At 45.0% G+C, this 115,343-nt stretch carries 77 protein-coding genes and 1 pseudogene (2 of these 78 cut by a window edge); 20 read left to right on the forward strand and 58 right to left on the reverse strand.

Translation table 11 applies throughout. The features are described 5' to 3' along the window. The 17 genes from H1A11_RS13090 to H1A11_RS13170 all read right to left on the reverse strand — a co-directional run. A protein-coding gene (locus tag H1A11_RS13090; RefSeq protein ID WP_181757311.1) for an alpha-N-acetylglucosaminidase crosses the window boundary here: on the reverse strand, nt 1-40 show its start. The gene continues 2,132 nt to the left of window position 1, outside the view; only the first 40 of its 2,172 coding nucleotides appear in the window; it begins with the start codon at nt 38-40; its stop codon lies beyond the left edge, outside the window. 34 nt (nt 41-74) lie between these two features. After that, nucleotides 75-2,237: an alpha-N-acetylglucosaminidase TIM-barrel domain-containing protein gene (locus H1A11_RS13095; RefSeq protein WP_370528671.1), complete on the reverse strand. Its 2,163-nt coding sequence runs from the start codon at nt 2,235-2,237 to the stop codon at nt 75-77. A gap of 8 nt (nt 2,238-2,245) precedes the next feature. After that, complete coding sequence (locus H1A11_RS13100; protein ID WP_181757312.1) at nt 2,246-4,561, reverse strand: GH92 family glycosyl hydrolase; 2,316 nt, start codon at nt 4,559-4,561, stop codon at nt 2,246-2,248. 38 nt (nt 4,562-4,599) lie between these two features. Then, on the reverse strand, nt 4,600-5,634 hold the full coding sequence (locus H1A11_RS13105) for an aldose epimerase family protein (protein ID WP_181757313.1): 1,035 nt from the start codon (nt 5,632-5,634) through the stop codon (nt 4,600-4,602). Nucleotides 5,635-5,647: 13 nt separating this feature from the next. Then, complete coding sequence (locus tag H1A11_RS13110) at nt 5,648-7,825, reverse strand: TIM-barrel domain-containing protein (protein ID WP_181757314.1); 2,178 nt, start codon at nt 7,823-7,825, stop codon at nt 5,648-5,650. A gap of 18 nt (nt 7,826-7,843) precedes the next feature. Then, nucleotides 7,844-9,643 (reverse strand): alginate lyase family protein, encoded by a 1,800-nt coding sequence (locus tag H1A11_RS13115; protein WP_255461444.1) that lies wholly within the window; start codon nt 9,641-9,643, stop codon nt 7,844-7,846. Between the two features lie 95 nt (nt 9,644-9,738). Beyond that, nucleotides 9,739-10,938, reverse strand: a complete 1,200-nt coding sequence (locus tag H1A11_RS13120) for a glycoside hydrolase family 88 protein (protein WP_181757316.1) — start codon at nt 10,936-10,938, stop codon at nt 9,739-9,741. A gap of 7 nt (nt 10,939-10,945) precedes the next feature. After that, nucleotides 10,946-12,820, reverse strand: coding sequence for a glycoside hydrolase family 97 protein (locus H1A11_RS13125; protein ID WP_181757317.1), 1,875 nt, complete (start codon nt 12,818-12,820; stop codon nt 10,946-10,948). An 81-nt stretch (nt 12,821-12,901) separates the two neighbouring features. Next, on the reverse strand, nt 12,902-13,678 hold the full coding sequence (locus H1A11_RS13130) for an endonuclease/exonuclease/phosphatase family protein (protein WP_181757318.1): 777 nt from the start codon (nt 13,676-13,678) through the stop codon (nt 12,902-12,904). A 207-nt stretch (nt 13,679-13,885) separates the two neighbouring features. Continuing rightward, complete coding sequence (locus tag H1A11_RS13135; RefSeq protein WP_181757319.1) at nt 13,886-14,872, reverse strand: DUF4466 family protein; 987 nt, start codon at nt 14,870-14,872, stop codon at nt 13,886-13,888. 8 nt (nt 14,873-14,880) lie between these two features. After that, nucleotides 14,881-15,282 (reverse strand): hypothetical protein, encoded by a 402-nt coding sequence (locus H1A11_RS13140; RefSeq protein WP_181757320.1) that lies wholly within the window; start codon nt 15,280-15,282, stop codon nt 14,881-14,883. A gap of 17 nt (nt 15,283-15,299) precedes the next feature. Further along, nucleotides 15,300-17,045: a RagB/SusD family nutrient uptake outer membrane protein gene (locus H1A11_RS13145; protein ID WP_181757321.1), complete on the reverse strand. Its 1,746-nt coding sequence runs from the start codon at nt 17,043-17,045 to the stop codon at nt 15,300-15,302. A 13-nt stretch (nt 17,046-17,058) separates the two neighbouring features. Further along, nucleotides 17,059-20,172 carry a TonB-dependent receptor gene (locus H1A11_RS13150; protein WP_181757322.1) on the reverse strand — a complete coding sequence of 1,038 codons (3,114 nt, stop codon included), beginning with the start codon at nt 20,170-20,172 and terminating at the stop codon, nt 17,059-17,061. Between the two features lie 745 nt (nt 20,173-20,917). Continuing rightward, entirely contained in the window at nt 20,918-23,212 is a 2,295-nt protein-coding gene (locus H1A11_RS13155; protein ID WP_181757323.1) for a GH92 family glycosyl hydrolase, read from the reverse strand. A gap of 75 nt (nt 23,213-23,287) precedes the next feature. Further along, the gene (locus H1A11_RS13160) at nt 23,288-25,243 is read right to left on the reverse strand and encodes a glycoside hydrolase family 97 protein (protein WP_181757324.1); all 1,956 of its coding nucleotides are present in this window, start codon (nt 25,241-25,243) and stop codon (nt 23,288-23,290) included. Nucleotides 25,244-25,266: 23 nt separating this feature from the next. Further along, nucleotides 25,267-28,560 (reverse strand): DUF5107 domain-containing protein, encoded by a 3,294-nt coding sequence (locus H1A11_RS13165; protein WP_181757325.1) that lies wholly within the window; start codon nt 28,558-28,560, stop codon nt 25,267-25,269. 11 nt (nt 28,561-28,571) lie between these two features. Next, nucleotides 28,572-29,945 carry a sugar porter family MFS transporter gene (locus H1A11_RS13170; protein ID WP_181757326.1) on the reverse strand — a complete coding sequence of 458 codons (1,374 nt, stop codon included), beginning with the start codon at nt 29,943-29,945 and terminating at the stop codon, nt 28,572-28,574. A gap of 282 nt (nt 29,946-30,227) precedes the next feature. Here H1A11_RS13170 and H1A11_RS13175 point away from each other — a divergent pair, with 282 nt between their 5' ends. The 5 genes from H1A11_RS13175 to H1A11_RS13195 all read left to right on the forward strand — a co-directional run bounded on the left by H1A11_RS13175 (nt 30,228) and on the right by H1A11_RS13195 (nt 36,529). After that, the gene (locus tag H1A11_RS13175) at nt 30,228-31,115 is read left to right on the forward strand and encodes an AraC family transcriptional regulator (RefSeq protein ID WP_141981242.1); all 888 of its coding nucleotides are present in this window, start codon (nt 30,228-30,230) and stop codon (nt 31,113-31,115) included. Between the two features lie 254 nt (nt 31,116-31,369). Further along, nucleotides 31,370-32,704: a TolC family protein gene (locus tag H1A11_RS13180; protein WP_181757327.1), complete on the forward strand. Its 1,335-nt coding sequence runs from the start codon at nt 31,370-31,372 to the stop codon at nt 32,702-32,704. A gap of 76 nt (nt 32,705-32,780) precedes the next feature. Then, a complete protein-coding gene (locus tag H1A11_RS13185; RefSeq protein ID WP_035449880.1) occupies nt 32,781-33,878 on the forward strand; it encodes an HlyD family secretion protein in 1,098 nt (365 codons plus the stop codon). Nucleotides 33,879-33,984: 106 nt separating this feature from the next. After that, nucleotides 33,985-35,625, forward strand: coding sequence for an MFS transporter (locus tag H1A11_RS13190; RefSeq protein ID WP_117601301.1), 1,641 nt, complete (start codon nt 33,985-33,987; stop codon nt 35,623-35,625). Between the two features lie 37 nt (nt 35,626-35,662). After that, a complete protein-coding gene (locus tag H1A11_RS13195; protein WP_008662940.1) occupies nt 35,663-36,529 on the forward strand; it encodes an AraC family transcriptional regulator in 867 nt (288 codons plus the stop codon). 6 nt (nt 36,530-36,535) lie between these two features. On the opposite strand, the gene H1A11_RS13200 is transcribed toward H1A11_RS13195, so the two are convergent. From H1A11_RS13200 to H1A11_RS13235, 8 genes are all read right to left on the reverse strand, one after another. Further along, on the reverse strand, nt 36,536-37,975 hold the full coding sequence (locus H1A11_RS13200; RefSeq protein WP_117601302.1) for a PAS domain-containing sensor histidine kinase: 1,440 nt from the start codon (nt 37,973-37,975) through the stop codon (nt 36,536-36,538). A 20-nt stretch (nt 37,976-37,995) separates the two neighbouring features. Further along, a complete protein-coding gene (locus H1A11_RS13205) occupies nt 37,996-39,117 on the reverse strand; it encodes a sensor protein KdpD (RefSeq protein ID WP_119961442.1) in 1,122 nt (373 codons plus the stop codon). Nucleotides 39,118-39,228: 111 nt separating this feature from the next. Beyond that, entirely contained in the window at nt 39,229-39,984 is a 756-nt protein-coding gene (locus tag H1A11_RS13210) for a hypothetical protein (RefSeq protein WP_119961441.1), read from the reverse strand. Nucleotides 39,985-40,130: 146 nt separating this feature from the next. Next, entirely contained in the window at nt 40,131-40,703 is a 573-nt protein-coding gene (locus H1A11_RS13215; RefSeq protein WP_181757328.1) for a K(+)-transporting ATPase subunit C, read from the reverse strand. A 12-nt stretch (nt 40,704-40,715) separates the two neighbouring features. Further along, nucleotides 40,716-42,764, reverse strand: a complete 2,049-nt coding sequence (gene kdpB / locus H1A11_RS13220) for a potassium-transporting ATPase subunit KdpB (protein WP_119961440.1) — start codon at nt 42,762-42,764, stop codon at nt 40,716-40,718. 30 nt (nt 42,765-42,794) lie between these two features. Continuing rightward, entirely contained in the window at nt 42,795-44,501 is a 1,707-nt protein-coding gene (kdpA, locus tag H1A11_RS13225; protein ID WP_119961456.1) for a potassium-transporting ATPase subunit KdpA, read from the reverse strand. A gap of 18 nt (nt 44,502-44,519) precedes the next feature. Next, nucleotides 44,520-44,600: a K(+)-transporting ATPase subunit F gene (gene kdpF, locus H1A11_RS19765; protein WP_055305132.1), complete on the reverse strand. Its 81-nt coding sequence runs from the start codon at nt 44,598-44,600 to the stop codon at nt 44,520-44,522. 385 nt (nt 44,601-44,985) lie between these two features. Continuing rightward, on the reverse strand, nt 44,986-46,344 hold the full coding sequence (locus tag H1A11_RS13235) for a sigma-54 dependent transcriptional regulator (protein ID WP_117966665.1): 1,359 nt from the start codon (nt 46,342-46,344) through the stop codon (nt 44,986-44,988). Between the two features lie 304 nt (nt 46,345-46,648). On the opposite strand from H1A11_RS13235, the gene H1A11_RS13240 reads away from it, so the two are divergent. Continuing rightward, nucleotides 46,649-47,983: an aspartate kinase gene (locus H1A11_RS13240; protein ID WP_119961455.1), complete on the forward strand. Its 1,335-nt coding sequence runs from the start codon at nt 46,649-46,651 to the stop codon at nt 47,981-47,983. On the opposite strand, the gene H1A11_RS13245 is transcribed toward H1A11_RS13240, so the two are convergent. From H1A11_RS13245 to H1A11_RS13295, 11 genes are all read right to left on the reverse strand, one after another. Beyond that, the gene (locus tag H1A11_RS13245) at nt 47,980-48,771 is read right to left on the reverse strand and encodes an SGNH/GDSL hydrolase family protein (protein ID WP_119961438.1); all 792 of its coding nucleotides are present in this window, start codon (nt 48,769-48,771) and stop codon (nt 47,980-47,982) included. The genes H1A11_RS13240 and H1A11_RS13245 overlap by 4 nt on opposite strands. Nucleotides 48,772-48,789: 18 nt before the next feature. Then, complete coding sequence (locus H1A11_RS13250) at nt 48,790-49,977, reverse strand: AGE family epimerase/isomerase (RefSeq protein ID WP_117601306.1); 1,188 nt, start codon at nt 49,975-49,977, stop codon at nt 48,790-48,792. A 17-nt stretch (nt 49,978-49,994) separates the two neighbouring features. Beyond that, entirely contained in the window at nt 49,995-51,389 is a 1,395-nt protein-coding gene (locus tag H1A11_RS13255) for an MFS transporter (protein ID WP_181757329.1), read from the reverse strand. Nucleotides 51,390-51,406: 17 nt separating this feature from the next. After that, nucleotides 51,407-52,579, reverse strand: coding sequence for a glycosidase (locus tag H1A11_RS13260; protein WP_117601308.1), 1,173 nt, complete (start codon nt 52,577-52,579; stop codon nt 51,407-51,409). Between the two features lie 22 nt (nt 52,580-52,601). Next, nucleotides 52,602-53,717, reverse strand: coding sequence for a glycoside hydrolase family 26 protein (locus H1A11_RS13265; RefSeq protein ID WP_117966701.1), 1,116 nt, complete (start codon nt 53,715-53,717; stop codon nt 52,602-52,604). A 132-nt stretch (nt 53,718-53,849) separates the two neighbouring features. Then, nucleotides 53,850-55,310 (reverse strand): hypothetical protein, encoded by a 1,461-nt coding sequence (locus H1A11_RS13270; RefSeq protein WP_370528743.1) that lies wholly within the window; start codon nt 55,308-55,310, stop codon nt 53,850-53,852. A 10-nt stretch (nt 55,311-55,320) separates the two neighbouring features. Continuing rightward, the gene (locus H1A11_RS13275) at nt 55,321-57,087 is read right to left on the reverse strand and encodes a DUF6057 family protein (protein ID WP_117601309.1); all 1,767 of its coding nucleotides are present in this window, start codon (nt 57,085-57,087) and stop codon (nt 55,321-55,323) included. Between the two features lie 50 nt (nt 57,088-57,137). Beyond that, nucleotides 57,138-58,598, reverse strand: coding sequence for a PD40 domain-containing protein (locus H1A11_RS13280; protein ID WP_165491359.1), 1,461 nt, complete (start codon nt 58,596-58,598; stop codon nt 57,138-57,140). 25 nt (nt 58,599-58,623) lie between these two features. Then, nucleotides 58,624-60,075: a DUF6057 family protein gene (locus tag H1A11_RS13285; RefSeq protein ID WP_117601311.1), complete on the reverse strand. Its 1,452-nt coding sequence runs from the start codon at nt 60,073-60,075 to the stop codon at nt 58,624-58,626. Then, a complete protein-coding gene (locus tag H1A11_RS13290) occupies nt 60,047-60,661 on the reverse strand; it encodes a DUF4369 domain-containing protein (protein ID WP_119961435.1) in 615 nt (204 codons plus the stop codon). Before H1A11_RS13290 ends, H1A11_RS13285 begins: the two co-directional genes overlap by 29 nt. 79 nt (nt 60,662-60,740) lie before the next feature. Then, nucleotides 60,741-61,868 (reverse strand): Rid family hydrolase, encoded by a 1,128-nt coding sequence (locus H1A11_RS13295; RefSeq protein ID WP_117601312.1) that lies wholly within the window; start codon nt 61,866-61,868, stop codon nt 60,741-60,743. A 133-nt stretch (nt 61,869-62,001) separates the two neighbouring features. Between H1A11_RS13295 and H1A11_RS13300 the strand changes: the two are divergent. Continuing rightward, a pseudogene (locus H1A11_RS13300) lies at nt 62,002-62,115 on the forward strand (AAA family ATPase); the annotation flags it as partial. A 49-nt stretch (nt 62,116-62,164) separates the two neighbouring features. Here the strand turns inward: H1A11_RS13300 and H1A11_RS13305 are convergent. After that, nucleotides 62,165-62,455, reverse strand: coding sequence for a DUF3874 domain-containing protein (locus H1A11_RS13305; protein ID WP_226791241.1), 291 nt, complete (start codon nt 62,453-62,455; stop codon nt 62,165-62,167). A 274-nt stretch (nt 62,456-62,729) separates the two neighbouring features. On the opposite strand from H1A11_RS13305, the gene H1A11_RS13310 reads away from it, so the two are divergent. After that, nucleotides 62,730-63,371, forward strand: a complete 642-nt coding sequence (locus H1A11_RS13310; protein WP_117601313.1) for an HU family DNA-binding protein — start codon at nt 62,730-62,732, stop codon at nt 63,369-63,371. A 775-nt stretch (nt 63,372-64,146) separates the two neighbouring features. Here H1A11_RS13310 and H1A11_RS13315 read toward each other — a convergent pair. The 13 genes from H1A11_RS13315 to galA form a co-directional block, all read right to left on the reverse strand. Further along, a complete protein-coding gene (locus H1A11_RS13315) occupies nt 64,147-64,983 on the reverse strand; it encodes a hypothetical protein (RefSeq protein ID WP_117601331.1) in 837 nt (278 codons plus the stop codon). 26 nt (nt 64,984-65,009) lie between these two features. Further along, nucleotides 65,010-66,779 carry a RagB/SusD family nutrient uptake outer membrane protein gene (locus tag H1A11_RS13320; protein ID WP_117966704.1) on the reverse strand — a complete coding sequence of 590 codons (1,770 nt, stop codon included), beginning with the start codon at nt 66,777-66,779 and terminating at the stop codon, nt 65,010-65,012. 12 nt (nt 66,780-66,791) lie between these two features. Further along, complete coding sequence (locus H1A11_RS13325) at nt 66,792-70,040, reverse strand: TonB-dependent receptor (RefSeq protein ID WP_117966679.1); 3,249 nt, start codon at nt 70,038-70,040, stop codon at nt 66,792-66,794. Nucleotides 70,041-70,443: 403 nt separating this feature from the next. Further along, nucleotides 70,444-72,141 carry a glycosyl hydrolase gene (locus tag H1A11_RS13330; RefSeq protein WP_138344608.1) on the reverse strand — a complete coding sequence of 566 codons (1,698 nt, stop codon included), beginning with the start codon at nt 72,139-72,141 and terminating at the stop codon, nt 70,444-70,446. Between the two features lie 22 nt (nt 72,142-72,163). Then, complete coding sequence (locus H1A11_RS13335; protein ID WP_117601316.1) at nt 72,164-74,146, reverse strand: IPT/TIG domain-containing protein; 1,983 nt, start codon at nt 74,144-74,146, stop codon at nt 72,164-72,166. Between the two features lie 21 nt (nt 74,147-74,167). Beyond that, nucleotides 74,168-75,469, reverse strand: a complete 1,302-nt coding sequence (locus H1A11_RS13340) for a glycan-binding surface protein (RefSeq protein ID WP_165491360.1) — start codon at nt 75,467-75,469, stop codon at nt 74,168-74,170. A 16-nt stretch (nt 75,470-75,485) separates the two neighbouring features. Beyond that, on the reverse strand, nt 75,486-77,207 hold the full coding sequence (locus tag H1A11_RS13345) for a RagB/SusD family nutrient uptake outer membrane protein (RefSeq protein ID WP_117601318.1): 1,722 nt from the start codon (nt 77,205-77,207) through the stop codon (nt 75,486-75,488). Nucleotides 77,208-77,227: 20 nt separating this feature from the next. Further along, entirely contained in the window at nt 77,228-80,494 is a 3,267-nt protein-coding gene (locus tag H1A11_RS13350; RefSeq protein WP_117601319.1) for a TonB-dependent receptor, read from the reverse strand. A gap of 225 nt (nt 80,495-80,719) precedes the next feature. Continuing rightward, complete coding sequence (locus H1A11_RS13355; RefSeq protein WP_131225529.1) at nt 80,720-81,700, reverse strand: glycoside hydrolase family 5 protein; 981 nt, start codon at nt 81,698-81,700, stop codon at nt 80,720-80,722. A 107-nt stretch (nt 81,701-81,807) separates the two neighbouring features. Continuing rightward, nucleotides 81,808-83,100, reverse strand: a complete 1,293-nt coding sequence (locus H1A11_RS13360; protein ID WP_117601321.1) for a beta-mannosidase — start codon at nt 83,098-83,100, stop codon at nt 81,808-81,810. A 91-nt stretch (nt 83,101-83,191) separates the two neighbouring features. Then, entirely contained in the window at nt 83,192-84,475 is a 1,284-nt protein-coding gene (locus H1A11_RS13365; RefSeq protein WP_061411757.1) for an acetylxylan esterase, read from the reverse strand. Nucleotides 84,476-84,547: 72 nt separating this feature from the next. Continuing rightward, nucleotides 84,548-85,435 carry an AraC family transcriptional regulator gene (locus H1A11_RS13370; protein WP_057256135.1) on the reverse strand — a complete coding sequence of 296 codons (888 nt, stop codon included), beginning with the start codon at nt 85,433-85,435 and terminating at the stop codon, nt 84,548-84,550. Between the two features lie 350 nt (nt 85,436-85,785). Then, nucleotides 85,786-88,230 (reverse strand): beta-galactosidase GalA, encoded by a 2,445-nt coding sequence (galA, locus tag H1A11_RS13375; protein WP_181757330.1) that lies wholly within the window; start codon nt 88,228-88,230, stop codon nt 85,786-85,788. Between the two features lie 222 nt (nt 88,231-88,452). Between galA and H1A11_RS13380 the strand changes: the two genes are divergently transcribed. The 5 genes from H1A11_RS13380 (at nt 88,453) to H1A11_RS13400 (ending at nt 95,566) form a co-directional block, all read left to right on the forward strand. Then, nucleotides 88,453-90,939 (forward strand): GH36-type glycosyl hydrolase domain-containing protein, encoded by a 2,487-nt coding sequence (locus H1A11_RS13380; protein ID WP_119961452.1) that lies wholly within the window; start codon nt 88,453-88,455, stop codon nt 90,937-90,939. Nucleotides 90,940-90,957: 18 nt separating this feature from the next. Then, nucleotides 90,958-91,962, forward strand: a complete 1,005-nt coding sequence (locus H1A11_RS13385; RefSeq protein ID WP_117966147.1) for an aldo/keto reductase — start codon at nt 90,958-90,960, stop codon at nt 91,960-91,962. 6 nt (nt 91,963-91,968) lie between these two features. Next, entirely contained in the window at nt 91,969-93,984 is a 2,016-nt protein-coding gene (locus H1A11_RS13390) for a glycoside hydrolase family 97 protein (RefSeq protein ID WP_181757331.1), read from the forward strand. Between the two features lie 190 nt (nt 93,985-94,174). Continuing rightward, nucleotides 94,175-94,813, forward strand: coding sequence for a DUF4136 domain-containing protein (locus tag H1A11_RS13395; protein WP_005834796.1), 639 nt, complete (start codon nt 94,175-94,177; stop codon nt 94,811-94,813). A gap of 123 nt (nt 94,814-94,936) precedes the next feature. Beyond that, a complete protein-coding gene (locus H1A11_RS13400; RefSeq protein ID WP_005834794.1) occupies nt 94,937-95,566 on the forward strand; it encodes an outer membrane beta-barrel protein in 630 nt (209 codons plus the stop codon). Between the two features lie 107 nt (nt 95,567-95,673). Here H1A11_RS13400 and H1A11_RS13405 read toward each other — a convergent pair whose 3' ends face one another. The 4 genes from H1A11_RS13405 to H1A11_RS13420 are packed head-to-tail and all read right to left on the reverse strand — an operon-like array spanning nt 95,674 to nt 103,465. Then, nucleotides 95,674-98,718 carry a glycoside hydrolase family 3 N-terminal domain-containing protein gene (locus tag H1A11_RS13405; protein WP_181757332.1) on the reverse strand — a complete coding sequence of 1,015 codons (3,045 nt, stop codon included), beginning with the start codon at nt 98,716-98,718 and terminating at the stop codon, nt 95,674-95,676. 20 nt (nt 98,719-98,738) lie between these two features. Continuing rightward, nucleotides 98,739-101,753 (reverse strand): glycoside hydrolase family 3 N-terminal domain-containing protein, encoded by a 3,015-nt coding sequence (locus H1A11_RS13410; RefSeq protein WP_181757333.1) that lies wholly within the window; start codon nt 101,751-101,753, stop codon nt 98,739-98,741. A gap of 1 nt (nt 101,754) precedes the next feature. Further along, nucleotides 101,755-102,672, reverse strand: a complete 918-nt coding sequence (locus tag H1A11_RS13415; protein WP_057281336.1) for a bifunctional UDP-sugar hydrolase/5'-nucleotidase — start codon at nt 102,670-102,672, stop codon at nt 101,755-101,757. A gap of 22 nt (nt 102,673-102,694) precedes the next feature. Next, nucleotides 102,695-103,465 carry a 5'-nucleotidase C-terminal domain-containing protein gene (locus H1A11_RS13420; RefSeq protein WP_181757334.1) on the reverse strand — a complete coding sequence of 257 codons (771 nt, stop codon included), beginning with the start codon at nt 103,463-103,465 and terminating at the stop codon, nt 102,695-102,697. A 259-nt stretch (nt 103,466-103,724) separates the two neighbouring features. On the opposite strand from H1A11_RS13420, the gene rplS reads away from it, so the two are divergent. Beyond that, on the forward strand, nt 103,725-104,078 hold the full coding sequence (rplS, locus tag H1A11_RS13425) for a 50S ribosomal protein L19 (protein WP_004292313.1): 354 nt from the start codon (nt 103,725-103,727) through the stop codon (nt 104,076-104,078). A gap of 755 nt (nt 104,079-104,833) precedes the next feature. Here rplS and H1A11_RS13430 read toward each other — a convergent pair. Continuing rightward, nucleotides 104,834-105,814 (reverse strand): ROK family protein, encoded by a 981-nt coding sequence (locus H1A11_RS13430; RefSeq protein WP_117601221.1) that lies wholly within the window; start codon nt 105,812-105,814, stop codon nt 104,834-104,836. A gap of 177 nt (nt 105,815-105,991) precedes the next feature. Between H1A11_RS13430 and H1A11_RS13435 the strand changes: the two genes are divergently transcribed. The 5 genes from H1A11_RS13435 to H1A11_RS13455 all read left to right on the forward strand — a co-directional run bounded on the left by H1A11_RS13435 (nt 105,992) and on the right by H1A11_RS13455 (nt 111,815). Beyond that, on the forward strand, nt 105,992-106,708 hold the full coding sequence (locus tag H1A11_RS13435) for an ABC transporter ATP-binding protein (protein WP_117601220.1): 717 nt from the start codon (nt 105,992-105,994) through the stop codon (nt 106,706-106,708). A 57-nt stretch (nt 106,709-106,765) separates the two neighbouring features. Next, nucleotides 106,766-108,025, forward strand: coding sequence for an ABC transporter permease (locus H1A11_RS13440; protein ID WP_117601219.1), 1,260 nt, complete (start codon nt 106,766-106,768; stop codon nt 108,023-108,025). Between the two features lie 5 nt (nt 108,026-108,030). Continuing rightward, nucleotides 108,031-109,272, forward strand: a complete 1,242-nt coding sequence (locus tag H1A11_RS13445) for an ABC transporter permease (protein ID WP_117601218.1) — start codon at nt 108,031-108,033, stop codon at nt 109,270-109,272. An 80-nt stretch (nt 109,273-109,352) separates the two neighbouring features. Continuing rightward, nucleotides 109,353-110,456 (forward strand): efflux RND transporter periplasmic adaptor subunit, encoded by a 1,104-nt coding sequence (locus H1A11_RS13450; protein WP_117601217.1) that lies wholly within the window; start codon nt 109,353-109,355, stop codon nt 110,454-110,456. A 30-nt stretch (nt 110,457-110,486) separates the two neighbouring features. Next, nucleotides 110,487-111,815, forward strand: a complete 1,329-nt coding sequence (locus H1A11_RS13455) for a TolC family protein (protein ID WP_181757335.1) — start codon at nt 110,487-110,489, stop codon at nt 111,813-111,815. Between the two features lie 83 nt (nt 111,816-111,898). Here the strand turns inward: H1A11_RS13455 and H1A11_RS13460 are convergent, their stop codons facing one another. The 3 genes from H1A11_RS13460 to H1A11_RS13470 all read right to left on the reverse strand — a co-directional run bounded on the left by H1A11_RS13460 (nt 111,899) and on the right by H1A11_RS13470 (nt 114,453). Continuing rightward, nucleotides 111,899-112,810: a hypothetical protein gene (locus tag H1A11_RS13460; RefSeq protein ID WP_119961426.1), complete on the reverse strand. Its 912-nt coding sequence runs from the start codon at nt 112,808-112,810 to the stop codon at nt 111,899-111,901. Nucleotides 112,811-112,823: 13 nt separating this feature from the next. Next, nucleotides 112,824-113,516 carry a DUF4476 domain-containing protein gene (locus tag H1A11_RS13465; protein WP_181757336.1) on the reverse strand — a complete coding sequence of 231 codons (693 nt, stop codon included), beginning with the start codon at nt 113,514-113,516 and terminating at the stop codon, nt 112,824-112,826. Nucleotides 113,517-113,616: 100 nt separating this feature from the next. Continuing rightward, on the reverse strand, nt 113,617-114,453 hold the full coding sequence (locus H1A11_RS13470) for a S1 RNA-binding domain-containing protein (RefSeq protein WP_117878924.1): 837 nt from the start codon (nt 114,451-114,453) through the stop codon (nt 113,617-113,619). Between the two features lie 193 nt (nt 114,454-114,646). On the opposite strand from H1A11_RS13470, the gene H1A11_RS13475 reads away from it, so the two are divergent. Further along, nucleotides 114,647-115,343: the 5' portion of a malate dehydrogenase gene (locus H1A11_RS13475; RefSeq protein WP_025833211.1), read on the forward strand. 305 nt of this gene lie beyond the right edge of the window; only the first 697 of its 1,002 coding nucleotides appear in the window; its start codon is at nt 114,647-114,649; its stop codon lies off the right edge, out of view.

Genomic DNA, 115,343 nt, shown 5'->3' on the forward strand with positions numbered 1-115,343 from the left:
CCCAAAGCAATATCCCAATTAAACAAATTCCTTTCTTCATCCTTACAAACAATTTAATCTGAAACAATACAAGATTATAAAGCAGAGGCCTCTTTTACCAACCGAACCGCCGCTTTCAACGGATTACGGAAAGTCTGAGTCGTATTACGCCAAGGAGTCACAATCCAGTTTTCTTCCCACTCCCCTAAGCTCTGATCCGAAAAATAAAGTTGCAAACGAGGTATATAATAGTCTTTTATCAAACCTGACCACACACGAGCAGCGTAGTCTTCCTGTCTTCCTCCCCACGTCGTAATCAAGCGCTTAGCATTCATCTCATAACGTTCACAGTCCATAGCAGACACACCACAATCCCTTGCCTGCTCAATCCATCGATCCAACCTATGTAGAGGATGAAACAAAAGCAAACGATCGGCATTCAGTAACAACGAAACAGTTTGCGCCAATTTTCTATCCGCCTCCGTTTTATTCCCCTTCTTTTTCATTTCAAGTGCCTTGACATATAGCAAATCAGCCTTAGCACCCAAATAGAACGCAGCAAATTCGATAGCATCGTTCCTATACAATTCTGATTGTCGCAAACTTTCCGAACAATTCAAAAAAAGTTCCACCGCTTGGAAAAAATCATCGTTCATAGCCACCTTCGTCTCTCTTATACTATCAGGAACAACTGTTTGCCACGTAAAGCGAGGATAGGCATAAAAAGAACCATATGTACTTTTTCTCAACAGATTCCAAGCTTCCGACATATTATCCGGATATCCACCGTAACGAGCCTTGCAATAACTCTCCAACCACATATCCAAATTTATTACAGTATCACTCCAACCTGCATCAGCAAGCAATTCATATACAACCTCATTACTTTCAAGCCCCTCTGGAGCAGATCCAAATCCTACCAAGTCTTTTCCGCACTCAACCTGCAAAGCCTCCACAGACGCAGATGCATACATATCCAATTCTCCAGTCAATATATTCTTACCACCGAAATTGGGCACATAACTAAAAATCCACTTTTTACCATAAAATCCTCCATGCCTTTTCCATGTCTGTTCCGTTTTCCATACCCATTTCGGGAAATCATTGCCTAAATCTATAATAATCATCTTATCATCAGGCACACAGCTCAACAATGCACTCAAAGCAGTCTGATCCCAGAAAGAACGTTGATAGCCGAAAGTCCATCCCTGAGTCACCCATACTGCATCCGGATTCCCTGCAACAATAGAGTTATATATCGTTTCACCATATTGGGCAAGCACTCTATTTTTTCCCTCTTTATCATTTTTGTCAACGGGAAGTTCCATTTCATTAAAGCTGTCTGACAAATAATATTTATTTTTTCCAAACTCCTTTTCCCACTCCTCAATGAACATTTTGCCTATCTCTACGAAAAAAGGAGAATCAGGAGGTAGCACGTATGCATTATAGTTTTCATTAAAGCCGCCCCACTTCAAATGATTAAACCTTATCTCTGGGTGTTTCTGGACAAAAGCCATTGGCACAAATCCAGCAAAAGCTGGAGCTATGGGATGCATATCCAACTCGCGCATCCTCTCCAATATCCGATGCTGCAACTCAATCTGCTCCTTTTGCCAATTATCGGTCAGTCCTCCATCCCAAGAATTCAGATTCCCCATACGATGCCAAGGCAGATGGGCCGGTGCTGTAAAGAAAGACTGCACATCCTCCTTTTTCAACCCCAAACGCAACCATACACGTTCTGCTATAGCCTCAGCAGCCACTGTTGCCAACGGGAAGTTCACTCCATGAAGTGCCATCCAATCAATTTCCTGTTCCCAACGTTTCCATCCCCAAAAAGGAGCTGTATATCCATAAGTACAAACATTCAAGAAATAACGCAGGTTATAGGGGGTAGTCTGATGTTGTAAGCTATAATCCGGCCATACTTTAGGCAGCACCACATGGCTTCCTCCCCAAGTAGTCATTGAGCCACAAGCTTCTTGCATATAACGTCGAAAAGCATAACATAAAGCAACCTGGCTACTACCTTCAATTGTCAACATTCCCTTTGACGCTTTCACAGAGAAATAGTCCTTTCCATCTTGGCAGTCCGTCAATTTTAAACGCACATTCTTGCCGCAACTACCGAACTTTCTATTTATCACTTGCCACGCAGGTTGTTCTATTCCATCAGCCATAACAGATAATGACACACAAAAAAAAACATAAAAAAACAGTAACGCTGAAATTTTCATTCTAAAAATATTCTTCATAGGTCCAATCACTGTACTTTAAAAAGTGAATTACTAATTTTAACCTTCCCTTTCTTCATTTTAAAAGACAAAACGCCTCCTTCCATCAATTCCGTATGAGTGACAAATATGCGTTTCAAGAATTTTCCATTCAAAAAAACTTTATCTACGACATAATTATCCTCTGAAAGGTTATCGGCTATAATCGTCAATTTTTTCCCACCGGGAAGATGCAATGTCGCGCGTTCCAGTTGAGGTGCCCCCAAGACATACTCACCACCGCAAGGATTAACCGGATAAAAACCAAGATTAGACAACATATACCAAGCAGACATTTGTCCACAATCATCACTGCCAGGAAGACCATTCTCTTGATTTTTATAAAAATTTGAAGCCAGATAGCGTATCAATAAATCAGTCTTATCCCCTTTATCAGTATATTTGTACAAGTATGGCAAATGGTGACAAGGTTCATTGCCATGCCAATATTGCCCTAAGCACCCTGTAATCTGCCAAGATTTACCTTTTACTATCGGATTTGTTTTCGCAAAAAACATCGAATCCAAACGATTTGCCACCTTTTCACTTCCTCCATTCAATTCCACAAGCCCTGGAATGTCATGTTGCACATGAAAACGATAATGATAGGCATTCGCTTCCGTAAAATCAGATTCCGGAATCCACTCTCCAACAATTTCATCCACATCGACATCCTTCTTGAATTCACCTTTTTTATTTTTACCACGCATAAAACCGGAACCAGCATCATATACATTACGGTAATATCCAGCCCTATTCATAAGAAAGGTATACTCTTTCCATTTATTCAAAGATTTGGCCATCTGTGCAACACAATAGTCATCGTAGATGCCTTCCAGAAGTTTAGACACAGTTTCGCGCCCATTGTCAACAGCCGTCATTTTATCATCATAAGGGATGTAACCATACCGATTTATCAAATCTATATGATTTCCATGATGCATCTTCGTTACCGTAGTCCATAAAGCATTGAATATTTCATTATCTGTAAAATATGGTGTCCGTATTCCTTTCAGCCAAGCATCTGCTACAACCGGAACTGCATGATTGGCAATCATAGTGTGTACCTCCCTGCCCCATAATCCCCAACGAGGCAAATAAGAATTTGCTTCTGACGGTCTATCAGTATAAGTTTCTTTTTTACTATAAGACAGCATCATTGAAGTCTGCAATTCCTCTGATAATGACGGGGTCAATATTGTATACAACGGATTTGCCGCCCTATATGTATCCCAAACCGAAAGAGTTGAATAATATTTTCCATCTGGTGAAACATAAACTGAATCATTCTCTGCACGATATTCTCCATTACAATCTGCAATATTATTAGGTTGAGTATAAAGGCGATAAAAAGCCGTATAGAAATTACACATTTGCTCATTAGTTCCCTCGATTTCGATAAGCCGGAACAAGTCATTCCATTCACCTCTTGCATTACTGCACTCTTGTTCAAAAGATCCCCACCCTCTGAATTCTCGATTCAAATTGTCTTGAGCATTTTCTACACTCACAGTAGATAAAGCTACACATACCTCCAACATATCATCTCCTTGCATATCAAAACACAGAACGTATCGTGGAGCTTTTTCATCCGCACCACCAGGACTTTTCATTTCAACAATACGTGAAATCGGTTTATTCCATGTTATCACATAGAACAATTTACGCTGAGTCCACTCACGCGCTTTTCGATAACCACACAATGTATAGTTATCAAGAAACTTTTGATTGGCTTCAAGTACATTATCTTTGATATTTCCCACATTCCAGCTTACTCCATACTGCAAATCAATCAGTAAATGAGCTTCTTCCCCTTGCCGATAAGTATAACGATGATAAGCAACATGCTTCAAAGCAGTCAATTCTATTTTTACTTTATGAGTAGTCAACTCAGCCGAATAATATCCAGGATAAGCTTGTTCCGTATCTTTTCTATATTCTGAACGAAAGTCTGAGCGTAACTCTTTATTCTTAAAATCACCACAAAAAGGCAAGAGCAAAATATCAGACAATGTAGGACATCCCACACCATTTAAATGTGTTTGTGTAATCCCCCAGATATATGGATCACTATATTGGTAACCGGAAATATGGTCTCCTTCATACCCCGGATAATGATCTGTGGTTGTCTCCGGGCTAGGCTGTACCATACCCAACGGTCTTACTGCTCCCGGGAAACAGTGACCGTCCCCTTGAGTACCAATCAATGGATTTACATATTGTACATAGTCTTTCTCTCCAGCCAAACCACATAAATAAGAAAAAAACAGCAAATAAGACAAAATAGACAAACGTAAATATTGCATATCTCAAGTATTAAAATAAACCCAGCCTCTATATAACTCTACTCCACTGTAAACTGATATACAGCCCTAAAAGTGTATTCTTCGCCCACATCCAAAAGTATAGATGGAAAATTTGCCCAATGTACAGCGTCAGGATACCCTTGAGGTTCCAAAGCAATTCCGGCACTACTGAAATAAGGTGTACCATCCTTCCCCACATCAGATCCATCCATCATATACCCCGTATATACTTGTAAAGAAGGCTGATTGGTATAAATAGACAATTTTCGCCCACTACTTTCTTCATATAATTCCACAGCTAATGGGCAGTCTCCTACATTATTTAATACGTAAGCCAGCGAAAAACCTTTCTGTTGTCTGATGCCCAGATAGTCTGTAGCCAAAGCATCTGAAATTATCCGTCCATTTCTAAAATCAAGTACAGTTCCTTCCAATGAAATAATTTTCCCGGTAGGAAGCAAACTGTCATCACAATCAATAAGCTGAGCAGAATATAACCGGAGTCTATGAGACAAAACATTCATAGATCTCCGTACGCTAGCTAAATTGAAAAAAGCATGATTTGTCAGATTTATGGGAGTTAGGCAATCTGTCACCGCTCTACACTTTATTTCCAACGAATCAATATCGGTCAATGTATAACGAACAGATACCTTCAAATTACCAGGATAACCCTCTTCACCATCAGGGGACAAACGAGTGAACAGAACTGTCTGTTCCCCTTTTTCATTTATGCCTACTGAAGTATCCCAACAGCAACAATGAAATCCTTCAAAACCACCATGCAGATGATTGGGTGTAGGCTTACCATAGACATCATTGGCAGCTAACTTATAATAATTATTCCCAAGATTGAAGCCTGCATGCCTTATGCGCCCACAGACACGTCCAACGGTAGCTCCATAATACTGTTCGCGAGCCTTTTTATAACTAACCAAATCATCGAATCCCAACAAGACATCTTCCAAATTCCCCTGCCTATCAGGAACAAGCATAGCCAACCAACGTGCTCCATAATTCGTAAAACGAGCCGTCAAACCATTGCGATTGTGAAGGGTAATTACACGCTCCATATCTTTTTATTTATTATTTTATAAACACCCATTCGGACACATTATACCGCTTGCCTTTGTAAGAACCTTTACGTTTATACTTGCCCTTTCCATTTTTCACATCCAAAAGCAACCAGTTATAACTGTTCTTACTCTCGAAATCATAACTCACACCATCATCCTCGAACAAAGTAGAAGTCGCTTCCGAAGCATCCCCATAAACATGGCATACAATATCAAAAACAGAATCGTCGGCTACATATTGCAAAGGTTTAGCCAATGGCAAAATTGTTCCTCCCTTTACAAACAATGGCATTTCATCCATTGCTATGGTCACTTCATGTTCACCGCCACCTTCATAGCGTTCGTTTGTGTTAAAGTTATACCAAGTCCCCTTAGGAAAATAAACAGTCCTTTTGCCGGTATCATCCAATAATGGAGCCACCATCAAGTTATCTCCCATCATATACTGATTCGTAATATTCTGTATTTTAACATCTCCAGAGAAATCCATTAACAAAGGACGAAAAGGAGGAATACCCTCCATACAATAATGTGCGAAGGCATTATACAAGTAAGGTAATAAACGCATACGTTGGTTCACCAATTTACGTGTAATATTCTCCATTTCAATACTGTCTGTCAAAAAGATACCGGCATTGTTTTTATCTTTATCATACTGTAGCCAAGGAGGATTTTGCAAAAACCAACTGTCAACGACTGCATGGGCAGACAAAAGTACAACTTGTAAACGACGGAAAAATTCAGCCTTTGACCCGGATTGCCTCACTTCGGGTGACCACAACAATCCTCCGAAAGCCGAATTACAGACCATCTCAATATAATCTTTATACCCATAAATATCACTATACAACGAAGCAGGAATGGAAGAAGCGAACAATCCCGAAGAGCGATAATCTTGAAAAGTCCGTTTATTTTCACTGACATACATCTCATTCAATGTCCGCAAATAAAGCATACCAAATGCTTGATGCACTTGTTCACCATCCATTCCGGAGGGGAAAGTACTCATTTCGGGAAATCCCCAAGTAGCATTCCCTACAGAAACATCCGAATTATCACATTCGTCAAGTTTGAAACCTGATATACCTTCACGCATTAACTGCTTATGATAATCAGCAAAGCGCGTTCTCGTCTCCGGCAAAGCAAAATCCGGTACCAGTCCACCCCATACCAGAAAATCACCAGAATAATCCTTCAGCGGTTTCCATAACGGTGAAGTAGGATGCACATAAGCATGTTCCCACAGATTCACTTTGTAATGATTCCCAATCAAGGTTTTCAACATTGAATGATGATCCGGATAACGTTCCTTATTCCATACATAAGAACAAGAATAGGCAGCCGTATGCCAACCGGGTTCCAACCCAATCACATCACAAGGAATCTTCTTATCCCTAAAATAGGACTGTACCCTCATAACTCCCTCTTGCGTAAAATCAGTCTTAGTACGGTATTTAAAACCAAGTCCCCACATAGGAGGCAAACATCCACCGCCGGAAAACAAATTATATTTCTGAACGGCTTCCTTCAAACCGGAAGCCTGAAAGATAAACACTTCCACCCCATCACAGTTCGGAATATCAACATATACATAGCTTCCGGATTTCTCATTAGCATATAATTCTTCGGTAGAGATCTTCACTTCTCCAGTAGGGGACGGAGATTTCTCTTGAATATTTTTTTCAGTATGAGTACCACAGTAAAAAGTCGTGTATCGTAAAGTATTAACCAGAATTCCATATCCTTTGCTTGACACATAGAACGGTTGCGGAGCATGTGTATAACCCAATGTGTTCAAAGGATGGTCATTCACGATGGGTCTCTTCTTTAATCCCCGTTGCTGAAACGAACCAATCTGAAGCCCAAAACCATAAAGCTGTTCTCCATCTTGCAAAGGTATAGACACACGACTTCCACGTGTAGTCACTCTCATATCAATATCCTTCAACGTAAAAGGAAGTTCCCTGGTGGCAAGCTTATCCAGTGCACTATACTTAGGTCCCTTCGGACAAAAATCATAAGGGGTGAATTTATCCGGTATTCCTATAGACAAACGATAAACCCCATTGGCCAACGTGTCAACAGTAACAGCATTCTGCCCTCTTACGCTCAATACACCTCCCCAAAAAAACAAAGCAAAAATATAAACCTTTAAAAACTTTAATTTCCCAATATATCCTTGTCGCATAAATCTACATCATTAAAATCATTCAACCAATTTCCAAATAACCTCAATATCCAACTTCTTTCCCTTAACCCGCACAATTAAAGGATATACATCCTCACCCGGTGTCAATCCCTTAGGAGGAATGCCCGGTGCTACCCCCGTATATAGTTCATAAGGCACAGAGAGATTCAAAATCAGCTTTGTTCCATCACGTAACTCAAAAAAACAGCTCCCATCTCCACAGCCTTTACTTACATTAGAAATACGCTCATATTCGGGTAGCGTATCACACCTTGCAGCAGGCAAAGCCACAGAATCACGCAATATCAAAGTATAGTCATACACATGTTCCTCCTCCGACTCACAAGTAAAACGGTCTGTCAAATTTAGTCCATCCAATGACAAGCTCCTGCACATTTTCACTCCCGGATAAGCATTCTCTGAGGAGGCTTCTATTTTTCCACCATTGAAAGTAGGTTCAAACAAGGAAATCTTTTCCCCAACAGCATTCTGATTCTTCCTATCAACTGTCACCGTATTATGTGAAATTGTCTTCTGATACCAAGCATAGCAATCGGGGACTCCGTATGCCGTAGTACCCAAATCTGGCAGAATCTCTTTACGACCGTCATGAATGCTTATTGACAGCTTGTCTGGATGCCCGTGCAATCCACCACTCGGTCCGTTTTTCAATACCACCGTTTTATCTTGGAAGCGCAATACGCCAACTCCCAAATCCGGAAACAGATGACTATCCAAGGAAACGCGCCCATCATGCGATTTCAAATCCATCCCGTTTATCAATGCCTCCGGCGATTTCCTTTCAATTTTCTTATAACATGCAGCCAGAATGTCCGTCATCTGTCGATTACCGGTGCGCAAAGCCACAATCTCGTATAGACCCGTTTGCTCAAACAAAGTAGTCCCATACCAACCGTCATTCTGCGAAGGAAACATCAAATCCGAATAAAGCAACTGCACGGGCGACAAGAACATATTAACAACCTTCGGGTCGTACAAATCAATATTGCGGCACCTTACCGCCTCGGCAGACAGCAGAATAGCCCGCAACGGATAAAAGTGATAAACCACGGAACCTTCATTCCACCAACCATCATCATATACATGATACTTCTGCATATCATAATACCCCAGCACCGGTTTCTTCAGAGCGACGTCAATTATGGAATCACTTTTTAAAGCAACTCCCAATGCCATGATTCCTCCGTTGTGCCATACCTGCCAATTGCCTTTATCACGACTTCCCATCAGTAACTCCGCACAAGGACGCAGAAAGCCATTCTTTATCTGCCGTTGTTCCTCCGAAGTCATTGCTTTAGAAGCCACCAGATAAGCACGAGCTGCATCTATGGCCCAAACAGCCTCGTCCAAGCTCTGAGAAAACAGCTTACCACTTGTGCCCGGATTATATTTCCTCTCCCTATCATGAATTTTATAAGCAGGATATTTCCGGGATAAGTCCAACAACATTGATGCTATATTACGGGCATATTGCTTTTTATCTGTTGCTAAATATAGATACATATTAGCCTTCAAGTAGTCCAAATTAGCAGCATGAACAAAATTTACCCAAGCCCAGTCATATTTATCCACTCCACTCCATTTCTTTTTACACACGGTACAATAGTGTTCTTTAGGGCTGTCCCAATCAAACACAAACTGAGTATTATGAATCGGGCAAAAATAGTGATGTCCATGTCCCCCCTCCAAAGTCGGTATTTCCAGAGAATGTTTTTCTCTTTCCGCAATCGTCTTATCAAGCCTTTTTAAGATTTTTCGTCCCCATTCTGTTTTCGAAGAAGACTTGATATTATTCATGTCCTCTTGAGAATAAAAATAAAAACCAGCATCTTGTTGGGCAAAAACCGACTGCACAAGAAACAAACTTATCAGTAAAAGAAATCTGTTCTTCATCATCCAACGACCTTGCAATTATTGTTAATCCTATTCAGTCTAATTAATGCCTCTATATAATAATAATCGGCATAGATTATCGAAGCATCTATCTCTGACCCATGAGGCTTATGCCCGGTGGAATGCAGCAAAAAAGCATTGTTTACCTCTCCACTCAAATAGGCTGGAGATGATAAAGCTTCCAGCATCTTTATGGCAGCATCAAAGTAGTGCTCAGCCTTCTTTTTATCCTTGATGTATAAGCTCAATTCAAGCAATCCCGAAGCCACCACTGCAGCAGCCGAAGCATCTCTCGGTTCTTCTGGAATACCGGGTGCATCAAAATCCCAATAAGGGATGTAATCCGCCGGGAGTCTTTGCAGGTAAGTATCCGTAGCCTTTTGAGCTACATCAAGAAAAACAACATTTCCCGTTTCCCTATAGCACATGGTAAAACCATAGATTGCCCATGCCTGCCCACGTGCCCATAAAGATTCATCCGCATATCCCTGATGAGTCAATTGGCTGATTCTTTTTCCGCTGAGCGTATCATATACCACCACGTGGCATGTACTGTAATCATCCCTGAACTGATTGTTAGCAGTCACCTCCGCATGGCTGAATGCAATATCATACAACCTTTTATTGCCTCCATTCTTAGCAGCCCAAAACAGCAGTTCCAGATTCAGCATATTATCAATGATTGTGTTGTGTGGCCATCCTTTTTGCTGTCTCATTCCCGGCCATGAATGAATCGTACCTACCCGTTCATCAAACAAAGTTGCCAACGAATCGGCTGCCCGTAGCAACATCTTCTTATATTTTTGTTCACCCGTCAATCTATAAGCATTGCCCAAACTGCAATACATCATAAATCCCAAATCATGGTTGCCCGGTTTGTGGTCAAGCACCGGATATAAAGCAGAAGAATAACGTTCTGCCTGCTTCTTAATCTCTGCATCATGCGAATACTCATATGCATACCAAAGTATTCCGGGCCAAAAGCCACTTGTCCAATCATAAATGGAGGTACAGTTCCATTTACGTTCATCCTTGTCAGACAATATATTACGTGGCATCTGGGTGGTATCATCCAAGCTATTCAGGCTTTTCTCTATCTGCCCTCCGCAATAGTCCAACAACGGTTCCACCTCAAACTTAGAATGAGAAGAACATGAACATAACAGAACGAACAGACTTCCTAAAACATATCTTTTCATAACGAAACTAATCTTTAAGTTCTTTGATAATCATGGCCACACCGCCACGAGACAAAAGAGACAACTTCAAGTTGGTTTTTGCCGTCACCTTTTTTGTGTCTATGGCTACATGCGTTCGTGTTTTCACTTTCTCTCCTCCATCAGTAAACATTGTCAATTCATATTTCTTGCCTTCTTCCAAAAAGTCAAGAGAAACATTCAGTTTTCTTGCGTCATTGTTAGTAAGACAACCTACATACCAAACATTGTCTTTTCTACGAGCCATCGTTATATACTCGCCAATAGCGCCATCAAGCGTTTTAGAGTCATCCCAAGTAGTAGGTAGATTATCAAAGAAGAACAACTCTGGTTCATCTTTCACATCTTCCGGAGTATCATACCAATATAAGAACTGCAAAGGACTATAGTTTATCACAGATAATGCCATTTGATGACAAGCCGTATTCAGCAATGAACGTGCATTCAAGCTCTTTTCCAAGCCCGGCTTCAACTCTTTACGGTGATAATAACAAACCGTAGCATCTGCTGCTCCACAAAGGAACCGGGTAAAGGGCAAAGTTGTATTGTTTACACCATCAGGGAACTCCTCATTACCTCTGACACCTTCCTGAGTCAGAAGATTAGGATAAGTACGGCTAAATCCTGTAGGTCTATATTCATCATGAATATCCACCATCAAATGATGTTTTGCACACTTCTTTACCGCATCATGTAACCATGTTGTCCATCTGAATGAACCGACATGCACGAATCCGAATTTGATACCTGCTATCCCCCAAGATTCATACAACGGTAATATTTCGTCCAAATAGGCAGACAAAGCACGCTGATTGACATATACCCAGACCCCTACACCTTTGCTCTTTGCATATCTCACCACTTCAGGCATATCCAAATCATTGACCGGACAACGCTGCGGATCAACATCCGATTTTCTAGGATCTGACTCTTTTGAGATTTCCGAACCATACCAACCCGAATCAAAATGAATATAGTTCAATCCTCTTTTAACAGCAAAATCCACAACTTTCTTAGCCCCATCCGTAGTAAGGGAAACGGTACGGATTATACGTCCCGGCTTAATCCAGCTTGTATCTTCTATTTGGCAAGGCTTATTCAAATTCAAAATCAAGTCATTGTTATTGATTAAGTCTTTGGGACTTTCAGCAATCATAACAACTCTCCAGGGGGTTTCAAATGGAGCTATATCTTCAACTGCGTCATACATCTTGCAACGAATCACGTTACTCTCCCCTTTACGTACTACAAATTTGGTTCTGCTATAATCGACCATTTCTGCCTCAGCCAAGCTTGCATAAAGCCCATTTTCTAATTGAAGAGTCAATGGTCGCTCAGCCTCACCCGGCCAGTCCTTAACCAACATACGTTTATGTTCTGCTTGAGCAAAAGGAGCAAACCAGCAGTAAGTATTTTCCGGCACGGTAAAAGTTGTAAATTCTTCCGTAATGCGTAAATAAGATCCGTGCAAATATTTGTATCTGAAACCGACACCCGAATTGTAAATTCTGACAATCAAAGCGAGTTTGTCACCACGTCCCTTTCCCTTCAATGTATATGTGTACCCCTTATAACAATCATTTACTACCGAACGTTCTCCATAAACCGGATACCAGTCTTGATTTACAGAAACAGAATCAATGCGCTCTATCTCCATATTATCCTTCCATCTATCTATACCAAGACACGATTCTAAAATAACCGGTTTCCCTTTATAGGAAACTTCGTACTTCAATTGTCCATTCACCTCATAAACCGAAAAGCCAACGGAGTTATCGGGAGAATGAAAAACTTGCTTAGTATTTCCAGCATGAGCCAATAATATACTTAAAATACAGAAAACAATACTACTCAATATTCTCATAGCAATATCATCAATTTAATAATTAATAAATTTAAAACAAATCACTAAAAAGGGAAGTATCCACAAAAAACATCTAACATATCAATGCATTAGTTCTACCTCTGAATAAATTGGCAGATGATCAGACAATGAAACACTATCCACTTTTGAAGACACCAATTTCCAACTTCTTTTGGGATATCCCCATAAATAGTCTATCTTATTTTTAGGTTTTTGAGTTGGAGAAGTCAACATTGCATCATCAGATAACGGTTCCCAGTCCTCAAAATAAGTTATTATCTCCTTCGAATTAGGAGTTGCATTAAAGTCTCCTCCCAATATGACCGGAAAGTTCTTTTCTTTCAGAATTTCTGTAATAACCTCTAGCTGTCTATCACGTGAAGCAGAAGAAGTATAATCCAAATGAGTAGAAGCAACAATAATCGTATCTCCACTGGATAATTCAACCTCAGCCATCAATAATGCACGAGCTTCATTTTGTACTTCTTGTTTGGGCAACATTACCTTTTGCACACTAATATAAGGAAATCTTGTCAGCAGACCAATACCATAAAACCCACCTGCATAAGATATAGTCTTTCCATACAAAGGAAACATCTTCGTATAATAGCCTAATTCCACTATAAAATTCTTATCATGTTGATGAGGTGCCTTTTCACGCTTAGTCATGCAATCCAACTCTTGTAAAGCCACAAAATCCGGTTCACAAATTGTAACAAAATCTGCAATTTTTTTCAAAGATGCTAATTCTCCAAAACGCAAATTATATGTCATAACTTTTAAACGTACTGATTCTTGAGCAAATGAAGAAGAAAGTAAAAAGAACAAAAAAAGAACAGAACTAATTATTAACTTCATAGCTTTATCTAAAATTCTAGTAACTATTATCTAATAGAATTCCTCCAAAGTCATGAGTTATCCAACAAATTTATGGTCCCAATTCAAATAATGCTAAGATAAATTCAAGTTCTTGATGTGAGGAAAAGACAATAATGCAATTAATATTCAAAAAACATAAAAGCTACACACTCTACTATATTAAATTTCAAGTGTGTAGCCATATTTTTACTCTAAACGCAATCTTTTGATACCAATAATAGCTTTCTTATTATTGGTATCCAAACTATTAATGTAAATATATGCTGCATATTTACCATCTGATGTTTTCATGAAAACACCACCTTCAGCACGAATATCCAAGACATAATCTACAGAATTTTCAAAAGTTTGTGATCTTAAATCCAAATCATCCACATAAATATCCGTATTAACATCATCTTTAAGCTGTCCATCCCATACATAAAGTTTCTTATCCATCAATGTTTTCTTTTTTTCTATTCCTGACGGCAAAACAAAATCATCCGGATAAAACCCTTCAGCAGCAGGAGCAAAAAATGCATGTTTATAGTCATAACTGTTTCCATTTACATTTTTCTTAGGAGCATACGCATAAATAAAATCGATTTTTGAAAACAAGTTTCCACTTATTACTTCATTTTTTGTATATGCCTTCATATCCTCAATAGAAAAATAACGACTGCCATCTTCTTCTCCAGACAAGGAAATAAGTTTTCTCATATCCATAGCAGATACATTATAAGAAGGTGTCCTATAAGAAACTTTCTCTCCATTTTCCGAAACTGTTGAAAAAACAAAAGAAACTTTTTTTCCCCGAACTTCTTCAGGAATAACATAATAATAACGCAAGGTCGTAGCTTGTGAATCTATGATTTTAGCACTTGAAGTACGCCCTTCCGTCCGACAATCCGAAGCCACAACTTCAGATTTATCGACACCATTTTCAGTATGCCATGCGTAAGGCTCAAAGTTAGTACCTTCACCACCTGGTACAGACGCTTCAACACACATCATAGACAATTTACTATCAGATGTACCAGCTGCATAGGCAAAATTTATTTTTTCTCCTACAATCAAAGGAGACATTGTTCTTTTTATCAAATCATTCTGCAATGCTCCATTATCTTCGTCTGAACAAGCAACTACAGATATCAATATAACTGCAAAAAAACTTAAAATAGATATTTTCTTCATAACATCACTCATTGTTGAACTGTAACAGTAATAGTATATTTTTTCTTAATTTGACGATTTCCTGAAACTAAAGTATATTCTTTAGGTTCTGTAAAATCAACCCACTTTCCCATACCGGGATGTACAGTTATATCATCCGTTACACCACAATAAGGTTTTACTTTTTGAAGATTCGTCCCGAATTTAGCCACTGCTGTTACTGTACAAGCCACAGTATCAATTAGTCCATTTGAAACAGTAGGAGTTTTAACTAGAACATTCTGATGGTCTGTACCAAGCAAGTTAAAACTACTCATATAGCATTTAGTTTTATCTGAAATCAACAAGCCATTATCATCAATCGGATAATCATTACAAGAGGCCATGAAACCAGCCAAAGCAAATATAAACAAAGTTATTTTAGTTTTCATTGTACTTCTATTTTTTGTTATAACCAACAATCATTTTGAGTCATATTAGGATTTTTATCAATCTCTAATTGAGGAATCTTAAAACGGTAAAATCGCTGAAAATCACGTTCTTGTGCATTTTTAAATTCATCACGGAAAAACTCTCCCCAAGTAGATTCCAAACGATATCCATTAGGCTGTGGCCAAAGTTTCTCAACCATATTCCATCTACGAATATCAAAAAATCTTTGTCCTTCTGCAACAAGTTCTACACAACGTTCTTGATCAATTGCATTAAAGAATGCCTCTTTCGATTCAAATTTACTCCTCTCAAGCGGGGGAAGTGCTGCTCTATGACGTATCTGATTAATCAAGTCAAAACACTCGTCTGTTGGCCCATTGTTAATTTCATTAATAGCTTCACAATACATCAACCAAACATCGGGCAAACGCATCAGATAAGTGTCTTGAGGCCCTTGGTCTCTTGATCCCCATGCATAAGTTCTTACAAATTTACGGAATATATATCCTGTACGTCTTCCTGAAGATATATAAGTAACATTATCATCAAATTTATATCTAAAAATCAAAGTGTCAGGACCTATAGTCATTCCGTCATTAGAAACACGTACCATTTTTTGTCCATCCCACATGACAGTTGCATATAAACGATAATCACGTCCCTCGTACGATTCTGGATTACAAGCACCATTTTCAACAGATTCTTTATCGGCTGCATCTGTTTTTACCATAGGAGGAGCATAATCTCCAGTTGAAAGCAATTGGTATTTATCAACCAAACGGATAGTAGGAGTAACATTGGTACCGCCAGCACCTGTACTACGAGTAGCAAAGTCGTAAGTATAATAGTCTCCCAGTCCCGGAGAATTCGGTCCCATATTGCTTGTAGCAAAAATTATCTCATTGCAGTACTCATTCTTTCCATTAAACAACTCTCCATAAGAAGGATTGTTGGGTTCTCCTGGATCACCATTTTTAAATAAAGCCCGACCATATTCAGGTTTCATAACCTCCTTGAAGTCTTCTGCAGCAGCCCTATAATAAGCCAATGCCTCATCCATTTTATTTTCATTTTTCATCCAAGAAGCCCAGAATAGTTTAATTTTTCCACTAAATGCATACACAGCTACACGTGTTGCCCTGCCACGTTCCGAATCTATAATTGTAATAGGAATATTCTCCTTCGCATAATCAAGATCTTTTAAGATATTATCCTTAATAGTCTCACGAGGGGTCCTACCCATAGAGAAAGCTTCATCATTGCCATTCAAAGTATGTGTATAATAAGGAACATCTCCCCAAAGATCTATCAAACGGAAATAAGCCAATGCCCTTAAAAAGTACAATTCCCCTTTAATACGCTTCAAACCAACCTGATCGGTTGCATTCATATAGGTTTCAAGCATTTTGTCCACATTTTCTAGCACATAATTAGCCCTATTTACCACTTGATAAGCATCTTTCCAACATTGATCGTTGTTAGAACCAACCATAGAAGCCGGTTGCCAAATGCCATTATAAGGATTACGAATATCCCCCCACATTATATCAGTGGCAGTATCCCATTTATACTCTTTATGGAAAAGAGTACGAGTAGCATTATAAACCCCATGTAATGCATAAGTAGCATCTTCTGTTGTTTTCCAAAACAAATCTGAAGATAAATCTGCTGTGGGAGGCTGATTCAATAAATCGCTTACACAAGATGAACCGACCATACCTATCAAACAAGACAATGTTATTTCTTTTATATACAGTTTCATAGTTCTTAGTTTATTAAAATCCAACATTAATACCGAACGAGATTGTTTTCATTATAGGGAAAGGATCCTCATTTATATTATTTCCTACTCTTGCTTTTTCAGGATCAACACCCTTCCATGCAGTCAATGTGAACAGATTCTCTGCCGACATATAGCATCGCACTTTATTAAGAGTTAATTTATCCAACCATTTTTTAGGAAAATTATAACCTATCTGCAAGTTTTTCATACGTAAATAGCTCAAATCTTGCAACCAAAAAGAGGATTCGGTCCCATTAGGTGCAGTATTAACAGAAGCCAATCTTGGTAATTCAGCACCTCTATTATCTATGCTCCACGTATCATCCCAATGGTATTCTTGGAATACATGGCGGTCTTCACCAACATTTACAGCATTCATATGTCCATACCAATAATCCTTACGCCCTGTAGAACCTTGGAACAACATGCTAATATCTATACCATTCCACTCAGCAAACAAATTCAAGCCATAATTTGCTGTGGGTCTTTGTTCGTTAATTTTCGGATTAGCCTTTTTATCCGCACCAGTTATTTGACCGTCACCATTTAGATCTTCATATAAAAGATCACCGGGAGCAATAGTAGTAGTACCCTGATAAGGTGCATTATAAATATCTTCCCAAGTTTGGGCAATACCAGATGATACCGTATAGTAATTAAAATAATAAGGCATATCTATAAATATTTTGCTCGGATTACGGTATTCATTCCATTTTTCCAACTTATCTCTATTATATGAAAAATTGAAAGCAGCACCATAATTAAACTTTTGAATGTTCGATTGCCATCTTAGATTCAGTTCAACACCCCGGTTTCTCAAGTCACCAATATTAACACGAGGAGCAGAATAGCCTGAGAGCAATGTAGATAATTGAGAAGGACGAATCATACCCGTTGTCAATCGATCGTACACATCAATCTCGGCAGTAAGTTGATTATTAAAGAATCCTAAATCCAAACCAATATTGGCCACAGTTGTCTTTTCCCATGTAAAATCCCGATTAATCATTTTGTTTGCACTAAATCCTTTTACTAAAGTATTGCCATTTAGCGCATAAGGTGTACTGCTGAAAGTTTCTTTCTGCTCATATTTTTTCACTCCAGAATTATTCCCCAAAGAACCGTATGAAACTCTCAACTTACCAGATGACAGCACTTTTTTTAATGGTTCAAAGAATTCTTCTTCCGAAAAACGCCAACCAAAAGAACCTGACGGAAAGTAACCATATTGATGACCTGGTAAAAATTTAGAAGAGCCGTCCGCACGGAAAGTAAACTCAAATAGATAGCGATCTAAAATAGAATAATTTAAACGTCCTAAGAAAGAGCGCAAACCTTCTTCATCCGAGGCTCCCCCCGTTCTTTGAGTAGTGTTTAATGCTGCGTCTATTTCATTAAGACTACCATGCAAACGGTCATTCCTTCCAGCAGAAAACCAACGGTTATACCAATACTCTTCATTCATTGCAACCATAGCTGAAAGATGATGTCCTTTTATGATTTCCTTTTCATAACGTAATTGGAATTGAAGCAGTGTCTTATAACCCTGATTCGTTGAATTCGATATACCTGCACTATTCTCGATAAAAACTTTAGTCGGCTTTCCCGTCTGAAAATCCCACAACTGTAATCCTGGATCCGATTGATAGGATTTCACAAACTGGTTATAATAATTCAAACCAAAATCAACCCGTGCCGTAAAACCATCAAAGACATTCCATTCGCCATAAATGTTTCCATTATATTCTTGTCTTTCTTTTATATTGTTTCGTGTATTAATGTCAGCATATAAATTCACAGCCATAGCAGACTCACCATACGCCATATGTCCACCATATTGTCGTGTTTCAGGATTATAAGGATAAATACCAGTAATAGCGACAGAAGTCGGCAGATTATCCACATTATAGTCCACAAAACCATTGTTGTAAGCATAGGTCATCTTAGTCCATTGCCCATCCATTCTTGCACCTACTTTTATATTCTTGCGAATATTATAATCCATATTAAAACGAAAATTGTAACGATTATTATCGTTTTTAATCATAAATCCCTCTTCATCCAAATAACCGATAGATAAATAGAAATTATGCTTCTCACCCGCTCCCTGAGCCGATATATTATGAGATTGCACCAATCCGGTTCTTGTTACCCAATCTAATTGGTTCTCATTGGGAAAACGTATAGGGTCTATCATTCCCATTGACAACCATTGTTCAATAGTACCATCATTAAATTTAGGAATTGAGCGTCCTGCCCTTGAAGCTCTTTGATGCAAAGTCAACGATTTTGGATAGCTTTCCAAAATATCATAAAACTTCGTAGGATCAGCCACTGCAAAATTACCCGTATAATTTATTTGGACTTTTTCAGCTCCCTTACCCGTTTTGGTGGTAACTAGAATCACACCATTGGCAGCACGAGAGCCATAAATTGCAGAAGAAGAGGCATCTTTCAAAACAGAAATACTTTCAATATCATTCATATCAATTCTATTGATATCAACATCGGGCATTCCATCAACTACAATAAGAGGATCAGCATCATTAACAGTACCCAAACCACGCACTAACAGTTTTGAATTGCTAGCTCCAGCCATACCTGTACTCTGCTGTACCGCCAAACCTGGAATCATACCAGACAAAGCAGAAGAAACATTTGTCACTGTCCTACTTGCAATAGTCTCATCAACTTTCATGGCCGCGACAGAACCTGTCAGGTTTACTTTCTTCTGTGAACCATAACCTACAACAACAACTTCATCCAATACATTATTATCCAACACCAATCCGACATTAAAAACCCCTTTTTCTTTCACCTTCAAAGTAGTAGTCAAATAACCTATGTATTTAAACTCCAACATAGTACCAATCGGAGCCTTTAACGCATAATTACCATCAAGGTCTGTCACAACACCATTACTTGTTCCTTTTTGCAAAATTGTGACACCAACCAAGGGCTCTCCCGTAATTTTATCAAAAACACGTCCTCTAACATCCGCGTTCTGGGCAAAAACAGAACACACAAAAAAAAGATTTAAAAAGACATAAAGAAAAGCATACCTATAAATGGGGTATGATTTCTCTTTTAAATAATCGTTCTTCATAAATTATGATTAACTTTAGATTAAACATTACTCTTTGACATGTTATTATATAATTCGTCCTATTTTAAAAACTTTATTCCACACCAAAATATCAACTGACATTTTTACATTAAAATAACGACTATAAAACGGGCAACAAATACAATTATAAAATATCAAAGAAAAAAATAAATTAAACAGCTACAGCCAAATATTTAGCAATATCCAACAGCTATCAGCTTTCCACAAATGGCCATTAAATACAGATGCAAAATAACAAAATACATAGCGCAATGTAAATAGATTATTCTTCTTAAAAGATGGATAATTTTATTATATAAATAAAGTAATACCACAGATGTAAAAATACTCTGTTATCATCTTATATTTCTTACCTAAAAGACAAGAGCTATATATTCCTTTGAATTTATAATATTACAAATTCAAAGTTACAAACAAATACACTGCAAGTAATTCATAAACGGTGATTATGAAATATTGCAAGAAATTATTGTTAACATTTAGTTCAATCCTTCCTACCCCAAATCAAAAAAGATTCTTTGATAAGTGTCTTCCACATCTCCAACAAAAGATTTGCCAGCATACCACTATGTGCACTTTCTTCTCCATATTAAATAAAACTAAAAATTACGTTCTTCATCAAAATGCAGATAAAAAGATTGGCTCTTTCCTTTCTTATACAGAAAAAGAAGAGCCAAATCATTTCAATACATGCAACTCTGAAAACAATATTATCCTTTAAACCTCATTCCTTTTCTAATGAGAATGAATAGGGAACATCCGAATCCATCGTACCTCTTTTCATATTGGGCTGAGCAGACATACGATAATCCATCCTCATACCTTGAACCATTTTGTCATGCTCCAAATAATTCTTCCCATATTTCTTTCCATCAATCTTCAATTCATCAATATAGCAATTAATTATACCAGTTTCCGGAGCATTGATCGTCACGTCGGCCCCATTCTCCAGATGAATCACAGCCTTACGGAAAAGCGGAGTTCCCAATACATATTGACCTGAGCCCGGACATACCGGATAAAATCCAAGAGCTGAAAAAACATACCAAGCAGAAGTCTGCCCGTTATCTTCATCTCCACAATAACCGTCAGGCGTAGGTACATAGAACTTGTCCATCACTCGACGGAGCCACATTTGCACTTTCCAGGGAGTACCGGCATAATTATACAAGTAAATCATATGCTGTACCGGCTGGTTGCCATGAGCATAGTTACCCATATTCATAACCTGCATCTCCCGTATCTCATGGATAACACTACCATAATAACTTTCATCAAACACCGGTGGAACCATGAATATAGAATCCAGCATGGCCACAAACCGATGTTTACCACCCATAAGGTCTATTAACCCCTGAGGGTCATGAAACACAGACCAAGTATAATGCCATGCATTCCCCTCCGTGAAAGCATCGCCCCATTTGAAAGGAGAAAATGGGGTTGTAAAACTACCGTCCTCATTACGCCCCCGCATCAAGGAGGTTTCCGCATCAAAAAGATTTTTGTAATTCATAGAACGCTTCGCGTATAAATCAATCTCGGATTGAGGCCGCCCTAAAGCTTTTGCCAAACGGTAAATACACCAGTCATCATAGGCATACTCAAGTGTACGAGCTGCATTTTCCCGGATACCGACGTCGTAGGGTACATACCCCAAACGGTTATAGTATCCGCACCCCCAACGTCCGGTAGATTTTACCGTCGGATGTTCTTTATTGGCAGTAGCTATCAAGCCTTCATAAAGAGTTTCCACATCATCAACTTTTACGCCTTTTAGATAAGCATCGGCAATCACCGAAGCTGAGTTATTACCCACCATGCAGTCCCTATGTCCGGGACTCGCCCACTCAGGATAGAAACCGCTCTCCTTATAAACATTGAGTAGCCCTTCCTGAATTTCCTTATTGACCGAAGGGTATATCAGATTCAACAATGGAAAAAGACAACGGAAAGTATCCCAGAAACCGGTATCCGTATACATATATCCAGGAAGTATCTTACCATTATAAGGGCTATAATGATAAGCTTCCCCCTGCTCATTTAATTCGTAGAATTTCCGTGGAAACAAAGTGGAACGATACAGACAAGTATAAAAGGTCTTTAACTCATCATCCGTACCACCGCTTACTTCAACACGTCCCAGCACATCATTCCATTTATCCTTCGCAGCCTTGCAAACTTGGTCGAAGGAACTTCCTTTTACCTCTTGCAAATTTAGCAACGCTTGTTCTAGACTGATGAATGAAGAGGCCACTTTTATCTGAATCTGCTCGCCTCTGAAAGTCCTGAATCCAACAATGGCACCTACATGATTACCGCTCTGCTCCAATACCTCGGAAACCATATCCTCGGCCACAGTGTTCACAAATTCAAAATCACATTCAAACTCTATAACAAACCAGTTACGGAAATTATCAGGCACACCACCACTATTACGGGTAGAATAACCTACAATTCTTCTTTTATCCGGCTCCACCTTGATATATGAGCCATTATCGTAGGCATCTATGACAACATACGAACAATCATTCTCCGGATAAGTAAAACGAAAAGCGGCGGCCCTATCTGAAGGAGCTATCTCGGCCATGATATCATGTTCAGCCAAATAAACACTATAATAATAGGGTTTTGCCGTCTCAGCTTTATGACCGAACCAACTGGCACGACGTTCCTCATCAAATTCCGGCCGTCCCACTATAGGCATCACCGCAAACTGACCGTAATCATTAATCCAGGGAGAAGGCTGATGAGTCTGTTTGAACCCGCGGATTTTGGTATCTGTATAAGTATAAGTCCATCCATCCCCCATCTTCCCGGTTTGTGGAGTCCAAAAATTCATCCCCCAAGGAGTAGCAATGGCTGGATAAGTATTACCGGTAGAAAAAGAATGCATAGATTGTGAACCCATCAATGGATTTACATATTCTACATAGTCACAATTTCTACTTGCTGCAATACAAAAATTGCAAGCCGAAACGACCATTAAAAGCAAAAACAAGATTCCGTTTATTTTTCGCATTTCCCAATTAATATATCTTTTTATCATAAGATTATAAAAGCCCCTATTCTTCAACAAAGGGGAATAGATAACTCATCAATAGCCTGATATTTTCGCAACCCAACCACCACCAGAAGCCAAAGAAACATTCAATATTTCTCCTCCTTCAACTTCCATGAATTCATGTTTGTAATCAACAGCACGAATATCCGCATTGACACCGTCTCTAAATACCTCCATCTTATACTTTTTACCTTTAGGCAGGAAACTTAAGTCGAGTTTCATGTCTCTTGACGTCCAGTCTGTAACGGCCGCCACATACCATGAATTCCCATTTCTACGAGCCATGGCCACATAATCACCTATTTTACTATCTAATGTCACTAGGTCATCCCACTCCACAGGAATATCAACCAGAAACTTAGTGCATTCCGCTTCCCGATAATAATCAGATTGGGGATCAGGCAGCATTTGCATAGGACTCTCTGCTATGACAGCCATTGCCATAAAATGAGCCCTAGTTCCTTGTCCCATCGGAGTGTCATGATTAAAACGGAATGACCTTTTCGTTGCATTATTCATCGTACCGGGAATATAATCCATCGGCCCAGCAACATTACGAATAAAAGGAAGCATAAGGCGATTATCGGGATTGTCTTTATAGGTTCCACCGTTTTGTTCAAACTCAACCAAAGCCTCTCTAGTCAAAACATTAGGATAAGCTCTTCGTAAGCCATCGGGACGATAGGCTCCATGAAAATCAAGTACCATTTTATACTCAGCAGCCTTTTGTGCAGCCTTCCAATAAAAGTTTGACACATTCTGATCTGAGCGGTTGATGAAATCAATCTTCAACCCTTTAATTCCCCACTCAGAGAATTGAGCCAACGCCGCATCCATCTGACTCTCAAACAAGTCATAGGTCACCCAAAGCATTACATCTACACCTTTCGAGGTTGCATAGTCTACTACTTCTTTCATGTCAAGGCCAGCAATGGTCTTTGTCAAATCTTCTTTATAAGTCCAACCGTCATCAAACAAAAAGTAACGAATCCCGAAATCTGCAGCAAAGTCAATCATATATTTTGCAGTTGCAGTATTAATTCCTGCTTTAAAATCCACATTGTACAAACCACGACGTGCCCACCAATCAAAAGTTACCCACCCAGGTTTAATCCACGAAGGATCCTCTATCTGGCATTCAGGTGCCAGCAGGTATACCAACTGATTGTCCATCAAATCCTTGTCTTCTTGGGCTACAGCAAACACACGCCAGGGGAAAGTTCTTTTTCCGCTTGTTTTAGCTATATAATCCTCACAAGCAACAATTTGCCTTCTATTTTTTGAGTTACCGTTGACATTATATGTCTTAGGATAATTCCAAAAGTGCGCATTCAGATTCTGGCTCCCTTTTTCAAGCCACAAACAAGGATAATCCTGCAAATCAGATTCCAGCAAAAGTATGTTTGTACCCGATGGAATCTTTACCAAAGCCGGATAATTTCCCGTAACGCCTTGTTTTATATCTTGAATCTTTTGTTCTACATATGGAGCCTCATAATCACTGTTCATATTGGAATCTTGCTGAAAGAATACCGTGGAAGAAGGGGCAAATACAAAATCTGCAGCTTCATCAAAAATGGTCAATTCTCCTTTACGATTAGTTAACATACGATAAGCCATTCCTTCGTCATATAGCCTAATTTCCAATTTTGTTTTATCAGCAAACAAGAAGGATAGCTCATTGTAACGTTCTGCAATAACTGAGCGCTTTTCCTTTATCTCGGGAACAACCATCCTATCAACAGCTTTCGTTTTAACAGAACGTACCTTCGATGACTTTTCAGGAATATATCCCTGATCCGTATTCAAATAAATGTTACGGACAGCAAACAGAACATCTTTATTTTGCAGAACACGTATAGAGACATGTTCATCTATGGAAACCTCGGCATGTAACACCTTATTGGGAGAAGCTAATTTAACCTCTTTGGCCACTACTAAAAAAGGACATAAAAACAATAATAGCAGACCTACTCTCAACCTATCCATCTTATTCGTATCTTAAAAAATTACTATTCATTTATCATTTCACTATGTATCTGTACACCTTGATGGTTATTATCTAATTCAGACGCAATTCCAAAATAAGTCTTCGCCTTCTCTACATGACCAAGGCCCAAATGACCAAGGCCCATCAAATAGTTACAATGAACACGATTTTTTCTATTCATATCGTCTTCCCAAATCTGCAAATCAGGGAGAGAAACTGCAAAATAATCCATCTTAAAGATATCAAACAGATGTTTTTCACCAAAATCAATCAAACGGTTAAAACAACTACATGCCTTTCCTTCATTACCTAACTTTAACAATGCCAACCCTTGATAGAATACTTTGTCAGGCTTTTGGTCATTGTAGTACATTGCTGCAACAGGTTGATTATTTCCTGAACAAGCCTTCTGAAAGAAAATTTGTGCTTCATTATTTTGCCCCATCGCTTGCAATATACATCCCTTATAATAATTAAAATCATTTTCTTGTGCTCCTTGCAATTTGCCTTCACCCAAATTATGAGGATAAATAAAACATTCATCTATCAACTGCAAAGCTTTTTTATATTCTTTAGATTTCAAATATTCTTTTACCAATTGTACACGACACAACTGATATTGAGCCGGAACCTTACCTTCACCTCCTTCCCAAGGATGAAATTGGCGAGTATCAATCAAGTGGAGAGCCTCTTCATAACGTCCCAACTGATTCAGTAAAGTCACATATTCCAAAGAAAGATCATCACGTGAAAATGTAAGTTCTTTATAAACATCCAATAAAGCCAGACGTTCTTTATGAGGACGGTTCAAGCGTTTATATAACTGATCCAGTTCCATCAATATACGAGCATCATTGGTATCCAAGTAGAAAGCCTTTTCCAGCAAAGCTACAGCTTCTTGTTTCCTATCCAATTTATTGAAATATGCTAATGATAGATTTCTGCAAACAGTAGGGAATTCCGAATCTTGTTCAATCGATTTTTCCCATGCAGCCACTGCCTCTGCATATTGGCGCTTATCATACCACAAATTACCTAGATAATATAATGCCTTAGGTGCTGTCTCGATAAGTCCAACGACAGCTTGGAGAGCCAATATAGCTTCCAATGTATTCGGGAAACAATAGTCGGGAGATTGCTGTTCAGCCATACTAGCTACCGCCACAGCTTCTTCTTTTCGGCCTAATTGGTGCAAGAACCAGCTTTTATAGTAATACAATAGAGTAGGTTGCAATACTGAAAAATCAATAGCGACATCCACCACCTTTATGGCTTCTTCCCAGCAACCGCATGAAGCATAATCCAAAGCCAACTCTTCATAATTATGCCCCTCACGACGCATCTGCAACAGCAATGAATGCAAATCTTTTTCATCTTCAGTCATTAGATATTTTTCAAAACAGCATCCAAAATTAAAATGGTCATAAGAGAGCGATTCTTCTATCAGTGCCAAAGCCTTCTCTCTCTCTCCTAAATGACGCAAAACAATCGTCTTCAAATGTCTCCCCCTCAGATTGCACCAATTTCTCATCAAGGATTTATCTATCTCGTATAGGGCATTCTCCCAATCCCTCCGTGCCACGGATATTTGAGCCAACGAATAATAGCCTACGTCTTGCCATGCCGCGTTCCAACAAGATTTATAAAAACAATCATAAGCCTCGGCAAACCTACCCTGATATTTCAGAGAAAGTCCCAAATTATACAAAGGCTCTCCATCATAAGGATTCGGAGATTTTGCAGTCAATGTCTTCACTGCCTCCCGCAAATAAGGTTCTGCTTTGGCAAACTGTCCCTTACGCAGTAACCATAGTCCTAAAGCATTATTATTACGTACATCGCTCGGATCTCTACGCAAAGCTTCTTGATAATAATCCGTAGCCAAATATGTAGCATGGCGATACTGCTCAAGGTGTAGCCCCGTCAGATACAATTCTTCTGTAGTTTGGATATCCTTAGGCTCCAAAACAGCTTTAGCAGCTTCCGGAAGTTCCTTTATTTCTTCAGATTCCGGTTTCCACTCTAGCAACATTTTTCCTTTCTGATCAAAGATTGTAACACATATATCTTTCAAACATACTATCTCAACCTTCTCTTTCAAATCCTTTTCAGGAGTAACATCCCTAACAATATCCAAAATATTTTTTTCTGCTTGGACTACAATTATATGAAGATTCGTTTGTGTTGACGTTGTAAAAACCTTTAAAAAAGCACAGTCATCCTCTATTTCGATATTCATCATTACCTCTTCAGAAGCATTCTTTACTACTCCCAGTTCCCTATATGGAATAAAATATTGGACGAACGTCTTTTCTTCGTAAGGCTGCAACCATGTGAAATCTGGTTGGTTGTCTGTATAAACTCCAGCCATTAATTCAATATACGGGCCATCCGCATCTGTCAAATTACGATCCCATGCTTGACCAAAATCACCATTACCCCATGTCCATTGTTTTTTCCCCGGTGACACATGATGATTAGCCACATGCAATACTCCTGCACGTGAATCATTCTCATACCCTCCTACAAAATTATATTTAGAATGTATAGCCATATAAGAAGTGGGTACAGGTATATTTTTGTATCGAGAAATATCTACTCCAGCAGAATAGTCCATCTTGTAATAAGTCCCTGTAGCAATGGGATAACGGGAGACGTCACGTTTACCATGGTCAAAAACTGCATTTACATCTCCCGGGAATACCGACTGATAGTATTCATTCACGGCAACTGCTGGATTAGCCCACCACAGAAAAGTCTGAGGAAATGGAGTTGGGTTATATACTTTCCCCTGAATTTCGAGTCTGGCATACCCCGGACGCAATGTAAAACCAGCCATGCCTTTTTGATGAAACATACGTTCCCTCTCACTAACCCACACTATAGCACTACCATCTTCCCGTTTCTCAATAGAATAGTCAACCGGCAAAAAAGTGCTGGGACGATGGTGCTGTGGCCAGTTGAATTCAATACCTCCAGAAATCCATGGCCCTGTCAGTCCTACCAAAGCCGGCTTAACTACGTGATTGTAATAAATAAAATGACGCTGTTTAATCTTATCGTACGCCATTTGGACACGTCCTCCCAATTCAGGCAGAATCATCACTTTGATATATTCATTCTCCAAATAAACAGCGTGATAACTTTGTTCCCTACAAACATCTTCTATCTTTTCAATAACCGGATACGGATAAACGACTCCACTACTTCCCTGATACACACGTTTTTCCAGAAACATAGGATTTTTTTCAGCTTTGCCAATAGCATAAGTGGGGAGAATCACATCTTCCTCCCAAACCTTTACATCTTCAGTCATATTTTTGTATTTTATTTTGTTAATTCTTTTTCCAGCGTTTCCAATGTTTTCCCCTTAGTTTCAGGCAAGTTCGACCGGATAAACAAGAAACCAGCCAAACAAATACCACCATACAACCAGAATATACCAGCCGCTCCTACCCAATCATTAAAAATAGGAAATGTATATGTAAGTAAAAAACACGCAACCCACAAGAAAAATGTTGAAAGAGCCATTGCCATTCCACGAATCTTTACCGGGAATATTTCAGAGAGTACCACCCAAACAACGGGCGCCAATGACATGGCATAGCACGCAATCGCCAATACAACAAGTAGTAACATAGGCCAACCACTTATCTCTAAATGGTAGCATATCCCTAAAATTACATAAATAAGCGCTAGCCCAATGGAACCTACAAACATAAGGCTCCTCCTTCCCCATCTGTCAACTGTATATATAGCAACAAATGTAAAAATAACATTAGTTACCCCCGTCACCACAATATTCATCAACACATCAGAAACCTCATAACCGGCTGCAGAAAATATTTCGTGCGCATAATTAAATATGACATTAATACCACACCATTGTTGAAAGACAGCTAACACTATACCAATAATCAAGACTTTCCTGACTGAAGGATGAAAAAGCTGCTTCCAGCTACTTTTTTCTTTTTGCTCCACACCCAATTGTGACATCTCCGATAAAGTCTGCATAGCATAATGATTTCCGCCAATACGCGACAATATTGTTTGAGCTTGAACCATTCTCTTATTCGCTGCCAGCCAACGTGGACTTTCAGGTATCATAAACGCAAGAATAAAAAACAATCCGGCAGGTATCAGTTCCCCCCAAAACATCCATCGCCAGGCCCATGCCACACTCTCAACGCTAAGAGTTTCCACCCCTGCTGTATAATATGCTCCGATTTGCCAATTAGCCAATTGGGCCATCAGTATACCCAATACAATTGTCAATTGATTCAACGAAACAAATTTTCCACGAACTGAAGCCGGTGCCACTTCCGCAATATATACAGGAGAAATATTAGACGCAATTCCAATACCCAATCCACCTATAATCCTATAAAGAATGAACCAACTGAAATTATCGACTGCACCTGTCCCATAAGCTGACAACACAAACAAGACTGATGCGATAATCAACATTGTTTTCCGGCCATAACGATCGCTCCAACTTCCAGAAAGCAACGCTCCAACCAAACACCCCACCAAAGCACTACTCATTGCCCAGCCTCGAAGTGCTGGTGACCCCTCCAAGTTAAAAAAAGGCTCATAAAAAATCTTAGCACCTCCAATTACCACCCAATCATAACCAAAAAGTAATCCCCCCATGGCCGAGACCATGCAAATCAACCAAAGATAAACATTATTCTTTTTCATATTATACCTTAAAAAGTTGCTGCAAAGAAAGCAAATAATCCCTATGCAAAAAATAGAGAAAAAAAGTATAAACCTGGACCATTTTATGACTTAAATAAAAATTCCATCAATCAACAAATATGAAAAAAGAAAAACATCACTCTTATAGTTAGTTAAAATATCGCAATAATCAAAAGGATGTATTTATATAATATATATATTTGTCATATATCATTAATCCATATACACTTCATTTATACAGAAGAATAATCAGACAACAATAAAATTCTCAATATTAATACTATGATTAAAAAAAAAGATGGATTCAGCGGTGAGAGGGCAATAGTCCTTCCACAATTTATTGTGCATGAAATGGAAGAAAATCCTATATCAGCTTGCTTGCATATTACAGATATAGGTTATTACCCTAAAGCCAAGTTTCATTTCATCGAACGGAAAGAATCCATTTCACAATATGTATTTATCTATTGTTATGAAGGAACCGGATGGTATCAGCTAAATGGCAAAAAGTACATCGTAAATGCCAATGAATATTTCATTCTACCTGCCGGAACACCCCACTCTTATGGGTCAGCAGATGATTCTCCATGGACCATCTATTGGATTCATTTCAAAGGAAAGCTTGCCCCTTATTTTTCCATACAAAGCTCATATCCAATGGAGATAAAACCAGGAATACATTCACGAATAAACAACCGGATAGATATGTTTGAAGAGATTCTGCATACTCTGGAAATGGGTTATAGTCATGAGAACCTATTGTACGCTTGCTCCATTTTTCACCACTATCTTGGCACATTAAGATATCTTCAACAATATAGGGAAGCGATTCAGCAAGATTCAAATACTACAGACATAATCACTGAAACGATACACTATATGAAAGAAAATATCGAAAGGAAACTCACTCTAAAAGAAATCGCCAAACATACAGGATATTCTATTTCCTATTTTTCTGCACTATTCAGCCAACGGACCGGATATGCCCCTTTAGTGTATTTCAACATGCTTAAGATACAACAAGCCTGCTCATTATTGGATTTTACTAATATAAAAATCAACCAGGTTTGTTACAAAATAGGTATTGAAGACCCCTATTATTTTTCACGGTTATTCAATAAGATAATGGGAATGCCTCCTAAAGAATATAAAAAACTAAAAAAAGGATAACACTATTGTACTGGCATAACCAGTATAATAGGTTATTGTCCATTATACTAGTTTGATATTTTCACTATTACCAAAAAAATCCTACAAATAATATAGGTTTCATTAAAAAGATTAATGCAATCCTTATTAGTTTATATCCATTCTTTGAATTCATGCTTACAAAAAAGGAAAATATGAATACAAACAGTTGATATATGGATAGTCCTCTTGCATTTTAAGCCACTAACTTTGTGTGCAAATATCAAGTGACTATTATGAAAAGACAACTGTTCACATTTTCCTTTCTGTGTCTGCTTGCACTAGGTACAAGAGCACAAAATACCCTAACCTTGGAGGACTGCCTCAAAATAGGTATCGAAAACAACTTGTCCTTGCAAAGCAAACGGGAGGAAATACAAAAAGGGAAATACGGCATCTCTGAGAATCGAGCCAAACTGCTGCCCCAAATCAATGGTTTTGCCAACTATAACGACAATATCGATCCACCCGTCTCCGTTACCGACGGTTCAGCGTATGGCAATCCCTACAATGTAACCCAAACCTTGCAATACAACGCCAACTTTGGATTACAGTTGCAGATACCACTTTATAACCAGACACTCTACACCACTCTATCCATAGCCAAAACCATGGATGAGATGAATCGCCTTTCTTATGGAAAGGCAAGAGAAGACCTCATCCTCCAAATTAGTCAAATGTACTATTTAGGACAGGTTACAGCTGAACAGATTATTTTGATAAAAGCCAACATCACTCGCCTGGAAGAGTTGAGAGATATCACTCAAGCCTTCTATGACAACGGCATGGCTATGGAAGTAGATGTGAAACGCGTCAACATCAACTTGGAGAACCTCAAGGTGCAGCACGACAACGCACAAGCCATGATGGAACAGCAACTGAATCTACTTAAATACATTATCGACTATCCGGCGGAAGAAAGAATAGCACTGGTACCAGTGAATACAGAAACGATTACGCCCGTAGCACTCACCGGGCTATCCGAAACACTATATGAACTCCAGCTGTTGCAATCACAAAAACAACTTGCTGAACAGCAGAAAACAATAATCAGCAACGGTTACATCCCCTCCTTGAACCTGACAGGAAGCTGGATGTTTTCCGCCTATACAGACAAAGCTTACCATTGGTTCCATTCCGGCCCTTCCAACCATTGGTATCGCTCCTATGGAGTGGGCCTCTCCTTACGCATTCCCATTTTCGACGGACTGGACAAACGCTACAAGATGCGTAAGGCAACCATCGACATAGAGAACATCAAACTCGCCCAAGAGAATACCAGAAAGAATCTTCAGACACAATATCTGAATGCTACCAATGACCTGATGAACAGTCAGCGTAACTTTAAGAAGCAGAAAGACAATTATCTACTTGCTGAAGATGTATATACCGTTACTATGGACCGTTATCGGGAAGGAATCGCCTCAATGACCGAAGTATTGCAGGACGAAATGCGGATGAGCGAAGCCCAAAACAACTATATCAGTGCCCACTACAATTACCGGATAACCAATCTGACTTTGCTGAAGCTGACGGGACAGCTGGAGACGTTGAGCCCCTCAATTCCTTAAAGAGGAAGATGAATAGAGTCCGTATTCAAGGACGGATATATATATAATAATGAGTAAACAATATAATATAGAAGATATGGAAACAAAAGAGAACAATAACACCGCAAGTACCCATCAAGAGAAAGCACGGAAATTGAAGAAGCTTCGCCGTTGGCAAATCGTTGTCAGCCTATTAGGAATAGCTATCCTTATCTGGGGAATAATTCAAGTGACCTGCCTCTTTTTGAACTACAAACGGACGGAAACCAGTAATGATGCACAGATTGAACAATACATATCTCCCGTCAATCTGCGCGCATCAGGATATATCAAGAAAATTTGTTTCACAGAACACCAAGAAGTACACAAAGGAGATACCTTACTTATATTGGACGACCGGGAATATAAAATCAGAGTCATGGAAGCTGAAGCTGCACTCAAGGATGCACAAGCCGGCGCCACAGTCATTGGTGCTACACTACAAACCACGCAAACTACAGCCTCTGTCTACGACGCCTCCATAGCAGAGATAGAAATCCGCCTTACCAAGCTGGAGAAAGACCGCCAGCGATACCAGAACTTGGTGAAGAGAAACGCTGCCACCCCCATTCAATTGGAACAGATAGAAACCGAATATGCAGCTACCCACAAGAAGTTGGAAGCTGTGAAACGGCAACAGAAAGCTGCCTTGTCGGGTGTGAACGAAGTGTCACATCGCCGTGAAAATACAGAAGCTGCCATACAACGGGCAACAGCCGCACTCGAAATGGCACGGCTGAACCTCTCCTACACCGTAGTAGTAGCTCCTTGTGATGGGAAATTGGGACGGCGTACTCTTGAAGAAGGACAATTCATTACTGCTGGACAAACCATCACCTACATTCTGCCTGACACACAAAAGTGGATTATAGCCAACTACAAGGAAACCCAAATTGAGAATCTGCACTTGGGACAAGAAGTAGCCATTACCGTTGATGCCATCAGCGGCAAAGAGTTCAAAGGGAAAATCACTGCCATCTCCGGAGCCACTGGTTCCAAGTATTCCCTAGTGCCCACGGATAATTCTGCCGGTAACTTCGTGAAGATACAACAACGCATCCCAGTCCGCATCGACTTTACCGATTTGTCTAAAGAAGACAACAGTAGCCTTGCCGCCGGTATGATGGTAATAGTCAAAGCGAAAACAAAAAAATAGGGATTAAGGATTAGAGGTTAGGGATTAAGGCAACCAACTCCTTAATCCTTACCCCCTAATCCTTAATCTTTAACCCTTAATCCCTAACCCCTTAACCCTTATCCCCATGCCCTCATACCCCAAGAACTATCCTTTCTACAACTGGGTACCCAAACCGGTAGGTATCATCATCCTATTCGTATTCTTTTTGCCGATACTGACTGTGGGCGGTACCTACTCGGTGGCAAGCACCGAAATGATGAGCGAACTCGGCATCATTTCCGAGCATATCCAGTTTGCCAACTTCGCCACTTCCATTGGCATGGCAGCATTCTGCCCTTTTCTGTATAGGCTGGTAGTCATACGCCGGCAGAAAATGATGTGCCTGGCAGGATTCTCCCTGATGTACATCTTCAGCTATATCTGTGCCAAGACAGACAGCGTTTTCCTGCTGGCACTATGCAGCATCTTTATGGGATTCCTACGAATGGTGCTGATGATGGTCAACCTCTTCACCCTCATAAAGTATGCAGGGCATATCGAGGCGTACGACAAAATTACACCCGGCAACGAGCCCACAACTGACGAAGGCTGGGACAAGCTGGACATCGAACGGAGTGCGGCACAACCCGCCATCTACCTATTCTTCATGGTACTGGGGCAATTGGGAACCTCGCTCACCGCCTGGCTCGCTTTTGAATATGAATGGCAGTACATACACTACTTTATGATGGGGCTACTATTACTTTGCATCCTCATCACCTTCATTACTATGCCTTATCATAAATATACCACCCGCCGTTTCCCCATCAACTTCAAGCAGTTCGGCAATGCCTCCATCTTCTGCATCACACTGACCTGCATTACCTACGTGCTTACTTATGGCAAAGTGCTCGACTGGTACGATGACCCAACCATACAATGGGCCACAGTCTGCGCCATCATTGCTGGCGGCATATTTCTCTATATCGAGTCTACCCAGCGCAATCCTTACTATCAGCTCGATGTATTCAAACTGCGTACCATCCGTATGGGTTTCCTATTCTATTTTCTGTTAATGGTACTGAATTCCAGCGCCATGTTTGTCAATGTATTCACGGGCATAGGCATGAAACTGGACAACTTCCAGAATGCCACCCTGGGCAACTGGTCCATGCTGGGCTACCTCATCGGCGGTATAGCCACTATCTGGCTCAGCGTAAAAGGCGTACACTTCAAATATCTCTTTGCCGCCGGTTTCCTTCTATTGGGGCTTTCCGCCATGTTCATGTATTTCGAGGTACAAGGTGCAGGACTGTACGAACGGATGAAGTATCCGGTCATCATCCGTTCTACCGGTATGATGTTCCTCTATTCGCTGATTCCAACCTACGCCACCCAACGCATGCCTTACAAATATCTTTCTTCTTGGATATGTACCATGCTTACCGTACGCATGGTATTGGCTCCCAGCATCGGAGCCGCACTCTATACGAATGTACTGCAAGAACGCCAACAGCACTACGTCACCCGCTATGCACAGAATGTAGACATGCTGCACCCCGAAGCATCCACCTCGTTTACCCAGACCGTACAAGGTATGCAATATCAGGGAAAGAGCAAACAAGAAGCAATCAGCATGGCTGCCATATCCACCAAAGGACGCATCCAAGTGCAGGCCACCCTCTCTGCTGTAAAGGAAATGGCAGGATGGACACTCTACGCCTGCTTGTTTTGCATGATATTTGTGCTTGTCGTGCGGTATCCTAAACGAAAATTACTAACTTAGCAGACAATTTTCAGTATAACCTGTAATTTTGTCTGTTATGGATACCCAACAAGAACGTTTATCCCACTTAGACCGCGCATTGTCAAACGGAGAAAACATTTGTAGTTCAGAAGGTATGCTCTGCTCCTTTCCTGCCTCCCTGAAAAAACCTTTTATGATTAATGGAGCAGGACTGATTGTCTGCCGCCAAGGCAACTTCACCTTTTCACTTAACATGAAAGCATTCTCGGCCCAAGCTGGCGAAACAGTTTTCATCCCGGAAGATTCTCTCTTCCAAGTGTTGAGCGAATCGGAAGACCTGCAACTATTCATATTCATTTACCAGATAGAACCGATACGGGACATCATAGGCAATTCAGTGGCAGCCATGTACCTATACATGCAGCTCCGGACTGAACCATGCTACGTATGGAACACCGGAGATGAAGAAGAAGTTTTGAAATACATGTCCCTATTGGACAATACCCTGCACTTAGACAACAACACCTTTAATGGTTACGAACAAAGACTGCTTCTACTGGGACTTACATACCGCATCTGTTCCATTTACAACCGTAAACTGATGAACCTAAAAACAACGGTTGGTCACAAACATGAAATCTTTATCCGGCTGATTCAGCTGATAGATGCACACTACACGGAAGAACGCGGCGTAGAGTTTTATGCAGACAAACTCTGCTTATCACCCAAATACCTCTCTGCACTATCCAAGTCCGTCTGCGGATTCACGGTGCAGGAACTGATATTTAAATCCATCATCCGCAAAAGCATCTCACTACTCAAGAACACCCAGAAAAACATCCAGGAAATCGCCGACTTCTTCAATTTTCCCAATGCTTCTTATTTTGGAACATTCTTCAAGAAACAAACCGGCATGTCTCCGCAACAGTACCGTAAAAAATAGAAAACGTTACGCTTTCAACCGGATAACGAAGCGACTCCCCTTACCCAGCTCACTCTGGACAGCCAATGTACCGCCATGAGCTTCCACAAAGTCTTTCGAAATGGAAAGACCTAAACCACTACCTTGCACTTTAGTGCCCGGCACTCGGAAATAACGGTCAAAAATGCTCTGATGATAACGCGGGTCGATACCTTTTCCAAAGTCCTGCACATACATTTCTACAAAGTCCCCGTCATGCCTAGCGCCGATAACCACCCTCCCGTTCTCTTTGGAATAGCGGATAGCATTGCTCAATAAATTGGTGAGCACCCAAGCAATCTTTTCGCTGTCGACAAACAATTTAGGCATTTTTTCTTCCGGATACTCCACTTCTATCTGAATGCCGAATTTATCAGCTTGTACCTGATTGGCCTTGATAGCATACTCTATCAGTTCAATGGGCTTCGTTATCTTAGGCATCATCTGCAATTTACCGGCTTCCACCTGCGTCATGTTCAATAATTCCCCGGTAATCCCAAGAAGGCGATCAGCATTTTCCTTGATGCTGTTCGACAATTGCTCCTGTTCGTCGTTCAACACCCCTACCCGTTTGTCCTCCAACAACTGCAGACTCATCAGAATAGCGGATATAGGCGTTTTCAGTTCATGAGAAATAGTCGAGATAAAAGTAGTCTTGGCACTGTCCAATTCTTTGAATTCTGTAATATTTTTCAGTAAAATCACATCGCCAAGATTATGAGGTTCGTCATCATCAGCCTCTGTATTTATAATGGTAATGTAAGAAGCTTTAAAATAACTCTCCTTATTGTCTGCATAAATTTTCAACGGTTCTTTCTTTTCACCCGGAGTTACCAATTCACGAACTAAACGGCGAAGCAAATCATTCTTCAAAGAAAGCTCCTCAGCCGAACGGCGAATTACTTCCTCCCGTTTCAAATTCAGCACAGTTAAAGCCTCATTATTGATAAAGAGAATTTCCCTATTACGGTTCAAGCCAATAATAGGTTCATCAATACTATTCACAATAGCTTCTAGAAATTTCTTAGCAGAAAGTATGTCGTTCAGCGTACTGGCGCGATACTCCGTCAGTCGTTCCGCCATCCGATTAAAACCATCAGCCACTTCACGAAACTCTTCGTGTCCACTCATATCCAGACGTTTCTCATAATTATGGTTCGCTATTTCAAGAATCCCACGTGTCAGTTCTTGAATAGGTTTGCTGATGGAACGGGGAAGCCATACCAATAATATGATACTGGCAAAAATACACACCCCACCTATCACAGAAATCCAGAGCAATGCACGTTGCAATCCCGGTACAGCAGCAGGACTATCCGGCTCCGTAGCCGTCAGTATCTGTAGATTCACCACAGAAAGAGCAACCAGCAAAATAATCATTCCAGCCAACACCCCTACGCTGAGTATCAATTTTGTACGAATATTCATAATGTTCCTAAGAATTAATATTATGCAAGTATAATCAAATCTATGTTTACTTGTGCCAAATCACGCACAAATTTTCGGTATTTCAATATCATAAACAATGATTTCGGAAAAGAAAGTGACGGACTTCCCATGCAGACAGTTGTTATCTGTTTCTCCCTACAAGTATCCACAATGCTTCCCAACACATCCGACGATTGTACCTGAACAACCTCCCCCCCCAGTTCAGTCACCAATTTGAAGTGGTTCAACAAATACCTTTGATTTGCCAGACCGATACGGTCAGTACTTTCTCTGGGAGTCTGTACATAAAGGGCGACAAACGAAGTATTGTAGCGGGTTGCCAGACGTGCAGCTTTACGAATGATGCGTCGTGGTGTTTTCTCGTTGCTGCTGATACATGCCAGAAACTTCTCATGACGGACTCCCACACTGGTAACCACCTCATTCTCCACTTTCTTTTCCACCCGCAAAGCCACCTCTTTCAAAGCCAGTTCACGTAATTGGAGAATATTTTCCGTTTTAAAGAAATTGTTCAAGGCAGTAGGGACCTTTTCCGGTTTGTAAATTTTTCCAGCTTTCAAACGGGCTATCAATTCTTCCGCAGTCAAGTCAATATTCACCACCTCATCTGCCTCTTGCAAAACGCTATCGGGAATACGTTCCTTCACCTCAATACCCGAAATGCCCTGCACTTCTTCATTGACACTCTCAATGTGCTGGATGTTAACGGCGGAAATCACATTGATACCCTCATCAAGCAAATCCATCACATCCTGCCAGCGTTTCTCATTCCGACTACCTTCCACATTGGTATGTGCCAGTTCATCCACCACTACTATCTCAGGGTGTATCTGGATAATGGCATCCAAATCCATTTCTTCCAGTTCTTTCCCTTTATAGAATATCTTACGACGAGGAACAACGGGCAATCCTTCCAACATGGCATCCGTACCGGCACGCCCATGTGTCTCTATATAGCCTATCTTCACATCTACTCCGTTGTCAAGTAACTCGTGTGCTTCCTGAAGCATACGATAAGATTTACCTACACCGGCAATCATGCCGATGTAGACCTTGAACTTGCCACGCCGCGACTTTTTAATCAAATCAAGAAAATGTTGTACGCTTTCTTCCCTACTCATTTCTTCTGTTTCTTGCTTGTTTTATATATACCATATAACCCGCAACGATCATCACGACCGCCACGGGCATCCAACGCTAATTCATGAGTTCTAAAGTTATATCTAAATAAATCATGGCCTTAAAGTAACGCCGAATACCAGATGTGCATCTTCCATACGAGGATTCCAAATGGCTTGTGCAAATACAGGTATTGAGAAACTGTCAGTAATCTTGACTTCCGTAATACCTTTCAGTGCCACATTGGTTACAGCAAATCCACTGTTAGGAACACCATATACTCCTACCCCAGCTTCATAAGGCAGAAATCCGCAAGTAAGGTTCAAATCTACAGACTTGACACTGAACGGATAGTTGAGTTCAACATACGAAGAATAATTCTGCCTGCCTTTGTCATCTTTGTCAGCTCCGGCAAACATAGTGTACCAAGCGATTGACAAAGGAAACTTTTCAACCGGCAATGTATAGGCTAATCCTGCTTCAAAGTGATGCGCCGTTTCGTGGCTCTTAAAATTGAAATACTTTCTTGCTCCTTGTCCGCCCCACCACAAGCTGGCAACAGAAAAAGTCAGACCTGATTCTCCAAAAACATAGGCAGCGGTCAAATCAATCTCCTTAGCCGCAGCCCCTTCTCCTGAAGAAGCTCCGTCAAAATCGGTAGAGCCCCATGCTGTCAAAGAAAAATCACCGACCCCAAAACCCAAAGTAGGCTGAAAACTTACTCCCGTCTGGTAAAAGCCGCGCCAAACATAAGAACTGACCAAATCACCTTGTATTGTAAATTCCTGAGCTTGCACTTTGCCGGTTCCCATAAAACAAGCAGCCACCATACTCGCAAAAACTAGAATTGATATTTTTAAACTTTTCATATCCAACTATTTATTTACCATTACTAATCAATCGTTGAAAGGCAGGAAGGAAGTTTCGGCTCCCCCTGTAAAATGACAGTCTTTCGCTGCCTGAACAGAAATACTTCCGCTCCTGCCCATAACACATGACAAACACAACTAAAAAATTATTTATTCTGATCGGCTTCTTCTAATGCAATGTTCAGTTCCAGCACATTGACAGTTTCCGTACCAAACACCCCCAAAAAGGGTTTGCTGATGTTCTTGTCTACAATGGCTTTCACTTCAGCCTCGTTCATGCCACGTGCCTGAGCCACACGCTTCACTTGTACATAAGCACAAGCAGGTGTGATATGTGGGTCTAGACCGGAACCACTGGCGGTTACCATTTCAGCAGGCACATCCTTGCGGCTCAGATAAGGATGATGTACCAGAAAAGTATCAATACGGGCTTCCACTTCTGCCAGGTATTCATCGTTCGTAGGACCTTTGTTACTACCACCTGAAGCATCGGCTGTATAATCACCCACAGATGGGCGTCCCCAGAAATAAATATCTTGCGTAAACATCTGGCCTACATTGGCAGCACCTACCACTTTACCATTGAGGGTTGCCACCTCTGCATTTCCCTTGTTGGGACCGGCGAACTGTGCAAATATCCACAAGACAAGGATATAGAACAGAGAGAAAAATATGCAAAATGCAATTGTTATCTTAAATGATTTCCAAAGAGTTTTCATTTTATCCAAGTTTTAAAAAAACAGACTAACTATCATATCTATCAGTTTGATGCCGACAAACGGAGCAATGACGCCACCCACACCATAAATCAACAGATTGCGACGAAGTAGCGCACTGGCACCGATCGGCTTATACTGAACACCTTTCAAAGCCAACGGAATCAAGATAGGAATGATGATAGCGTTGAATATGACAGCCGAGAGAATAGCCGTTTCAGGGCTATGCAGTCCCATAATGTTCAGAGGAGCCAACTGAGGGATGGCTACCATAAACAAAGCAGGGATAATGGCAAAGTACTTGGCAACGTCGTTCGCAATGGAGAAGGTAGTCAACGTACCGCGTGTCATCAACAACTGTTTGCCAATCTCCACAATTTCAATCAGCTTCGTCGGGTCGTTGTCAAGGTCCACCATATTACCGGCTTCTTTGGCTGCCTGCGTACCGCTGTTCATCGCCACCCCCACATTAGCTTGTGCAAGGGCGGGAGCATCGTTTGTACCGTCACCCATCATAGCCACCAGCTTACCGGCCTGCTGTTCTTTTTTAATATATTCCATCTTGTCTTCCGGCTTGGCTTCAGCAATGAAATCATCCACTCCAGCTTTCTCTGCGATGTATTTGGCTGTCAAAGGGTTGTCACCGGTCACCATCACAGTTTTCACACCCATCTTGCGAAGACGCTCAAAACGTTCCTGAATACCCGGTTTGATAATATCCTGCAACTCAATTACCCCGGTAACCTTCTGATTGACACATACCACCAGCGGAGTTCCACCGTTGCTGGTAATTACAGCAATCACCTCTTCAATCTCTTTCGGGAACTTGTTTCCGGCATTTTCCACAATCTTGCGAATAGCGTCGAATGCACCTTTACGTATCTGAGTACCATCCTGCAAATCCACACCCGAACATTTTGTTTCGGCTGTAAACTTAATCATATGAGCACCGGTAGTATTCAAATCACGCATACGATGACCGTTTTCACGTCCCAGTTCAATGATGGACTTACCCTCCGGAGTCTCGTCAGAAAGTGAGGACAACAAGCAAGCCTCTACGAACAAATTCTCGTCAACACCCGAAGCCGGATGAAACTTGGTGGCTTTACGGTTACCGATTGTAATGGTACCGGTCTTGTCAAGCAACAAGGTATCGATATCACCGGCTGTTTCTACTGCCTTACCGGATTTTGTGATTACATTAGCGCGCAAAGCACGGTCCATCCCCGCAATACCGATGGCAGAAAGCAGTCCGCCGATAGTAGTCGGTATCAAGCAGACAAACAAAGAAATGATGGCTGCAATGGAGATATAAGTTCCCGGATGGTCGATATTCGTATAGTCGGCCATAGGAATCAACGTCACACATACAATGACGAATACCAAGGTGAAACCGGCCAGAAGAATAGTCAATGCTATCTCGTTCGGAGTCTTCTGGCGAGTAGCGCCTTCTACCAAAGCAATCATCTTGTCAAGAAAGCTCTCACCCGGTTGCTGCGTCACCAGTACCTTGATTTTATCAGAAAGAACTTTTGTACCACCAGTTACGGAACTCTTGTCACCACCGGCCTCACGGATTACCGGAGCAGATTCACCGGTAATGGCACTTTCATCAATGGAAGCCAAACCTTCCACAATCTCACCGTCAGCAGGAATCGTATCTCCCGCTTCACAAATAAAATAGTCGCCTTTCTTCAAACGTGAACTGCTAACGGTATGGATCTTACCGTCAACCAGCACTTTAGCCGGAGTCTCTTCACGGGTTTTACGCAAGCTGTCAGCTTGGGCCTTACCACGCGCTTCAGCAATGGCTTCAGCAAAATTAGCAAACAGCAACGTCACAAACAAGATGATGAATACCAAGAAATTATATCCGAACGCTCCATATTCCGAAGTACCTAATGAAAGGAAACAGACAATCAGCATGACAACCGTTACGACTTCCACCGTAAACATAATCGGATTCTTTATCATCACCCGTGGATTCAGCTTCACGAATGATTGCTTCAAACTTTCCATTACTTGCTCCTTCTGAAACAGAGAAGCTGATTTATTATCTTTCATACCTATGAAATTACTTTTTACAAACTACTATTACAAACTGAAATGTTCAGCAATCGTACTCAATGCATGTGCCGGGAAGAATGACAAGGCAGCCACAATAAAGATAACGGCAAAAGTCATCACACCGAAAGTTACTGTATCCGTCTTCAGCGTACCGGCACTCTCCGGAACATATTTCTTTCCGGCCAACAGACCAGCAATGGCTACCTGACCTACGATAGGCAAGAAACGTCCTAAAATCAGCGTCCAGCCGGTAGTATAGTTCCAGAAGTAAGTATTGTCGCCCAATCCTTCGAAGCCAGAACCATTATTGGCCGCAGCCGAAGTATATTCATAAAGCTGCTCACTTAGTCCGTGGAAACTGGGATTATTCAACCAGCCGCCTTCACCTGCCACAAATTCAGGATAATGAGCGAACAAAAAGCAAGAAAGTGCCACACCGCCCAAGATGATAAGCGGATGAAGCAGTGCCACAATGGTAGCAATCTTCATTTCACGCGCCTCTACCTTCTTACCGAGGAATTCCGGAGTACGTCCCACCATCAGTCCACTGATGAATACGGCGATAATGATGAATGTATAATAGTTCATGAAACCTACACCCACACCTCCAAACCACGTATTAATCTGCATGTTCAGCATTTCCATCATACCGGAAAGAGGCATCGTTGAATCATGCATACCATTTACAGAGCCATTGGAAGTAACTGTAGTCACAATACTCCAAAGAGCAGTAGCAGCAGACCCTAAACGGACTTCCTTACCTTCCATTGCTCCATTGTCTTGGGCAATTCCCATCTCATCAATGCGCGGATTACCTCCCATCTCCTGCGAAACGTTGATGCAAACACCGACAAGAAAAGCAAAAAGCATTACGCCGTAGATAGAGTAGGCCATCTTTCTGCGTCTGGTGTAAAAACCAAGTGCAAGGACCATTGCCATAGGGATAATCAGGATAGACCAGCATTCTGCAATGTCCGTCAGGTAAGTAGGATTTTCCAACGGATGTGAAGAGTTACATCCAAAGTAACCGCCACCGTTCGTACCCAATTGCTTGATAGGAACAATCGCTGCCGTAGGACCTTGTGAAACCAACTGGGTTTGTCCTTCCATCGTCTGAACTTCCAGCTTACCATCAAATCCCATCGGAGTACCTTGTAGAATGAGGATGAAGCCCACAATCAACGAAAGCGGTAATAATACACGTGTACAGCTCAAAACCAAGAACTTCCAAAAGTTACCGATAGTCTTCGTCGATTTAGCAGCCATACCCTTCATGATACCTGCCATAGCTGCCATACCGGTAGCGGCGGTAATGAATTGGAACAACATAATAACGAACAACTGTGTAAAATATGTCAGTCCGCTTTCACCGGAATAATGCTGCAAATTACAGTTCACCATAAAACTGATACATGTATTGAATGCCAGATCCGGTGTCTGGTTAGCGTTTCCATCCGGATTTAACGGCAACCACTGCTGTGTACAGAGTAGCACCATGCCCCATACAAACCAAAAGGCATTCAGAATCAGCAGGGCTTTCAAGAACTGTTTCCAGTTCATCTCTTCCTCCGGATTGACTCCGGCCACTTTATAAATCAATCTCTCGACCGGCTTCATGAAATCCGACCATGTCTTTTCGCCTTTGTAAACCTTGGCAATATACTTTCCCAGAGGATAGGATATCACAATCAGCAGAACAATCTGCAAGGCTACACCTAAAATTTCAGTGTTCATTTCTCCACTCTCCATTCATTAAAACTTTTCGGGTCTTATCAGCACATAAGTCAGATACCCGAACATTACAATACCTAATACAAATAAAGCTGTGTACATAATTCTCTCTTTTAAATCTTCTCAAACCAATCTACACATTTCCAGAAAAGCCAAAAGGCGAACAAGCCGCTCAATAGGCAAAAAATAAATGATACTGTTATTCCCATGTTTTTACCTTTTAAAATGTTACTACATATTTTTGTCTGCCGGGAATATGCCAAATATGTGCCAAAAAGAGCGCGCATGACATACATCATTAATTATCAACAAAATACAAACTACATAAGTATAAAAAGAAACAGGTTGCACCTTTTCATTTTGAAAAGGTGCAACCTGTTTTGATATGTTTTAGTCCATAGGCACTTTCTGCTTCTAAGACTGTTTCAAAAATAATCTTGCCACAGTCCTATATCGAAGGTACCTCAGTCGTATACTGAGCCCCCTATTATAGAAGGCGTTCTGAGATCTTGTATTCCTCAATCTTCCGATACAACGTCGTCAAACCTATTTTCAATAACCGGGCTGCTTCTGTCTTATTCCCCTTTGTATACTCCAGTACACGGGCAATATGCCGGCGTTCCATAGCTGAAAGTTCAAAACTGCCGGGACTTGAATCATTGGAGTGTTCATAATGGGCATTCTGAATATCAAACGGCAAATCAGCAATGTCCAGATGTCCGCTCTCGCAAACAATCATACTACGTTCTATCACATTACGTAATTCACGGATATTTCCCTTCCACGGTTGGGAGTCCAATGCTTCAAGAAATGCGGGAGCTATTTCAACCACCGGACGCGCCAGCTGTTCTGCAAAACTCTTTATAAAGGCCTTCGCCAACAGCCGGATATCACCTGCACGTTCGCGCAATGGCGGCAGATGTATCTGAAATACGCTTAATCTATAAAACAAATCCTCACGGAAACGTCCGGCAACAATTTCCTGGGACAAGTTGCGGTTCGTAGCGGCAATGATGCGGACATTGACACGGGTAGGTTTCGTATCACCTATCTTAATATACTCACCGGTTTCAAGAATACGCAACAACTTGGCTTGCAGTTCAAACGCCATCTCACCGATTTCATCCAAAAAAATAGTCCCATTGTTCGCTTCCTCGAACAGTCCCTTCTTATCCTTCAATGCACCGGTAAACGAACCGGCTTTATGACCGAACATTTCACTTTCCAGCAACTCCTTGCTGAACGAAGAACAGTTAACCGCTACAAAATTCTGCCGTGCACGCTTACTACTGTAATGGATGGCTTGGGCAAATACCTCCTTACCCGTGCCCGTTTCCCCAGTCAATAGTACAGGAACATCAGTTCCCGACACCTTCTGAGCTAATGAAACGGCATCCTTCAGAACTTTGGATTCTCCCAGGATAGAATCAAAAGAGTACGTCTGCCCCACCTTCTTCTCCAGTTTTTCCAACCGTACATTCATACGCGCTTTCTCTACGGCACGGCTTATCAGAGGAATAATCTTGTTATTATCGTCTCCCTTGGTGATATAGTCGAAAGCACCGTTCTTGATGGCTTGTACTCCATCGGGGATATTGCCATGCGCTGTCAGCAGAATGACTTCCACATTGGGTGCCGCCTTCTTGATAGCCAACACCAAGTCCACCCCATTTCCATCGGGCAGAAATACATCGCACAAAGCAACATCAGGATTTTGGAGTTCCAGTTGTTTCAGGGCAGCCCTACAATCACCGGCCTGACAGACATCATACCCCTCCAACTCCATCATACGCGTCAGAAGAGTACGGATTTGTACTTCATCATCAATGATTAGAATCTTACTCATATCTATTCGATAAGTTTTTAAACTGATAACGGTAAAAACAGGGGTGTGCAAATATAAGGCTTTTCCCGAATATCGACGGCACATCTTTTGAACTTTTATAAATGAAAAGCCAAGAGCCTGCTACCAGCCAGAGCATGAATATCCCACCACGGCAATGCTACAACGGCATTATGCAGGCCAAGCTCAGGTGGCAAGCCCCGTCCTCCCCCCTTTCATTTTGGGAAGAGGCCACCTGAAATGAAAAGCCGGAAGGAAGAACCTCCGGATGAATGCAATTATGAAACTGTTAAAAAAGAAACAAGAAATGAAAGTTTGTAAATTCGGCGGAACTTCCGTCGGCACCGTAGAGAGAATGAAACATGTAGCAACACTCATTAAAGATGCAACACCCAAGATTGTGGTACTGTCTGCCACCGCAGGCACTACCAACCATCTGGAGGAGATTGCCGCCAACTTATTCAACCGTGAAATGGAACAAGCCCACGACCGCATCACCCGGCTGGAATTCCAGTTCATCGAATTTGCCAATGGGTTGCTGACCGACGAGAAACTGAAACGGGAAGCAATAGATTATATCCTCGACCGCTTCCAGCAACTATGGAAATTTACCAAGAACTCTTTCACCTCCGTCGAAGAGAAGGAGGTGCTGGCACAAGGCGAACTTATCAGTACCGCTCTGATGCATTTCTACCTGCGCGAGCTGAAAATTCCCAATGCACTGCTTTGTGCATTCGACTTCATGCGTACCGGCCCCGACAACGAACCCGACTTGGAATATATAGAACAAAAACTCCGAGAACAGCTTGCCTGCCATCCCGGCATCAATCTCTTCATCACTCAGGGTTTCATCTGCAAGAATGCCTATAACGAAACAGATAACCTGAAACGCGGCGGCAGTGATTACACTGCTTCCCTCATTGGCACCGCCCTCCAAGCAGACGAGATACAAATATGGACGGACATAGATGGCATGCACAACAATGATCCGCGCGAGGTGTCAGGTACCCGCCCCGTGAAACGCCTCAGCTTCAACGAAGCCGAACAACTGGCCTTCTATGGTGCCAAGATACTGCATCCTTTCTGTATCGCTCCGGCACGCCTAAGGAATATTCCCGTCCGGTTGCTTAACTCTATGGAACCATCGGCAGAAGGCACGCTGATTTCCAACCTGCAGGACGACAATATCATCAAGGCCATAGCCGCCAAGGACCACATCATATACATAAAGTTCGAATCGAACCATAATCTGTGTCCCTATCTGTTCATCAGCAAGATTTTCGACATTTTTGCCAAGTACCGTACCCCCCTCTGCCTGCTGGTATCTTCCAATCTGGACGTATCTGTGGCTATAGACGACTGCACTCGTTTATCGAACATCATCTCCGAACTACGCCAATATGCCCATGTATTGGTAGAAGACCGCATGACCATCGTCTCCGTGGTGGGCAACATGCAATGGGAATTTGCCGGGTTTGAGGCAAAGATTATGGAGGCGCTAAAGGACATCCCCCTACGGATGATTTCATATGGCAGCAGCAATAATGACGTGGCATTCGTCATTAAGAATACAGACAAAAAAAGGGCTTTACAAGCCCTAAATGATAAGTTATTCCAACCGGAATATGCAGAACGGAACTAAAAGAAATGGTTCCGTATCTCCTTCGCGATGTAACGGCCCATCAGCTCCTGCCCCGGTTTGTCGGGATGCAACCCGTCGCGCAGATAGCGCCCACTACCGGAAGGCTGCTCAAACTTTTCGGTGATACCACAGTTGGAGTAACAGTCTATCAGCTGCACGGAAAGCGCCCGGCACAACTCACGCAAGATGGCAATCTTCTGCAGATTCAGTGCATTGTGTTCGGGGTTGCCGGTCTGAATCGGCGTGCACACGAATACGCGGCATTGGGGATAATGCTCCAGAATGGTCTGAATGGACCAACGGACACCGCCCGCCATGGTGTTGACATCTACTTCATCGAGCGTCTTCCCTTTAAGGGCCTCTTCGGCACTACCCAAGTTACGGTCATTCGTTCCCATAGAGAACACAAAGACATCGGGCGCAGGGTAAGCGCCACTTTCCACTTCGGCTATGAACTTCTGGATATGCACCTTTGACACGTTGTTGTGCCGCATCTGCAACTCATGCTTATCCTCCGTAGCCTGCCAACCGCCGGAGATGCCGACAAAAGCTTCGCTGCCATAATCCTGAGTATCGGGATGGCATGCCCATGTGGCAGAACCGACCGCCACGTTGTGATGTGTAGCGAATCCGAGTTTATCCACTACAGTCTTAGACCATTGTTCGCCTGCGGTAATGCTGTTTCCGTCGCACCCGAAGTTCAGCTTGCTGAAGTCCGGATAAAGAGATTGCGCGTGCAGCGCAATCCCCATCCAGACAAGAATCCCCAAAACCATCAATCTATTCATCTCCTTATGATAGAAAACCTATGAAAAACGTTCAATAATTTCCATGCACATACGTCCGTTGTGATACGGACATTTCCAGAACCCCGCCTTGTCATCATCGGTGTTCACCGTGCCGTCGGCACGCACGCTCCAATGCCATTCTCCGTACTTGTAGTCTACCAGATGCTGCTTGATGAAACCCCAGCATCGGAGAGCCTTCTGCATGGCCACTTCGTCATCAAAGTGCTGGTAGAGGTTGGCATGTCCCACTACGTTCTCGGCCTGCACCCACCAGTGGCGGTCGGTATCGGTCTTTCCCTTATCCAGAAAAGTCTCGTATATCATGCTGCCGTCGGGCGTCAATCCTTCATCGGCAGCGGCAGCGATGTATTCTACAAGTGGTTCCACTTTCTCCAGGAGCTCCTTATCGCCCAGAACAAGGGCAGCCTCGTGTATCAACCAGGAAGCTTCGATATCGTGCCCGTAGGAGACAATTCGGTACTTGCTCACCCAATCATCATTGAAGAACAATTCCAGATGGCCGGTCTTGATATTCAGAATCCGTTCAGTAAAAAGACCTATCAAATTACGAAGCTGCTTCTCCAGACGAGCATCCTTCCATATCCGGAAAAGGTTGGTATAAGGTTCCAAAATATGCAGATGGGTATTCATCGTCTTGCGCTCGTTCTCATCCTTGGCGCTGAGGCGCATGTCGGCTATCTCTCCCCATTCGCGGGTCAAGGCTTCACAATAACCGTTCTTCACGGGGTCGAAACTATGCTCTTCAATCGTCTCAAACAAGCGGATGGCATATGCCAGTGCTTCATCATCGCCCGTGGCACGAGCATATTCACTCAGCCCGTAGATGGCGAAACCCAAAGCGTAAATCTGCTTCTTGGTATCGAGCGGATTGCCTTTATAGTCGAGAGACCAGTAAACTCCGCCAAATTCATTGTCGTAGAAACGGTCGATAAGAGTGCGTTTGGCACGCGTAGCCGTTTCCAAATACTCCGGCCTCCTCAGCAAGCGGTATGCAGCCGAAAAGGTCCACAAGATGCGGGCGTTCAGGATGGCCCCCTTTTCAGCTTCGGGCTTCACCTCCTCTCGACCCGTGATACGGCCGTAGAAGCCGCCGTTCACTTCATCCGTCATTCTGTTTATCCAGAAGGGGAGGATATTGGAGACCAACTCCTCCTCCATCTCCTGCTTCATCTTCTTGATATCCACTATTCTATGAGTTTAAGTTATAAGTTATTCTGCTGAAGGTTCTCACGACGCTTTTTCAAGTCTGCATTGATGGCTGCCATACGCGTCTTGTTCAACGGGTAGACGAATACGACAAGAATGGAAAGTGCAGCTATCGCAGCAGGAATAAAGCTCATCAGATACTTCAAGCCATCCAGCGCTTCGGGCGTCTGCACAGCATTCTCTGCAGTGTTGTAACCAAAGAATGCCAACAGCGCCATTACTGCCCAGCCAGCAAATGCACCGCCGAACTTCTGTGCCATAGAGCCAGAAGAGAATATCAGCCCTGTAGATGACGTACCGTCCTTCTGCTCGGCATAGTCGGCCACATCGGCATACATACTCCAAATAAGCGGGGATACGATACCGGTACAAATGGAGATAAGCACCTGGAAAACCATCATCAGCCACCATCCCAGCCCGTCATTCGGCACAAAGAAGAAGAGCACACTGAATACTACCAGGCACACGAGCGAAATGATATAGGTTGACTTCTTTCCAAACTTCACGGAAAGAGGCACAGCCAGCGCCACACCAATCATATTACACACTTCACCCACCATCAGGAACAGACCGGCATACAACACCAGATTGAATACCCCGAAATCGAGGAATGCATTGGCACTGATATAGTCCTTGAAGAAGTAGGCGGCAGTAGCTCCACGCACCGTATTGAAGAAATTCGACAGCAACGCCGCACCGTTCAATATCCACCAAGGCGAATTGCGCACCAGCGACTTCACATCCTTGCCGATAGATTCGGACGCCACACTCTTGACATGCTCGCGCGTCATGCTAAAGCAAAACAGAAAGCCTAAAAAGCAGAGCGTGGCAATACATACCATGGCATATTGCCAACTGGAAGCATTGCTATAGTCCATTGATTTAAACCAATTGCACAATGGCTCCCATGCTCCCAAAGCGATAAAACTACCTCCGTATGCAAAAAACATACGGTAAGAAGAGAAAACCGTTTTTGTATTCGAATCATCAGTCATTACTCCCAGCATAGCCCCGTATGGTACATTGATTGCCGTATATACCGTCATCATCAGGATGTAAGTGACATAAGCCCATACCAGCTTACCCGTTGTCCCCATGTCGGGCGTTGTAAAAAGTAAAATCCCAGCAATGGCAAAAGGAGCTGCAATCCATAATAAATAAGGACGGTATTTGCCCCAACGCGTATGAGTACGGTCTGCAATGACTCCCATCATCGGATCGGACACTGCATCCCAAATACGTGTCACCAGCATCAGCAATCCTGCATCAGCCAAGCTCAAGCCAAAAATATTCGAATAGAAGAACGGTAAGTAATAGGAGAATATTTTCCAGAACATAGAGGAAGACATATCCCCAAAACCATAACCGATTTTCTCTTTTAGTGTTGCCATAGTATGTTGTATTTTTATTATTTCATTATCTGCAGATTCTTGTCTATCAGTCTCTTCAACGTTTCTACCGAGGCTGATGAAGACAAGCCGTCAGCAGGCGTATTCATGCAATAGTCCACCAGCTTGTCAATGGTAGAAGTGGCTACATGCATCCGCGTGTCAGAAGAAGCGTAGTAAATAAATACAGTTCCGTCTTCATCGGCAATCCAGCCGTTGGTGAAAAGCACATTGCTTACGTCACCTATACGCTCCTCACCCTCGGGTACCATAAAGGCCCCACCGGGAGTGGCAATCAGTTTCGTCGGATCTTCCAAAGAAGTCATGTACATATAAAGCACATAACGCAATCCGGCGGCACAACCGCGGACACCATGAGCCAGATGCAACCAGCCTTTCGGAGTCTTGATGGGATGCGGACCTTCACCATTCTTCACCTCCTTGATGGTGTGATAGTAGCGCTGGTCGATAATCTTCTCTTCCTTCACCTCGGCATGGGTTATGTCATCCACCAGCGCCCAGCCGATACCACCACCGCTACCGGCATCAATAAAGCCATCCTGCGGACGGGTATAGAGGGCATACTTGCCATCTACAAACTCCGGGTGCAGCACCACGTTGCGCTGCTGACTCTTGGTCTTCAGGTCGGGCAGGCGTTCCCAATTCTTCAAATCCTTGGTGCGAGCAATGGCAGCTGTAGCCGTAGCCGAGGACAAGTCACCGGCGGGCGCATTGTCGTCGTGGCGTTCGGCGCAAAAGATACCGTAAATCCAGCCGTCCTCATGAGCCGTGAGACGCATGTCGTATACATTCGTTGCCGGAATCGTATCTTCAGGCATGGTGATAGGGTAATCCCAAAACCGGAAATTATCAATGCCGTTGGGACTCTCGGCTACGGCAAAGAACGACTTGCGGTCAGCGCCCTCTACACGTACCACCATCAGATACTTGCCATTCCACTTAATGGCCCCCGAATTCATGGCCGCATTCATACCGATGCGTTCCATCAGGTACGGGTTGGACTTCTCATCCAAATCATACCGCCAGAATACAGGTGTATGAGCAGCCGTCACTACCGGATATTTATAACGTGTGAATATGCCATTGCCGTCTTCCACGGCCACATTCTTTCTCGTAATCAGCTCTTCGTGTTTCTGAAAGAGCCTCTCTACCTTTTCTTTAAAAGCTTCCATGTCTGTTATATTGATTGTTTGTTTATTGATACAGATTTACATCGGCTGCAAACAGCGTCTTGGGATTGTTATAAAACTCCCCAAAATCCTCCGCAGATGTCTGTCCCGGATAGGGGGCATAGTAATGGGTCACCTTTTCACGGGCATTGCGCCACACCAGCACATAAGCAAGCGAATATTTCTTTAACGCAGGCAGCAGAGTACCTGTCCACCATTTGGCATCGGGGATTCCTTCGTAACCGGTTTCGGTCACAGCAATCACCTTATTGTGTGCTTTCCCTATACTGTCGATAATGGAAAGTGCCCTATCCATCCCGGCAAGATAGGTATCCCGGTCGAACTGATAGGTATCGAAGCCAATAACGTCTATCAACTCGTCGCCCGGATACTTCTTCAAATATTCCGTTGTGTCCTTGGGTTCCGTGCCCGGAGAGTAAGCATAGAGTGCATTATCCACTCCCCTGGCCTGCAGAGTGTCCACTGTCATGTGCCACAATGTCTTATACTCTTCAGGGGTACACAGTTTCTCGCCCCACCAGAACCAGCTGCCACTGTGTTCGTGCCAGGGACGGAAAAGTACGGGTATCTTCACGCCGTCCGCCGTCTTCAACGAATGAAGGAAATCGGCCACTCCTCCCAACCAGCCGGCAAACTTCTGATGATTCTCTCCACCGGGCAGGATGGACTTCACCACCGTCGTATCCGATACATCCCAGGCATCACCGCCCGTTTCAGGATTGCGCGCATGCCAACTGAGCGAAACCATGCCGCCCCGCTGATACTGATTGATTATCTCTTTCCTGATTTTATCGAAGGGCACCTTATCCAGATTGGCGGCATTCCCTAGTTCCAACTCTCCCAAATCAAAACTGATGACAGCCGGATAGTCGCCACACACGCTTTTCACATCCGAACGGCCTTCCTCACCTTCCCAGCCGATACCATATACCGTATCGTCATGATGGCCGAGCATGATACCTTTGGAAGGGATTTTCTTCAAGTTAGCCAGTAATCTCTCCGTTTCCTGCGTACGTGCAGCAGCCGTCTCTTCATTCACACTCTGTTCTTTCTTGGAAGAACCGCAGGCGGTCAACAGACTCACCGCCAGCATCATCGTAACAAATTTTACTTTTCTCATATCCATGTTTTTCAATTACGGTATTATTATTGGTACCACTAATTCCTAGTACAAAGATAGCGGATTGCACCAAGAGAAAATGATACAATTTTATCCCTTTACTATATTAAAAAACAGAATATAAAAAACGTATCATCTTACTTTCACCGGAACGCGCTTCCGCGAGACAATTCCCCGTTCCACCTTCCGGCGTTCCAGCTTCACCGATTCGCTTGTAAAATCGGGAACATTGTACGAGTAAACCAGACGGTCGTAATACTCCCACGGATTTTCCTGAGGAAGCAGAAAAGGCTTGCCCACCACCCCATTCTCATCCATACTTGCCAGATACAGACGGGTATAAAGCCCATCTCCCCTGCGGCTACTGAACACAAACCATCGAGAGTTGCTGCTCCAATTATGGAAACTTTCCGTATCATCGCTGTTCACCTCCTTTATGGGACGCATACCGCCATCCTTCAAATCCAACAACCATAAATCGGCTTCTTTATGCCAAATTGAGAAATTCCCGTAATCCGACAAAGTAAACATGATATATTCGCCGTCGTACGAAGGTCTCGGGAAGGAGATACTTTTCTTCATAGCTGCCGCATTGACCAGCGTATCTATCGTTTCGCCAAATGTCCCGTCTTCCGGGTTAAAATCTATACTGCACAAGCTATAACGTATTTCCTTATATTCCGCCGGTATCGGCTTGGCCTCCGCTGCACAGAAATACAATTTGCGTCCGTCCGGTGAAAACACGGGAAAAGTCTCGAAGACTTCCTTCTTCTGAAGCAAGGGGGAGAGCAGCAATTCATGTGTCTCGGGATGGTAGACCAGTACATCCGATTCCAAGTCGAGCACTTCCACACGTTCATCCTTCACAGCATGGAAAGACTGGCGCGTATTGTTGACAGAATAGGCAATATATTTGCCGCTTGGATGCCAATAAGGGTATACAGCCGCAGAGAGAGTGGAATCCGTTTTCGTATCCAGCATTTCGCGCTTCCCGTCTATCTGCATCAAGGTCCCTCCGTTCTTTCCACGGACATGCAGGCTCAGATGGTCCGGATTTGTTTTGTTGAAAGCATGACAATTCAGGCACATGCCCGGCACCATGGTATTCTCCAGCAAGGAACGCTCCTCGAACGAAGAAAGGTCGCGCTCATAAATGCCCATCTTGCTATAAACTTCATATCCGGGAGCCAGCTTGCGGTATACCACCCCATAATCTATAGGATACGGACTGACATACATGGGAAAAGAGCGGTACTGTTTCCACTCGCCATCTTTCCGGATACATACCGTAAACTGAAGGCTATCACCCTTGTTCTCCTCCAAAAGCTCTAGCCATGCCTCTTGCGGAAATGATACTATTTTATCATTAACATGCATCTCTCCGGACTTTCCTCCGATCACGGTCACATCCACACGTTCGTACGCTCCGCCAATACAATTGAAATTCATGGGAGCAATGGTTGCAGGAATAGTCACACCGATATAGTCAGGATAGATATCCGGCCATTCATCCACCCTTTCCGGGGAAGTCACCGAATTGCTGCAAGCGGCAAACCACCATGCAGCCATTATGCAAACAGCTATATTCTTCATCTTTTTCATTTTACTTTCTTAGTAGCAAATAATTCCAGTATGTACTGCCGAAACGCGCCTCCAACATCTGCCGGGCATTCTGCTGCGAGGTATATATCCGCGCAAATTCCGTTACATCCCGCACCACTTGGGGCGAAATGCTCCACGGCATACCCTGGAAGTTCTTGTGCGTCTGTGTCCATACATATATCAACGCCTCTTGATAGCTGCGGGGAATATGGTCGTAGCCGGCATGCTTACCCAGCGGATAGTACTTCATGAAACGTTCCAAATCACGTTGCTGCAGGACATAGGCCAGCATATACTCAAATGCCATCCGGTTCCGGTGGTTGTGCTGGTAAAGCAGCCCCAGCATGATGTCCGTTTCCTGGCTGCTGAACAAGAAGTCTTCCGTATAGCGTATCTGCCTCAACCAACCCCACTCCTTGTGGGCATTGATTTTTTCCTCATTATACAGATAGGTCATGGCATCCTCCGCCCAATCCTTATAGAAGATTGTCTTCCTCAACAAACGCAGGTACTTGGCTGCCACTTCGTATTGCCCGTTTATCAGGTTCGTCTCTGCCAGACGCTTGAAGCAACGGCCACTCTTGTTGAAGTTAGGTATGGCCTCCATCGCCTCAAAAGTGAAACGTTGTGCCGTATTGACCATCCCCAAATGATAATACGCCTCACTGGTGGGCAACGGCGAAGTAAAGTCACGCTGAAACTCCGGTAGCAGCCCTTCCGTCCCGTTCTGGTAAAACTCGAACATGCGGTCGCCCATCTGTCCCATCTTTCCCAAAGCAAGATTCAGGCAGGTCACGCCGAAAGGTGAAACCGGCGACTTCTCTTCTGCCTTTTCTATAACCTCCTGCCATTGTTTATTACGTACCAGCTGGTCATACTCCATCGCTTCCTCTTTATCCATATCGCAACCGGCTGCCACGTAGTAATAACCGAACAATGTTACCGCCACCACTTGCAGAACTCCATAAAATACCGGTTTCTTCTTCAAAGCGGGCAAAGCGGCCAGCAGGAAAGGGAGGACAACCAGCAATACGGCAAGCCCTATCTCTATCCAGGGAATCACTGCCGGGAAACGGTAATATCCTATACCGCCCATCAGACGGTAAATAGGAAATTGTACCCACATGCTTGCCAATAGCGGACAGCCGATACCCCACAATCCTACCCCCCAGAACACTCCGACACCACCCCAGAAATTCTTACCTTTAAGATTCAACAAGAACTCGCGTACAATCACCCAGCCCATAAAGATAAAGTGTGCCGCACCCGCTGTCCAGTAAAGTAGCGGAAGGACTATCAGAATGTACGCCACACGCAGCCACTTCCCCTTTAAATCCGCATACCAGCAGGATGCAGACAATGCTAACAGCAGAGCCACCACCAATGACAGCATCGCATTTTCATCACCCATGAAGTGCCACAAGACAATGATAGGCAGAAAACTCAGCGGATAATACACATCAGCCGCACCCTGCTCCTTCGCCAGTTTCCAAACCAACCGTTGCAACAACACGTACAAAAAAGCCAGAATACAAGCTCCCGCCCACACGTGATAATAGAACTGCGTCAGATACTCAGCGATATAATCGGCCAACCCACCGGGAACCGCTATCCGTTTCCACCAGTAGTCGGCATCGAACAAGAAAAGCTGGAACTGCTCCTGATAGGAAATATGGGCCGGATATACGTTTCCCCAAAAGAGAAGCACCGCTACGCCGAAAAGTATCGACAGCCCTATCTTCCAAGTCTTTTTCAGAAATAAGAACATTTACTATTTACAATTTATTATTTACAATCTGTTACTCTCTGTATGTCTTGTCATTTGAATTCCTCAGCCTTCAGTTGCCGGTTTATCCGCTTGATGGAAGAAGCATCAAAAGGAACGGGAGTGGCCGACAAATCGGGGATATTGTAGGATTTCAATGTCAAATCGTCTTTTTCAGGGTCGGACTGGGGTAGCACAAAAGGCTTATGCGCCTTTCCTTCGGCATCCAGATAGGCAAAATAAACCCGCCCGTACTGCCCGTCACCCCGCTTGCTGGCAAAGGCAAACCAACGGCTACCTGACGACCAACTGTGATAAGTGTCCGAACGGTTGGAGTTGACCATTGGCAGGGAATCGATGGCACCCGTCTGCAAATCCATCAGCTGCAATTCCGTCTCCCGGTGCCAAATGGGGAATGTTCCATAATCAGCAACGGTATAGAGCAGGTAGCGGCCGTCCGGTGAAGCTTTCGGATGACACACGGAGCCTTTCTCCAGCCGGGCATTCCAAAGGGTATCCACGCGGTCGCCCCAGGTGCCGTGATTGGCATCGAACGCAATGCGGCAAAGCGAATAGCGTAATTGCTGTACGCTGTCCGGCAATGGAACAGCTGGAGCCGAGCAGTAATATATCCATTTCCCGTCGGCAGAGAAAGTGGGAAAAGTTTCTAATACGGTGGAATCCGCCGTAAGCGGAGACACAATCATCCGGTTTCCGTCAAAATCGGCGACAGCCAAATCGGAGACGGTATCGTAAACTTCCAGACGGCGGTTACTTTCCGTATGGAACATGGGAATAATCACATTAGACGAGAACACACCATACCGCCCGTCAGGATGGAAATCCCCGTAGACAGCCGCAGATATCATCTGTCCATTCTTCAAGGCAAGCTTACGGAGCTTGCCGTCACGGTTCAGGATAGTCCCCCCTCCCTCGCCCCGAAGATGGAACATCGAAAGGTTGCCACTATTTCCTCCGTGCACATGACAGTTCATGCATTTGCCGTCTGTCTGACTGTTATCCGCCAAAATACGCTCTTCAAAATTCTCAATGCACCGTTCACGTATCTGCAAGGCATTCCATACTTCATAACCGGGTTCTATCAGACGGTAACTGACATAGGCGTCAAGCTTGTCCGCCACCACCTGCCATGCAAAAGAAGGATAGCGTAGCCAGCGACCGCTGGTACGGGCAGTAACAGTCACTTCCAAAGTATGCCCCTTCTCCGCTTCCAACAATGCACGCCAGGCTTTCAAGGGAAACACCGCCTTGTTCCCACGCGCGTTTATCTGCAAGCTGTCCGATGCTCCCTTTACACTCACGCACACCGCATCCACCCCTTCATTCCGCACAAGGAAATTCAAAGGAGCCACATTGCAGGGAATGGTTACATCCTGATATTCAGGATAGAGCTCCAATAACCGGTCTGCAGGCTGTACAGACTCCGGACAGGGACTACAAGCATATAGGCAGCAGCACAGCAACAGCTCCACAACAACCTGTATATATTTCATATCTCTATTCATCGCTCATCATAAATCACTTCTCCTTTTTCATCGTAGCATAGTGGAAATAAAACCAATATGTTTTTCCGTATTTGGCTTGCAAAGAGGCACCATTACCACCATTCGCCTCGTACAGTCGGGTATAATCGCCAAACTCATCCAATACCTGAGGCGGAATATTCCACTTCCTCACTTCATCCAGTGGAGACTTGTTGCCCGCAAGATAGACAAGCAGTCCCTCGGCATATAGTCTGGAAGGTATCCGATGGGCAGCAAACTCTTGATAATCCCGGGCGAAAGCACCAATATCCTTATTCAGCAAATCAAAGCAGAGAAGGTAATCGCATGCCAACACATTATCAGGATTGTTACGCAACAAATGACGAAGTGAAAGCGGAATGTTGGCAGAAGAACGTAAAGTATCCGTTGCAGGCAACAACAACCGCTTCCGTTCCAGCCATTGGCAAACTTCGGCCGTCTGTTTTCCGGGAATACGCCGTTCTGCCCAATCACGGTAACACATTGTCTTTTGCAGGAGACGAAGATATTTCATGGCCGCCGCCTCATCACCGTTCACCAGGTTGATTTCCGCCAAACGCTTGACAGCTCTTGCCCCAGTGTGGTGCGGAGAAAAAATCATTCCCAAAATGGCGGCATGTTCAGCCATCGTCATATCTCCCAACGCAAACCAGACTTCATTGGCTGCATAAATAGTAAGGTAGGTAGAATGGGGAGCCACAGGCAGAAACAGCCCTTGCGAAGCCGGTTGATAACCATCCATCAGCTGGTCGGGAAGCCGGTTCTGCTGTGCATTCAGCAAATTATAATAATAGGCAGTGAACGGAGAACGGTATTCACCCTCTGCCAACAGTTTCCGTACTTTTTCCGAACGGCCGAAATACATTTCCGAATCCAACGCCAAAAGATATTCCCGCCCTAAATCGGGCATATTGTACCATCGTGACGACCAATCGCCACAGCCAAACAGCCAATAGCCGGACAATACCGCCAATATGCTTACCGGTAAGCCCGACTTCCACGAACGTCGCATGCAGCTACGGCACAACAACAAAATACCTCCGATACCGGTTAAAGCGATTGTGCCGGAAAGCGGATAACTCAATCCGCATTGCCTTCCTGCCTCCCAAGCCACCGCCAACACCGTAGGAATCCACGCCCAACGTCCCATGTACGGAGCCAACAAACGAAACACCACCACTCCCCAAAGCAACAGCACGACAGCCATTATGGTCGGGCCACCCCCTTCGTAATAAAAGAATTGAGTGAGGAAATCTCCTGACAGACGTGCCAGAGCCGCCGGATGCCGCAGATACCCGGCCAATGGTTCGGTGGCAAGCAAAAAGAGCTGTGTCTGCTCCCGATGGAACAGATGATAGGGCAATATCCGGAAGAAAAAAAGAAACAACGCCAAAGCACCGATTCCTGCCGCTCCCCATTCAATGTATTTCCTTCTGCAAGCTTTCATCCAACAGTTTTTGTTGTTCTTCCGTCAAGGAGCCACGCACCATCTTCCGCATGAATGTCCCCAACGTATTGTTTCCCTGCTCTTTCAAAAACAGAAAGTTCGTTTCCTGCTCCTGCATCCTCAGACTGTCACGTATCTGTATCAGATGCAGTGAGTCTTTTCCGGTGGCATTCCGTAGTCCCGTCCGGATAAAATGGTAAGCCTCTTGCTTCTTTTCCCTCCCCTCTTTCCATTTCTGAAGGGCATCATTTTGCGGAGTGCCCGTTACCGAGCCGACAGAGTCGGCCTTCACATGTATGGTACCCGGCTCCGTCACCACCAGCAGTTCCTGGATGTAGATACGCAGCAGATGGCGCAGACGCAACACCCTCATCTCCTCCCCTTGTCCGGAAAAAGAAAAAGAGGCATTGGTTATCTTTACAGAATCCACCCGCCCCGGTGCATTCTCCATCGGCACGAGGTATATCCATTCCCCGTCGTATTTCACCGACGGCAACGTTCCTTCAATCACATAATTCTGTCCGGAATTTCCACAACTTGCCCAAAGAAGGCAACTGATACAGAAAAGCAAGATACGTGTTTTCATCCTTATACATTAGAATTTCAACAAAGGTAGGCGTTTACCAACTGTCAGCCTAATATTCAATTAACCAAAGATAATATTTTTAATCAGAGATTTTCTTCATCGCCATACACTCCATTTCCACCAGCCACCCCGGGCGACAGACAGGAGCCAGCGTAATCACTCTCGGCGTATCGGGAAAGCGTTCGTCAAACATCTCCTTTACTACGGTATAATCCGCCATATCACGCAGATAGACAATGATATGCCCCACATCTCCAAAGCCACAATCGGCCTCCTTCAATAAAGCCTCCACATTCTCCCACATCCGTTCTGTCTGACGGCGTACATCTCCGGCATACATCACTTCCCCACGGTTGTTGATACTCGCTGTACCGGAAATGAGTACTTGCCGGCGGTCGTCGTAATCCACCGCCGTTCCCCGTTCGAAACTGACTCCATACTCATAAGTGGGGTTCAGATGTGTGCGGGCATAGAGATATTTGATTTGTCCGGGCTTTAATCCCGCTACGGCAAAAGCGTCAAGCATCACCAATACTTTCGGGTCGGCATGACGCCCACCGATACCGGTACTGGCAATATAGTGCGTGTTCTCCGTCAGGTTCTGGGTGACAAACATCTCATTGCGCGCCTTGACCACACCGGCATAATTGCAATCCACATTCTGCACAAATATCCAGGTACGCAGGCAATTGTCGGCCAAGGTACACCCTTCTTCCATCAGTTGCATAGCATAGTCGTTGAGCAAAAGACGCATCTGGTATTCCGAATTGGCGGCACGGTTGAAGCTGCCTCCCATCCAGAGCTGGCGATAAGCACCGTGTTTCACTTCATACAGTCCGTTTGGCAGCACTCGTGTCTGCACATCGGTCTGCAGATATGCCCACAAAGCAATCTTGGTACCATCCAGTGGCGATTGTTCCACCACGGACAGCGCGCAATCGGAGCTTTCCGCCGTAGCGGCAAGCAACAGTTCCGCCTGGTTGGCGGCATCACTCAAGAAATATCTTTTAAAAACCGCCACGGCTCCGGGCAATTCTTTTTTCAGTAAAGCGGCATACGCATCCAGCACGGCATTCATCTGCTCACGGTAGGTCTGTTTCGGGTCGGTGGCATGTATCATCACATGGTATTCCGTCACTCCGCCGGTTACAACAAATGCAGCCACTTCCGCCCTGCCTGAAGGATAAGAGTATGATGTGTATTTCATATCATTAACGAGAGATTGTTTCAATCGCAAAGATAAGTTTTTTATCCGACAAGGAGTAGTGAAAATCGCAACTTTCGCTTGTTTTGTTCTTATAAAAAAGTTACTTTTATAGAAAAGTATAAAATATACAGTTATTAGGAGCGAAAATATTTATCACATCGGCATCCAGGACTTTGAGAAGCTGCGCAAAGGCGGTTATTTCTATGTGGACAAGACCGCCTTAGTATATAAGTATTCACATTATTTCCCTATCATTCAGCCCTTTCCGGTGAAACTTCTTTTTCCTTCTCACCACCTCATATACATTGCCGTAGACGTTTCAGTCCCGCCTGCAGCTGCACTGAACCGAACTGCATGGGATTGCTGCCACGCATCAGGGCGGGATGCGCCTTTTGCAGCTCGTCGAAGATATCGGCAGCAGTCAGGTCAAGACTCTTCTTTGCCGAAACGGAGCACGGAACAAGTTGCAGACCGCTTCCTCGGCAAGACTGACACGATAAAAAGCCTCGTTGTGCGCTTACAGCTTTCGCGCTCCGGCGGCGCTTTTCTTCCCGTTCCTCCCGGTTTCGGTATTTCTTTTTGTGCATGTTTCAGCCTTTCGGAAAAGGCTATCAGTTGTCCCGCTTTCTTCAAAAATCATTCCTGCCGACAAACATACTTATTTATGCTGCAGAGCCCTTTATTTTCAGTACTTTTACACGATTCTTTATAAGTGAACGACCCGAGTTATCCAATCGGCTGACCCAGGTCGTTCAATCGAACAGCCAGAGTTGTTCGTTCGGCCGACCGGGGTCGTTCACTTATAGAAAGACACTTCCGAGGGAAGAAGCAAATACGTTGAACGCACTAAAACCTATTGATATGGCAATACTATATGACTGGTACGAGAATCCGGGCACCAATGAGGAAGACCCGGAAGAAAGAGGCCTCCATCCTCGCCCGTTGCTCAACGGGAAAATAACCATGCGGCAGCTCTACAACCGCGTACATGCCCGCAGCTCGCTCACGGTGGGCGACGTAATGAACGCGATAGACTGTCTGACGCAAATCTGCGGCGAAGAACTGCGCGACGGGCACGAGGTGCACATCGAAGGGCTGGGCTACTTCGCCCCCACCCTGGAAGCCACACAGAAAGTGACCCGCAGCACCCCGAACAAGCACCTGAAACTCCGGCTGAAGAGCATCAGCTTCCGTCCCGACGTCAGGCTGAAACAAGCGATGACGGGAGTCAGTGCCATCCGCAGCAAATACACCCGCCACTCCCTGAAGCTTTCGGAAGTGGAGATAGACATGAAGCTGAAAGAATACTTTGCCGACCACGACGTGCTGATTCGCAGTGACTTCCAAGCGCTGTGCGGCATGGCACGCACCACCGCAAACGTCCACCTGAAACGGTTGCAGCAAGAAGGCAAGCTGAAGAATGTAGGGAAACCCACGCAACCCATCTATCGGGCCATGCCGGGATACTACGGTGTGTCGCGCGATGCAAAAACGGGGCGATGAGGGTGGAAAGCAGTTTCACCGAAAAAGCCGATGAACAGGAGGATAGGAGAAGGAGGTGAAGGGATAAAAAGGAACATTCTGCGCCCGGAAATCAAGGGTAATGCAAAAAGAAATGTGAATTGTATGCAGAAAGGCAATAGAGAAAGAATGCGAAAAGGCGAATCTCACGACCCGCCTTTTCCTGATTTAACCATTAAACAATTGTACTATTCGGTTAATGCATTTACAATTATCCGATGTTACGGACGACTAATGAGGTCGGAGGTAACGACAACTGCTTTGAATTTAATAGCTTATTTATAAGATCTAATTATTTTAAAGTGCTCCTTTAGAAAACACAGTGGAGAAGAATGACGTAGGAACTGTGAAAGCCCTACCTGCAGAAAGCGGTTGTCTAACATTTCCATACTCCCAATAAATATAATTTCCATTGGTAGCACTCAAAGATTTTATAGTATATGTGCCTGGATTAATGTAAAAGTAGTACCAAGTGTTTGAACTATGCTTTGAGTATAAGGAAGATCTCCTATATAAACCAAATTGAGATATCCTCTTGACGCTCTGAAAGTACTTCCTACGACAAACGTTCCCCAATTAGACTATGTCGTATAATCTCTAATGCAATCACACGATAAATTCCACGAGCCAAGAAATAACAATATGGAGAATCCTAGTTCACACGCTGTCAAAACATATTGTTTACCACTTTGTTTTTTATGTGATTATTACTTGAGGAATACGGGCGGATATTACCCGCCCGCACATCCAATATTGACTATTTTCTCTTGAAATTCCAGAACCATGCGGTACCACCTCCAGAAGTCACCCCTGGCTCAGGTGCGCAAAGCCGAAGTTCATCCTCTGTGATTTTCAAGATGTGATATACATACTGACGTGCATTTCCTTGATTAGGTTGTACGCCCAACAAAGGAATAGTACCAGAAAATTCAATTGTACCTACATCCCATCCAGATTGTACCATATCTTCTGAAACTTTTACAGAGCCACTTTCACCACGGCTTGTCTGGACACCTGACAGACTAAGCGAGAACCAACCATTCAATCCGTCATCAGGTAGTCCCGCACCTATAGCCTGCCCATCAATTTCTCCACTACGGACAACCCACCAACCGGGACCTGTGTTTGACAGAAATCCACCATTACCCCAGCAGCCGTCTTCGGCTTCTGTATTCCAAGTCCAAGTTGTTGTGCCATAACCACCATCCGGAGTTGTACCAAAGATATCAGCATAAATAGCAGGAAGATCCGTGTACTCCGTTACTGCTATTGATTTGGAAGCCGATTTTGTAATGGAGCCGTCCGAATTAATGGCTGTTATATACACTTGCAATTCTTTATTAGGAGGAGCTACTTGAACCGACGGAGCCGTACCTTCTGCCAACTTGGTATCAGACGTAGCATCATAAACCTTCACATAACGTGACGGAGTAGGAACAATCCGAATGTTGTTGTTTCCCTGATTCTTGGCTACAAGTTCAAAAGTAAGATTTTCCGGTGTGACATTAGGATCCGGACTGATTTCATCCACTATCGGATCACAAGCCACCAGCAGCATTGCAAACAAAGGCATTGCGAATAATATCTTTTTCATATCTTTTTTCATTTTAAATTCATATTCTATTCTTGCCAACCATTATACTCAGCACTTGCATCCGTATAACCCGCATTTTGTTCTACCTTTCCTTCATTCAAGAGGACTTGGTTTTCGGGAATCTTCTGGAAACCTGCCGTAGCCTTATAACGTGCGGCATAACCACCGTTCTGCGCCACATTACGGCTTTCAACCCCATTTGTATAAACTTTTGCTCCCGTCTGTCTTTCAAGGGCATCGGCAGCAATATGCCAACGGCGAATATCGTTCCAGCGAGTACCTTCAAAACAGAGTTCCCAACGGCGTTCATTCTGCAATGCAGCCAACGAATATGTACCAATAGGTTCAAGTCCGGCACGACTACGCACTCTGTTTATACCGCTAACATCTTCCTTCAATTCAGACTGCATCAACAATACATCCGCAAAACGAATCAAAACCAAATCATGAATAGAACCGGTTTGCATCAGATTATCATTAATCCAGCCGTCGGCACCATACATTATCTTCTCAAATACCGGTTCAATCGTTTTATTTCCAGCCTCACCCGTATTATAAGCCATAATAGAACCTATTTTCATCTGATAATAATCTGTTTCTTGGATAAAGCCGTCACCACCACCTTTATTATAACTCGGCATATCCTCCGTCTTGAATACGGAGGCCGGACGACGGGCATCATTGTGTTCTGCCGCACTCCAATCATTATAAAGATTGGGAGCTACAGGACCGGCCCCCCATCCTTGTCCAAAGGGGAAAGAATTGGCCTGATCATTGCCACGTACACCAAAATGCAGAGCATAACCGTTACCATAACCGATAGTAGTGCTCCAAGATGCAAGTTTATTATATTTAATGGCAAACATGGATTCGGGATTTACCGCTGCATCATCTTCTACCCATTTCAGCCCCTGACCGGCAGTAAACGGAAAATCTTCTACCGTACATCTATTGGTATATGCCCACAAATTACGAAACTCAGGAACAAGACTATAACCGGAATTATTCACACAATCATCAATATATCCAATCACATCCTGCTTGGTCAAAGTTGTCCCATCAGGCAAATCAACTGAAGTCAACGGACTATAGTTCGTACTAACCAAATCGTTCAGAGTTTCACCATTGCCATACATGCCGGTATAATACAACCAAGCACGTCCTAACATAGCTTCAGCCGTATATTTATCAACATGCCCATCCGATTTACGAACAGCCGGCATATTTGCAGCCGCATCGCGAAGATCCTGCAGAATCTGCCCCCAGATAACAGCGGCAGTCGGAGGAGTAGTATCTTCGGGCAACAAAGCAGTAATCACCAAAGGTACACGGCCATACATAGAAGCCAACTCGTAGTAATAAAAAGCACGAAGAAACTTGGCTTCGCCCTCAGCCTGCGCTCTTACTTCCGGATCCATTTCAATACCGGCAAGAGCCTCCAACAACGTATTGGCACGGTTGATTCCTTGATAGCGAGCCACCCAGTAATCCTGCGTAGCATTTGTACCCGTATTACAAAGAAGGTCTAAAGATTGCATCAACTTGTCATTGGGACCACCACCACCCAACATATCATCGCAAGCCAGCAGGGAATTATACAAGAAAGACTGCTGCGGAAAAGCATTGACATTATTCAGGTTCTGATATATGGCAGCTAAAGCCTGATTGGCATCTTCAGCCGTTTTAGGAAAATTGGTCGTATCTTTTTCCGTCAGACTCATCGAGTCCAGACTACAAGAAGTAAACGTTCCTGCCATCATCAAAGCTGCCCCTATTAAATATGCTATTTTTTTCATCATGTATCAATTTTAGAATTTAACATTAACACCTACCATATAAGTACGAGGTTGAGGATAGTTACCTACATCAACACCGGTTACCCACGGTTCTTTGTCATTGAGAGCTCTACCATTCTCCGGATCCATCCCTTTATAACCGGTAAAAGTAAATAGATTCTGTGCAGCAGCATACACACGAAGTTGCTGGAACGGACAGTTCTTCCAAATTCTCTTGAAATCGTATCCTATTGTCAGATTTTGAATGCGAACATAGTCGGCATCATCAATATAAATATCTGAAATGGCCTGGAAATTCTGTCCACTATTTCCCGGCGCAAGCAGCGGATATCTGTTTGAGGTTCCTTCTCCGTGCCAGTAATCGTAAACTTCTGTCGTATAGTTTTCATACTGTCCGTCTGAGAACTTTCTCCAAGAACGAGCCACTTGTGCACCAAAAGCGCCATAGGTTGTTACAGAGAAATCAAATCCTTTATATTCCGCACTTAACGTAAGCCCCATTGTCACGTCAGGATGAGGATTACCCAAATCAGTCTTATCATCATCATTAATCACCCCATTTCCATCAACATCCACAAACTTCAAATCGCCCGGTTTAATACTTGCACCTTGCTTAGAGTTTGCCGCATTGCCTTTACAATTCTGGTCAAGATATGCCTGCAAGTCATTCTGGTTCTGAATGACACCGTCCGTCTTATAACCATAAAAATAGCCAATAGGATGTCCTTCTTCCATACGGACAAACCGACCCGTACTCTGAGCCAACAAATCATTACCGCCTTCAATAAAATGATTGGCGTTATTAACCTCCGTCACTTCATTCTTATTATAGGCCATATTGACATTCACTCCATACTTGAACTCCTTACCAATCTGATCTCTCCAGCCCATTGAAAGTTCAAGACCAGTATTCTTTACCGTACCGGCATTTTGATATTGAGAAGAGAAACCGGAAGCCGCATTGGTACCCACTTCCACTAACAAATCTTTCGTCTGCTTGTTATACCAGTCCATGGTAAAACTCAGACGGTTATCCAAGAAACGGGCATCAATACCGATATTGGTCTGTTCTGAAGTTTCCCATGTCAAATCGGGGTTAGCCAGACGATTCGGGTAAGCTCCGGTTGTACCTCCATTCTTATCTGAGCCAAATGTATAAAGGCCATAATCGCCAAACTCGTAACCGGCACGCCAATTTGAATTAGGGATATTGTCATTACCATTCTGTCCCCAACCAGCACGGATTTTCAAGAAACCAAGCCAAGAAGCAGTATTCTTCATAAAAGCCTCGTTTGAAATAACCCAACCAGCAGAGAATGATGGGAAATATCCCCATTGATTGCCTTTCGCAAACTTAGACGAACCATCGGCACGAATGATAGCAGAAAACATATAAGTTTCCTTAAAGTCATAATTCAGACGTCCAAAATAAGACATCTTAGAACCATAATCCGAGGGATAACCATCTACTGTAGCAGTAGCTTTACGTTCTGTATTATGTAAATAAGCATGCGTAAAGTCGCCAAAAGCACTATTATAACCGGTTGCCTCTACTGATTCGCCATAAGTTGGTCTTGATTTAGAATACTCTGTACCAACCAAAACATCAAAATGATGTAAGTCTGTAATATCAAACCGATAACTCAACGTATTAGTCAAACTCCAGTTCCAACCCAAAGACACGTTATTTATCGTTTGGTCTTTATCACGGCTATCCCCCTGATTATTAATGCGGTAAACAGGAAGATATGAGCGCCATGAACTTGACCATTGTTTGTAACTAACCTGACCTTTATAAATAAGATTCTTAAGTGGTTGTACTTCCAGATATGCCGCTGTGTTCAGATTAAAATTCTTATTCTTATTATTCCCAGCCTGATTATATACCATGTGAGCCATCGGATTAGAAGCATATGCAGTATAATCAAGTATACCATTAGCACTCGTTCCAAAATTCTTCAAATCATCATACATGAAGAAATCACCATTCTCATTATATACAGGAATCAGAGGAATAGCACGCAAAGCATTAGAAAGGTCATTCGAATATTGATTACCTAACTGCACACCTTGATTCTGTTTGTGCTGATAATATATATTCTCACCAAACTTTATCACATCCATATCTCCCTTACGGTATATCACATGCTCAGAATTAATGCGGAAAGTAAAACGACGATAGTCAGTCTTCACTGGACCACCGAATGCACCATCCTGATACTGATAGCCTATACCTGTCGAAAACTTGGAGAATTCAGAACCACCTGTTACATTCAACGCATGATTAGTAACCACAGCATTTTTATTCCGGAATTCTTTTACCCAATCTGTACCTGGATTGGTACCATTCTGATAAGCAGTCAGCAAATCAGCATCTACGAATTTTGACCAATCATACGGTTGGCCTCCATTATTATAGGCTACTTGATCCATTACCGCCATATATTCTTTGGCATTCAGCATATCAGGCATCTTATATACATTTGCCCAGCCTATGTTTCCATCATAAGATACAGAAACCTTTCCTACCTTACCCTGCTTCGTAGTAACAAGGATAACACCGTTGGCACCGCTCGAACCGTAAATTGCACAAGATGCAGCATCTTTCAACACATCAATACGTTCAATATCGGCAGGATTCAAGGCGTTAATATCGCCACCGGCTACACCATCAATGACGTAAACTGGAGCTGTATTTCCGTTAGTACCAGCACCACGAATATTAATTTTAAATCCATCGCCTGGCTGACCGGAAACGGCCTGAATATTTACACCCGGAGACTGGCTTTGCAAAGCGCCCAATGCCTGCGTGGTATTTAATTTTGCGATGTCTTCACCTTTTACCTCAACCGTAGCACCTGTCACCAGTTTCTTCTTCTGAATACCATAACCTACTACGACTACTTCATCCAGCAATTCCGTATCTTCTTTCAGCTGAATTTTGAAATTAGTCTGGTTGCCTACTACGATTTCTTGCGGCTGATAACCGATAAAAGACACAACAATCGTTGCTCCCGGCTGAACATTCAATGTGAAATTACCGTCAATATCAGTAATAACACCATTTGTGGTGCCTTTTTCCAATACATTAGCACCGATAACCGGTCCCATTGCATCTGTTACAGTACCTGTGATTTTTTTTGCTTGCTGCACAGCATCTATTGCATCGACCGATGCGGCGAAAAGTTGCGGAGTATAAGTCAGGCTGACAGCCGAACAGATACCTACGAGCAGCGCGGTTCTTCTGAAATTTAAATTCATACTTATATTTTTCTTAGATTAATGAATTGGTATTGCCTGGCGGCATCTACCGTTTAATATAAGGTTAAACTTCTCTTTTTGAGGAAAAATTAAATATACCTTATTTATAAAGTGGTTGGTATACATATTACTCCTTTCCCATAAGCATTTTTCATTTCATTAACGGTTAAACATTATATGATTATTATCAAATTTCAATCAGGCTTGACAAAAGTAGACTTTTGACAACAAACTTTATAATACTATCTTATCAAATAACGACACTCATTTAACATCCATTACTATTTCCCCTAAAAGTATAAAGCATGAATTCCACAACAGACAACTAAAAGCTATAAAAAACAGAAAGGGTTGCCCCGATACTAACCAGAGACACCCCTTTCCATTTTATTATTAAAAATTGCTATTCCATAGAAGGAAGCTCATCACGAGAAACGACAAATTCCTGGTTCATAGCATCCTTCCACCATGCTTCATCAGCATGGACTACCGGACTGCCGTCCTCATTTGTTCCGTCATACCACGGCATGAACCAACTCCAACGCGCACCAGATGCCCATTGTTCGGAAATAAGTCCGACCGTACCACATTCGCTCAGCGAAACAATCTTATTTCCATAATTTCCGGCAATGGAAGTATATTCTGAAACACAATCCGCAGTTTCCTTATTATAAATATCACGTCCCACGATGTCTACATATTGGTCTCCCGGATACCAATCGGCATCATCGCCCTCGGTAGTCCAAACCCAGATAAGATTATCCAATCCTTCAGTCTTGAAGTAGTTGAACATAGCAATCCACAGAGATTTAAAGCTGGCAGCATCCTTACCCCACCAGAACCAGCCACCGGCTGCCTCATGGAATGGACGCCACAATACCGGAATATCCGCATCTCTCAACAGCTTCAAGTAAGCGGCAGCATTTTTCAAATCTTCGGTAAATACCTTGTTTTCCCAAGTGCCTTCCACCGTGGCATTGGCAGCGTCAAACTCCGTATCTGCCTTATAGAAGGCATAATCCTTGTTCGGGTCAAGAGCTGTACCGTTACTTTCAAGATAAACAGCAACTGCTGTATAATCATGTCCGCCAATGATGAGACCACCTTCTTGCAGGGATTTCAAAATATCCTCGGTAATCAACAATGTATAGTCCCCGGATATGTCAAAATAATCAGTTCCTGAAGCAATCTCGCTCCAACCACTGTTTTTGAACGAACCTTGCGCCCCCTCTGCCACATCTTTCACAGCCACGCGTATCACCTGACCCACTTGCGCATCAGCAAAGACAGCTTTTGCAGCATCATCCGTCATCTGTACATTTCCACTCCAATCACCCGGCATTACCGTCTCTCCTTTCCATATTTGGGTAGAAGAAGCTTCGCCTACAACTTTCTTGGGTACATTCCAATGCCACATGGCAGCTACGATGCCACCTTTGTCAGACCAATCCTTAACAGGAGTAATGTCACCGTAATTAATCCAGTCTGCTCCAGCTACAGATGCCGGCAGATGAACATAGTCGAAACAGTTGATAGCCGGATATTTTCCAGTCCATCCGTACACCTTTTCGGACATTTCCGTATTCCAGGCAACATCGGCCATCATGGCAGAAAGTGTCTTCGTCTCGAAGTTATCCAATAGATAATTGTACAGTTTCACAGCTTTAACCGAAGTAGCGGCAACCAGTGTCTTGTCCAAAGCGACAGTAGAAAACTGAACCGATACAGCCGGAGCAGGCATTTGGTTCGGTCCTGTTACTATTCCCTCGGGAATAGAAAGAGAACAAGCCGTCTCTCGCTTGGGAACATTCACTTTTACAGTCAGTATATTGCTTGCGCCAAGCACATCGGCACTTATCAGTTCACCACCGGTAAACTGGATTTCGCTCAGATTGTCCGTTGCAAAGAATATATTCTTGTCATATTTCACCTCAATGGTGATTTCTCCCGTTTTCACTTTGGCAGCTCCACTCTCAGGAGTAGTAGACACCAATACCGGTGCATCCACTGCAGGGATATCATGATCGACATCAGTATCGCAGGAGGCAAAAATAAAGACCATTGCCAGGATGAGCATCCATCTTATATTTAAAGTTTTCATAAGCTAACAATATTTCTATTTTTTATTTTACTTCAATTGTAATTTTCTTTACAATCAAATATCCCCCTTGGAAAATAAGACCACCACTTTCCTGCAATGCTTTTAAATCATTTGCACCAAGTGAATAAGAATATTTGGTTGCTCCCGCCTCAATATTTACAGCATCTCCACCTGCAACCTTCTTAAAATCTGGCAATGTAGTCCAACCGTCACCTTGCCCCAATTTAAGTTGCCACCAAGTGCTCGATGTATCTTCTTCAAAATAGAAATTTAAAGTTTGTCCTACGACAACCGTATTCCAATCATATCCTCCCCATGCAAGGTCTTGACACCCATTTGCCCAGTTCCCTAGTACAACGAAACCTTCCCAAATGGTCGCTTCTGGAGCCAACACCTCCATCGTTACATCAGATGTAAATTCTTTACCCTCATAATTAACCATTCTAATAGCCGTCACACCAGTTGCCGCTGTTTTGGGAACCGTCATTTCGACCTCAGTTTCCGTACGTTTACCAAACGCCGTCACTTTAACTTCACCTATATAGAATGCTTCTACGGTATTCAAATTTTTACCCGTAATTACAAATTCACGACCTTGAACAACAGCACTCGGATTAATTGTAGCAATAGCAGGATCAGTGGCAGGAGTGATATTCAATGTCAGAGTAGTCTTAACCTCCATTCCATTCTTTAGAATCAAAGTTGGAGCACATGTTTCCGCAACGCCCGGCACTGTTATGCCTAACAGTTCATCGCTTATATGATTATACTTCGCAAGCATTGCTGTCGGTGAATCCTCACCTGCAAAAACAATAGCTGAAACTAAATCCAAATCTGTACCAGCAATTATCAATGTATCACCAGCCGTCAAAGCAGCCGGAGTAAATACAGCAATGGTAGGCTTCAATGTTTTATAGGCAATAGTCACACTTTCTCCATTGAACAAATTTAAAGCAATATCTCCATCTTGAGCCAATTCAGGAACAGTAAGTGTTATCTGAGTAGCAGACGCTCCCTGTTTTAGTTCAACAGCCTCAGAAACATTCGGGAATGTTGCACTGACAATCAAATCTAAATCTTTACCTGTAATCGTAATATCAGTACCATTCTTTACTATTTCGGGAACAGCAGACAAGTCCGTAGGAACTACTGTAGCAATTTTACCTGCCGCAACTTCAGCCCCAGAGTAACATACCAACGTCACAGCTCCGCTCTTAGCCGTAGCCGGAACAACAACAGTCAATGTTTTAGCATCCTCAGAAACAGTAATTTCTGAAACTTCTACATCTCCAAATTTCACAGAAGAAACCCAATTTAAGTTTTCCCCTTCAATCACCAATGAACTACCAGCCTTGATTGTCCCAGTACTACTTTTTGTATAGGTAGGAAGTGCAACAGTCAACATTTCCTCACTATATATCCAATTAGGGATTTCAGCTCCGTCCGAAATAATAATCTGCCCCGTTTTAGCTTCAACCGGTACTTTCACTTTTATTTCCTTACGTTCTTGGCTTTCGAATTCGGTCACAATAACGTTATCCGCGAAAATAATTTCTTTAATGAGATTCAAATATTCGCCGGTAATTGTAATAACCTCACCAGGATTCACTTCTAGAGGAGAAACAGATGCCAAATCAATCGGCTCCGTAAATGTCAACTCTGTTTTTGTTGTAATATCCCCCTTCGGAGTCTTCAAGACAACCAACCCCGGCTGGGCTGTCTGGGGTACAGTGACACGGATTTCCGTATCACTGACCACTTCGATGTCTGTTATATCGTCGCAACCGGGAATAGCAACGGCAGTCACCTTATCCATGCCACTGCCCAGGAAACGGAGTACACCGCCGCGAGCTACGGGACTCGGTCCGAATACATTCAGATTGATTCCCCCTTTATATTGGTTGGTATCTTCATCATCCCCATTGTCGCAGGCCGTAAACGTCAAGCAACTGAAGAGCATCAGGCACATCATCCACAGTGCCGGAAATTTATATGTTTTATTCATATCAGTATTCTATTTAAAAGGTTATTCAATAGGTACCACACGGATGTTGTCAATCATAATCACCGGATTGCAATCCTTACCTTCCACACCACCTGCCCAGACAAAGAATGTCAATCCGGTCAGCATAGTCTTGTCAAAAGCCCTATCACACTTATTGCCTTCATGCGTCTTGTTGAACTCGGACAGATTCATGGAAACGGTTGTCCATTTACCGCCCGTATCATAGGAACCCGTATTCTTCCAGGGCAACCATAAACCTCGCGGCACATTCGTATCACTAAAGTAAGCATTGTTTCCGGTCGCATACGTCACCACATCATTACCAGTAAACATTACTTGCAGAGCACAAGACTGCCACGGATTGGAAGAAGGAATATTCACCTCAAATTTCAGTTGCAAACCATTGACACCATACTCCTCGAGCAGTTCTGCAAACTCAGGACGTGCAGAAAGTTCGGGATAACCGGCAGACGGTTCCGGCCAGTAATTGAATGAAAAATGTTCTTCATCCCAAGTAGCACCGATTCCCCCTTTAAGTTCCCCGGCAAAACGAATATATGCACCATCAATACTATTTTCATCGGCTTCTTTCAATACCGCACTACCATCACGCCAACCATGAGCAATAGCCATACCGCCATGAGAGCCATCCCAGTCAAAGAGTATGTTGCGGGTATCATGATAGCGGAATTTGGAACGTCCGGTACCGTAAATAGACTTCACGTTGATATAGCCTGCAGGAGCATTGTCCGGAAGAATAAAACTGACCGCAGTCTTGGTTATGTTCGTAATATTAGTCACTTCCACATTACCGGCCATCGTAATGGTCAGTGGCACATTCGGGTCATCAATGAAATAGTCACCAATCAGTGTCACCTCACTACCCGGCTTTGCAAACTCACAAGAAATGGAGTTCACGGTAGGAGCCGGAACCAACACCTTGAAGTCATAATCTATGGTATCTTTTGCTCTGGTCACCATATAAATCTTATCGGTCACTACCGAAGGAATCTCTTTCGGAACATCTACCATAAGTGTATGGTCAGTGATGTAACTTGTATTAAGTATCGCCTTCTGGTCATTGAAATAGAGCTCGTAAACACTCCGCAGATTCTCACCGACCAGACAAATCGTATTCGCCATATAGGCCCCCGTCAGCAAAGAATCTGCCGCAGCCGGATCAGGGACACGAACATACTTCAAAATAGGCTTTCCGCCTGCCACCTCATATTTATCCGGTTCATCCTCACAAGCTGCCATGGAAAAGCTTGCTGCGACAACAACTGCCGCGAAGAACCAATTCGTATATCTATTATTTTTCATCTTTTCAAGCATTAAATTAATAACTGAATTCAGAACGCACATCTACGTGTACCGGGTCTTTCATCAAATTAGGATTGAACACCACGTCTTCTGTCGGGAACGGCAATGTAAAACTGGAAACTGTTACATTCGGTGCCTTTGCATCCGGGTTGTAACGAGTTTCATCCGGATTTACCGTCCAACTACCATTCTCATAATAAGCTTTGTAGGTAGTGCCCAGATTATAATAAACATCACGGCGCTGCGCCTTCAGCTCATTGATAGCACGCTGGGAATCATAATATGCCAAACGTACATAATCATACCAACGGTCACCTTCGCAAGCCAGTTCCAGCCGACGTTCCTTCCAGACGTCCTCCCAAGTAATGGAGGTTTTCGGAGTAACTCCCGGAATGGCACGGCCACGTACTGCATTGAAAGCATCCAATGCACTCTGGTCTGTAGTAGAGGTAGCCAGTCCCATTTTCGCCTCGGCATATACCAGATAGATATCGGACAGGCGCAGGATATGGGTTGCCAGGCCGCTGTACATATTACCAGCCGATACGCCCAAGCCCAATAGATGGTCATTATTGTTACCATAAAGATGCTTCACATGATTGGCACCGGTAGGAGACTGATAATCGCCATTAGGGCCACCCTTGCCATATTCGGCATCATAGATAAACCGCAGATAATCGAATCCGCCCTTGTCCTGCCAGAAATAACTGTATACATCACCTGCCATCATCATGGTAGCCTTACGACGGGTATCCGTATCCGAACGAGTCTCAGGGCTTTCCAAAGCGGAAATTCCAAATGCATCCTGCAAATCAACCGACGGACCGGCATAACCGCCCCAGCAGTCACCAAATTCATCGAATCCCACCATTGCCAAGTCCGACTGCAATGTATTCTGCTGTGTCCAAGGGTCACGTCCTGCTGACCAATGCCAAGAGAAGAGGCACTCTTCATTCTTGTTGTTAGCCAAACGGAAAACATCGGAATAGTTGGCCAGCAGATTACGACCGGAATTATTAATTACATCCTTGGAATATTCTGCCGCTTTTGCCAAATCATCCGCATTGCGAGTACCGGAAAGACCACTCTTGGTCAGATACACCTTAGCCAAAAGACCTTCGGCACAATAACGATCAATACGTCCCGTTTCGCCTCTGGCCGGAAGCAATTCCATAGCTTTCTCCAGAGTCATAATGATATACTCGTACACATCGGCTGTCTCCACCTTGAATTTGGAGTTATAATTACCGGAATTCAATTCAGCCGTATTATCATGGATAATGGGTACTGCCCCAAAACTACGTACCAAATAGAAGTAAGCCATGGCTTTCCATGCCAGACACTCGCCCATACACTGATTTTTCACAGCTTCTGACGCATTTGCCGTCTTCAAACGAGTATATACGGTATTGGCATGACCGATAACTGCCCACAAAGAATAGGACATATTCACAAGGTTCTCATCCGTACCATTCACCGTAAAATTCAGGTAAGGACTGTTTCCCTCGTATACATTTCCGGACAAGATTTCACCGACTTTAATAAAACCGCGCTGAAAGTCATACCAAGGTGAGTTATAAAGGTAATTGACTCCTTGCACACATTGCTCGTCATTCTGGTAAAAATTCGATTCGTTATAATTATCTTCAGTAGGACGGTCCAGGAAATCTTCGCATGAAACTGTTCCCATACCGAGTACAGCTGCAAACGCCCAATATTTAATATATCTGATTTTCATGTTTTCTTCAAATTAAAGTGTTAGAATGAAACGTTCAAGCCGAATGAATAAACTGTAGGAGACGGATAACGTCCGTTGTCCAGACCATATACATTGACGCTTGAAGTACTAGCACCAATTTCAGGGTCATAGCCATCATAACCGGTAATGGTCAGCAGGTTCTGAATATTGGCATAGATACGCAAGTTGCTCAGCCCCAACTTATCAATCGTCTTTTTCGGGAAAGTATATCCCAAAGAGATATTCTTCAGGCGGATATAGGAACCATCTTCAATATAACGGTCACTGATACGGTCGTTGTCATTCGGGTCATTGATAGTGGCGCGTGGAATGGAAGCTCCCGGGTTTGCCACCATGACGTTAGACACATCATTATACCACATGGTTCCATCTTCGTAGACCTTGTTCGGATTGATAGGAACAAGCTGTGCACGTCCGTTTACAGCATTCAACTGGTTGGTCCATGGAGAGTTCATATGCGTCAGCTTCATGGAAAGGTAGTTGTACACCTTGTTGCCATAGGAACCGTTGATGAAAACGGACAAGTCGAAGTTCTTGTAACGGAAAGTATTGGTCCAGCCAAAAGTAAACTTAGGCATCGGAGAACCGATATTGGTCTTGTCATAGTCGTCAATAACGCCATCGGGCACACCGTCAGGACCACTGATATCCTTATATTTCACATCACCCACCCATACGGTATTGGTACGGTCAAATACACCGTTTGCCGGGTACTTGGCAGGTTTCGGAGAAGTCTGAAGGTCCTCCAGGTCCTTGTAAACACCATCACAGACAAATCCATAGAAGTTATAAAGTGATTCGCCTACACTGGACACACTGACTACATCGGTCCACTGTCCGTAACCTACAATCTGGGCATTGGCTGTACCTGCCAATCCTTTCAGTTTGTTCTTGTTGAAAGAAATCTGGAAATCGGAGTCCCATTCAAACTTACCCGTAATGGGATGCGTGTTCAGAGAGATTTCAAAACCGGTATTCTCTATGTCACCATAATTACCTTTCGGAGCAGCCAATGCAGAAGAACCATTGCCGGAAGTACCCATATAAGAAGGTAATTGCAACGGCATCAACATATCACTGGAAGTTTTCTTATACCACTCTACCGTCAGGTTGATACGGTCGTGCAGGAATCCCAAATCCACCCCGACGTTCCATTGCTCCTGAGACTCCCATTTGATGGAAGTGTTCGGTATATTGGAGGGGCGATACCCCATACCCAGACCAGAAGGCATACGATTCATGGATGTACCCCAGGCATAACCACCGATGTTGGCATTACCTGTTTGTCCCCATCCCAAACGCAGCTTACCGTTGCTGATTACCTTCTTCAACGGTTCAAAGAACGTTTCATTGGAAAAGCGCCAGGAAGCAGCCAACGAATGGAAGCCTGCCCAACGGTTTTCAGGGCCGAAGTTTGAAGAACCGTCATAACGATAGGTATAAGTACCCAGATAACGGTCGGCATAGTTATAAGTCAGACGTGTAAAGAAAGATGCCATGGACGAACTTCCAAAACCTGCGTTGATAGTCGGTGTTCCCGTACCCAAGGCCGGATTGTGCACTTCATCCGAAGGCAGACCGCTATTGAACACACTCGTGAAGTCATAGCTGGACTCCCAGCACTCCTGACCCACCATGGCCGTATAATGATGCTTGTCGCCTATGTTTCCGGAATAGGTCACATAGTTCTTCAATTGCCAGAATGTACTGCTGTTCTTCTGGATACTGCTTTCATTGCTGGAACGTACCCATCCACCCAAATCAACCATCGGCTTGTAGCGTTCACCTTTGCTGGAACTGATGTCATAACCCAGTTCGGCATGCCATACCAGATTTTTAATCGGAGTGACCTCAAAGAAAATATTACCTGTCAGTTTCTGACGGTCCAGCAGGATGTCATCCATCATGGCAAGGGCAATCGGGTTAGGATTCGTATAGCCTTCGCGAACAACGGTGGCATAGCTGCCATCCAGATTATAGATAGGTATATCAGGAAGAGTGGTCAACGAGTAGTTAATCAAACCTTCATCACTGTCTGCCAGTTTCAGGTCATCACCCGTTGCTGTATAGGTGGCAGTCAAACCGAGTTTCAACCACTTCTTCAGTTGGGCATCCAAGTTGGCACGGAAGCTGTAACGGTTAAAGTTTGAACCGATGATGGTACCGTCCTGATCCATATAGGAAGCTGATACGTAGTATTGTATCTTCTCTGTACCACCTTGTGCCGAAATCTGGTGCTGATGCTGCAAAGCAGTCTGGAAGATGGCGTCCTGCCAGTTTGTACCTACTCCCAGCAGAGAAGGATCGGCATAATAATTACTAGGGTCAGAGATTTCACCCATGTTTGCCAAATCATTATAATAAGTGGCATACTCACGCAGATTCATCATATCCAGACGCTTTGTCTGGCGTTGAACGGCAAACATACCGTCATAAGTAAACTTAGCCTCACCCGCCTTACCACGTTTGGTCGTAATCAAAACCACACCATTAGAACCTTGCGCACCGTAAATGGCGGTTGCCGAAGCATCTTTCAGAATTTCCATACTGACGATATCAGCAGGGTTGATGGTGGAAAGCGGAGAAATGGTGGAAACCGAGCCATTACCCAATGCATCGCCCAAACCATAAGATGAACCGCTTTGTCCCTGACTCTGTACAATCACACCGTCAATTACATACAACGGCTCGGCATTGGCATTGATAGTGGCCTGACCACGTACACGGATAGAAGAGGAAGAGCCCGGAGCACCGGAAGTGCTGACAGCCGTCACACCCGCAGCACGTCCTTGCAATGACTGGTCAAGGTTGGTAATAATAGAGCCCTTAATCTTGTCTTCACTCATGGAAACGGAAGCACCGGAAAGGTCGCTTTTCTTCATCGTACCGTAACCTACCACAACAACTTCATCCAACATTTCAGAGTCTTCCTTCAACGTGATGTTCACCGTTGTCTGGTCCGTTATCTTTATTTCCTGGCTGACATAGCCTATAAAGGAAACCACGATGGTAGCTCCCGGTTTCACATTCAAGGCAAAATTACCGTCAATGTCGGTAATTACACCATTCGTAGTGCCCTTTTCCAATACATTGGCACCAATGATAGGGCCCATCGCATCGCTGACGACACCCGTAATTTTCTTTGTTTGCTGCACTGCCTCAACGGTATCCACCGATGATACTGCGAAAAGCTGAGGGGTATAACCCAGGCTGAACACCGAACATATACCCGCAAGCAGCGCTGTCTTTCTAAAATTTAAATTCATACTGCATTTCTTAGATTTAAAACAAACACAAAACCTCCCAAAAGAAGATTTTTTTAGTTAACAAAATGAGAGTAAGTCAAGAAACCGTGACATGCAATCAAGGCGTTGACACTTAAAATTACTTCCAAACAATTCATGTTTTCACAGCATCATTCTTCTTTTCTTCCATAAGCACAATTCTTTTTTCTTAATTATTAATGGTTAAATCATATTGTTTTTAAAGGGCTATTTTTTCAGTGTCGTCAATTCGTCACGAACCATTCTCCCCCACTCTTTCATGTCTGCATCTTTCCAGTTTCCCTCGGAAGAAGCCGACGGATAGAACATGGAGCAAGTCTCATCCTTGTCAGACAAAGACCAGGCCACCCAGCTGATGGAATGCCGCTGCATCCACTCCAGCCAATTCCCCCACTCTTCTTTATTGATGGGGCCGTCCCCACTTGCCTCCATACCGGCACATTCGGAAACGAAAATCGGCAAGCCCTTGCCCAGAGCATAGTCGGCGCGATCGCGCAGCCACTGTCCGTGGGTATTGGCATAAAAGTGGAGTGTATACATTATATTGCTATATCCGGTAATAGGATCGTCTGCAGCCAAATGGATGTCCTGGTCCCAATGCGGACAACCTACGAGGATAACGGCATCCGGCTCTATGGCACGAATCGTCTTGATAACCTCCACAGAGTATGCCTTCACCTGTTCCCAACTGTCTTCCACCGGTTCGTTGAAAACCTCATAGATAACATTAGGAACCCCTTTGTAACGGGTAGCCATTTGGGTGAAGAATTCCTTTGCTTCTTCCTGCCGCAGATTGTGGCTATGCCAGTCAATGATGACGTAAACGCCGTTCTTGATAGCGGCATCCACCACTTTCGTAACACACTCAATACCGAACTCGGGCTTGTTCACATAGCAGGCGCTATCCAAATCCACTCCCATAGAGGCCCGAAGCACTTGTGCGCCCCAGTCATTGACCAGATAAGCAACCGAAGAGGCATTGTAGAAACGGGGCCAGAACTGATGCCAGCCATAGCTGACACCGTGCAATACCACCGTGTCTCCTTCGGTATTCATCAACTGCGTACCATTGACCACCAATGCCGGTAGTGTTTCTTTTACATTTTCATTCTTCGACGGGTTTGTTCCACAACCAATGGTCATACCTAGGCAACAAACCGCCAACATAACTTTCCATATGCTTTTCATATCATACTTAGTATTTAGAGTAATAATCTTTCTTATATAACGGTACAAACGCTTTGTACACGCTTACATTCTAATTTTCAGGCAGGGATTACACGGAAAGGATAGGTTTAATTTTGCAACTTCCGGTTTTCCGCTTTAATTATTTCAATAGTGCTGTCCGTGGCAAAGACAGAGTTCAGTCCTTGTTGTTCTTGGGCAGGGTCACCGGTATAGTCATCTCCCTTTTCCCAGAATACATGGTCGGGATTCTGTCCGGCAAAACCGCCCCATGCCCAGAAGTTGCATCCGGCAAAGAGTCCGCCGCTCTCACGATCCTGGCGGATGAGGTCGAATACATAACGGTAATATTCATCGCGGGCAGTGGTCGGCGCCTCTTTGGAGAAACTGAAGCCGTCACGGGGAAAACCGAACTCCTCCAAAACAATCGGCTTGCTGTACTTCCGGGCAATGACCATGTGGTCATCTATATACTTCTTAGTATTCTCCTTGGCACGCGGAAGAAGTTCCGTCAGGCTGTCAGCCTTCACCCAGCCCCAGTTGTAGGGCCAGATGTGGATATTCAGATAATTGATGTTGGGGTCGGCATGAATCTTCTCGAAAAGATTCATGTCCATTTCGCATCCCCACGCGCCCTCACTGCCGGAAGACACCATGTGGTTCGGGTCGAGGGACTTGATTTGTGCAGCTACATCAGCCATCCAACGGGCAAACGGCTCCTTGTTCTCGTCAGAGAAAGCGCGAGGCTCGTTACCAATCTGCCAAGACATAATAGTGGGGTCGTCCACATACTTTATCTGATTATACCTATTGGTTCGCGAAACAATATAATTGACATGATTGGCAAACAAGGCCTTCGCGCTGTCCGATTTGGGGAACTGCTTGACATACTCCATATAGGCGGGCCATCCGTCTACGGCAGGTACCACGGCATCACCGTGTCCGGACCATTGCAGGTAAACAGAATAGCCGCCGCTCCATTCCCAGGAATTGTTCAAATAGAGTACAGCTGTCATATCACGTTCACGCAGTTCATTCATGAAATAATCCAATCCGGCCAAGATAGTATCATTATAGACGCCCGGTGCCACTTGCAAAGAGGGCTCTACCCGCGTCTTTATGCCATTTTCACCGTCAGCACCCACCAATACGCGCAGGTTGTTGATGCCAATGCTTTTCAGAAAGTCCAGCTCCTTATGCAACCGTTCACGATTGCCGCCTTCACCTTCGGAACCAAGAATGGCACCATACCAGAAATTGGCACCTACAAAATAATAGGGTTTTCCGTCGCGAACGAACTGTCCATCGGCATTGACCTTAATAAACGAATGCTCCGCAGGCTTAGGGGCACATGCTCCCAAAAGGAATAAAAGTACTGTCAGTAAAAGGAATTGTTTCTTCATATTATCAGTTTTTAAGCGATACACAAAGATACGCGGCTCATATCATAAAAAATGATACTATATTATCAGATTAATATGCCAATGTGATTAATCACATTGGCACATCAAGTTGTCTCCGTATCCAGTCCAGCCATTCATCCCACTGTTCCTGATACCAATAATGTCCGGTTTCCAGATAAGGATGCAATTCCTTCGGAGAAGCAATCACATTGTAGGCTGCATACATGGAAGTGGGAGGACAGACCTCATCGTTATACCCCCAACTGAACCAACCGGGCACATTCAGCAGGCGGGCAAAGTTTGCCGTATCATAATAGCGTACCGTTTCAAGCTGCTTTTCATCGGGAGCACCGTAATAATAGAAATAATGGGGCCAACCGCAAGCACGCTTCTTGAAGAAGGCTTCGTGGTCGCACAGGGCAGGATGAACTGCCGCCAGAAAAGTAACGCGTGAATCAAGAGCCGCCGTAATCACAGACAAGGCACCGCCCTGGCTGGAGCCCGTAACGCCCAGCGCTTTCCCGTTGTACTGCGGCAGCGAACAGATAAAATCCACAGCACGCAAAGCGCCTACCACCACACGGTTATAGTAAGAAGCATCCCGATTGTCGCGGCCGAACGTCCAATAATTGCTCAGCGCCCCACCTGCCAGCGCATCATATACAGACTGCTGCATCGTGACGGGAATGCCGTGGATACCCACCTCCAATATAATTACCTTTCCAGGAGCCGTATACGTATCTCCCGCATAAGGGCGGACACCCGCACCGGGCACACGCAGCAAAGCCGGATACTTCCCTTCTTTCTTGGGAATACTGAGAATACCGTAAAAACGTCCTCCCCAGGCTTTTGTCTGGAAGCTGACCTGATATACATTATCCGTTTCCGTACAGCGTTCGGGAAGCAGCGTCATAAGGGGATTCAACGGAGTCTTGCGCGCCTCTTCCAAGGTCTTGGCCCAATAATCCTGAAAATCGGCAGGAAGTTTCGTCACGGGTTGCAGCTGCTCAGGAGCATAGGCCGATGTAGCCAGCCCTTCATAAGTCCGGCCGTCCACATGCGCCTTGACCTTGCAACGCAAGAAGCCTGCAGTCTTCATCGTGCCTTGCAACTTCAAGGTACCATCTTTCAGCACCATGTCTTTCTTTACTTCAGTAGGATACATTTCGGGGCCCAGTTCATAGTCAATCTTGACATCGGGCAAGAGGTTCTGTGCCTTCAGCACCCGGACGGTAAACGTACACTTCTCATTCAGACGATACACCCAATCGCTATGGTCGGGTGAAACGACTACACGGATTTCATTGCCGCGTATCTGCGCCGTCACAGCACATACACACAGCAGACATAAAAATAAGGAAAAAACTCTTTTCATGATATCAGATATTAGTATTAATCATTGGTGCAAAAATAGGCACTTTCAATGAAGAATACCAATACTTTTTTATCATATCACCAGCTTCTTTTTCCGATAATTCTCACGGAATTCCTTCGGCGAGCATCCCTTCTTCCGCTTGAACATACGATTGAAATTGGACAGATTGTTGAAGCCGCAGTCATAGCACACCTCTGCAATAGTACGCGTGGAATCTACCAACATACGCGTGGCAAAGCCCAGACGGATATCAATAATGTAGTCGGAAAGCGTCTTGCCGGTGCGCAGGCGAAAGAAACGGCTGAAAGAGACCGGGGTCATGCCCACCATATCGGCCAATGAAGCCAACCGGATATCCTCCTGATAATGGGTGGAAATGTATTTCTGCACCTTCTGTACCCGGCGGCTGTCAGAGAAAGTCTCTATCTTGGCAAACGAAGAACTGGACAACACCCGAGCATTGTCATAGAGGGAAAGTTCGTAAAGGATACGGAGAAAGTTCATCACGGCATAAAAGCCCTGCTCCTCGGAAGCCAGCTTATCCAGCCAGTTGTACACCTTCATGATGGCCTGCATGGGGAAACTAAGTCCGCACTGTGCACGCTCCAGCATCCGGCGGATACTGTCGAACTGGTTCTTGTTGACAACGTTCCCGAAGAACAAGTCGGGAGAGAACTGGATGGTAATCTCCCGAATATCCCCGGAGGTACATTCATGTTGCTCCCATACATGCTCCAACTCCTTACCGGTTATCAGTACCAGGTCATAATCACCGATAATCTCGGCAGAATCGCCCACCACACGACGTACGCCGGAAGCATGTTCCGTGAAGTTCAGTTCATACTCTGCGTGACAATGGATGGGGTAGGTAAATTCTGTTTTGTGACGATCAGCAATATAGAAACAGTCACGTTCCGACAGAGGGGTTATCTCCCTCATGATATAGTTCTGGTTTTCCATAGGCATTGGTTAAAAAAATATCATGCCACAAATATACTCATTCTTTTTAATTCCACAACAGTACCATTTGTTACATTTAGAGGTAATAATTGTTATATATGAGCAGATACCCGGGAAAGTCCCGCCCGGAAAAGCAAAACTTCCGTTCTTCTCCTCCTCAAGCTCTAATGTAAGGATGTATGAGATGTATATCTCATGTTGTACGAGATATACATCTCATACAACACGAGATGCACATCTCGCACACTTACACACTATAGTTTGAGGAAGAAAGAAGCGGAGATCCCTCTCTTGCCCCATAGACAAAAGAAAGGTCTCCGCTTCGCCGGATGATATGAATGATAAGCTGCTTACTTCTGCAACTTCAAGACACAGGAAGTTTCCGGCATATTTTCCGAAACGACCGTCAGTGTGGCTTCTCCCGCTTCGCCGGTACTTTGCAACAGCACCTGTGCAAGTCCGTTGAATGCCTTTACCTGATAGGTACGGGCATCGGTGTCGGCCGGACGTTCCGTAGCCTGATAAGCGGGGTCGCCATTCCCCACCCCAAGGATGCGTACCGGACCGGAGACGGTTATCGTCAAGTCGTTGCAGGCAGTGGGGACAAAACGTTTCTTCTTGTCCTGCAACTCAATGTTACACACTGCCACATCCCGATTGTCTGCCTGAATGACGGAACGGTCTGCCGTCAGGGAGATACGGGCAGGAGCACCGGTAGTCTCCACAGTACGGACCAATATTTTTTTGCCGTTCTTATAGCCTACAGCCTTCACTGCACCGGGCTGGAAAACGGCTTTCCAGGAAAGATGGCCGTTTCGGGGCATCGGTTTGCGATCCAGTTTCTTGCCGTTCACAGTCAATTCCACTTCATCGCAGTTGCTGTATACCCAAATATCGATGCTATCACCTTCGTGACCTTGCAGATTCCAGTGAGGAAGGATGTGCAGCACCGGCTCATCCGTCCACCAGGACTTCAGATACCAGGCTTCGTCCTTGGGAAAACCGCAGTAGTCCAGAATGCCGAATTGTGAACCCGTAGCCGGGAACTTCATGGGGTTGGGCTCGCCGCGGTAGTCGAAACCCGTCCAATAGAAAAGACCCGCCAAATAGGGACGTTCGTCATAGAATTTCCAGCCACGCTCGATGCAGTTCAGCAGGCTGTCAGGTCCGTTCGGCTTGCGGTTGTGCGCCACCATGTGGCCTTTGTCGTGGGCATCGAAGTAGATGCCGCGCGTACCACAGCCCGTAGTCTCTTCCGAACCGAGCGCACGGCGGCCGGGATAATCCTTGCGGTGCTGCTCCACCGGATTCTGAAGGATGTAGTTATAACCGGCCACGTCTGCGGGAATCAAGATGGCAGGGCCACTGCTCGAAGCAACGGTCATGAGGCGCGTAGGGTCGAAACGGTGGCAATATTCACGCATCGTGGCAGCAATGCGTGTACCGTTTTCTTTCCACTCGATGCCCCACTCCTCGTTGCCTACGCTCCAAAGGATGATGCACGGATGGTTGCGGTCGCGGTCTATCATGCGTTTCAGCAAGCGGGTATGTTCTTCGTTGACACCCGTCAGACGGTTTTCCTCTATCACAAGAATGCCGAGGCGGTCACAGGCATCGAGCATTTCGGGAGTCATCGGGTTATGGGAAGAACGGTAGGCATTGCAGCCGAACTTCTTCAGTTCCTTCAATCGGTACACTTGTAGGGCATCGGGAATGCCGGCACCTACTCCGGGGTGGTCTTGGTGCATGTTCACACCTTTCAGTTTCAGAGGCTGTCCGTTCAGAAGGAAGCCCTTGTCGGCATCGAAGCGGATGTCACGAATACCCGTAGTAGTGGTATAAGCATCCACTAGCTTGCCATGCTGATAGACTTCCGTAAGCAGTGTATATAAATAAGGTGCATCCACACTCCAAAGATGAGGTTTGTCCAGCGCTATTTCACCGACGGTGAGCTGGCGGTCTTTCGGCAGTACCGGCTGACCGGCCGTTTCGCAGCGTGCCACTTCCTTGCCGTCGGCATCCCGGAGGATATGGCAGAGGCGGTAATCCTCCGTTTGCAGACCGGAGTTTTCAACAGTGGTCTCTATCGTCAGCTTGGCCTTGTCAAAAGGTGCGGCCAGCGTGCTGTGCACAAAGGTTCCGAAAGGAGCCACATGCAACGGCGCCGTCTTGTTCAGCCATACATGGCGGTAGATGCCCGCACCCTCGTAAAACCAGCCCTCCTCGAGCGTGGCATCCGCACGGACGCAGATTAGATTATCCTCTCCGTAATTCAAGTATTCCGTAATGTCATACACCTGCGTGGCATAGCCGCTCGGTTCGTGTCCCAGATAGAAACCGTTTATCCAGATACGGGCATCACGGAAGATACCGTCGAACTGAAGATAAAGATGTTTGCCGAGGTCCTCTTGTGGCACGGTGATGGTCTTTCGGTACCATCCCACAGAGTTTTCGGGGAATTTATAGCCGACGGCTTTATAGCCATGACTGTGGCTCGCCTCTTTGACATAAGGCAAATCAACCACCCAGTCATGCGGAAGATTGACCATCTTCCAGTCCACACCCCACTTCTCCGGATTGAACTTGGGAGAGTAAGGGCCCTCATTATGGATAGAGGCTGCCTTCGTCAGGTAGTTGAAGTACTCCGTTCCGCAGCCGAAATCTTTCTCCGGTGAGGAAGCATTGCCAAAAGCAAACTGCCAGCCGTCATCCAGCAAAATACGTTCGCGGACGGATTGGGCAGAAAGAGAAAAGGTAATTCCAAGAAGGAACAGAAATGCGAATAAGTGTTTCATATCGGTTAATCATAAAATGTGTTTACAAAGATAGAGCGAAAAAGATTCGTGCGGTGATACTTTTGTATCTTTTTCCGGTACTTCATGTTTCCGAGGGGAAAAAACACACCGGGCAAACAAGGGTGATAGGAGAAAAGTTTTTAAATTTGAAGCGTGCTTCCGGGAAAATGGCCGGGTGCCACAACTAACGAAGAATGTATCAAACTAAATACAAGAAATAATATGAAAGACAAAAGATTCGGATATTTCGATGACGACAACCGCGAATACGTCATTACCGACCCCAAAACACCTTGGCCATGGATTAACTACCTGGGCAATGAAGACTTCTTCTCACTCATCTCCAATACCGCCGGAGGCTATTCCTTCTACAAGGACGCCAAGTTCCGCCGCATCACCCGCTACCGCTACAACAACGTGCCGATGGACAACGGGGGACGCTACTTCTACATCAACGAAGGCGGCAACGTATGGTCTCCCACCTGGAAGCCCTGCAAGACCGCACTCGACAGCTACGAATGCCGCCACGGCATGAGCTACACCCGCATCACCGGAGCCAAAGACGGCATCGAAGCCAGCCTGCTCTTCTTCGTCCCACTGAAGACCTGGGGAGAGGTGCAGAAGCTGACCTTGCGGAATACTTCTGCCAAAGTGAGAAAACTCAAACTGTTCTCTTTTGCCGAATGGTGCTTGTGGAATGCCGCTACGGACATGGAGAACTTCCAGCGTAACTTCTCCACGGGAGAGGTGGAAGTGGACGGGTCCGTCATCTACCACAAGACAGAATACAAGGAACGCCGCAATCACTACGCCTTCTACAGTGTCAATACACCCGTAGACGGTTTCGATACTGACCGCGAAACATTTGTGGGACTCTACAACGAGTTTGCCGACCCGGAACGGGTAGTAGAAGGCAGACCGGGCAACAGCATTGCCCACGGTTGGAGCCCCATCGCCTCACACTATCTGGAAGTAGAGCTGCAACCCGGCGAAAACCGCGACTTCATCTTCCTGCTGGGCTATGTGGAAAACAAGCAGGAGGCAAAGTTCGAGGAGCATGAAGCATCTCAGCATAAAGCATTCAAGCAGAGCGTACCCTCTTCACCTATTATAAATAAGGTAAAGGCTAAGGCGATGATTTCGGCCTTCGACACTACCGCCAAAGTAGATGCTGCCTTTGCCGAACTGAAAGCCTACTGGGACCGCCTGCTGGACATCTACGTCGTGAAGACCGACGAAGAAAAGCTGGATCGCATGGTGAACATCTGGAACCAGTATCAGTGCATGATTACCTTCAACATGTCCCGTTCCGCCTCTTTCTTCGAGAGCGGCATCGGTCGTGGAATGGGTTTCCGCGACTCCAACCAGGACCTCGTGGGCTTCGTGCATCAGATACCGGAACGAGCCCGCGAACGAATCATCGACATAGCCTCCACGCAATTCCCCGACGGAGGATGCTACCACCAATACCAACCGCTGACCAAACGCGGCAACAACGACATCGGCGGCGGCTTCAACGACGACCCCATGTGGCTTATCTTCGGTACGGTGGCCTACATCAAGGAATCGGGAGACTTCAGCATCCTGGACGAGCCTGTTCCCTTCGACAACAAGGAGGGTTCGGAGGTTTCTCTGTTCGAGCACCTGCGCGTTTCCTTCAACCATGTCATCGAGAACCTCGGTCCCCACATGTTGCCCCTCATCGGCCGTGCCGACTGGAACGACTGCCTGAACCTGAACTGCTTCTCCTGGGACCCGAATGAATCCTTCCAGACCACGGAAAACCAGACGGAAGGCAGCCAGGCAGAATCGCTGATGATTGCCGGCTTGTTCGTTGTATGCGGACGCGACTATGTGGAACTATGCCGCCGCCTGGGTAAATACGACGAAGCAAACAGAGCGCAAACCTATATAGACAATATGGTGGAAGCCGTGAAAAAACATGGCTGGGACGGTGACTGGTATCTGCGCGCCTACGATTACTTCGGCCACAAGGTAGGCTCCAAAGAGAACGAAGAAGGACAAATCTTCATCGAATCGCAAGGCTGGTGCACCATGGCAGGCATCGGACTGGAAGAAGGCATGGTAAAAAAAGCGCTGGACTCCGTAAAGGAACGCCTGGACTGCGAGCACGGTATTGTACTCAACAATCCGCCCTTCACCCGCTACGTTGTGGAGTATGGAGAAATCTCCACCTATCCCGCCGGCTACAAGGAGAATGCGGGTATCTTCTGCCACAACAACCCGTGGGTCATCATCGGAGAAACCGTACTGGGACGGGGTGACCGTTCCTGGGAGTATTTCCGCAAGATATGCCCGTCGTACACCGAAGAGCACAGTGCCCTGCATAAAGTAGAACCTTACGTATGCTGCCAGATGGTGGCCGGCAAGGACGCCGCCCGCCCCGGTGAAGGCAAGAACAGCTGGCTGACGGGAACGGCTGCCTGGATGTGGTATGCCATCACGCAATTCATACTCGGCATCAAGCCTTCGTATGAAGGTCTGGAAATCAATCCTTGTATCCCGTCAGACTGGAAAGGCTTCAACGTGAAGCGCAAGTTCCGCGGAGCGGAATATCATATTACCGTGAAGAATCCCGATGGTGTGTGCAAAGGCATCAAGTCCGTCACGGTAGACGGCAAGCCGGTAGAAGGCAATGTAGTGAAGCATCTGCCGGGCACGCATACAGTAGAAGTAATAATGGGATAACCCACAAAATACAATATCATGATAAACCCTATTTATTCTCCAACGCCCGAACGCTATGACAACGGCATGAAATTCCGCCGTTGCGGGCAAAGCGGCATCCTGCTGCCAGAAATATCGCTCGGATTGTGGCACAACTTCGGCGACGTGAACACATTTGCCAATTCCCAGGCCATGGCGCACTATGCCTTCGACCGTGGAATCACGCATTTCGACCTCGCCAACAATTACGGTCCTTCCTACGGTTCCGCCGAAGAGACTTTCGGAATGATTATGAAGAAATCCTTCATGCCCTATCGGGACGAACTATTCATCTCCACCAAGGCCGGACACGACATGTGGCCCGGCCCCTACGGGGAGTGGGGCTCACGCAAGTACCTGATGAGCAGCCTCAACCAAAGTCTGAAACGGATGAACCTGGAGTATGTGGACATCTTCTACTCCCACCGCTACGACCCAGATACTCCGCTTGAAGAGACCCTGCAAGCACTGGTTGATATCGTACGGCAAGGCAAAGCACTCTATGTAGGAATCTCCAAATATCCCAAAGAGGCGGCCGAGTTTGCCTACAAATACCTGGAAGAACGGGATGTACACTGCCTGCTCTATCAAGGCAGATACAATCTCTTCAACCGCGAACCGGAAGAAGAAGGTATCCTGCAGCAAGCCAAAGGGAACGGAACCGGCTTCATCGCCTTCTCCCCGCTGGCGCAGGGCCTGCTGACCAACCGCTACCTGAATGGTATTCCCGAAGATTCGCGCATGGCAAAGGGGGCTTTCCTGAAGAAAGAAGCACTGACCGACGAGACGCTGCAAAAAATCAAGGCACTCAACGAAGTTGCTGCCTCACGCGGGCAAACCCTTGCCGAAATGTCACTTGCCTGGCTGTTGAAGGACGACCTGGTGACAAGCGTCATCATCGGAGCGAGCTCCGTTACCCAACTGGCAGATAACCTGAAAGCGACTGAAAATACAGACTTCTCTGCCGAGGAACTGGAGAAGATAAAGAAAATCATTCAAAAATAAATCAACATGAAAAGCCTCCTTATTCAAACCTTTTGTTTATTATTCCTTTGCTTGGGCACAGTCCGTGCACAGCAATACCAACTTGCATCACCCAACGGAAAACTATCCGTTACGGTAGATGCCGGAGAAGCCCTCACCTGGCAGATAGCACACGACGGAACCACGGTGCTGCAACCCTCTGCCATCGCCCTGCAAGGCAGAGATGAAAAATCAGCCAAGAAAGTAATAACTTTCGGTAAAAATGTAAAAGTAATCCGTGCAGAACGCAAGTCTGTGGAGTCCTCCTTCCCCACTCCCCTCTATAAAAAAGCAAGTGTGAAGGATGTCTACAACCAGCTGACACTGAAATGCCGCGGAGACTACAGTGTACAGTTCCGCGCATACGATGACGGCGCTGCCTATCGCTTCATTTCCGAACAGAACAAGCCGTTTATCGTCCTCAACGAAACAGCGGACTTCAATTTCGACAAGGATTACCAGGCATTTGTACCTTACATAAACGACAACCGCAATGGTGAGCGCTATTGCTTCTCATTCGAGTCTTACTACGACGAAGCCCCGTTGTCCAAAATGCACACCGACTCACTCTCCATCACCCCACTGATGGTTTGCCTGGACGGAGGAAAGAAAGCCGTTATCATGGAAGCCGGATTGGAAAACTATCCCGGCATGTTCCTCACTGTAAATCCCCAGACACGTCAAGGAGTGCAGGCAGCATTTGCCCCCTATCCGCTGGAGGAAATAATCGGCGGACACAACCGGCTGAACCTGATACCGACAAAACGTGCAGACTACATCGCCCGTTGTGCCAAGCAGGAGTTCCCCTGGCGTGTGGTGCTCGTCACCGAAAAGGACACGCAGCTTGCCGACAATGACATGGCACAGCGTCTTGCCCCCGCCTGCCGCATCAAAGACATTTCCTGGATTAAACCCGGCAAAGTGGCTTGGGACTGGTGGAACACCTGCAACCTGACTGGCGTAGACTTCAAAGCCGGCATGAACACCCCGACTTATAAGGCATTCATCGACTTTGCCGCCGACAACAACCTGGAATATATCATCATCGATGACGGATGGAGCGGAAACGAATCCTTATTGAAAGACCTGAATCCGGATATCGATTTAAAGGAACTGGTAGCCTACGGAAACCAGAAGGGCGTCGGCATCATTCTCTGGGCAAGCTGGCGAAATTCTGCCAAAGATACGGAAGCCACATTCAGCCACTATGCACAGATGGGTATCAAAGGCTTCAAGATAGACTTCTTCGACCGTGACGACCAGCCACTGGTACAGTCTGTAGAACGCATTGTAGCCTGCGCCGCCGAGCACCGCCTGGTATTGGACCTGCATGGCCTCAAGCCATACGGTATACAGCGCACCTATCCCAACGTCCTGAACTTTGAAGGTGTAAAGGGATTGGAGAACGCCAAATGGGAACCGATAGTGAACGGAGCCCCCCTCCACAACTTCCCACGCTATGACGTGACTGCTCCCTACCTGCGTATGCTTATAGGCCCGATGGACTACACACCGGGAGCCACAATGAACGCAACCCGCGAAACCTTCCGTGCCGTCAACGACCATCCAATGAGCCAGGGTACGCGCGTCCACCAGATGGCGATGTACACCCTCTTCGAAGCCCCGCTGCAAATGCTTGCCGACAGCCCCAGCAAATATATGAAGGAGCAGGAATGCACGGACTTCATTGCCAAAGTGCCTACCGTTTTCGACGAGACCGTGGCACTGGACGGTGAAGTAGGCGAATACCTTACACTGGCACGCCGCAAGGGAGATGTCTGGTACATCGCCTCCATGACCGACTGGACACCACGCGACTGTACCATCGACCTTTCCTTCCTCGGAGAAGGAAGTTACGAAGCCGAAATCTTTTCCGACGGCATCAATGCCGACCGGAAAGCAACCGACTACAAGAAAGAAGTACGCACCGTGACCTCGGGGGACAAGCTGAACATACACATGGCACCCGGAGGAGGATGGACAGCACGGATATGGAAAAGATGATAGGGTGATAAAGTAATGACATGATAAGTGCAATAGGGTGACAGTTACGTTAAAAGTGCTGTCACCCTATTCCTTTATCACTTTTAACATACCTCTACGTGAACCTTTTATATCCTATCTTGTTTTTTCTCACAAAGCCTAAGGTACCATAGGGCAGGAATTTATATTAAACCTAAACAATTATAAAAGTATGAAGAAATTTATTCCCCTATTATTAGCGGTCTTTGCAGTGACGCTTGCATCTTGCGAAAAAGACCCTGACATGGATAAGCTGGACAATAATTATCTGGTTTATACCAACTATGACAAGAAGGCGGATTTCAAAACCTTCGAAACTTATTACTTGCCGGACAGCATTCTGGTCATTGGTGATAAGGAAAACGCCGAATACTGGAAAGATGAGAATGCCCAGGAAATTCTCAGCGCTTATGTTGCTAACATGAACAGCCGCGGCTACATCCGTGTGGATGACCGGGAAGAAGCCGACCTTGGCTTGCAGGTAAGCTATGTCAGAAGTACCTATTACTTCACCGACTACGGACGTCCCGAATGGTGGTGGAACTATCCTGGCTACTGGGATGCTCCTTACTGGGGCAACTGGGGTGGATGGTATTATCCCTATGCCGTGAACTATTCCTACAGCACCGGTTCCTTTATCAGCGAATTGTTGAATCTGGAGGCGCCGCAAGGCCAGAGCGAGAAACTTCCTGTTCTGTGGACCAGCTATATGAGCGGCTTGCTGAGTGGTTCTACTTCTGTCAATACCAAACTTGCCGTGCAAGGTGTAAACCAAGCTTTCACTCAATCAACTTACCTGACTAACAAGTAGTGACAAGCTACGAGCTATAAGTGACAAATGACGGGTTACCCAATATTAAGGTAACAAGAATAATACGGCAGCATCCTTTCCGGACTGGGAAGTTGCCATTGAACCAAAAAACAAGAACAAAGTATGAAAACAATAAAATATCTTTCCTTGAGAGTATTTGCGGTTGCCGCTCTTGCTCTCGTCTTCGCCCTACCGACGAAGGCACAGATGACCGATAACGGTTATGCCAATATCGACTGGCAATATAACTTTCCCCTCAGCAACAACTTCGCCGACAAATCAAGCGGCTGGGGTATGAATTTTGAAGGCGGTTACTTCCTGACAGACAATTTTGCATTGGGAGCTTTCTTGAACTACCATAGCAACCATGAGTATTTCGGTCGCCAGACACTTCCCGTAGGCGAAGGCGGCAGTCTGAATACCGACCAGCAGCACACTGCATTCCAGTTGCCTTTCGGTCTGGCCTCCCGCTATGTATGGAACCGTGGAGGTGCATTCCAGCCGTATGCCGGTGTAAAACTGGGTGCTGAATATGCACAGTTGAAGTCAACTTTCAACGTATTCGAAGCCAACAAGGATACATGGGGTTTCTATGTATCTCCTGAAATTGGTTTCAATGTGTATCCTTGGGCTTATGGACCGGGCTTGCATTTCGCAGCCTATTACAGCTACGGTACGAACAAAGGTGACCTCTTTACGTACAGCGTAGACGGTTTGAGCAATTTCGGTCTGCGCGTAGGTATTGCGTTCTGATAAGACACACACTTAAAGCTTAACAGATAGAATTTAATTGTTTCAAAATTGAAGAAGAAAAGAGCCTTTCCTGCGTGAGCAAGGGAGGCTCTTTTTAATTCTACCAGTTATTTTTTTCCTCCCAGCATCGCCTTATATACAGCTTCCTGAATCCTCGTCCTTATATCCAGCCTCATCAACTTGTTATTCCACACATCCGGATAGGTGCGGTTGCTCAAAAAGACATAAACCAAGCCGTTCTCCGGGTCTGTCCAGGCGCAAGTACCCGTGAAACCGGTATGACCGTAGACAGAAGCAGGGGCAGACTCTGCGCAGGGACTCTTCTGGGGATTACGCCGGTCGGGCTTATCAAATCCCAGCCCCCGACGGCTTATCCTTGAGACGGTGGTAGTAAATACCCTGCAGGTCTCCTTGCTCAAATAACGCTTACCGTCCAGTTCACCCCCATTCAGCAATATCTGATAGACTTTTGCCACTTCTCCGGCAGTGGAGAACAGCCCGGCATTACCGGAAACGCCGCCCTGAAAAGCTGCAGATTCATCATGTACAAATCCTTGCAAGGTAGTCTTACGCAAGAAAGGATCTGTTGATGAAGGTACAATATCTTCCTTCTTCAAGAAGCGCAGAGGAAGATACCCCGTACGCTCCAATCCCATCGGAGTATAGAATTCCTTGGCCAGATATTCGTCCATAGACATGCCGGTGCGCGCCTCGACCAACTGCTGCAACAAGATAAAGCCCACACAACTATAACGGTAACGTTTATCTCTAAGCGGAGTATCCACAATCTTCTGCAAGTACTCTTGCTTGAAGGAACGGTTCAGCCAAAGGCTGTCGGACACTTGCATCGTATATTCCGGTGTCTGCACCTTCGACATCAGTCCCTGACGGAAGCGGAACTTAGGGTTCGCCCAAGTCTGCCGTCCGATGCGTGCGGAATGCCGGGCATCGGGACGTGCCTTGAACAAAGTGCCGGTGTAGCTCTCTTCATCAATCGCTTCCTGATAGAATAGCAAGGTAGAAGGTAGACCGGATTCATGCATCAGCAGTTCGCGTACCGTAATATTCTTCTTGTCCGTATCCTGTAGGAAAGGCAGATAATCCGACACCCGGTCTGTAAGATTGAGGCGTCCGCCATCGTACAACTTCATCACAGCAAGCAGCGTGGCTGTGGTCTTTGTCAGCGAAGCGATGTCGTATACATCCGTCTTCTTTACGGGAAGCGCCTTGCTTCCGGCCTCGTTCCAGACGTGGGTACCGAAAGCTTTATTATACATCTCCCTACCATCCTTCAGCACCACCACCTGGCAGCCGGGGTAAGCCCCTTCACGAATGCCTTCTTCAGCTATCTTGTCTATTTCAGCCAGCAGACGGGAATTCATACCATGCTCTTCGGGTACAAAGCGGGGGGCGCTTTGAGGAGTCAGCGTCACTCCCGCACCGGCAGCAAACCGACTACCGATACTGGCAGACAAGCGTCCCTCTGAACAAGCGCTGCCATAAACAATCCGGGCAACCTGCCGCTGTACCTCCTCGTTGGAGGAGTGTGCCAAAATCACCGCTTCAGCAGCAGCGTCCCCTTGTTTTATCTGCAATACCTGCTTGCCAGGAATAAAGAACAGATAAACCACCGGTACGTCAGGAGCGAACTTTGCAAAGAAATTCTGATAGGGCGTCAAACGGTGTTCGGTGACACAGACCAGAATACGTTTGTACTTGGCCAGCGCATTCCTCAAACGGTTCCCGTCAGCCTCCGGCAGATTCTTGCCCAAATGGAACTCCACAGGACGGGTATACTGCGACAGTTCCTTGAGGAACGGCCGGATTTCCTGCGCTTCTCCCACATTGAGCACGGCAACTTCACCGATGGAAGGGTCCAGCGGAAGTACCTCGTCCCGGTTATCCAGCACAGTGATGGCTGCCAAGTTCAGCCGGCGCATCAAATCACGCGTTTTCGGAGTATTGATGCGGGTCCCCAAACCTGAAAGCTGTACATGGGGTTTCTTTTCCAACCCAAGGGCATATTTATATTTCAGTACTTTACGGCATTTCGCCTCTATCTCTTTCTCTGTCAGCTCCCCTTTTTTCACAGCGGCAAGCACAGCCTCCACTTCTTCCTTAATACGCCGGGGGACAAGCAGCAAATCATTGCCGGCTTTCAGCGCCTGCAAACAGATGCTTTCATTACCCGATACCCCTTTCATGGCAAGGGCATCCGTAAAGACAAGCCCCTGAAAGCCGAGGTCATTCACCAACAGACCGGAAACTACCTTACGCGAAAGCGAAGACGGGAGCCCCTTTTGCGGCTCTATGGCAGGCACCTCCAAGTGCCCCACCATCATTCCTCCCAATCCGGCACGAATAGCTTTTCTGAAAGGATAAAGCTCTATACTGTCCAGACGGGCACGGGTAAAAGGCAGCACAGGCAACGCCTTATGAGAATCAACATCCGTATCCCCATGCCCCGGAAAGTGCTTGCTGACAGAAAGTACACCACCATCCTCCAACCCTTTGGAGTAGGCAACAACCTTGTTCGCCACATTGAACGGACTTTCACCGAAGGAACGGGTATTGATAACCGGATTCTTGGGATTGATATTCACATCCGCTACGGGAGCAAAATTCACTTGCACCCCCAGTTCACGGCATTGGCGGGCCACTTCGCGCCCATATTCATAAATCAGTGTATCGTTCTGTATGCAGCCCAGCACCATGTTTCGCGGAAAGTTCGGAGTACCGCGGAGGCGCATAGCCAGTCCCCATTCACCGTCAAAGGTAATCATCAGCGGAACTTCTGCCATCCGCTGCGCCTCATTGGTCAACATCACCTGGTTCTGCATCAATCCGCCGGAGAATAACAGACCGCCTACCTTATAGTCCTCCACCACCTTACGCAGCAGTTCCTTGTTGGCCTTGTCCTGCTGGGGGGCAATCGTATAGATGAACAGTTGTCCGATGCGTTCTTTCAGAGTCAGACGCTGCATGACGGAATCCACCCACTGCCTGCACCGCACGTCACTGTTCAAGAGACGTACAAGCGAAGGGTCGTTCGGCGGCACCGGAGTAAACGGCATCGGGCCAAGCTGCGCTTTCAGAAGCGGACAAAGACAACACAATATAGTGATATAGGCAAGCAGGTATATTCTCTTCATTCCTTATAGATAGATTGTTTTTAGGGGATTTGCGGAATAATACTTTTATAAATCAATTCCTGGATATCTCTTCTTATATTCATGTCACCCAGTTTCGTGTTCCATACATTGGGGCACAAGCGGTTGCTGAGGAATACATACACTGTCTTGTTTTCCGGGTCCACCCAAGCACAAGTACCGGTAAATCCGGTATGTCCATATACCGCTTCCGGAGCGGAAGGAGCACAAGGGCTGCGCTTCACAATGGATACATCCGGCTTGTCGAATCCCAGACCGCGACGGCTGATGGCAGATTTCTCCGTCGTAAACAAACGGCAGGTTGCCTCACTCAAGAAACGCTTGCCATTGAATTCACCGCCGTTCAGCAACATTTGATAAACCTTTGCCACCTCTTCGGCCGTAGAGAAAAGTCCTGCATTACCGGACACCCCACCCATGCAGGCAGCAGTCTCGTCATGCACATATCCGCATATATCCTGGCGACGCAGGAAGTCATTGGATGCCGTGGGCATGATTTCCGCTTTGGCGAACTTCGTCAAAGGCAGAAACATAGTACGTTGCAATCCCATCGGGGCATAGAACTCACGGGCAAGGTACAAATCCATCGGCAGCTCCGTCACCTTCTCCACTACCTGCTGCAACAGCACGAAGCCAAGGTCGCTGTAAACATAACGTTTGCCGTCCAACTCGCACTTGGCTATCCGCTGAAGGATAGAATTCTTGAAACTCTTGTTCAGCCACATGCCATCTGCCATGTGCAGGGTATAGGCCGGTGTATTCTTGTCGGACACCATTCCTTTGCGGAACTTAAAATCGGAACAATAATAGCTATGCTCGCTTACCTGCGTACGATGCCACTCGTCCACCCAACTCTGGGAGTACGGGCCGTGTACCGAATTCGGGTCTATGATGTCCAGGTAGAAGCGGATATAGGGAGGAAGCCCCGATTCGTGGAACAAAAGTTCGCGGATGGTAATGTTCCGCTTGTTGCCATTGCGCAAGAAGGGCAGATAAGCGGAAACCTTGTCATCCAGTTTTATCTTGCCCTCATCATACAGTTTCATGACGGCAAGTAACGTAGCCGTAGTCTTGGTCAGCGAAGCCAAATCAAAAAGGTCCGAAGAACGGACAGTAGTGGTATCCTTATCAGAGTGGGTTCCGAAGCCTTTGTCATATACCGGCAGTCCGTCTTTCCACACCAGCACGCGGCAACCGGGATAAGCTCCCGCTTCCAGTCCCTTTCGGGCAACGGCATCGATACTTTGCAGCACATACGACTTCATGCCGTAATCTTCCGGAACAGTCTTCCCCGGTTTCATGCCCGGCTCAATCATACAGCCCGTTCCCGCCGGAAACAGTTTACCGATACTCATCGACATTCTGCCACTGGCAGGCTTTTTGGCAAAAAGAACATCAGCCACGTATTGCTGCAAATCCGTCTCTGCTGAATGTGCCAGCACCACAGCGCTGGATTTGGTAAGTGCCGGCATCAGAGGTTGCAATGTACGGTAAGAGGTAAAAAAAGTATAGACCAGCGGAGCACGCAGGTTCAAGCCTTCCAGAAAGGCCACATCACGGTCGCTGACATAAGCCGAACCGGTAATGCTGATAACCACGCGACGGAAAGCAGCCAACTGCCCCTGCACTTCCTGCCAGAGAGCCTCATCGGCATTCCAAGGCAAGTGGAAATGGCTGATGCCTGCATTCTTTTTCATAGCTTCCACAAAGGGAGCATCCGCCTCCTTCTCTCCGATGCTGAGCACGGCAATATCACCTTCCACCGGTGCCAGCGGGAGGACATCGAAATAATTGTTCAATACAGTCACTGCCGAACGGCGCAACTTGGCAGCCAACGCCTGCGCTTCCTCCGTATTGATGCGATAGCTCATTCCGCTGACCCGAAGTTGCGGCTGGCGGTTTCTCAAACCAAGCATATACTTGTACATCAATACCTTGCGGCACTTGGCATCAAGTTCGTCCTTACTCAGTTGTCCCGACTCCACTGCATCTACCAGCTCCTGCACCGCATTCTTCGTATTGAACTGTACCAGCACCATATCATTTCCCGCCAGCAGCGCTTTGGTAGTTACCTGCGGAATGGCAGACACACCCTTCATGTCCAAGGCATCGGTAAACACCAGCCCTTTAAAGCCGAGTTCATCCTTCAACAACCCGGTCACCACATTCCGCGACAAGGAAGAAGGAGTCACCCCGTCCGGGTCCAGCGCCTGCACTTGCAGATGGCCTACCATGACACCCCCCAATCCGGCACGTACCATTTCCTTGAAGGGATAAAGTTCCACACTGTCCAGGCGTGCACGGTCGTAGTGCAAGGCGGGAAGCGCCTTATGAGAATCCACATCCGTGTCGCCATGCCCGGGGAAATGCTTGCAAACGGAAAGTATGCCCCCGCTTTCGAGCCCACGGCTGTATGCCACCACCTTTTCTGCCACCCGCTGCGGGTTCTCGCCAAAGGAGCGTACGTGTATCACCGGGTTCAGCGGATTCGTATTGACATCCGCATCGGGTGCAAAATTGACGTGTACCCCCAATTCGCGGAACTGGCGGGCCACCTCACGTCCATATTCTTCAATCAAGCCATTGTCCTCGATACATCCCAAGGCGGCATTACGGGGATAGTCCGGAGCGCCTTTCAGCCTCATTGACAGTCCCCACTCTCCATCGAAAGTAACCATAACGGGAATCTTGGCATCCTTCCGGGCCATATTGGTCAAGATAGCCTGCTCTTCCGGAGTACCTTCGGAAAACAGCAAGCCACCGACCTTGTATTTCTTTACCAGCTCGCGCATCTGCTTTTTCGTGGCCTTGTCTGCTCTGGCCGGAATGGTGGCAACGATGAGCTGCCCCACTTTTTCGTGTACATTCAGGCCTGACAACACGGAGTCCACCCATTGCCGGCACCGGTTGTCTGCAGCCGAAGGAAGAAACGGGCCTCCGGTCTGGGCATGAAGTGAAGATAATCCCAATATAAACAATCCTGCAACCCATAAAAGGAGGGTGAGTCTTTTCATCATGCTATTTTTCAGTTAAAGTAAGTACCATTTCTCCTACGTAGATGCCACTCTTTCCGGTGTGCAGCACGGGAACGCTCTTGCCGTCCGCATTCAGATAAACGGCAGGCTTTTCCATAAAAGTATGCGAATGTCCTCCCAAAATGACATCAATGCCACGCGTCTTGCCTACCAGGTTCTCGTCGGAAGCGCCTTCGGGATTTGCACTGCGGATACCCAAATGAGACATGCAAATCACAACCTCGCAATTCTCCTTCTCCCTGAGAAGGTCTGTCATTTCCTGGGCCACCTTTATCGGGTCGTTGTAGACAATGCCTACGCATTTATCTGCCTGCACCAGCCCTTCCATCTTAGGGGCCAGGCCGAAGATACCGATTTTCACCCCTTCGCGCACCAAGGTGATATAAGGCTTCACCAGTCCTTCGAGTACCGTACCCGTCACGTCATAATTGGAACAGACCACGGGGAAATCCGCCATACGGAACAATTCCGCCATATTCTCAAGTCCGAAATCAAATTCATGATTACCTATCGTCATGGCATCATAACCCATGAGATTCATCATCTTGACCTCCAGCTCGCCTTTGAAAAAGTTGTAATAAGGGGTGCCTTGCGAGATGTCTCCGCAATCCAGCAGCAGCATATCCGGATGCTTGCCGCGAAACTGCTTTACAAAACCGGCACGGCGCACCACACCGCCCATCCCGGCATACTCGTCGGCAGCCTCGGCACTGATGGGTTCTATACGGCTGTGCATATCGCTGGTATGCAGGATAAACAGTTGTTTTCCGGATTGGCCGGACGATACAGAATCGGTGGACACCAGGCAAAGGGGTTCTTCAGTAATGACACGCTCCTCTTGTTGTGCCGATGCGGGGAGCATGAAAAGCAGCAGGGCTGCCAAGGAATATATATGTTTCATAGAACTTCTGTTTTTTTAATGCTTACTCTTTAACGACCACTCTTCCCTCCATGCGCGAAGTCACCTTCTTGCCGGCTGCCGTCTGCTTCTCCACATACTTCATGAACAGACCGCGCAGTGTAGCCCCATCCGGGCACTCCCTTTTATCCGCCTGCAGGAAAGCCGTCATTCCATCGTTTCCATCAGCCAGATAATCAATCGTGGCAACCGTATAGTCACGGTCATCCTCCACCGGCTTGCCGGCAATGGAAGCCTGGAGCAGCTTGCCATCCTTGCTGATTTCCAACTGTATACCACTCACCCCTTCACCAAGTCTCACCGCAATGTTTTCAAACAAGTACTTCATGGCAGAGCCTTTCATCGTCAGCACACAGAGCGAATTCTCAAAAGGCAATATCTCATAGATGTTTTCGGTAGTGATGTCTCCTTCCGTCAGGGAGTTCCGGATTCCACCGATATTGATTAGCCCCATATCGGCCGGTTTGCCCAGCACTTCCACCGCAGCCTCACGCAGTACATCTGCAATCAGATTGGATAAAAGGCTTTCGGGCCGGAATCTGTCCATCGACATTTCTGCGGTTCCCACCACATGATACATAACGCTGTCCATCCGGGCCTTGTAAGGCGCCAGCAGAGCCACGGCTTCGGCATCCGGCTCGGCATCCCAGACAGAGTTCATGGGAATTCTGCCTCCCTCTACCTTGGTCACTTCGTAGGAAGAATGGCAGGAAACCAATAGAAGCGCAACCGCCAACACTGCCCCCGCAAGGAGACTGAAAGTTTGTTTCTTCATATTCATTTAGTTTTAAATTGCTACAAATATACTTTTCTTTTGCGACTGAGCCACACAATTAACCGATTATTTGGACTTGCGTTTAGCAGAATGAAACGCTCAAAAATCATCCCAACTGGCGAAAAAAAGCTTGAAGCACTTGTGTATCTGGCAAATAATTCGTTCCTTTGCACCGCTTTCGCGCAATCGCTGTCAGGACACCAAGAGAGAAGCCTGGTATGTTGCGTTGTAACGATGAAACAATTTAATAATAAAAACAATGGATTTAATTAAAATTGCAGAAGAAGCATTTGCTACCGGAAAACAGCACCCGAGCTTCAAGGCAGGTGACACTGTAACAGTAGCATATCGTATTGTCGAGGGTAACAAGGAACGTGTACAGCTGTACCGTGGTGTTGTTATCAAGATTGCCGGACATGGAGACAAGAAACGTTTTACAGTACGTAAGATGTCAGGAACCATAGGCGTAGAACGTATTTTCCCGATTGAATCACCGGCTATCGACAGCATCGAAGTGAACAAGGTGGGTAAAGTTCGTCGCGCTAAACTGTACTACCTGCGCGCTCTTACCGGTAAGAAAGCAAGAATCAAAGAAAAAAGAGTTAACGGTTAATCCCGGACTCCTATTTCGAAATAAAAAAGGGAAGTTGACAATGTCAGTTTCCCTTTTTTAGTAATATACACAGTATGCATACACCATGCAATACTCTACTCCTACGACCTCATTCCAAACACTGTAAGCCTGCGCTCCTTTCCTTTCACATAAGCCTTTCTTCTTGCTGATACGTTAGTTTATCAGCGCCCAACGGCCGTAAGGCGCTCTGCTAACGACCGTCAACAAAGCGCTTTATGGCCGTTAGACGAGCGCCTCACGGCCGTTAAACAGCTGTCATAGGCATAGCTTTTCCATACTGAATACCTATCTTATCCACACCGAAAGCCTGGCTTCCACCTATTATCGCACGGGCTTTTACAAAGTTAATACCGTGTTTGCAGGAAACCAATAGCTTGTTTACACGATATTGGCAAATTGCTCCATATCCTATTAATTTATTGTACTACAATATATTAATAGATTATTTGGTGTAAATTTAAGGTGGAAGCAACTTTTGCTTCCACCTTTTCAAGTTGCTTCCACAGCATCCGCAACCCCGATGAATAAAGGGATACAGAGAATGGGTGGAAGTGTGGAAGCAACTTGTGACATAACTTTATTGCTGAGGAATATGTGCCACCAAAGAAAAAAGGTGTGTCGAAACTCTCCTAAACTAAAAATCACCCTCGCCACAGGTAGTTGTAGCGAGGGTGATTTCGAGAAAAGGGGAGTTTTGACACATCCCCCTCCTTTATCAGTTTCCCTGATATCGATTACTTGGTATCTCTCAGCTCCCAGCCCAATGCACTGGCACCCAGCACAGCGGCATCAGAGTCCTTCAACTCGGAAGCCAGCAACTTAGTCTTGCCTTTGTAGATATTCAATACATTGTCATCAATGGCTTTCTGGATAGGCTTGAAGATATAGTCGCCCGCTTTTGCCAGACCACCGAACAGTACGATAGCTTCCGGGCTGGAGAAAGCAATGAAATCAGCCAAAGCCTCACCCAAGATAGTTCCGGTAAACTCAAAGATGTCTTGAGCAATCTTGTCGCCCTTCACAGCTGCATCATACACATCCTTGGAAGTAATGTTTTCTGCTGGAATGTCGCGCAACAAGCTTGGCTCGGTACTCTTGGTCAGGAACTCACGGGCAGAACGTGCCACACCCGTAGCCGAGCAGTAAGTTTCCAGACAACCGTGACGTCCGCATCCGCAGAGACGACCGTTTTCACGACGGATAATAGTATGTCCCAACTCTCCGGCAAAACCGTCATGGCCATATACCATCTGACCGTTAATAACGATACCGCTACCTACACCGGTGCCCAGCGTAATCATGATAAAGTCTTTCATACCGCGAGCCGCACCGTAAGTCATTTCACCGATACCGGCAGCATTGGCGTCGTTTGTCAAAGCGGTAGGGATACCCAGACGCTCCTCAAACATGGCAGCCAAAGGAATTACGCCCTTCCAAGGAAGATTCGGGGCAAACTCAATGGTACCGCTGTAATAGTTTCCGTTAGGAGCGCCGATACCGATACCTTTTATCTTGTCTACACCGCCATTGGCAATAATGAGCGGCAACAGATTCTTGCAAACTTCGTCTACATAATCATTGACGTCTTCATAAGCTCCGGTTTTGATGGAACTGCTTGCAATAATAGTTCCGCGTGCGTCTACAATACCAAAGACGGTGTTCGTTCCGCCTATGTCAATGCCCACTACATAGGGCTTTTCCATGTTTGAATTCATGATACTACGTTTGTTTAAAGGGTTAGTTAATCATATTCATGGTTACAAAAATCACAAAGAAAAACGACACTGCAAAATCTTTTTTTAAAAAAGTTTGCAACTTTTGCAACTTTTCGTAGCATAGCTGCGTCTAATAGTGAAAATTAATAAGAGTAAAGCAAAAAAACAGGGAAAACAGTGATACAACTAAAAGACATTAACAAGACCTATTACAACGGAGCACCACTGCACGTGCTCAAAGGCATCAACCTCGACATTCAGAAGGGTGAATTTGTTTCCATCATGGGCTCATCGGGTTCGGGAAAGTCCACTTTACTCAATATACTGGGCATTCTGGATAATTATGACACCGGAGAATACTATCTGAACGGTACTCTTATCAAAAATCTCAGCGAGACGAAGGCTGCCGAGTACCGCAACCGCATGATTGGCTTCATCTTTCAGTCCTTCAATCTGATTTCATTCAAGAACGCAGTAGAAAATGTGGCACTTCCCCTCTTTTATCAAGGAGTGAGCCGACGGAAACGCAATGCGATGGCATTGGAGTACCTCGACCGCCTGGGCTTAAAAGACTGGGCACACCACATGCCCAACGAAATGTCCGGCGGACAGAAACAGCGTGTAGCCATCGCCCGCGCTCTCATCACCCAGCCGCAGATTATCCTTGCCGACGAACCTACCGGCGCGCTCGACAGCAAGACTTCCGTAGAGGTGATGCAGATTCTGAAGGAACTGCACGATACGGGCATGACCATCGTAGTCGTGACCCACGAAAGCGGCGTTGCCAACCAGACGGACAAGATTATCCACATCAAAGACGGCGTCATAGGCAGCATCGAAACAAACTTGAATCACGATGCAAGCCCGTTCGGAAAAGACGGGTTCATGAAATAATGAAGGAAGAGCCCTCTTTCCCTTCTTTAATTTTTAATTCTTAATCTTTAATTATCAATGATAGACCTTTGGCAAGAAATATACGGAACCATCAAACGTAACAAGCTGCGTACGTTCCTGACGGGCTTTGCCGTAGCATGGGGCATCTTCATGCTCATCGTATTGCTCGGAGCCGGGAACGGCATCATACATGCTTTCGAACAGAATGCGTCGGAACGTGCCTTGAACTCCATCCGCATTTTTCCCGGCTGGACTACCAAATCATACGACGGTCTGAAGGAAGGACGCTTCATCCAACTGGACAATCGGGACATGGACGACACGGAAAAGCAATTTACAGAAAATGTCATTAGTGCCGGTGCCACAGTACGCCAGAGCAATGTAAACGTCAGTTTTGGACAAGAATATATCAATATCTCCCTGCTGGGCGTATACCCTAACTACACAGAAGTGGAAACCGTGAAGACGGCAGACGGACGTTTCATCAACCACAGCGATCTGAAAGACCGGCGTAAAGTAATCATCCTCCATAAGAAATCCGCAGATATCCTCTTCGGCAAAACACATACCGAACCTATCGGACAATTTGTCAATGCAGGTGGAGTGGCCTATCAGGTAGTGGGGCTCTACAATGACCAGGGAGACCGCGAGGCAAACGAGGCCTACATTCCTTTCTCCACCTTACAGACCATCTACAATAAAGGAGACAAGTTGAATAACATCATCTTCACGACCAAGAACCTGAGCAGTATAGAAAGCAATGAGGCCTTTGAAAAAGAATACCGTAAAGCCATTGCCACCAACCATCGCTTCGACCCTACCGACGACAGCGCCATCTGGATATGGAACCGTTTCACCAACTATCTGCAAGCCCAAAACGCAATGGGTATTCTACGCACCGCCATCTGGGTTATCGGTATCTTTACCTTGTTGAGCGGTATTGTCGGTGTATCGAATATCATGCTGATTACCGTTAAAGAACGTACCCGTGAATTCGGTATCCGCAAGGCACTGGGAGCAAAGCCCTTCTCCATCCTTTGGCTGATTATTGTGGAAAGCGTGACTATCACTACGCTATTCGGTTATATCGGTATGGTGGCAGGCATCGGGGTGACGGAATGGATGAACTCTGCTTTCGGTAACCAGACGATGGATGCCGGCATGTTCCAGCAGACCATGTTCTCCGATCCCACCGTAGACCTCAGCATTGCCGTCCAAGCCACACTGACCCTCATCATAGCAGGTACACTTGCCGGATTCTTCCCGGCAAAGAAAGCCGTGAGTATCAGTCCTATCGAAGCACTTAGAGCAGATTAAAGATTATGAAAATAGACATAGATACATGTGAGGAAATCCTCATCACAATAACAAGAAACAAGACAAGAAGCCTGCTGACTGCATTCGGTGTATTCTGGGGCATCTTTATGCTGGTAGCACTCATCGGTGGCGGACAAGGCATGCAGGAAGAACTGAAATCCCAGTTCGAAGGATTTGCGACCAACTCGGGCTTTATCGCCGCACAAAAGACAAGCGAAGCCTACAAGGGATTCCGCAAGGGACGCTGGTGGGACTTGGAGATGGAAGATGTGGACCGTGTGCGCAGTGTGGACGGCATCGCACTCGCCACGCCTTCATTTGCCCTTTGGGGACAGACCGCTGTCTATGGAGAAAACAAATATGAATGTAGTGTAAAGGGGCTGTACCCGGAGTATGAGCAGATAGAACATCAGGAAATGACTTACGGCCGTTTTATCAACGACGTCGACATCAAAGAGTCACGTAAAGTGTGTGTTATCGGCAAACGTGTATACGAAAGTCTCTTTAAACCGGGAGAAGACCCCTGCGGCAAATACGTTCGGGTGAACGGAATCTATTACCGGATTATCGGAATGTGTTCATCCGAAGGCAATGTCAACATACAAGGACAAGCCTCCGAAGCCATTGTATTGCCTTTCTCCACCATGCAGCAGACCTACAACCTCGGAAAGAAACTGGATGTGGTATGTTTCATCATGAAACCGGGAATAAAAGTAAAAGACGTACAGCCCGAAGTGGAACGCCTCGTAAAAGCAGCGCATTACATTGCTCCCGATGACAAACAAGCCGTCATGTTCCTGAATGCGGAAGCTATGTTCTCTATGATGGACAACCTGATGACCGGAGTACACTTTCTTATTTGGATGGTAGGTCTGGGTACATTGTTCGCCGGAGCCATCGGCGTATCGAATATCATGATGGTAACCGTCAAGGAGCGTACTACGGAAATAGGCATACGGCGTGCCATCGGTGCCCGTCCTAAAGACATCCTGCAACAAATTCTTTCGGAAAGCATGGTACTGACCACTATAGCGGGTATGGCAGGCATTTCTTTTGCCGTATTTGTACTGCAAATACTTGAAAAGGCTGCCAACGACCCTGGAGTTATCAAAACCCACTACCAGGTTTCATTCGGACTGGCTATCGGAACTTGCATCCTCCTCATCGCATTGGGAGTGCTTGCCGGACTGGCACCTGCCTATCGCGCCATGGCAATCAAACCAATTGAAGCAATCAGGGATGAATAAACCTATAAAAGATTATCAACCGTAAACCATGAAACAATGGTTACTATATCAATAGTAAATAATTAAATCATAAATATAAGATGAGAACTAAAAAGTATCTGAAAATTGCATTATTGGTAGTAATAGCTGCCTTGTTTATCTGGACATTTATATTCCTATATCAGAAGTCCCAACCTAAAGTAAAGGTATACGAAACAGTAGTTCCGGAAGTGACAGACCTCGAAAAGACCACCGTAGCCACCGGCAAAGTGGAACCAAGAGACGAAGTACTCATTAAACCGCAGATTTCCGGTATCATATCTGAAGTGTACAAGGAGGCCGGACAAAGCATAAAACAAGGCGAAGTGATTGCCAAAGTGAAGGTTATTCCAGAACTAGGCACATTAAACTCAGCCGAAAGCCGCGTACGGTTGGCGGAAATCAACGCTGCCCAAGCCGAAACAGACTTCGCACGTACCCAGAAGTTGTACAACGACAAGCTTATCAGCGCTGAAGAGTATGAAAAAGGAGAGGTAAGTGTAAAGCAAGCACGCGAGGAACTGCAGACTGCAAAAGACAACTTGGAAATTGTAAAGGAAGGCATCACCAAGAACAGCGCCTCTTTCAGTAGTACGCTGATTCGTTCCACCATTACCGGTCTGATTCTGGATGTGCCCATCAAAGTCGGTAACTCGGTTATCATGAGTAACACCTTCAATGACGGAACCACTATCGCTACCGTTGCTAACATGAACGATTTGATTTTCCGCGGCAACATTGACGAAACGGAAGTGGGCCGTGTACACGAAGGTATGCCGGTGAAACTGACAATCGGCGCCCTGCAGAATCTTTCGTTCGATGCCACACTGGAATACATATCTCCGAAGGGTGTGGAAGAAAACGGTGCCAACCAGTTTGAAATCAAAGCTGCCATTGCCGCACCGGACAGCGTACAGATACGTTCCGGCTATTCTGCCAACGCAGAAATCGTATTGGACCGTGCCCAGAAAACGCTTGCTGTTCCGGAAAGTACTGTTGAATTCAATGGGGACAGTACCTTTGTATATGTAATGACGGACAGCGTACCGGTACAAAAGTTCGAACGCCGTCCCATACAGGTCGGCATGAGCGACGGCATAAAGATTGCCATCAAAAGCGGCATCAGTGCCCAGGATAAGCTTCGCGGTGCAGAGAAAAAGGATTAACAAACGGAATAGCTTAAAAAGATATACGACATGAATAAAAAGATATTCTTATACCTCGCCATATTCGGCAGTATCTCAGTGCAGGCGCAGGAACGCTGGTCTTTGCGCCAATGCATAGACTATGCCATCGAGCATAACATCAGTATCCGCCAAACAGCCAACGCTGCCGAACAGAGTGCTGTCGAGGTAAATACAGCCAAATGGGCACGACTGCCGAACCTGAATGCCAGTGCCGGCCAGAGCTGGAACTGGGGACGTACGCAAACAGCCATCAAGAACGAGGATACGGGAGACTACTCCACTGTATACGTCAACACCAGCAGTCACGGAACCAACATGTCCGTCAATACCAGCATACCTATTTTTACCGGTCTGGAAATTCCCCACCAGTATGCATTGGCCAAACTGAACCTCAAAGCTGCCATTGCCGACCTGGACAAAGCCAAGGAAGATATTGCCATCAATATAGCTTCGGCCTACCTGCAAGTGCTGTTCAATGAAGAGCTCCACCAGGTGGCGCTGGGACAAGTACAACTGAGTAAAGAGCAATATGTCCGTATCAGCCGGCTAGCAGAACTGGGCAAGGCTTCTCCGGCAGAACTGGCAGAAGCCAAAGCACGTGTGGCACAAGACGAGATGAATGTGGTACAGACGAACAATAATTATAAGTTGGCTCTGCTCGACCTCAGCCAGCTTATCGAGCTGGAAACACCTGAAGGGTTCAGTCTGGAATCTCCGGCAGTCAATCTGAAGTTGGTTCCTCTCACTCCTCCGGATGAAATATTCCAAACAGCTATGGTAAGCAAAGCCTCCATCCAGGCTGCACAGTTCCGTCTGGAAGGCAGCAAGCACAGCATCCGCATCGCCCAGAGCAACTACTACCCACAACTGAGCCTGAACGGTAGCCTCGGTACGAATTACTATTCTACCATTGACCGCACCTTCAGCCAGCAGATGAACGATAACTTCAACAAATATGTAGGCTTCAACCTCAGCGTACCTATTTTCAACCGCCTCTCTACCCGTAACCGGGTGCGCACGGCACGCCTGCAACGTGAAAACTATGCCTTGCAACTGGATAATGCCAAAAAGACGCTTTACAAGGAAATCCAGCAAGCATGGTACAACGCCGCCGCTGCCGAAAGCAAATATACCAGCAGCCATACAGCCACCGTTGCCAGCGAAGAATCTTTCAAGCTGATGAGCGAGAAATATGAAAATGGTAAAGCAAATGCCGTGGAATACAATGAAGCAAAACAAAACCTTATGAAATCCCAATCAGACGAACTGCAGGCCAAGTATGACTATCTGTTCCGTACCAAGATTCTGGATTTCTATAAAGGAGAACCGATTGAGTAAAAAACGAAGTATAATTTTAGTTGTTGTGTTTGATTCTCCCCTCTCCCTGCTTCATGCAGGCGAGAGGGGAGTTTTTTGTTCTTCTATCTCCTTGTATTTTCCGAAGAACGGGAAGAGCTACTGCGGGTAGTGCTTGAAGAGCTGCTGCGACGGCTTTCGGAATTCCGTACGCCGGAAGCATTTCTTCTTTCCTTACTTTCCGTCTTTACCCTGCTACGGCTGGGGCTCTTATCATTATTTTTAGTTCTTGTGGTTTCTATTTTCTCTTTACTCGACTTTCTGCCACTATCCACACTACTACGTCGCGTACTGCTGTTACGTGTACCTGTACTAATGCGATTATTACTACCGTTGCTACGTCGCGTGGTATATACATCATCCCTGCCTGCCGGACGCTTATGCGAATTAGGGCGGATGTTCACCGAACCGAAATCTGAACGGCGGCTGGTGTGGTACGACTTATCATTCCGAATGCTCCACGAACCGGTATAGTGCGGATGATGGTAACGACCGCGATAATAGCTGTTGTGATAGTGCGTACGACAATGCCCACCGCAATATGTACGGTAATGATACGGCCGCGGGAAATAGAAATGATTATGGTTGGTGTAAGTGATGTAAACCCTAAAAGACCAACGCCCACCACTTACATAAACCGGACGGTAAAAATAGGCGGCCTGCATGAAACGGCCATACTGCCGGTTATTCAGCACCCATCGAAGATCGTCATTGCGCACATCCAGATAATCGTAATAGCGATTCAAGGCCCATTCCTCCCCCCGAAGAACGTCATCCATCAGATAGCGTATACCGGAAATGAAATCATAGTTTATTTCGTACACGTCATTATACTGTTCTGTATTCAGGTTCAATTCATAGGCCATCTTGTCCGTAAGAAAGCGGGTCTCTTTACGCACTTTGCTGTTGCTCATTGCCGCACTGCAAACAGCTGTGCTCATCATAGCGGCAAGAAATATAAATATAATCCGTTTCATAATCCCTCCTTTTTTAGTTATTCTTCTCATGATATTGTTTGATGAAGGCATTTATCTCGTTCTTGTCCGACGAGAAGGTCAGCTTGTCTATCGCATAATAGAAATTCGGTTTATCGACTATTTTAGGATAAATCTTCTTCATCAACTGCTTCTTTTCACTGTCGAAACGATAAAAATCCATCAGACGGATACACTGGTCAGTAGTGAACCAAGAGGTCAGCAAGGCATGGTCGAGCACTTCCTTACGGTCTGAATCGAAACTCTGTTTTTCCATCAGCCCCATAAACTGTTCGAAGGCAGAGGGAGACATTACCCGTTCATACTGCCCGCCCCCTGACGGTCTGTCACCGGGTCTGCCAGGCTTGTGATGATTAGAAGTACCCCAGTTTCCACCAGGTCTTTTGTCCTCTGGAATGAAAATATCTTCCACTTCATTGATGGAGCAATGCACACGTTCATCATATAGGAGTTTTCCTCTTCGAGGATTCCCCCCACGGGATGGCGCTTCATAAACCTCTACCCGACAACTACCACGCAGATTGGCTACAAAACAACTGAAAGTAGGCAGGCAAACCTGCTGTCCGTCGACCAATACCACCACTCTACGGTATGGACTTTCTATACGGATTCCGTCTATGGGCGCCGCTTTTATTGCGGGAAACACTACCAGAACTAGACAAACACTTAATATCAAATGACGTATCATGACTTTTCTTTTTTTATTGTACGACAAAAATAGGGAGAGGAAATTCCCCTCCCTAATGATTGTCTCTATTTACAAGTAGGGAAATTCCTAATGACTGGGACTAATTCCTAATCCTGATTCCATCTTCCTCCAATACAACCAGATGTTTTTTGTACAAATCTCCCACAGCCTTTTTGAAGGTTTTCTTGCTGACACCGAAAGTTGCATAGATTTCTTCTGCCGGACTCTTGTCATTCAAAGCTATCCGTCCGCCCTGTTCACGGATATAGTCCAGCAGCGTAGCTGAGAAATCTTCTACTTTAGCCTGCCCCGTTTTTTGAAGCAGCAGGTCTATCTTGCCGTCTTCACGTACCTGCTTCACATAGGCTTTCATCCTCATGCCCGTGTGCAGTGGCTGAAATATCTCGCTCTCATATAGCAAGCCGCTATATTCATCGTTGATGATCGCCTTGAATCCCAAATCCGTCTTCTGCCAAATCAGGATATCCACCTCCTGCCCCGACTCATAGGCGGCCTTCTCTTTGGAAAGATAACGGTCTACCTTGGCCGATGCCACGATACGATAGCTTTCATCATCCAAATGGGCATGAACCACATACTTCTTTCCCACCTGCATCTTCATTTTCTGTTCGCGGAAGGGGACGAAAAGATCCTTCATCAATCCCCAGTTAAGGAAAGCGCCATACTGGTTTATCCACGCCACCTCCAAGCAGGCAAACTGCCCGACCTGCACTAATGGTGTCAGAGTAGTGGCTACCAGGCGTTCTTCGTTATCAAGATATATAAAAACGTTCAGTTTGGCTCCCACCTTACAGTCTTGGGGGACATAACGCGACGGAAGCAGAATTTCACCTTCTTCGCCACCGTCCAGATACATGCCGAAGGCTACCTCCTTCACCACTTCCAGCGTATTGTACTTTCCTAACTTAATGCTCATAGTTTCTTACTTATCTTCATTTTCCCAACAAAGATAGCGAATTTAGGTACAATACAGCAGTTCGGAAAGAAGAAATAACTTTTTGCTCTAAAAGATAACTTTTTTCTATGAACAACTCTCTTCAAAAAGGGTTATCTTTGTATCGTGACAATCAGCAAGAAAAGATATTACTCACCTTTAAATAAAAAAGATTATGGAATTTCTGACAAATGACAAATTGACAATCGTCGGCGCAGCCGGCATGATCGGTTCAAACATGGCACAGACTGCAATCATGATGCATCTCACTCCCAACCTATGTCTGTACGACCCTTATGCTCCCGGACTGGAAGGTGTGGCCGAAGAGCTGTTCCACTGCGGATTCGAAGGAATGAACATCACATTTACCTCCGATATCAAAGAAGCGCTGACCGGTGCCAAGTATGTGGTATCATCAGGCGGTGCCGCCCGCAAGGCCGGCATGACCCGCGAAGACCTTTTGAAAGGCAATGCCGCTATTGCCGAAGAATTCGGTAAGAATGTAAAAGCCTACTGTCCGGATGTGAAGCACGTGGTTGTCATTTTCAACCCTGCCGACATCACCGGTCTGATTACCCTATTGTATTCCGGCCTGAAACCTTCACAAGTGACCACACTGGCTGCCCTCGACAGCACCCGCCTGCGCAGTGAACTTTCCAAGCACTTCGGCATTGCCCCCGACAAAATCGAAAATTGCCGTACCTACGGCGGTCATGGTGAACAGATGGCTGTATATGCCTCTACCGCCAAGGTGGACGGTAAACCGTTACTTGATATCATCGGTACCCCTGCCCTGACTAAAGAGCAGTGGGTCGAAATCCAGACTAAGGTAACCAAAGGCGGTGCCAACATCATCGCCCTCCGTGGACGTT

The sequence above is a fragment of the Bacteroides sp. CACC 737 genome, assembly GCF_013874375.1.
Taxonomy (GTDB): Bacteria; Bacteroidota; Bacteroidia; order Bacteroidales; family Bacteroidaceae; genus Bacteroides; species Bacteroides uniformis.

Bases quoted from the DNA above. Each gene is read 5' to 3' on its own strand.
- H1A11_RS13095 (WP_370528671.1), bottom strand. From the start codon at position 2,237: ATGAAGAATATTTTTAGAATGAAAATTTCAGCGTTACTGTTTTTTTAT.
- H1A11_RS13100 (WP_181757312.1), bottom strand. From the start codon at position 4,561: ATGCAATATTTACGTTTGTCTATTTTGTCTTATTTGCTGTTTTTTTCT.
- H1A11_RS13105 (WP_181757313.1), bottom strand. From the start codon at position 5,634: ATGGAGCGTGTAATTACCCTTCACAATCGCAATGGTTTGACGGCTCGT.
- H1A11_RS13110 (WP_181757314.1), bottom strand. From the start codon at position 7,825: ATGCGACAAGGATATATTGGGAAATTAAAGTTTTTAAAGGTTTATATT.
- H1A11_RS13115 (WP_255461444.1), bottom strand. From the start codon at position 9,643: ATGAATAATATCAAGTCTTCTTCGAAAACAGAATGGGGACGAAAAATC.
- H1A11_RS13120 (WP_181757316.1), bottom strand. From the start codon at position 10,938: ATGAAAAGATATGTTTTAGGAAGTCTGTTCGTTCTGTTATGTTCATGT.
- H1A11_RS13125 (WP_181757317.1), bottom strand. From the start codon at position 12,820: ATGAGAATATTGAGTAGTATTGTTTTCTGTATTTTAAGTATATTATTG.
- H1A11_RS13130 (WP_181757318.1), bottom strand. From the start codon at position 13,678: ATGAAGTTAATAATTAGTTCTGTTCTTTTTTTGTTCTTTTTACTTTCT.
- H1A11_RS13135 (WP_181757319.1), bottom strand. From the start codon at position 14,872: ATGAAGAAAATATCTATTTTAAGTTTTTTTGCAGTTATATTGATATCT.
- H1A11_RS13140 (WP_181757320.1), bottom strand. From the start codon at position 15,282: ATGAAAACTAAAATAACTTTGTTTATATTTGCTTTGGCTGGTTTCATG.
- H1A11_RS13145 (WP_181757321.1), bottom strand. From the start codon at position 17,045: ATGAAACTGTATATAAAAGAAATAACATTGTCTTGTTTGATAGGTATG.
- H1A11_RS13150 (WP_181757322.1), bottom strand. From the start codon at position 20,172: ATGAAGAACGATTATTTAAAAGAGAAATCATACCCCATTTATAGGTAT.
- H1A11_RS13155 (WP_181757323.1), bottom strand. From the start codon at position 23,212: ATGCGAAAAATAAACGGAATCTTGTTTTTGCTTTTAATGGTCGTTTCG.
- H1A11_RS13160 (WP_181757324.1), bottom strand. From the start codon at position 25,243: ATGGATAGGTTGAGAGTAGGTCTGCTATTATTGTTTTTATGTCCTTTT.
- H1A11_RS13165 (WP_181757325.1), bottom strand. From the start codon at position 28,560: ATGACTGAAGATGTAAAGGTTTGGGAGGAAGATGTGATTCTCCCCACT.
- H1A11_RS13170 (WP_181757326.1), bottom strand. From the start codon at position 29,945: ATGAAAAAGAATAATGTTTATCTTTGGTTGATTTGCATGGTCTCGGCC.
- H1A11_RS13175 (WP_141981242.1), top strand. From the start codon at position 30,228: ATGATTAAAAAAAAAGATGGATTCAGCGGTGAGAGGGCAATAGTCCTT.
- H1A11_RS13180 (WP_181757327.1), top strand. From the start codon at position 31,370: ATGAAAAGACAACTGTTCACATTTTCCTTTCTGTGTCTGCTTGCACTA.
- H1A11_RS13185 (WP_035449880.1), top strand. From the start codon at position 32,781: ATGGAAACAAAAGAGAACAATAACACCGCAAGTACCCATCAAGAGAAA.
- H1A11_RS13190 (WP_117601301.1), top strand. From the start codon at position 33,985: ATGCCCTCATACCCCAAGAACTATCCTTTCTACAACTGGGTACCCAAA.
- H1A11_RS13195 (WP_008662940.1), top strand. From the start codon at position 35,663: ATGGATACCCAACAAGAACGTTTATCCCACTTAGACCGCGCATTGTCA.
- H1A11_RS13200 (WP_117601302.1), bottom strand. From the start codon at position 37,975: ATGAATATTCGTACAAAATTGATACTCAGCGTAGGGGTGTTGGCTGGA.
- H1A11_RS13205 (WP_119961442.1), bottom strand. From the start codon at position 39,117: ATGAGTAGGGAAGAAAGCGTACAACATTTTCTTGATTTGATTAAAAAG.
- H1A11_RS13210 (WP_119961441.1), bottom strand. From the start codon at position 39,984: ATGAAAAGTTTAAAAATATCAATTCTAGTTTTTGCGAGTATGGTGGCT.
- H1A11_RS13215 (WP_181757328.1), bottom strand. From the start codon at position 40,703: ATGAAAACTCTTTGGAAATCATTTAAGATAACAATTGCATTTTGCATA.
- kdpB (WP_119961440.1), bottom strand. From the start codon at position 42,764: ATGAAAGATAATAAATCAGCTTCTCTGTTTCAGAAGGAGCAAGTAATG.
- kdpA (WP_119961456.1), bottom strand. From the start codon at position 44,501: ATGAACACTGAAATTTTAGGTGTAGCCTTGCAGATTGTTCTGCTGATT.
- kdpF (WP_055305132.1), bottom strand. From the start codon at position 44,600: ATGTACACAGCTTTATTTGTATTAGGTATTGTAATGTTCGGGTATCTG.
- H1A11_RS13235 (WP_117966665.1), bottom strand. From the start codon at position 46,344: ATGAGTAAGATTCTAATCATTGATGATGAAGTACAAATCCGTACTCTT.
- H1A11_RS13240 (WP_119961455.1), top strand. From the start codon at position 46,649: ATGAAAGTTTGTAAATTCGGCGGAACTTCCGTCGGCACCGTAGAGAGA.
- H1A11_RS13245 (WP_119961438.1), bottom strand. From the start codon at position 48,771: ATGAATAGATTGATGGTTTTGGGGATTCTTGTCTGGATGGGGATTGCG.
- H1A11_RS13255 (WP_181757329.1), bottom strand. From the start codon at position 51,389: ATGGCAACACTAAAAGAGAAAATCGGTTATGGTTTTGGGGATATGTCT.
- H1A11_RS13260 (WP_117601308.1), bottom strand. From the start codon at position 52,579: ATGGAAGCTTTTAAAGAAAAGGTAGAGAGGCTCTTTCAGAAACACGAA.
- H1A11_RS13265 (WP_117966701.1), bottom strand. From the start codon at position 53,717: ATGAGAAAAGTAAAATTTGTTACGATGATGCTGGCGGTGAGTCTGTTG.
- H1A11_RS13270 (WP_370528743.1), bottom strand. From the start codon at position 55,310: ATGAAGAATATAGCTGTTTGCATAATGGCTGCATGGTGGTTTGCCGCT.
- H1A11_RS13275 (WP_117601309.1), bottom strand. From the start codon at position 57,087: ATGTTCTTATTTCTGAAAAAGACTTGGAAGATAGGGCTGTCGATACTT.
- H1A11_RS13280 (WP_165491359.1), bottom strand. From the start codon at position 58,598: ATGAAATATATACAGGTTGTTGTGGAGCTGTTGCTGTGCTGCTGCCTA.
- H1A11_RS13285 (WP_117601311.1), bottom strand. From the start codon at position 60,075: ATGAAAGCTTGCAGAAGGAAATACATTGAATGGGGAGCGGCAGGAATC.
- H1A11_RS13290 (WP_119961435.1), bottom strand. From the start codon at position 60,661: ATGAAAACACGTATCTTGCTTTTCTGTATCAGTTGCCTTCTTTGGGCA.
- H1A11_RS13295 (WP_117601312.1), bottom strand. From the start codon at position 61,868: ATGAAATACACATCATACTCTTATCCTTCAGGCAGGGCGGAAGTGGCT.
- H1A11_RS13305 (WP_226791241.1), bottom strand. From the start codon at position 62,455: ATGCACAAAAAGAAATACCGAAACCGGGAGGAACGGGAAGAAAAGCGC.
- H1A11_RS13310 (WP_117601313.1), top strand. From the start codon at position 62,730: ATGGCAATACTATATGACTGGTACGAGAATCCGGGCACCAATGAGGAA.
- H1A11_RS13315 (WP_117601331.1), bottom strand. From the start codon at position 64,983: ATGAAAAAGATATTATTCGCAATGCCTTTGTTTGCAATGCTGCTGGTG.
- H1A11_RS13320 (WP_117966704.1), bottom strand. From the start codon at position 66,779: ATGAAAAAAATAGCATATTTAATAGGGGCAGCTTTGATGATGGCAGGA.
- H1A11_RS13325 (WP_117966679.1), bottom strand. From the start codon at position 70,040: ATGAATTTAAATTTCAGAAGAACCGCGCTGCTCGTAGGTATCTGTTCG.
- H1A11_RS13330 (WP_138344608.1), bottom strand. From the start codon at position 72,141: ATGAAAACTTTAAATATAAGATGGATGCTCATCCTGGCAATGGTCTTT.
- H1A11_RS13335 (WP_117601316.1), bottom strand. From the start codon at position 74,146: ATGAATAAAACATATAAATTTCCGGCACTGTGGATGATGTGCCTGATG.
- H1A11_RS13340 (WP_165491360.1), bottom strand. From the start codon at position 75,469: ATGAAAAATAATAGATATACGAATTGGTTCTTCGCGGCAGTTGTTGTC.
- H1A11_RS13345 (WP_117601318.1), bottom strand. From the start codon at position 77,207: ATGAAAATCAGATATATTAAATATTGGGCGTTTGCAGCTGTACTCGGT.
- H1A11_RS13350 (WP_117601319.1), bottom strand. From the start codon at position 80,494: ATGAATTTAAATTTTAGAAAGACAGCGCTGCTTGCGGGTATATGTTCG.
- H1A11_RS13355 (WP_131225529.1), bottom strand. From the start codon at position 81,700: ATGAAAAGCATATGGAAAGTTATGTTGGCGGTTTGTTGCCTAGGTATG.
- H1A11_RS13360 (WP_117601321.1), bottom strand. From the start codon at position 83,100: ATGAAGAAACAATTCCTTTTACTGACAGTACTTTTATTCCTTTTGGGA.
- H1A11_RS13365 (WP_061411757.1), bottom strand. From the start codon at position 84,475: ATGAAAAGAGTTTTTTCCTTATTTTTATGTCTGCTGTGTGTATGTGCT.
- H1A11_RS13370 (WP_057256135.1), bottom strand. From the start codon at position 85,435: ATGGAAAACCAGAACTATATCATGAGGGAGATAACCCCTCTGTCGGAA.
- galA (WP_181757330.1), bottom strand. From the start codon at position 88,230: ATGAAACACTTATTCGCATTTCTGTTCCTTCTTGGAATTACCTTTTCT.
- H1A11_RS13380 (WP_119961452.1), top strand. From the start codon at position 88,453: ATGAAAGACAAAAGATTCGGATATTTCGATGACGACAACCGCGAATAC.
- H1A11_RS13385 (WP_117966147.1), top strand. From the start codon at position 90,958: ATGATAAACCCTATTTATTCTCCAACGCCCGAACGCTATGACAACGGC.
- H1A11_RS13390 (WP_181757331.1), top strand. From the start codon at position 91,969: ATGAAAAGCCTCCTTATTCAAACCTTTTGTTTATTATTCCTTTGCTTG.
- H1A11_RS13395 (WP_005834796.1), top strand. From the start codon at position 94,175: ATGAAGAAATTTATTCCCCTATTATTAGCGGTCTTTGCAGTGACGCTT.
- H1A11_RS13400 (WP_005834794.1), top strand. From the start codon at position 94,937: ATGAAAACAATAAAATATCTTTCCTTGAGAGTATTTGCGGTTGCCGCT.
- H1A11_RS13405 (WP_181757332.1), bottom strand. From the start codon at position 98,718: ATGAAGAGAATATACCTGCTTGCCTATATCACTATATTGTGTTGTCTT.
- H1A11_RS13410 (WP_181757333.1), bottom strand. From the start codon at position 101,753: ATGATGAAAAGACTCACCCTCCTTTTATGGGTTGCAGGATTGTTTATA.
- H1A11_RS13415 (WP_057281336.1), bottom strand. From the start codon at position 102,672: ATGAAACATATATATTCCTTGGCAGCCCTGCTGCTTTTCATGCTCCCC.
- H1A11_RS13420 (WP_181757334.1), bottom strand. From the start codon at position 103,465: ATGAAGAAACAAACTTTCAGTCTCCTTGCGGGGGCAGTGTTGGCGGTT.
- rplS (WP_004292313.1), top strand. From the start codon at position 103,725: ATGGATTTAATTAAAATTGCAGAAGAAGCATTTGCTACCGGAAAACAG.
- H1A11_RS13430 (WP_117601221.1), bottom strand. From the start codon at position 105,814: ATGAATTCAAACATGGAAAAGCCCTATGTAGTGGGCATTGACATAGGC.
- H1A11_RS13440 (WP_117601219.1), top strand. From the start codon at position 106,766: ATGATAGACCTTTGGCAAGAAATATACGGAACCATCAAACGTAACAAG.
- H1A11_RS13445 (WP_117601218.1), top strand. From the start codon at position 108,031: ATGAAAATAGACATAGATACATGTGAGGAAATCCTCATCACAATAACA.
- H1A11_RS13450 (WP_117601217.1), top strand. From the start codon at position 109,353: ATGAGAACTAAAAAGTATCTGAAAATTGCATTATTGGTAGTAATAGCT.
- H1A11_RS13455 (WP_181757335.1), top strand. From the start codon at position 110,487: ATGAATAAAAAGATATTCTTATACCTCGCCATATTCGGCAGTATCTCA.
- H1A11_RS13460 (WP_119961426.1), bottom strand. From the start codon at position 112,810: ATGAAACGGATTATATTTATATTTCTTGCCGCTATGATGAGCACAGCT.
- H1A11_RS13465 (WP_181757336.1), bottom strand. From the start codon at position 113,516: ATGATACGTCATTTGATATTAAGTGTTTGTCTAGTTCTGGTAGTGTTT.
- H1A11_RS13470 (WP_117878924.1), bottom strand. From the start codon at position 114,453: ATGAGCATTAAGTTAGGAAAGTACAATACGCTGGAAGTGGTGAAGGAG.